Raw genomic sequence first — 112,318 nt, forward strand, 5'->3', positions numbered from 1 at the left:
GCGGCCCTCGGCCAGAAAGGCATCGGCATCCCGATCCCTCGCCCCGACGGCAACCCGCTCGTCATCCACATTCTGCCGCTGCGGCGCAGCCACATGCGATCCGGCTTGATCCAGCGCGCCGCCGCCGCCCTGTTCGTGGCGACCGCGTCGGGACCGCCGCAACTGCCTCACGATGCGCTGGTTCAGCTCTATGACCTGACGCCGGCTGAAATCCGCATCTTCGAGCTGATCTGCGATGGACAGACACGGGCGGAGATCGCGGAGTCGCTAGGTGTTTCCCTGAGCACCGTGAAAAGCCACCTCATTCATGTTTTCGAGAAAACCGGGTGCCGGCGCCAGGTCGATCTGGTCCGACTGGCAAAGTCGTTGACGTTTCCGGTGTAGGCGACGGGGTGTGGAATGCAGCAAGCTTCAGTCGAGAGATTCTCGGACCTCATCGGCAAGATCTACGACTGTGTGATCGCGCCTGACCACTGGACCGGCGTTCTGAACGAGATTCGCACGGAGTTCGGCTTCGCAACCGCCGTGCTCTCGGCCTACAGCCTCACGAACGTGAAGATCGGCGTCAATGCGGCGTCCGGAACCGATCCCGTTCCGACGATGACCGGGACCGCGATCGAGTATGTGGGCGATATCGTCCAGCTCTGGGGCGGCATCGAGCGCATCCGGCAATATCCGCTTGGAGAGCCGATCGTTCGATCCCAGGCGGTGCCTCGGGAGATGATCCTCGGCAATCGCTATCACCGGGAATGGGCCATGCCCAAGGGCCTGTTCGACGCCGTCGGCGTCGCCCTCGTTCGCGAGAAGACCATGATCGGAAATGCGACCTTCAGTCAGCATGAGTCCGACGGGGCCATCGTCGATTCACAGATCAGCGGATTGCGGGTTCTCGCACCCCACATCCGCCGCGCCGTGATCATCAGCAATCTGTTCGACATGAAGGCCGTGGAAGCCGCGACTTTCTCCGCCACCGTGGAGGCCCTGACGGCCGGCGTCGTCCTGACGGACGAGGATTCGAAGATCGTTCACAGCAACGCCGCAGCCTCCGCGATGCTGGAAGCGAGCGATCCCATCGTGGCACGGCATGGCCGGATCGCGGTTCAGTCCGCGACGACGACCACCACCTTGCAATCGGCCATCGCGCAGGCCGCGAAGGACGAGGCGGCCCTCGGGCAGAAGGGCATTGGCCTCGCGATCCCCCACCCGAGCGGTGAGCCTCGCGTCATCCACGTTCTTCCGCTGCAGCGCGGCCCGATGCGCGCCGGCCTGGCCCAGCGCGCCGCCGCCGCCCTGTTCGTGGCCTCAGCCTCCGGCCCGCCGCAGATGTCTCACGTCGCGCTCAACCAGCTCTACGACCTGACGCCGGCCGAGATCCGCATCTTCGAACTGATCTGCGATGGACAGACACGGGCGGAGATCGCGGAGTCGCTCGGCATTTCGCTGAGCACCGTCAAGAGCCATCTCATTCATGTCTTCGAGAAGACGGGATGCCGGCGACAGGTCGATCTGGTGAGGCTCGCGAAGTCGCTGACGTTTCCGGTGTGAACCGTAAGCGCCACGGCGCTCCGGTCCGCAGCAGCTCTCGTCAGATCGTTCTGGCAGTGATCAACCGCTCGATGCAACGCACCACGCGCGGCGCACAATCCGCCCGTCTCAGGCACGGTCCCGACGGCGGCCGGACGGAAGCGCGCCGGGCATGTGCGCCAATTTCCAAGTGTACCGTGGCCGAACTGCCATTCCGGCGTTTTTGTTGCAGGCTTCGGTGGCTACAACAAAACGAGCGGGGCACTTCGATCCGGCCGATCGCGCCCAAGCCACCGCTAGCTGAATCTCCCCTTCGGATCCGTGTACTTATACGTGTAGGTGCCGTTGTTCAGGTCCTCATAGGTCTGAACCTCCAGCACCACATAGACGATCTTCCAGGCCCCCGAGCCGGGATCGAGATTGTTCGGCAGCGACACGTTGGGGTTCACCGTCGCAGCGTTCGTATTGCCGTATTTGAGCAGCTCCTGCACCCAGTAGCCCGGGCTCAGGTCGGACGCATCGCCCGGCCGTGGATCGGGCAGCAGGAACAGCACGAAGCGGTAGGACGCGATCACGCTGCTTTCCCAGGCCGGATTGATCGCCGCCTTCGCGCTGTCCGGTAGCGTGCCCCAGTTCGGCGGGCCCCATGGCGGGCTCGTGCCGAACGGCTGCAGCGAGACGCCCCATTGCTGGGTCGTCGTATCGGTCGTCGTGTTCGAATAGCCGCCCGTTCCCCCGATCATGATGGAGCCCGAGGTCTGGATGCCGCCGAGCAGCGGCAACCCTGCCTTGTCGTCCCAGTAGCAACCGGCCGCGAGCGAGGCCTCGACATTCCAGGAGCCGCTGTTCATGGAGCTCTTCAGCGCCGTGAAGCCACCGCCGGTGACCCCGCTGAGCGACCAGGAGAAAGCCAGATATTTCTGCGACGGCCCACCTGAGGCCGCGCCGAAGTCGAACGCGGCCGGCCAGATCACGGTGTCGAAATAGTCGGGGATCGCGTCGCCCGTCAGCGCCGCCATCGTGGCGTTGATGCCGCACGGCGTGCCGTCCGCGCGCGTCCCATCGATCGTGTAGGTCATGAGATCCCCGGGCGTGACCAGGAACGGCACGTACATGACCTGGGCGGACTGACCGACATAGGCGCTGATCGCCGCGAAGATCGGCGCCTGCGGGGCCGCGATCGCGGCGTTCTGCGTGCCGTCGCTGATCATATTGCCGTTCGCGTCGAGGAACTTCAGATTGGTGATCGAGATCGAGGACGGCGCCGCGAACACCGAACCGTACTGGACGATGCCCAGCCCCACCATCGACGTATGATCCACGTTCGCAACGCTGGTCTGCTGCCACGGCAGCGTGAATGTGGCCGAGGTCGAGCTCGACCAATTCCTGGTATAGCCGCCGGACACCGACGCATTCCAGGCGATGCCCGCTTCACCGCCGTCGCCGAGCGATTCGTCTCCGGCCGAAATGCCGATCTTGCCGTTGGCGGTGAAGCTCGCGCCCACGTTCCAGCTCTGCTGGCCCTGAGCGGTGATGCCCTCCGACGTTCCGTAGATGACCGAGCCGAGATCGTTGACGGTGCTCTCGAACTGCCAGTTGATGATGTTCGCGTCCGGGAGCGGAATCGGTCCGTCGATGATCCCGGTCACGGCGACAGCGGGCCCCTGATTTGCCGTGTTCAGCGACATGTTGGCATAGTCCGAGATCACCTCGGCGGTGCCGAACGGCTGCACCTGCGCCACCGTGGTCTCGCCGTAGAACAGCAGTTGCAGCAGCGGATAGGAGGTGGTCGTCATGGTCCCGGTGCCGTCCGAGTTCGGCGCCGGCTGCGACGCCGTTGCGTTATTGGTGTCGACGATGAACATCATGCTCGGCGGCGTGCTCGTATCGGCCGAGGAGGCCGGCAGCATGGTCTGGCCAGCATAGGCAAGCGGTCCGTAGGTCGCGAAGGTTTCGACCAGCAGCGCGTTGCCCTCGTTCTTCACGTTGGTGATGGACGATCCGCAGGCGATGATGCGCCCCGCGGGATCGGGCAAAATCGTCAGCGGGGATTTGGTGGTGGCCGGGCTCGACCATGCGAGCGTGGGCTGCCCCGCGGCCGGTGAGCCGGTGGCGTCGAGCGGACAAGTCACCGCGACCTGAAACTGCTGTTGGTCGGATCCTTTCGAATCGGCCGTGGTGACGGTCATGAACATCACGAGGTCCAGCGCCAGATCGTTGCTGCTGACGCCGGCGCCGCTGACCTGCGGGGTGACCGCAATGCTGATCAGGCTGTCGAGGCTGACGCCCGAACGTCCCGCGACCGGAGGAAGCATCGCACCGACCTGGGCCGGGTTCAGCGCCAACTCGCTGGCCACGCGTGCGGGCCAGATCCCGAACACGCCCTCGCTGGTGGCAAAGGTTTTGCCCGGCTGCTGATCCGCCACGTAGTACAGCGCGACCGTCGCCCAGTCGGTCAGCTTGCCGGGTTGGGTCGGGAGCGATTGCATATACCCCACCAGGAATGCCTCCGATCCCAGCGAGACCGCGGTGACGCATGCCCCCTCCGGCAGGTTGACGTTAAGGCCGTTCTCGTCGCAGAGCAGGAAGGTGGTGAGCCAATTCGCTGTCGGCGCGCTGGAGCTTCCCGCCGGCGGCGGCGTGACGTCGTTGAGCGACGTCACCATGATGCCGCAGCTGGAATCCTTCCACAATTTCGATTGATTCCAGAACAGATACAGCGCCGGGATCGTGCCGGACTGAATTGCAAGCGCACAGCCGCCCGTGGTCTGCGGCGCAAAGCCGTTCTTCAGCGTGAGCGGGCTGTCCGACCATGATTCCTTGTTGCCGAGACCGGAGGCCGTGAAGCCCACTCCGGTGTTATACAGCGACTGCTGCATGTCGGAATTTCCGTCGGCGCCGATGACGAAGATGTTCGCGCCGAACAGCGCGACCGCATTGCCCTGCGGCCGGGCGCCGAGGCCAAGTTGAATTTCCGGATTTTGTGCAGGCGTAGCCATTCACGACCTCCCCGGCAGCAGCCTATCCTGCTACTGAGGAGACTACAGTCTAAGGTTGCGACAATGGGAAGTCGCATTCAGGTGACCGGCGCCGCCGCTGCCATGCTGATCGCGTTTCGCAAGACTTCTGACAGTGAGTCCACGATGCACCGAGTATCTCCGAAGGGCGTTGCGATCGGAAACATCACCGACATCGTCGCAACATATGTCGTGATGTTGCCCCCAATGGTGTACTTCGCGATCTGGTCCGGATTGCCGGTTGCCACAATCTTCAAGGAAAGCACCGCCCTTTATGTCTCGTACGTCATTCTGGGCGGAGCTTGTTCCGTGCTCGGCGGTTACGTTTCAGCGCGCATTGCTGGACATGACGAACTGCTGAACGGGGCGCTCTCGTCGATCCTCTGCATTGGCGGCGGCATCTATGCCGTGATCGGCGGCAGCGCTGCGGAGGATCTATGGATGCATCTCGTGTTCTTGCCGCTGAGCCCGGCGCTGGGGGCCCTCGGCGGCTACCTCCGGTCGCGGCAAACGGCGCGGGCCGGCTGATTGAACTAGGCGCTGAAGGGGGATGGTGCCCAGGGGCGGAATCGAACCACCGACACTGCGATTTTCAGTCGCATGCTCTACCAACTGAGCTACCTGGGCGTGCTCCAAAGAGGGGCCAAAGCCCATCGAGCGGGCGGTTTATAGTGGGCGGGGAGCTGCCTGTCCACCCACGCTTTGCCTTTGGCTTCGCGGGGCGCGGCCCGGCTGTGCACAATCTCCCGCGGGCTTGCCGCGGCTCGCGCGCGGCGCGTCGACCACCACATTAAATAACTGATATCACTTATCTATTCTTCACCGTCGGCCTCGTCGTCTCGGCCGGGGATGACATAGGAGCCCTTCAGCCAGCGGTTCAGATCGACGTCGCGGCAGCGGGAGGAGCAGAACGGACGGGTGGCCTGCGCCTCCGGCTTGCCGCAGATCGGGCAGGTTTTGAGCGGGCCGGCGGGCTTTTTGACGTGGTCGTCCATGATATCGGCAGCCTACGCGGGGTAAGAGGGTCCAAGAGCCTGTCGGCAAGGCGGTTCCTCACGCAGACGCGCAGGCGTCACGGGCCGGGTCCCGCGAGCCCATTCTACTGTGCATGGGGTTGTTTTCGAGATTTTTGTCTGGCTGCTCAGATGGCGGTGGCGTTGAGCCAGCCGAAGCGGATCGGAAAGCCCTCGCCGCCGAGCAGCGTCGTGGTCTCGTAGAGCGGCAGGCCGACGACGTTGCTGTAGGACCCCACCATCTTCACCACGAAGGAGCCGGCGATACCCTGCACGGCATAGCCGCCGGCTTTGCCGCGCCATTCGCCGGAGCCGATATAGGCTTGGATGTCGTCTTCCGAGAGGCGCTTGAAGCGGACGCGGGTCTCGACCAGGCGCTGCCGGAAGGCCTCCCGCGGCGTGACGAGAGTGATCGCGGTGTAGACGCGGTGGTTGCGGCCCGACAGCAGCCGCAGGCACTGCGCGGCCTCGTCGACGAGGTTGGCCTTGGGCAGGATGCGGCGGCCGACCGCCACCACCGTATCGGCGGCGAGAATGAAGGCACCGCGCAACTCGTCATCGAGCTGGACTGATTTCAGCGCCGCATCGGCCTTGGCCCGCGCAAGGCGATTGGCACAGGCGCGCGGCAGCTCGCCCCGCTTCGGCGTCTCGTCGACGTCGGCCGGCCGGAGCGCGTCCGGGTCGATGCCGGCCTGGTTGAGCAGCGACAGGCGCCGCGGCGAACCGGAGGCAAGTACGAATTTGGGGCGGCCGAGCATCAGGTGATTTGGGGGATGAGGCAGGGGGTGAATTGCGCGCGGAACCTATCGGAAGGGGGCTGATTTCACAACCCGGGAACCCAAGGTTTGGTGATTCGAGGTTTCCGACAAGCGTGTGCCCGCAGTCTGTGACGCGGGTGTTACGCCCGCCACATGCTACCCGCTCGCCGCGCCGACCTTCGCGAACCGCCGGCGGATACGCATCAGGAGCTGGTCGCAGACCTCGCGATAGGCGGCGAGCTTCTGGTCGCGGCTGCCCTCGATGGTGGTGGGATCCTGCGTCGGCCAATATTCGACGTCGGCCGCGAGCGTGCGGGTCAGCTCCAGCGCCTTGTGGTGCGCTTCCGGCGAGAGCGTGATGATGAGGTCGAAATTCAACCCCTCCCAATCCTCCAGCTCCTCGAAGGTCTGCGGCTTGTGGGGGGAGATGTCCTGGCCGAGCTCGGCCATCACGGATACGGCGAAGGGATCGAGCTCGCCGCGCCTGGCGCCAGCCGACTTCACGTAGAGGCCTTGCGGAAACATGTGCCGCAGCAGGCTCTCGGCCATCGGCGAGCGCACGCTGTTCATGGCGCAGGCGAACAGCACCGATTGCGGGTTACTTGCGCGTGGCGGACCCGCCATCGCGCCTAGGCCCTTTTGATAGAGGGCATGGCCTTGTCGGAAAACCGCGGTACACTTTTCCGGGCCATGCCCTAGCCCTTCCAGTGCAGGACAGTGATGAGCGTGAACAGCCGGCGCGAGGTCTCGAAGTCGACCCGCACCTTGCCCTTTAGCCGCTCCTGGAGCGTGCGCGATCCCTCGTCATGGATGCCGCGGCGGCCCATGTCGATGGCCTCGATCTTGTCCGGGGTCGCGGTCCGGATCGCCTGGTAATAGCTGTCGCAGATCATGAAATAGTCCTTCACGATCCGCCGGAACGGCGTCAGCGACAGCAGATGCGCGACCACGGGCGTGCCGTCCTCGCGGCGGATGTCGAACATCAGCCGGCTGCCGGTGATGCCGATATGCAGCGTGAACGGCCCCTTGCCGTCCGCGCCCTCAGGGGCGAACAGATTCTGTTCGATCAGATCGTAGATCGCGATCGCGCGCTCATGCTCGATGTCGGGCCCGGAACGGCCGATCGAGTCCTCGTCGAGCGTGACGCCGACGATACGGTTCTGCGAGTCGTCCTGTTCGGGCAGCTCTGTCATGACAGATTGAGGCGCAATCCAATCGAGCGCGAATGAGCGTCTAACCCTTCCGCTTGTCCGAGCGTCATCGCGGCAGGTCCCAGCGCACGTAGCTGGTCCGGGCCGCATTTCAGGATCGAGGTGCGCTTCATGAAATCGGCGACCCCGAGGCCTGAGGAGAATCTTGCCGAGCGCGCCGTCGGCAGCACGTGGTTGGAGCCGCCGACATAGTCGCCGATGGCTTCCGGCGTATGCGCGCCGAGGAAGACCGCGCCGGCGTTGCGGATTTTTGCGGCCAGCGCATCGGGATCCGTGGTCATGATTTCGAGATGCTCGGCGGCGATCGCGTCGGCCAGTGGAATGGCGTCGGCAAGAGACTTCACCATGATGATGGCACCGAAATCGGCCCAGGACGCACTCGCAATCGCGGTGCGCGGCAGCGTCTTCAGCTGCGCCGCGACCGCCTTCTCGACATCAGCGGCAAGGCGCGCCGAATCCGTAATCAGGATCGACTGCGCACTGGCATCGTGCTCGGCCTGCGCGAGGAGATCAGCGGCGATCCAGTCGGCATTGCCGGTGTCGTCCGCGATGACGAGGACCTCGGAGGGACCGGCGATCATGTCGATGCCGACCTTGCCGAACACCAGCCGCTTCGCGGCGGCGACATAGGCATTGCCGGGGCCGACGATCTTGGCCACCGGCGCGATCGTCGCGGTGCCGTGCGCGAGCGCGGCCACGGCTTGTGCGCCGCCGACGCGGTAGATCTCGCTGACGCCGCCGAGTTGGGCTGCCGCCAGCACCAGCGGATTGAGCTTGCCGTCGGGCGAGGGCACCACCATCACCAGGCGCGACACGCCGGCGACCTTGGCCGGGACTGCATTCATCAGCACCGAGGACGGATAGGCCGCAGTGCCGCCGGGCACGTAGAGGCCGGCGGATTCGATCGCGGTGTAACGCCAGCCGAGCTCGACGCCGAGCGGATCGGTGAAGCGTTCGTCCTTCGGCAGTTGGCGGCGGTGATAGGTCTCGATGCGGTCGCGCGCGAGCTTGAGCGCATCCAGCGTTACCGCGTCGCAAGCCTTCACGGCCGTTTCGATCTCGGCGGCGGTGATGCGCAGGCCGGAGGCATCCAGCGTCAGCCGATCGAACTTGGCGGTGGCCTCGAGCAGGGCGGCGTCGCCACGTTTGGCCACATCGTCGACGATCGCACGCGCGGCCGCCTCGACGTCGGCCGAGACCTCGCGCTTGGCGGCGAGGAAGGCCGCAAATCGTTGGTCAAAATCGGCGCTGCTGCGGTCGAGACGAACGGGCATTTTTGGCTTGGCTTCCGGCTGGTCGTGGGGGCGGATTGGCACACCCGACCCCCTGCTCAATGGCGCGGCGGGGAAGCTGCGTCAACCCTCGCAAAATGCCGTTCCAGCGGAGGCGTGAGCCGGTTCGGCTGGTATACAGGCCACCTCACCCCTCCCCATCGATCCCCAGTCCCGTTCCCAGCTCGTCCGTCCCAAGGTCGGTCAGCTCGCATTCGAGGCACTCGACGTCGAGGCGGATGGCGCCGCCCTGGGCGAACAGCAGGACAGCACTGCCGCCGGGCTCCTCGTCGCGACCGTCCTGGGGGTGAAACTCGATGCCGACGAGGTCCAGAACCTTGTCCGACCCATCGAGGTCGATATTGCGCGACTTGCAGGCGAGCACGCGGTCGAAACGGAGCGCGGCGACCAGCCGGCGCGGCTCGGCGTCACCGTCCAGCGTCTGCTCCCAGTCCAGCCGGCTCATGCCGACCACCAGCCGCTTCTCGCTCTGCCGCCAGATGATGTCGGCGGGCTGGACGCGGGCATCCTGCACATGGGTCGAGATCACGGCAAGGTCGTCGGCGTCGAGCGCGATCATTTTGAGCTGGGGAGACATCATCGATACTTCTCCTCTGGGGCGGATACAGCTCAACGCGCGCGGGCGCCGAAATTTCCTTCCTAACGGCCGAGCCGGTCAGACGCTATTGATATCCTCCATCTCCAGCACCTTTCGCGGATATCCCTCCCGGGCGACGTGGATCATGGCGCGGCCCATCTGCTCGGTCGATGTGACGAGGCTCGGCGATATCCGTCGCAGCACCGGCCAGAGCGGCCAGGTCACGGTGTAGATTGCCTGCACCCACGCGGTCTTCGACCTGACGCCGTGCAGCGGCTGGATCGCGCCCGGCCGGAACATATAGGCCGCCTTGAACGGCAGCTTGAGCAGATCGTTCTCGGTCTTGCCCTTGACCCGTGCCCACATCCGCGAGCCCTGCTCGGTGGAGTCGGTGCGGAGGCCGGTGACGTAGGTGAGGGTCATTTGCGGATTGAGCCTTGCCAGCGTCGTCGCAGCGGCAAGCGTGATGTCGTAGGTGAGATGGCGGTAGCGCTCCTCGCTCAGGCCGATCGAGGAGACACCGAGACAGAAGAAACAGGCATCGTAGCCGGTGAGCTGCGCCTCGATCGCCGAATAGTCCGTGAAATCGCCGTGCGTGATCTCGGTAAGCTTGGCGCTGCGCACGCCCGTCGGGCTGCGCCCTATCGCCAGCACGCTTTCGATACCGGGATCGATCAGGCACTCGCGCAGCACACCCTGCCCGACCATGCCGGTCGCGCCGAAGATGATCACTCGCATCGGAACATCCCCAACAGCGTCGCGGCTCATGCGGCGGCCGCGATCTCGTCGAAGGATACACCGGTCAGCGTGGCCGAGACATCCCACAACATCGCCGCCGCTGCAAAATCCTTCGCCTGCGACATGATCTTCGCCGCCATTGGTGGCCCCTTCAATTCGTAGAACCAGTTCGGGCCGTAATAGCCGCCGGGCTCCGCGGCCGGTGAGGTCGCAGCAAACAGGGTCGGCAGCGCGCCCTCGGCGGCGGAGTGGCTGATGAAGGGCTGGAGCCAGCGGCTCACCCGTGACTGGAACGTGTTGGCGCCCGGGCCGTTCGGAATGAGATCGGTCCGCGCATAGCCGGGATGGGCGCCGAGACTCGTCAGGCCCCAGCCGGCGGCGAGGCTGCGGCGTTGCAGCTCCAGCGAAAACATCAGCATCGCCAGCTTGGACTGGCAGTAGGCCCGCCACGGGCGATAGGAATACTTGCCCTGGAGGTCATCGAAATTGATCGCGCCGGAGCGATGCGCGAGACTGGAGAGGTTGACGACGCGCGCGGCCCTGGCGCGGCGAAGCTGCGGCAGCAGCCGCGCCGTCAGCGCGTAATGGCCGAGATAATTGGTGCCGAGCTGCATCTCGAAGCCGTCCTCGGTCTGCTGCCGCTTCGGCAGCGCCATCACGCCGGCATTGTTGACGAGGAGGTCGAGCTGCTCGTTGCTGGCGGCAAAGCGCCTGGCGAAATCGGCGACGGAGGCAAGGCTGGCGAGATCGAGATGCTCATAGGCGATCAATGCGTTGGGAAACCGCTCGCAAATGCCTTCGATCGCCCGCAGGCCCTTTGCGTCGTTGCGTCCGGTGAGTATGACAATGGCACCGGCGCCCGCCAGCGCCATCGCCGTCTCGTAGCCGAGGCCGCCCGTCGCCCCCGTGACGACGACGGTCTTGCCGCTGAGAGAGGGGATGTCTGCCGTGCTCCACTCGGTCATGCCATATCTCCGTTCGGGGCTGGAAAAGCCCCGCGACGGGTCTAAATGTGCACTGAGTGCAAGTTTGCAAGAGGTGAAATAATTTGAAGGCTTCGAAGCCCACCGCGAAATTGGTCAGGAAAGGCGCCAAGCCATTGCCGACAGGGGCAAAATCCGCCGATGGCCCCGGCCTGCGCGAGCGCAAGCTGCAGGCGACCCGCGAGCGGCTGACCCGCGCGGCGATGGCACTGTTCCTGGAGCGCGGCTTCGAAGCCACCACCATCGACGACATCGCCGCCGCGGCGGACGTGTCGCGCCGCAGTTTCTTTCATTATTTCGCCTCGAAAGAGGACGTGGTCTCGGCCTGGCAGGAAGGCGCCGCCGCCGCCTTGGTCGCCGAGATCGTCGCCCGGCCGGCGAACGAGTCCATGCTGACCGCAGCCGAGAATGCGATCGCGGGAGCGATCAAGCGGATCGATCCGGCGGAAGCCGCGGCCATGTCACGGCTCAAGCGCGACAATCCCGCGCTTCAGGCGCGCGACCAGCTCAAATACGAGAAACTCGAGCGGGCACTGGCTGAAGGGCTTGCGCAACGCGCCAGGACCAAGTCGGACAGGCTCAAGGCCCGGCTCGTCGCGATGATCGCCACCGGCGCGATGCGCGTCGGCGGCGAGAGCTGGATCGGCGAAGGTACGCGGGAGAAGCCGGAAGTCTTCGTGAAGCGCACCTTCGATGCGATCAGGGGGATATTGAAGTGAGCGCGCACCCTCCCCTGGAGGGGGAGGGTAAGAGGCCTCACGCCTTGAAGAACGCCAGCAGGTCCGCGTTGATGGTTTCGGCGTGCGTGGTCGGCATGCCGTGCGGGAAACCCTTGTAGGTCTTCAGCGTGCCGTTCTTGAGCAGCTTGGCCGACAGCGGCGCCGAGTCCGCGTAGGGCACGATCTGATCGTCGTCGCCGTGCATCACCAGCACGGGCACGTTGATCTTCTTGAGGTCCTCGGTGAAGTCGGTCTGCGAGAACGCGACGATGCCGTCGTAATGCGCTTTTGCGCCGCCCATCATGCCCTGGCGCCACCAGTTCTGGATCACCGCTTCCGACGGCTTTGCGCCGGGACGGTTGTAGCCGTAGAACGGGCCGGCCGGGAGGTCGCGATAAAACTGCGTGCGGCTGGCGGCGAGCTGCGCCTGGAGACCGTCGAACACGCTCTTCGGCAGGCCGCCGGGATTGGCCGCGGTCTGCACCATCACCGGCGGCACCGCGGAGAGGATCGCAGCTTTCGCCACGCGGCTCTCGCCGTGGCGCGCGATATAGTGCACGACCTCACCGCCGCCGGTGGAATGGCCGACATGGATCGCGTTCTTGAGATCGAGATGCGCCGTCACCGCCGCGAGATCGTCGGCGTAGTGGTCCATGTCGTGGCCATCGGAGACCTGCGACGAGCGGCCATGGCCGCGGCGGTCATGGGCGATGACGCGATAGCCTTTTCCGACGAAGAACAGCATCTGCGCGTCCCAGTCGTCCGCCGACAGCGGCCAGCCATGGCTGAACACGATCGGCTGGCCCGCGCCCCAATCCTTGAAGAAGATCTCGACGCCGTCCTTGGTGGTGATGGTGGGCATGGGTTGCATCCTTTCGACGAAAATCATGGCGTGGCGCGCGCACGAACGAGCACCGATGTTTCAGATATGGTGATGCGGGATTCCGAATGCGATGCCGCGCATCGATCCGGAATGACGGCGCTCGTGTGGTCAGGCAAACGTCATCGGCTTGTAACGGCGCCAGGCGCCGACGGTCAGCACCACGAAGAATACCAGCACGATGCCCTGCACCACCGCGAAGACGGGGCCTCCCGGCGGCGCCGGCGGCACGGCGGGCGCGAGCGCGGCGAGTGCCGGCACTTTCAGGAACGACTGGATCACCAGCACGAAGCAATTGAAGTAGAGCGAGATCATCGCGGTGACGATGTAGACCGGACGCCAGACGCCTGCGAGCTTCTGGCCATAGAGCGCGAAGCAGGCGATCGCAAGCAGCACCAGCGAGATGATGCCGATGATGTGCGAGGGCAGCAGTTTTTCGGTCAGAAGCGGCGGAATCGGAAAGCCGGTCGCGCTGGTGAGAATCGTGAACAGCAGGAAGATTGCGGTGAGGCCCGGCATCGGCTTCGAGCCGAGCAGGCCAAACATCACGACGAGGCCCGCGACAATGCCGATCAGGCTGATGACAACATGGACCAATACGAAGGTGTGCAGGCTCAATCCAAGGACCATGTCATTTCTCCTACTCTCGGCGCCGGGATCAGTCGATTGATATTACGGTCCTCATCGGATTGCCACATGCTCCCGCGTCACACGTTCGCGTGCAGCCATGCGCTGTCGTGCGAATCGACAAACGCATGGCTGAATTATTTGCACCGATGTCACAAACAACGGCAGTCCTCGACGAAAGTCGAATCGTGGTCACACTTCCTTGGTGTCGAAGATCAGCAGGTCGGCGCCGCCGCTGGCGAATTTCGGCACGTCGCCCGCGGCCGCCTTGCCGGCTTCGCTGCCGAATGCGTTCTGGATGTCGGCCACGCTGTCGAAGGTGAGAACGGCAACGAGATGGATGCCGGAGGGGCCTGCGGGAGAGCCGACCGCCCCGGTGCTGACGGCGTATTTTTTCAGGCCCGGAAGCTTCTTGGCGAGCGGAATGTGGGTCTCGGCATAATGCTTGTCGAAGGCGGCAGCGTCTTTGGGCGTCTTGTAGAGCACGACGAGTTCGGCCATTGAGTCCTCCCTTGTGAATTCTTTGTTCTTCCACGTGCGATTGGCTTCGCGGCGCAGGAATAGTCCGTGGGACACGTCAGGATAGCAAGCCATAATCGGCTTGCTATCTGCTTGTCTTGTCCTTGACTTGAGCCCAGTTCCAATGGATCGGAACGGGCTCTAGCTTTTTGTTTTGACGCGTTTTCTTTACGCGAACCGGTATCCACTTCGCTCTAAAGCGCCGGTTTTGCGGCGTCGCCGAGATAGCCATGCAGGGAGGCCACGACCTGCGCGCCCTCGCCGATGGCGCCGCCGACGCGCTTGACCGAGCCGGAGCGGACATCGCCGACGGCATAGACGCCGGGCACGGAGGTCTCGAGCGGCGCCACCAGCCGGCCCTGGTTCAGCTCGGACTGCGCGCCCGTGACGACGAAGCCGCCGCGATCGAGCGTGACGCCGCAGCCGTCGAGCCAGTTGGTGGCGGGATCGGCGCCGACGAACAGAAACAGATTGCGGATATCGGCGAAATCCCCGTCGTCGGACAGCCGGCTCTTCCAGCGGATCCGCCGCAGCAGCGAGGCTTCGTCGCCTTCGAGCGCGGTGATCTCGGTGTTGAACAGCAATTCGATGTTCGGCGTCGCTTCGATGCGCTCGATGAGATAGCGCGACATGCTGGCGCCCAGGCCGCCGCCGCGGATGATCATCAGCACCTTCTTCGCATGGCCCGACAGGAACACGGCCGCCTGCCCCGCTGAATTGCCGGCGCCGACAAGGGCCACTTCCTCGCCGGCACACAGCTTCGCCTCGACCGGTGAGGCCCAGTACCAGACGCCGCGCCCCTCGAATGTGTCGAGGTTCTCGATCTCAGGGCGGCGATAGCGCGCGCCGCTCGCGACCACGACCGAACGCGAGCGCAGGGGATCGCAGCCGTCGAGCGCGACCGAAAATGCGCCGTCCTTGCGCGCGCAGTCGAGCGATTTCACCGTGACGGGAATCATGATGTCGGCGCCGAATTTCTGCGCCTGGGTGAAGGCGCGCGCGGTCAGCGCCTGGCCGGAGATGCCGGTCGGAAAGCCCAGATAGTTTTCGATGCGCGCGCTGGCGCCGGCCTGGCCGCCGAAGGCGCGGATGTCGAGCACGGCGACCGACAAGCCTTCGGAGGCCGCATAGACCGCGGTGGCAAGTCCCGCCGGTCCGCAGCCGACCACCGCGACATCGTAGATCCGGCCGTCTTTCGGGCCGCCGATCATGCCGATCGCGCGCGCGACCTCGGTCTCGCCGGGATTGCGCAGCACCTCGCCGCTGGCAGCAACGACCAGCGGCCAGTCCTCTGGCTTCGGCGAATAGCGCGCGATCACTTCGGCGGCGTCGCGGTCGTGCTCGGGATCGAGCAGATGATGCGGCTGGCCGTTGCGTGTGAGGAAACCCTGCAAGCGGACGACGCCGACCGAATGCGAGGCACCGATCAGCACCACGCCGCCGACGCCGCCCTGGAGCAGATTGACCCGGCGCAGGATCAGCGCGCGCATGATGCGCTCGCCGAGCTCGGCCTCGGCGACCAGCAGCGCGCGCAGCCGGTGCGGCGGCAACAGCAGCGTCTCGACGTCGCCTTCGGCGCGGCCGTCGACCAATGCCGGCTGTCCCGAAAGCTGACTGAGCTCGGCCAGAAATTGCCCCGGCCCCTGGTCGATCAACGGGGTGACATGACCGAGCCCGTCACGCTGGGTGATGGCGACATGGCCCTTCAGCACCACGAACATGCCCGGCCCCGGCTTGCCGGTTTCGAACAGGAACTCGCCGTCGGCGTAGCTGCGCACCTCGCCGAAATGCCTGACACGCTCGATCTCGGCCGGTGTCAGCGCCGGAAAGGTCTGTTCGGGGCGGGTGAACCGCGACATCTGCGCGTCGCTGTCAGCCCGTTGCGATTCGTCCTGCCCGATTGCCACTGCATGCACTCCAAAAAATTCTAGCTGCCGGATTTGTCGGCGGCCCCCTCATTTAGGGAACCATCCTCGTTCTGCGAGGGCTCATCCATTGCGGCGCGTTCGCGCGCCTGCAGCTTTCGCCGCTTCAGGTTCTCGCGCAGCGCCGATTTCAGGCGGTCATCGCGGGATCCCCTCGCCTGTCTCGCACGCTTGTCGTTCTCGTCGGCCATTACGGGTCCATTACAGCGGTCGGGGATAACATGCCCAGGGAATACGGCAGCTCAAGAGGTCCCGCGCGAACGGATCGTGCGAAACTCGAAATGGACCGAATTCGAGCGCTCCGCCAACTGGCCAGTTGGTGGGGGATATCAGGACCCAAATCCGTAGAAAGTCGGGCGTTTCGCGCCAAATCGGGCATTTTGGGCCTGATATCGCCTCGATTTTCTCATGTTGACCGGCCTTGCAAGCTTGCACAGGAGGGGGGCTTGTGGCAGATATCGGCCCGCTTGGTAGGCCCCTCGTGGCGGCCGATTCTCATCCCAGCACATGCTGCCGTAGCTCAGTGGTAGAGCACTCCATTGGTAATGGAGAGGTCGACAGTTCAATCCTGTCTGGCAGCACCATTCCCTTCAGCAAATCGCCTTCTTCCGTTTTCAGTTCTCGCCGCAGAGCCTTTTGCGGGGCCCCGGTGGGGCAGGACGCGTCATCCGCCCCTCGCCGGTTCTCGCAAGGCTCAAGTCAACTAGAAACCAAAGCCGATGCCGCCGGCCGCCAGATGGTGGGACGTGCCGCCGAAGCTGGCCGTCCACGGGCTGGTCGCAGCATGACCGGGACTCACGGTGGATCCGAAAACCTGATTCACGTCGCCGATATACAGATAGCGGTACTCGCCGAACAAATAAGCGCCGCTGTTGCCGAGGGCGAAGCGCGCACCCGCCTTGGCCTGTGCCGCAAAGGTCCAGGCCGAGGAATCCGGCCGTGCGTTGAAGTGATTGACGCCAGGCTCGACCGGGTCGGTCTGGGTGGACGTCGCGCCGTTGATGGAGACGTTGGCGGCGCCGATGCCGCCGCCGACATAGGGCGTGATACCTTGATAGGGCGTGTTGAAGCCGACAACCATGTTCGCCAGAAGCACCGTGGTGCGCATCGGGAAAGTCGTGTCGAAGGAGTGTTCGGCAAGCCGGTCCGTGGGGTTCACCAGCGTCGCGCGCGGCTGGTTGCCGGCCAGATAGAAACCTTCGATCTCCAGCGCGGGCCGCACATACGCGCCATACGACCATTCATAACCGAGATGCGCGCCACCGAACCCGACACCACCGCTGCTGGTCCGCCCCGAGGCATCGACGGCCAGGGGGCCGCCGGCGGCCTCGATGAAAAAGACGGTGCCGAGCTGGCTGACGTCGGTACCGCCGCGACTGCCGCCGCCACCGAAAACGCCGACATAGGCGCCGCCGTTGCGCGCCGGCACGACCGCGGGGCCCTTGTTGTACATCGCATAGGCCTGCGCGGGCGGGGCTGCCGCCACCGTCTCCCTCGCGGCGTCGCGCCCGGCTGGCGATGCAGCCGCGCGAGCTTCGGTTGGAGTCGCAGTGCGCCGCTCCTGCTTCGCCTGCTTCAATTCGGCGCGCAGCTCCGAAATGGTCTGCTGCTGCGCTTTCAGCATGCGAAACAGTTCGGCGTTGGACGGCACGTCCTCGGCATGCGCAGCGCCCGTAATCATCAAGCCTGCTGCCACGATAAAACATTTGCGCGCTGTCATTTGATACCCGCCCCTCGGTTGCAAATCATCTGCTGACACTATGGAACCTCGCCGGACGCGCGCAAAGACATCGCACCCGCGGATGCGACTGTTTGAGGCACATGAGCTGGAGATTTTGAATGCCGTGTGGATTTTGAGCGACACGCGTCTGCGCGTCTCCATCACCCCTGTCGGCAGCACGATTCTCAAATCACGCACGAAGCGGCATTCTCGCGGCGCAAATCGCCCGAGTTTTGCGAATCACCTTTGCCCGCTTCTTTGAAGAGGGCGCAGGGAAGACCGGGTGCCGGCGGGCACCCGCGGTCCACTGCGCGAATGTGGTGCGCAAGGAAACCGCACAGCAGCATACAGGTGACGCCGAACACTCGGCCTTCCCTGCGCGATGGGTTGACGGCTTATACGCGCTCTCCCCGGAGCCGAGTTCCTTCTGGCCTCCGTCGCCTCGCGAATTGGCGATGTCTCGAAACCCGGTAGAGCCCCGATCCATCTCCGCAAGGCTTGACCGTAGCAACGACGGTCAGGACCACGCGCTTTCGCCGTACGCAGCTTCCGGCTTCGCCAAGAGGCTTCGCCGGACACGCCGGCTTGGACTCAAAGGATTTGCCAGACTTCGGCGCCGTCCGTTCCGCTGAGAGCCGGGGACCTCACGAGGTTCATCTCGCCCTGGTCCCGCATTCCCTGCCCGGCGCTGCCGCGTCCACCGCACCCCGACCCACGTTCGACACGACGTACGATCGCCCCTCTCCGAGAGGTCGGGATGGCGGGGAGAATGCCGCAATTCCGAATTTCGGTAAAGTGGAATATTTTTGCGAACCAGGATTGACGGGGGCTGGGTGTTTTGCCCGACGGGCAAATCAGCGTGCGCGGCGAACACAAGCCTGCCGCCTGACAACCAGATGCCGCGGTTCCTGACTGGTCGGCGGCGCGAGTAAGGTTAATTCTTCCTTTCGATTGTCGGTAAAGTTTTATCTATTATCGTCTTCGTCATTCGTGACGAACAAGAGGCTCCCATCGTGCTTGCGTGTTGCCTGATCGTGGCTGGAACTGCACTGCTTCTCTCCGGCCTGGTTGCCTTCGGCTTTCATAGAAACTCGCTGCACTCGATGGCGCTGCTGTAGCCGTGACGACGAGACGGCCTGTAGGATGGGTAGAGCGCAGCGAAACCCATCGAGAGCTTGTTATGCCGAGACATGATGGGTTTCGCTGCGCTCTACCCATCCTACGCTCGACGCATCGTCAATTGTCGTTACCCGCCTGACGTGCAGCAAACCGATCGTCGGCCCGGCGCAGCCGCCGGCAAAGCTCGCGATTGATGTTTTGCAGGACGATCACGTAGGCGTGGATGTCGGCTTTGTAGCAGGCATAGAGATCCTGTGCGGTCAGCTCGTACAGCACCGTCGGGCTCTCCGCGACCACCGTCGCGGAGCGATTCTGCATTTCGATCAGCGACATTTCACCGAAGAAATCGCCGGGTTCCAGAACGGAGATCGGGATGACGCTCCCCGCATGCGCCCGTTTGCTCACCGCCAGCCGGCCGGATTCGACGATGAACATCGAGCGTCCCGGCTCGCCTTCCGCCACGACGGTCGCGCCGGCATCGAAGCGGCGTTCGCTCAGCATCGACATCAGCAGGTCGAGACTGGTGTCCGGAAGGCCGCCGAAGAACGGCGTCGCGAGCAGGAACGCTTTCAGATCGGGGGCACTGACAACCATTGAGCGAAGATACGCTTCATGGCTATTTGCGGCAAGCAAGGCGGCGAGTTCCGTCATTGCGAGCGGAGCGAAGCAATCCAGAATAGTTCTGCAGCGACAGTCTGGATTGCTTCGTCGCTTTGCGCCTCGCAATGACGCGGTGAGAGGCTCTCACTCTCGTATCCATCGCTCATGGCCGGGCTACGAACTCTCGCCGCGCAGCGCCCTTCGTTTGCGCCACACTTGCAGATCAACCATCACCTTGACGGTTGCCGCGAGCACAAGCGCACACAGCGCCGCCTTCGAGATCGTCTCCATCGTGCCCTCGATCAGCAGACAATGGATCACGCTACCTGCGACGATGACGATCGCCAGCGGAAGATGGATGATGCGCCAGGTTCGCAGCCGCAGCCCCAATCGGCGGCGCAACGCCGCCAGAAGCGCAACGATGAAGATGGCCCACATCGCGGTCACGCCGAAGGGAGAGAACGGCGTCGGCGAGGTGTAGGTCAGCGCATCGATCATATCGGGCGGGCTGGTGATCCAGAGACCGGCGACGTGGATCACGATCGCCAGAGCAAGCGCGGCGCCGATCCAGTGATGGGCGCGCCGGCCGCGATAAGCCGAAAATCCCGGGAGATATCCGCCAATCAGCAGGGGCTGAACGAGCACGAGACCGAGGGCAACGATCCCGGCGAATCCGGCGAGGATGTAGACCGGACCGCGCCATGCGAGTTGTTCGCTCGTTGCGGCGACGGCGATCGGCACGCCAATGGCCAGAGCAAGGGCGGCCCAGATCAGAGTCACCCGGGCCGATTTCCACCCCGTCATTCGCTGGTTCGCTCAGGCCGGCTGAAGCACGAAGTGCGCCTCGAGGCTGGTTTCCTTGGCGCTGCGCATCACCGGCCGCAGGAAGACGGTTTTGAATTCACCGCTGTCATAGGCGAGGTGGCCATGCGGCTGGCCGAAGATCGGAATGATCTGCGGCATTTCGAGACGGAATTTTCCGTCCTTGTCGGTGAGCGTGGCGCCATGGCTCTGCGGCTCGTGCTCCTGGCCTTCGGTCGTATGCGCCCAGATCTGGATGCGCTGGCCAGCGAGCGGAGCCCCGTCACCGGCGCGGCGCACGGTGCCGCTCATCCAGAAGCCGCCCTTGCCGATCCGGTCCACGGTCGCCGCGCCCTTGCGGTAGTTGTTGGCGCCGCCCGACATCGACTCGGTCGGCGCGAGGCCGTTCGCGCGGGCCGGCAGCAGCAGGCCGGATGCTCCGGCTGCCAGAATGGAGCCACCCGCGGCGAGGAGGTTGCGGCGGTTGAAGACGACGGTGGTCATGTCGGTTCCTCCTGGCGACGGAGCAGTGGTTTGGGACAGGGTACAACAACAAGCGCCACACGCCCAGTTGAGACGAAGGGCGCCACCAGTCGCAATAACGGTGTTGTGAAGGGGGCAGGCGGCGCCGTGGAATGGGTCGAGCGAAACGAAACCCATCGAAGTCCCCTTTGGATGGCGAAACATGATGGGTTTCGCGAGTGCTCTACCCATCCTGCGGGTTGACATTACATGTCATTCTCTCAGACCCGCAGAACCCTCCACTCCGGTAGCCATTCATGATCCCCTTTTCCGTGCTCGATCTCGCGCCCATCCGCAGGGGTGGCGACGCATCGCAGGCGTTTCGCAATTCGCTCGATCTGGCGCAGCATGCCGAGGGCTGGGGCTTCAAGCGGTTCTGGCTCGCCGAGCATCACAACATGACGGGGATCGCGAGCGCCGCGACATCCGTGGTGATCGGGCACATCGCGGGCGGAACGAAGACGATCCGCGTCGGATCGGGCGGGATCATGTTGCCGAACCATTCGCCGCTGGTCATCGCCGAGCAGTTCGGCACGCTGGAATCGCTGTATCCGGGGCGGATCGATCTCGGGCTCGGGCGTGCGCCGGGCACCGACCAGTTCACGGCAAAGGCACTGCGACGCGACCTCGCCACCAGCTCCGAAAATTTTCCGCATGACGTGCTGGAGTTGCAGGCCCTCCTCGGCGACGTCCAGCCGAACCAGACCATCCGCGCCGTGCCCGGCATGGGGACGAAGGTGCCGCTCTGGATCCTCGGCTCCAGCACCTTCGGCGCCCAGCTTGCCGCGATGCTCGGACTGCCGTTTGCGTTCGCCTCGCATTTCGCGCCGCAGATGATGATGCCGGCGCTGCGCGAATACCGCGCGCGGTTCGAGCCGTCGGCGCAGCTCGACAAGCCCTATGCGATCGTCGGCGTCAACGTGTTCGCCGCCGACAGCGACGCGGAGGCGCGGCGCATGTTCTCCTCGCTGCAGCAGCAGTTCATCAATCTGCGCCGCGGCACGCCCGGCCCGCTGCCGCCGCCGGTCGACGACATGGATGCGCTGTGGTCGCCGGCCGAGAAGGCCATGGTCGGCCAGTCGCTGTCCTGCTCGGCCGTCGGCTCGCCTGCGGTGATCGAGGAAAGGCTCAAGGCGCTGATCGCCGAGACCGGGGCGGACGAGCTGATGACCACAGGGCAGATCTACGACCACACCGCGCGGCTGCGCTCGTTCGAGATCGCCGCCGGGGTGCGCGACAGGCTGGCGGCGCAGCCGGCCGTGTGATCACTGGCCGAACACATTGCCCTGGCGAACCTGGCAGGAGGTGTTGGTCACCTCGATGCGGATCAGCTCGATCGGCCGACGCGACGTCAGCCCGGGGTAGCGGATCGGCGCGCTGCCTTCCTTGCCGTGAATGACACGGAGCGAGCAGGAGGACGCGTCGTCGCCGAACGAGACGACGATGCGCCTTGCGCCCGAGCCTGCAAACCGCTGGTCGGCAGCGACGCTGCGTCCCTCGAAACGCCAGTTCAGCACCGACTTTCCCTCGCCCGACACGGCTGAATTGACCAGGCGGTTGTTGTTGCCTTTCGCGACCCTGTTGAAGCGGCTGAAGAAGCGGCCCTGATCGCTGATGTAAAGCTGGACCTGGGAGGTCTGGTAGCCGGGCCTCTCCTCGCCGGTGTCCAGGAATTTTTCCGTTCTATTGTCCGTCCATGACAGATCGACGGAGATGCCGCGCAGCGGCGCCGGCGCAGCCGACGTCCCGCTTGAGGCCATCACCGGCAGGACGAGGAGCGCAACAGCCAGCCGCGTGGTCCATCCCTGCATGATTGCCCCCTGCCCACCGCTTATCTGCCCCGGACAGTATCAGACAGCTGGAGCGTGACGCCAGCGCGTCACGCCGCCCGGATCGAGTTCATGAAGCCGGCGACGCCGCGCTTGAGGCGCGTGCTCTCGGTGGCAAGCGATTGCGCGGCCGACTGCACCTGCGCGGACGCACCGCCGGTCTCGGAGGCGCCACGCTGGACGTCGGCGATGCTGGCCTCGACCTGGGAGGTACCTGCGGCAGCGCGCTGCACGTTGCGGGAGATCTCCTGCGTCGCAGAGCCCTGCTGCTCGACCGAGGTCGTGATCGCAGCCGAGATTTCCGAGATGCGGCCGATGGTCGTGCCGATCTCCTTGATCGCAGCGACCGAATCCCGCGTCGCCGACTGGATGTCGTTGATCTGCTGGCTGATCTCGTCGGTCGCCTTCGCGGTCTGCTCGGCGAGCGATTTCACTTCGGACGCCACCACGGCAAAGCCGCGGCCTGCCTCGCCGGCACGCGCGGCCTCGATGGTCGCGTTCAGTGCCAGGAGGTTGGTCTGGCCCGCGATGGTCTGGATGAGATCGACGACGTCGCCGATGCGGCTGGCCGCCTGCGACAGCTCGCTCATGCGCGCGTCGGTCTTTTGCGCCTGGTTGACGGCCTCGCCGGCGATCCGCGCCGAGCTCTCGACCTGGCGGCTGATCTCGCCGATCGAGGAGGCAAGCTCCTCACTCGCGGCGGCCACGGAATGGACGTTCGCGGACGCCTCGCCCGACGCCGTGGAGGCGCGGCCCGAGACCTGCGCGACGGTGTCGGCGGTCTTGGAGAGCGTCGTCGACGATGTCTCGAGCTGGCTCGCGGCAACCGACACCAGCTCGATGATCTCGCCGACCTCGCGCTCGAACTGATCCGCAAGCCGGTTCATGTCGACCTTGCGCGCCTCACCCTGGCGCTGCTCGGTGACCGCCTGCGCCTCGCGCATGCGATTGGTCTCCAGCATGGCGTCGCGGAACACCTGGACGGTGCGCGCCATCTCGCCGATCTCGTCGCGGCGATCGGCATGCGCGACGGGCGCGTCAAGCTGGCCTTCGCTCAGCGAGGCCATGCGCTCCCTCAGCCCCGTCAGCGGCTTCACCACGCTGCGGCCGACGGCCCAAGCAATCATGATCGAGATCAGCATCAGCACGGCAATGACCACGGACGCGGTCTGCACCATCGACCAGAAGGAATTGTCGACCTCCGACATGTATTCGGCCGAGCCGATCATCAGATTCCACGGCGCAAAGCCGCGCGTGAAGGCGACCTTGTCGAGCGGCGTGGCATCGGCACCACTGCGGCGGAAGGAATAGCGCAGCGTGCCCTGGCCCTTCTTCGCGATATCCATCAGCGCGACGGCGAACAGCATGCCGTTGGCGTCCTTGTTCGGACGCATGTCCTTGCCGACGAATTGCGGAATGCCGGGATTGGACACACAGAGGCCGGTCTCGTAATCGTAGATATAGGCGTAGTTGCTGTGGTCTTCGTACCAGACGAAATTATTGGCTTCGAGGAAACGCTTCCTGGCTTCCTCCTCGGTCATCTGCCCGGCCTTGAAGGCCTTGTAATAGCCGTCGGCCAAATTCCAGACGATATCGACCGCGGCATGCGCCTTTTCGATGCGCTCGGTGACGAGCTGGCCCCGGGCGATCCACAGCACGGTCGAGGCGACCAGCGCCATGCAGATCGCGCCGACCAATGTCATGAGGGCGAGCTTGGCGCCGATCGAGCGCAGCAAGAACAGGTTCTTGAGAGCCGGCATTCTGCCTCTTCGGTGTTGCTGGGCGGCGCACACGCGAATCAGGGCGCAGGCCGCCGGGAGGTGGGCATGCGCAAATTAGAGGCAATTCGTTAAGAACGTAGTTACGCCGCGAAATCGCCGTGGAGTGTCGCGGGTGTTACTGAAGGGTTAATGCGGGTCCTATCCGTCATTGCGAGCGAAGCGAAGCAATCCAGGCTGTCTCTGTGGAAATCGTCTGGATTGCTTCGTCGCTTCGCTCCTCGCAACGACGAGGAGAGATTAATCCGGAAACCCGAACAGTTTTGCCGGATTGTGCACCAGGATCTTCTCCAGCTCCGCCTGGTCGGGCGCGAAGCGGAACATCAGCTCGAGCAGATCGGCATCGTTGGGCGGCTGCTTGACGGAAACCGGATGCGGCCAGTCGCTGGCCCAGACGCAGCGGTCGATGGCGGCCTCGATATAGGTGCGCGCGATCGGGATCACGTCGTCGTAGGGCGGGCCGGCTTGCGAAGTCTTCTCACCGAGCGAGAGCATCACCCAGAAATTGCCCTTGGCGAGCAGCTCCAGCATCTTGCGCAAATTCGGATCGTCCTTGCCGCGCGAAGGCTCGGGCCGCGCCATGTGATCGATCAGCACGGGCACGTCGAGATTCTCGTATTTGGCGACGCTGGAGACGATGCCGTCCTTCTCCGGCTGGATCTTCACATACCAGCCGAGCTCGCGGATGCGCGCGATGGCGCGGGCGAAATCGGCATCCGACAGCACCGCGCCGAGCTCCTGACGAAAACTGAAGCGCGCGCCGCGCACGCCGGCGTCATGCAGTTTTGAGAGATAGGAATCGTTCGCCTCCGCGAACACCAGCGCGTTGGCGCAGCCGCGATAGTTCGGGCCCATCGCGGCGAGGCCGTCGAGCACGACGGAATGATCAGCGCCGTAGGTCGTGGTCTGCACGATGATGCCGCGCTCGATGCCGAGCGCCTTGTGCACGCGCAGCGCCGCTTCCCACGTCGCGCTCGGCATCCGATAGGCCGCACCCGGACGCTCCGGATATTTGTCGATCGGCCCCAGCACGTGAAACTGGCTGTCGACGGTCTTCGGCGGTGGCGCCTTGACCGGGCGGCGCGGATTGGGATCGAACGGCAGATAGGTCGGCATGCCCAGGGCTCCTTCAGTCGATCACGGCGGTGAAGTCGCACTGCACCAGCGCGCCGCCGTCCATGGTGTCCATCGGCAGCGCGTGGCGCGCCGGGCACGAATGCTCGTCCGGAAACATCTTGAGCCATTCGACATTGACGGGGCCGCGCTGCGTGCGGTCCTTCAGCCAGACCGTCATCTTGATGATGTCGTCCGTGGTGCCACCGGCGGCCTCTACCGTCGCCTTCATATGCGCGAACATGTTGGCGCATTGCGCGTCGAGGCTCTCCGGCATCACGCCGGCCGCATCGCGGCCGAGGATGACGCCTGATATCACGAGATTGCCGATGCGGCAGGCGTTCGGGATCGGGTTGGCGTGCTTGAAGCCGCCGATATGGATGCTCTTGCGCCGCGTTTGACTTGCCATGGTGCGCTCCCTTTTATTGTTGATTCAGACGAACTGGCACGACACCGAGCCGAACGCGCCGTAATCGGCATGGAAGGTGTCGCCGCGGCGGATGTCGACCGGACGCGTGAACGATCCCGCCAGCACCACCTCGCCAGCCCCAAGATATTCGTCATGCGGCGCGAGGCGGTTGGCGAGCCAGGCGATACCGTTGGCGGGATGGTTGAGCACGCCGGCCGCAAGGCCGGTTTCCTCGACCTCGCCGTTGCGGAACAGCAGCGCGCCGATCCAGCGCAGATCGGCATCCATCGGGCGGAACGGGCGGCCGCCGAGCACCAGCGCGGCGTTCGCGGCGTTGTCCGAGATCGTGTCCATGACCTTTCGCGGCTTGCCCGTCTCGGGATCGACACGATGCATCCGCGTTTCCAGGATCTCGAGCGCGGGCGTGACATAGTCGGTGGCGTTGAGCACGTCGAAGATGGTGCAGTCGGGACCGCGCAGCGGCGCCTTCAGCACGAAGGCGAGCTCGACCTCGATGCGCGGCGCGTGGAAGCGGTCGAACGGGATCGGCGTCGCGTCGGCATAGAACATGTCCGCGAACAGCACGCCGTAATCGGGCTCGGAGATGCCGACCGCGTTCTGCATCGCCTTCGAGGTCAGGCCGATCTTGTGGCCCTTGATGACCCGGCCGCGCCCGAGCTGGAGCGTCGTCCAGGCGCGCTGGACGGCATAGGCATCCTCGATGCTGAAATCGGGATAGTCCTTGGTGAACATCGAAATCAGAGACTTGGTGCGCTCGGCCTCGTCCAGGCGCGCGGCAAGGCGTTCGATCGTGGCGGCATCCAGCATGATTACTGCTCCGCGGCGACGACGTTGCGCAGCACGCCGATGCGGCTGGACTCGACCTCGACGACATCGCCCACCTTGAGCCAGCGCGGAGGATCGAAGCGGACGCCCGCCCCCGTCGGCGTCCCCGTCACGATCATGTCGCCGGGCTTGAGCGTCGCGAAGGTGGAGAGATAGGAGATCAGGAAGTCGAACGGGAACATCAGGCGCTCGGTCGTGTCCTGCTGCCGCACCTCGCCGTTCACGCGCGTGACGATGTCGTGCGGACCTCGCGGATCGAGTTCGTCGGCCGTCACGAGCCAGGGACCGATGCTGCCGGAGCGGTCGAAATTCTTGCCTTGCGTGACGTTGAACTTGCCGTGGCGCAGCCAGTCGCGGATCGTGCCCTCGTTGCACAAGGTCATACCGAAGATGTGCGAAAAAGCCTTCTCGCGCGGGATGTGACGGCCGCCCTGCCCGATCACGATCACGAGCTCGCCTTCGTAGTCGAGCTGCTCGGAGACATCAGGTTTCTCGAGCGGCTGGCCGGAGCCGGTCATCGACGACATGCTGCGCACGAACAGGCTCGGATATTTGGGCAGGTCGGAATTGTCTTTATATTCGGCGTTGCGCTCGGCGTAGTTGACGCCGATGCACCAGAGCTTTTCCGGCGCCAGCACCGGCGGCAGCAGGACGAGCTTGTCCAGCGCGTAGTCGGGCGTCGCGCCGGCCACCGCCTCCTGCGCCTCGGCAAGCGCACCGGCCGCAATCAGCGCCTTGACGTCGGAATAGTCGCGGCCGATGCGCTTGGTCAGATCGACGACACCGCCATCAACGGCAGCGCCATAGCGCGGCTCTCCGTCCACGAGATAGCTCACGAGTCGCATTGTCGTTCTCCAATATCTTCAGGCGCGGCCGGGCCTGCGCGCTCAGTCTTTCGATTTGGGCGTCTGGAACACGGTGTTCAGCGTCACGATCTCGCCGAGCGTGGCGTAACGCGGGCCACCGATGCGCGCGATCGGGTCGAGCGCCTTGGTTTCGACCTTGCCGTCGTTGACGAGACCGTCGCGAATATGAAACATCACGACTTCACCGACGATGAGCCGGCTGCGGGCCTCGCCGAATTCGAGACACTGCCGGAAGCGGCATTCCATCGCGACCGGTGCAACGCCAAGCCTGGGTACCTTGATCCGCTCGCTCGCGATCGTCTCCAGGCCCAGCTCCGCGACCTCGCTGATTTCAGGCGGATGCTCGACGGAGCTGTCGTGCACCGCCTTCATCAGCGGGGTATCGGCGATGTGGATCACATATTCCTCGGTGTCGAGGATGTTGTGCGCGGTGTCCTTGTAGTCGGCGCCCTTGCGGCCGACACTGATGGCCAGCATCGGCGGCTTCTGCGAGACGAAGGTGAAGGCGCTGAAGGGCGCGAGGTTGAGCACGCCGCTTCGCGACAGGCTGGTCACCCAGGCGATCGGGCGCGGCACGACAATGCCGGTCATGAGCCGGTAGATGCGCTCCGCGCCGAGTTCGGTGGGGTCGATCCGCATCGATCAATCAGCCTTGATGTTGGCCTTGCGCACGACCGGAATCCACTTGGCGTCCTCGCGCGCGAGATAGGCCTTGAACTCGTCCGGCGTCATCGGCGTCGACTCGCCGCCAAGCTTCTCGAACTTGTCGACCACGGCGGGGTCTTTCAGGATCGCGACCAGCGTCTCGTGCAGCTTGTCCACCACAGGCGCCGGTGTGCCGGCCGGCGCAAACAGGCCGGTGAAGGTCTGGCCGTCAAAGTCCTTGTAGCCGAGTTCGGCGAAGGTCGGCACGTCGGGCAGCGACTTCAGGCGGTGCGGGCTGGTGACCGCGAGCGCGCGGAACAGACCGGCCTTGATGTGCTGGAGGCTGACCGTGAGCTGGTCGAACGCGAACTGCACCTGGCCGCCGAGCAGATCGTTGATCGCCGGCGCGTTGCCGCGGTAGTGCGCGGTGACCCATTGCAGGTCGAGGCTGGACTGCATCAGCTCGCTGAGCAGATGGTTGGTGGTGCCGGGGCCGGGCGAGGCCATCGTCAGCTTGCCCGGCTCGCGCTTGGCGAGGTCGATGAATTCCTTGAAATTCGTGGCCTGCACGGATGGATGGACTTCGAGCACCAGCGGCGTCATCGAGATCGTCGAAATCGGAAGAAAATCCTTCTTCCAGTTGTAGGCGTCGCGCTTGTTGATCTCGGTCGCGAACAGCACCGGGCCGTTGGCGCCGACGAACAGCGTGTAGCCGTCGGGCGCCGATTTCGCGAAGGCTTCGCCCGCGATCATGCCGCCGGCGCCGGCCTTGTTCTCGATGATGAAGGGCTGGCCGAGCTTTTCCTGGAGCTTGTCGGCGACGATGCGCGCGGCGCTGTCGACATTGCCGCCGGCCGGATAGGGGACGATCAGCTTGACGCTGCGCGCCGGCCATTGCTGGGCTGACGCGGGCACCGCCAGCATCGCAGCGGCGGCGGCTATGGCAATCGCGATTAATCTCATGTTAACCTCCCGGCAGCGCTTCCCATTCCACGTCGAATGCCAATGACGTTGCACTTGGCGCTCGATCGCGCCGCAATCTCCAGATGCGCGCTTTACCTGTCGAGTGAATTGTGGCGTTCTTGTCCATATTATGGACAAGGCGTCTCCAGGGTCCACCCGTGTGACAGAACCGCGACAAGGTGCGCAGGCGATCCGGCGCGCGCTCGCCGTACTGCGCATTCTTGCCGCAGGCCGCGAAGACGGTGTGCCACTGGCCGAGGTCGTGCGGGCAACCGGCCTCACCCGTCCGACCGTGCATCGCATCGTTCACGTGCTGATCGAGGAAGGCATCGTCGAACGGCACGAGCGAACCGGCCGCTATGCGATCGGCAACCAGGTGCCGGAGCTTGCGCTTGCGCGGCCGCGGCCGTCGCGGCTGCTGGTTGCTGCAGGTCCGTCGCTGCGGCGCGCCTCGACCGAGGTCGGCGACACCATGTTTCTGACCGTGCGGACCGGCAACGACACGCTTTGCGTCGACCGCAGGATCGGCGCCTACCCGATCCAGGTGTTGTCGATCGAAGTCGGCGCGCGCCGGCCGCTCGGCGTTTCCAGCGCCGGCGTCGCCATCCTCGCCGCGCTGCCGGCGCAGGACGCGCGAAAAATCGTCGCAGCCAACGAAAAGAGATTTGAGTCTTACCGAACCGACGTTGCGACGGTGCTCGGCGAGGTCACCGCCGCGCGGCGGCTGGGATATGGCAGGAGGGAGATCGGCCTCGTGCAGGGCACGAAATCGATCTCAACCTGGATCAAGACCCCGGATGGCCGCCCCGCCGCGGCGATGACGGTCTCCGCCGTTCGGACGAGGCTCGGCCCGCGCCGCGAGCAGGAAATCGTGGAGATCCTCTTGCGCGAGACAGGGATCATCGAGCAGGCGATCGGGGGCTAGCTTCGCCTCTCCCCGCATGCGGTAAGTCAATCGCATATGAGCTGAGCCTGGGGCGCACAGAAGTTACCACAGCGTCATGGCCGGCTTGTCCCGGCCATCCACGCCCTTGCCGTGCGACACGAAGAACGTGGATGCCCGGGACAAGCCCGGGCATGACGACCTCCCGTGAATAGTCAATGGGCTGACGCCGCGCACCATTTTGTGGCACAACGGCCGCCATCGCCGATCGACCAACGAGGCCACGCATGCCCGCGCCGAAACCGCCTGCCTTCGAGACCCTGAGCCTGCATGCGGGCCAGCATCCGGATCCCACGACCGGCGCCCGCGCGGTGCCGATCTACCAGACCACATCCTACGTGTTCCAGGATTCCGACCACGCCGCGGCGCTGTTCAATCTCGAACGCGCCGGCCACATCTATACGCGCATCTCCAATCCGACCACCGGCGTGATGGAGGAGCGGCTTGCGGCGCTGGAGGGCGGCGTCGGTGCGATCTGCACCGCGAGCGGCATGGCCGCGCTGCATCTGGCCATCGCGACGCTGCTCAATGCCGGCGACCACATCGTCGCGTCGAGCTCGCTCTATGGCGGCACCATCAATCTGCTGGCGCACACGCTGCCGCGCTTCGGCATCACCACAACGTTCGTCAAGCCGCGCGACCACGATGCCTTTCGTGCGGCGATCAAGCCCAACACAAAACTCGTGATCGGCGAGACCATCGGCAATCCCGGTCTCGAAGTCCTCGATATCCCGAAAGTCGCGCAGATCGCGCATGACGCAAAGATCCCGCTGCTGATCGACAACACCTTTGCGACGCCCTATCTCAGCCGCCCGATCGAGCTCGGCGCCGACATTGTCATGCATTCGGCGACCAAATGGATCGGCGGCCACGGCATCGCGATCGGCGGCGCGATTGTCGATGGCGGCCGGTTCGACTGGCGCGCATCGGGCAAATTCGGCGTGCTGACCGAGCCCTATGGTGGCTATCACGGCATCGTCTTCGACGAGCAGTTCGGCACAAGCGCCTTCATCATGCGCGCGCGCACCGAGGGCCTGCGCGATTTCGGCGCCTGCCTGTCGCCGACCAACGCATTCCAGCTGCTCCAGGGTGTGGAGACGCTGGGGGTACGCATGGACCGCCACATCCAGAACACGCATCTGGTGCTGGAGGCGCTGAAGTCGAACAAGGCCGTCGACTGGGTGCTGCATCCCTCGCTGGAGAACCATCCCGACCATCAGCTTGCAAAGCAGTTGCTGCCGCGCGGCGCCGGCTCGATCATTTCCTTCGGCATCAAGGGCGGACGGCCCGCGGGCCGCAAGTTCATCGAACAGCTGCGCATGATCAGCCACCTCGCCAATGTCGGCGACGCCAAGACGCTGGTGATCCACCCCGCCTCGACCACGCATCAGCAGATGGACGCCGAACAGCTCAAGGCCGCCGGCATCGGCGAGGAGCTGGTGCGGCTCTCGGTCGGCATCGAGACCGCCTCCGACATCATCGACGATCTCGCGCAGGCGCTGCGCATCTCGCAGAAGGTCTGACGCCATGAAGCTTTCCGTCAACGGCTCCGAGGTGTTTGTCGCGACCGGCGGCTGCGAATTCGACAAGTCCCTGCCTACGGTCGTCTTCCTCCATGGTGCCGGCTTCGATCGTTCGACCTGGGCATTGCACACGCGCTGGTTCGCCCATCACGGTTTTGGCGTGCTGGCGCCTGATCTCCCCGGCCACGGCCGCTCTCCCGGGCCTTCGCTGGGCAGCATCGCCGAGATGGCGGACTGGACGTCGGCATTGCTCACTGCGGCCGGCGTGGCCAAGGCGCATCTGATCGGCCACTCCATGGGATCGCTGATCTCGCTGGAGACGGCGGCACGGCATCCCGACAAGGTCTCGGCCCTGAGCCTGATCGGCACCGCCGCAACCATGACGGTCGGCCCGGATCTGCTCAAGGCCGCGGAAGCCAACGAGCAGGACGCCAATGACATGGTCTCGATCTGGGGTCTCGGATTCAAGGCCGAACTCGGCGGCAGTCTCGCACCGGGCCTGTGGATGCATGGCAGCGCACAGGCCGTGCTTCAAGCCTGCGAGCCGGGCGTGCTGTTCAGGGATTTGTCCGCCTGCAATGCCTATGCGAATGCGCTTGCCGCGGCCGCGGGCGTGAAGGTGCCTGTCACGCTGATCCTCGGCGAACGGGACATGATGACGCCGCTCAAGGCAGGCAAGGCGCTCGCGGCGGCAATCCCGCATGCGAAGACCGTCGTGGTGCCGGGCGCGGGCCACATGATCATGGCCGAGCGCCCGGATGAGTTGCTGGTCGCGCTGAAAGGCTGAGCTCCTTGGGGAGCGCAGAATCAGCTGGCCATGAGTTGGGAATGCGCGCGCCGGCTCCGCTCGGAATACACAGCGCGGGCGGCACGCTCGGCCTCGCGCGCCGAGCGGAACTGGCGGCCTTCGAGGCTGTCGAACAGACGCTCCGAGGAGAAGAAGCGGAAGCCGCGCGCGTCTCGCGTGACGATGCCGGCGGCGCGATCGTGGATTTCGATGATGTAGGCGTTCGATTGGTCTTGGGACATGACTGCTCGCTCGCCGAAGTCTCGGCGTTCCTGTCTTGAGATTTGCTGTGTGAGAGTTGCTAGGACGCGGTCAGCAACAACAACAGGCGCCGGTAGCCGCCGAGAAACAGCGCCGCGTCATGCACGCTTGCATGTCGTTCTGATTGCGCTGGCGATCGATTCTCATGGTGCGGCTTCAAGCTCGAGGAGCGGTTTCGATGCTGCGAATATCGAGCGATTGACGCGATGGGTCAATGAAATGGCTATCCATATTTGGCGGCGACGCGCCGAGGCGTTTCTCCCGCCGCAAGCACTGACAGTCGGATTCATCTCGCGCGAGCGCAGGTGATCGGCTGCGACCATATCCCGCGCTCTTGCAGGGTGGGCAAAGCGAAGCGTGCCCACGATTTCTATCGCGGTGCTGGACAGGTGGTAGGCACGGTGCAAGCGCGCCTTTGCCCACCCTACGATTCTGGACTCGTGGAAAGAACGGTAAGATCACCACATCGTCGCTGCAGCGCGCTCCGGCCAGATGCGGTCGTATTCCGCGCCGCCGACCTTGTTCTCGCTCATCTCGGCGAGGATCTGGCCGGGTGTCGGCAACGTCTTCGGATCGATCCGCTTGTCGGGATTCCAGAGGTCGGAGCGGACGATGGCGCGGGCGCACTGGAAGTAGATTTCATCCACGTGCATCACCATGACGCTCCGCGGCGCCTTGCCTTCGACCTTGAAGGAGGCCAGCAGCTCCGGATCGATGGAGAGATGTGCACGGCCGTTGGCACGCACGGCGTTGCCGGAACCGGGGATCAGGAACATCAGCGACACCCTGGGATCGCGCACGATGTTGCGCAGGGAATCGACCCGGTTGTTGCCGCGGCGATCCGGCAGCATCAGCGTCCTGGGATCGTGAATGCGGACGAAGCCGGGGAGATCGCCACGCGGCGAGCAGTCGATGCCCTCGGGTCCGATGGTGGCGAGCGCGGCAAACGGCGCTTTTTCGATGAAGATGCGATAGAGCGGCGTGACATGGTCGGCGACTTTCACGGTCGAGGCATCGTTGGTGGCGCCGTAGATGGCCTCTAACTGTTCGACCGTTTCAATCACCGACATTCCACGCTCTCCTGGTTGCGCCGGCTATTCATGCCAGCCTTCATTTTTGATCACGCGCACGAGATGGGCGCTGTGATAATCCGCGCTGCCCGCATTGAGGATGGTGACATCGGCACTCGCCGAAGAGTCGTCGACACTGCGCGACAGCCGCTCCGCAAGATTACCGTCACTGTGCCGAGCGCGCGCGGCGATGCGTTGCGCCAGCACGTCCGGCGGCGCCGTGATCGCGACCACGACGACGTTGGCGTAGGCCTGGCGTAGTGCGCCGATCACGGTGCGCGAGACATTGGCGACGACCGTGCGGCCGGCGCGAATGTCATTGTTGATTTCGATCGGCAACGCGTAGGAATGCCCGTGCGCGTCCCAATGCACGGCAAAATCGCCATACTCGCACGCGCGGCGAAAGTCATCCTGACTGACCGCAATGTTGTCCTCGTCGGCGGAGGATGCGCGCGTCACGATACGGCGCGGGAAGACGACATCCTGGTCGTCAACGCAAGTTGCCTGCGCGAGCCGCAGCAGTGTATCCTTGCCGGCGCCGCTGGGACCGACCACGAGCACGAGCCGCCCGGGTCCGATCCCGCCCGCTGCGCCCTCGGCCATGGTCGCCGTCCCGCTCATGCGACGCGGTGTCCTTCGCGCCAGACGCTGCGGACCACCGGGACGCTGCCGGCCACGTGCACGCGGATCAAATCGGCCCGCTTGCCGGTCGCGACCTCGCCGCGGTCGGACAGGCCGACGGCTTCGGCGGGCGCCTTCGTCACGGTGCGGACCGCCGCCGGAAGGCTGATCGCGGGCACATGCTCGGGCAATTGCAGCGCGGCCATCAGCAGGCTGGACGGAATGTAGTCCGACGACAGGATGTCGAGCAGGCCTTCGCGGGCGAGATCGACCGCGGCGATGTTGCCGGAGTGCGAGCCGCCGCGCACGACGTTCGGCGCGCCCATCAGGATGCCGATGCCGGCCTGATGCAGACCGCGCGCGGCCTCCAGCGTGGTCGGAAATTCCGCCACCGACACGCCGTCGCGCAGGGCGTCCGCGACGTTCTCCTCGGTGGTGTCGTCATGGCTCGCGAGCGGAATCTTGTACTCTTTCGCCAGTGCAACGATCTCGCGCATGTTGGCCGCGGCATAAAGCTTCTGATATTCGAAGCGCTTTGCGAACAGCTCGTCGAGCTCGGCATCGGTCTTGCCGCCGCCCTTGCCGCGATAATAATCGCGCAGCTTGACCTCGTCGCGGAACTGACGCTGCCCGGGCGTGTGGTCCATCAGCGACATCAGCTTGACGTCGGGGCGGTCGATCAGCTCCTTGGCCTCCTCGACCACGCTCGGCATCGGGATTTCGCAGCGCAGATGCAGGAAGTGGTCGGCGCGCAGCAGGCTGGCGTCGCGCGCGGTCGTGATCGCAGCGGCGAGCACGCCGGCGCGGCCGTCGACCTCCTCGGCGCCGTCCTCGCGCCAGACCCGGAGCGAGTCGAACACGGTGGTGATGCCTGACGTGGCGAGCTGGCCGTCATAGGAGATCACGGCAGCGACCGGATTCCAGAATACCTTTGGGCGGGGCACGTAATGCGCTTCGAGATGGTCGGTGTGGAGCTCGATCAGGCCGGGCATGATCAGGTCGCCGCCGGCATCCTCGGCACCCGCAGGCGCCCTGCCTTCGCCGATCTCGGCGATGCGTCCGTCCGCGAGAGCAAGCCAGCCCTGCTCGATCACCCGGTCCGCCAGCACGATCCTGGCGTTGGCGATCACTGTGTCCTTCGGCTTGGCGTTCATGTCCCTTGTCCTTCAGGCGGCGGCGGCAAAACTGGTGACGTCAACGATACGGTCGGCAATCAAATGGCGGATTTCGTCGTCATGGACAATGGCAACCATGGCGACGCCCTGCTTCTTCTTCTCGGCTACCAGCGCGACCACGACGGCGCGGTTGGCGGCATCGAGCGAGGCGGTCGGCTCATCCAGCAGCAGGATCGGCAGCTCCGAGATGAAGCCGCGCGCGATGTTGACGCGCTGCTGCTCGCCGCCGGAGAAGGTCGCGGGCGGAAGCTGCCAGAGCCGCTCGGGGATGTTGAGGCGATGCAGCAGCTCGCCGGCACGGGCTTGTGCGTCGGCGCGCGCCATGCCGTTGACGATCAATGGCTCCGCGACCACGTCGATGGTCGCAACGCGCGGCACTGCGCGGAGGAACTGGCTGACATAGCCGATCGTGGAACGGCGGATGTTGAGGACCTCTCGCGGCTCAGCGGTGGCGAGATCGATGACAGCGCCGCGATGGCGGATGCCGATGCGGCCGGAATCGCAGCGGTAATTGCCGAAGATCATTTTCAGGATCGACGATTTGCCGGCGCCTGACGGCCCCGACAGCACGACGCATTCGCCCGGATTGACGTGGAAGGTCACGCCGCTGACGACAGGCAGCTCGATGCCGCCTTGCAGGTGCATCGTGAAGGTCTTCCTGGCGTCGGCGATGTCGATCATGGCGGTCATCGGAGGGCTCATTTCGGAAAGCTCATGGCGGCAGAATCGAAGAGACGAGGAGTTGCGTATAGGGCTCGCGGGGATCGTCGAGCACCTGGTCGGTGAGACCGGTCTCGATGACGCGGCCGCCCTTCATCACCATCACACGGTGCGACAGGAGGCGCGCAACGGCGAGATCGTGGGTGACGATGATGACGGCGAGGTGCAGCTCGGCGACGAGGCTGCGCACGAGGTCGAGCAGGCGCGCCTGCACGGAGACATCGAGGCCGCCGGTCGGCTCGTCCATGAACACCAGGCGCGGTTCGGTGACGAGATTGCGCGCGATCTGGAGACGCTGGCGCATGCCGCCGGAATAAGTACGCGGTGCATCGTCGATGCGGGCGACATCGATCTCGACGCGGCCAAGCCAGTCCGACGCGGTGTCGCGAATGCGGCCATAGTGATTCCAGCCCACCGCCATCAGCCGCTCGCCGACATTGGCGCCGGCCGAGACCGCCATGCGCAGGCCCTGTGCGGGATCCTGGTGCACATAGCCCCAGTCGGTGCGGTACAGAAAGCGGCGCTCGGCTTCGCCCAGCGTGGTGAGATCGCGGGTGATTCCGTCGCGCATCCGGTAGGATACATGGCCGGCGCTCGGCGTGAGCTGGCCCGACAGCATTTGCAAGAGCGTCGACTTGCCCGAGCCGGATTCACCGACGATCGCCAGCACTTCGCCGGGATAGAGCGCGAAGGAGACGTCGCGGCACGCGGCGATGCGGCCATAGGACTTGCTGAGAGAGTTAGCGACCAGCAAAGGCTGGTCGTTTTCCAGAGCATCAGCCATGTGAGCCCGCCTTTTCCTTGTACGGCGCGGCGCTGAGGCTGCCGTGATGGCCGGCGGCCTGACGGCCTTCGCAATAGTCGGTGTCCGAGCAGACGAACATCCGCCCGCCCTTGTCGTCGGTGACGATCTCGTCGAGATAGGAATTCTCGGCCGCGCACAATGCGCAGGGCGCGTTGAAGCGGTACGGCTCGAACGGATGGTCCTCGAAATCGAGCGACACCACCTGCGTGTAGGGCGGGATCGCATAGATGCGCTTCTCTCGGCCGGCGCCGAACAATTGCAGCGCCGGGCAATTGTCCATCTTGGGATTGTCGAATTTCGGCGTCGGCGACGGGTCCATCACGTAACGCGCATTCACCTTCACCGGATAGGCGTAGGCGGTCGCGATGTGGCCGAAGCGGGCGATGTCCTCGTAGAGCTTCACATGCATCAGGCCGTATTCGGCCAGCGCATGCATGCGCCGCGTCTCGGTCTCGCGAGGCTCGAGGAAACGCAAGGGCTCCGGAATCGGCACCTGATAGACCAGCACCTGGTTCGCGTGCAGCGAGGTCTCCGGAATGCGGTGACGGGTCTGGATCACGGTCGCGTCAATCGTCGCCGTGGTCGTGGCGACGCCGGCGGTCTTGGCGAAGAATTTGCGGATCGAGATCGCGTTGGTGGTGTCGTCCGAGCCCTGGTCGATCACCTTCAGCACGTCCTGCGGGCCGAGGATCGCGGCCGTGACCTGCACGCCGCCGGTGCCCCAGCCATAGGGCATCGGCATTTCGCGGCTGGCGAACGGCACCTGGTAGCCGGGGATCGCGATCGCCTTGAGGATCGCGCGGCGGATCATCCGCTTGGTCTGTTCGTCGAGATAGGCGAAATTGTAGGCGGGCGCGTTCATTCCGCGGCCTCCTTCATGGCATCGGGCGCATTGGCCTCGGCAAATTCCTTGCGCAGCTTGCGGAGCAGACCGAGCTCGGACTGGAAGTCGACATAATGCGGCAGCTTCAGATGCTCGACGAAGCCGGTCGCCTGGACATTGTCCGAATGCGACATCACGAACTCTTCATCTTGCGCGGGGGCCACGGCGTCTTCTCCGAGCTCGCGAGCCCGCAGCGCGCGATCGACCAGCGCCATCGACATGGTCTTGCGCTCGCTCTGGCCGAAGGCGAGGCCATAGCCGCGGGTAAAGCACGGCGCTTCGGTCGCCGAGCCCTTGAACTGGTTGACCATCTGGCACTCGGTCAGCTCGATGGCGCCGAGCGGCACGGCGAAGCCGACGTCCTCCGCGGAGAATTCGACTTCGACCTCGCCGAAGCGGATCTCGCCGACGAAGGGATGATTGCGGCCATAGCCGCGCTGGGTGGAATAGCCCATCGCAAGCAGGAAGCCCTCGTCGCCGCGCGCGAGATTTTGCAGGCGCAGGTCACGGTCCGCCGGAAAATTCAGCGGCTCGCGGGTGAGATCGCCGACGCCGGCGCCGTCTTCGGCCTGCGGCGAGGACTCGATCAGCCCGTCACGACCGAGAATGTCGGTCACACGCGGCGTCGGCGCCGTCGAAGCCTCGGCCGTTGCCGGCACTTCCGGCACGAAGCCTTCGGCCAGCGAGGGATCGAGCAAGCGATGCGTATAGTCGAAGGTCGGCCCGAGGATCTGGCCGCCGGGAATGTCCTTGAAGGTCGCGGACACCCGCCGCTGCACCCGCATCGCACCGGTGTTGACCGGCTCGCTCGCGCCGAAACGCGGCAGGGTGGCGCGGAAGGCGCGGACCAGGAAGATCGCCTCGATCAGATCGCCGCGGGCCTGCTTGATCGCCAGCGCCGCGAGCTCGCGATCATAGAGCGAGCCTTCGCTCATGACGCGGTCGACGGCAAGCCCGAGCTGCTCCGTGATCTGGTCGAGCGAGACCTCCGGAACGCTCTGGTCGCCGCGCCTGGCATTGGCGAGCAGGCGATGGGCGTTCTCGATGGCGCGTTCGCCGCCTTTGACTGCGACATACATGCTTCAGCTTTCCTTGCTCACGACACGCGTGGTGCGGGGGATCGCGACCACGGCGTCATCGGCGACCAGCACCACATCGATGCCGCGCGGAAACAGCGGATCGTTCATGCGCAGGCGCTCGAACAGGTCGAACGGCTTGATCGAGGCCTGAAGCGTCGCGACACCGTCGATGCCGGGGCCGCGCAGCTCGAAGCTGCGGCCGCTGTCGAGGCTCTCGACCTGAAGGATCACCGTGGTCGATCGGTCCGGATATTCGTTGGTGCCGAGCGCGAAGCGTTCGAGCGCCGGAAGCAGGGCGCCGTCGCTGATCAGCGCGAAGCTCGCGATCGAGGAGTCCGGCACGACCGGCGCACCGGTGTGGAACTTCAGCCATTTCACGACCTCGGAGCTGTCCGACATGCGCGCATCGAGCCATAGCGGCGTGTCGTGGTCGAACAGCGTCAGCGCGATCGCGGCGGTGCCGCGCATCATGGGGCCGGCCGTTCCCGCCATCGGCACGATGCGCTGGACCGAGCCCGGTCGCGCCATCGCGTCCATGACGGAACGAAAGGTCGATTGCGCCGACAACACCTTATCGACGAAGCCCGGGGGCAGTTCGGCAATCGTGGTCATGACCTCACCCCTCACCGCGCACCATGGTGTAGAAATCAACCTTCGTCGCGGCGGTCTCGGCCGCCGCCTGCTTGCGCTGAACCGTCAGCTGTTCGCGCAACGGCGCGATAACATCGCGCTCCACCGCATCGCCGAAATCCCGCGACTGCACCAGCGCGTCGCACAGCGCGATCAGACGGGCCTTTTCACCGTCACGCCCGAGCGTGTAGCCGAAACCGACCTCGCCGCTCGCGAGCCGCACCGCCGCGCGCGACACCGTCGCTTCGCCGAGATTGAACGGCGCGCCGTCGCCGCCGACCCGACCGCGCAGCATGACGAGACCGTTTTCCGGCGCGCGCAGATCCTGGTGGACGGGAAGCGCGAAGTTGCGGAGGCGGGCGGCGATCTCGCCCGCCTCCGCATGCGCCAGCACCGCCATTGCGGCCTGGCGCTGGGCTTGCTGATTGTTGTGCTGGGTCACCAAATCCACCGAGCCTTCTGCAGAACTTGCCGAATCCAAGTTGTCTATGATACTAGACAACTTGATACGCAAACGCCATGACTGTTTCGTGACAAAGGTGTGATTTCTGGAGTAGGTTGCCGGCGACATGAGCATGCAGGACACCGCCTCCTCGGGCGTCGCGCTGTGGCGCCTCGTTGCCGACGGCATCGAGCGCGGCATTGCCGACGGCCGCTTTGCGGCCGGCGACAAATTGCCGGGCGAGATGGAGATCGCCGAAACCTATCGGGTGAACCGCCACACCGTGCGGCGCGCGCTGGCCGCGCTTGCCGAGCGCGGCATCGTGCGCGCCGAGCGCGGCAGCGGAACCTATGTCGAAGCGCAGAAGCTCGCCTATCCCTTGCGCTCGCGCACGCGCTTCTCCGAGATCGTCGGTGCCGACGGCCGCGAGCCGCATGGGCGGATGATCGAGGCCTCCGATGACGTCGCGACCCGTGAGCTGGCGCGGGAACTCGGCTTGAAAACCGGCGCGCCGCTGGTACGGATCGAGGCGATCCGCCTCGCCGACCGCACGCCGATCTGCGTTTCCACCACCTGGATGTCGGCCGAACTGTTTCCGGGCGCCGGCGAGGTATTCGCCGCGACGCGCTCAATGACGAAGCTGCTCGAACATTACGGCGTCCGCGACTACCGCCGCGGCGCGACAAGGATCACGGCCGGCATCGTGGATGCGACCGACGCGGCACGGCTGGATCTTCCGCTCGGACGGCCGATCCTGGTGGTCGACGCCACCGACCACGATCTCGCAGGCAAGCCGCTGATGACGAAGCATTCGCGATTCGCGGCGGAGCGGGTGGAGTTTTTGGTGGAGTCGTAGGGACTCTCTCCCCGATACCGGAGCCGTAGGGTGGGCAAAGGCGCGACAGCGCCGTGCCCACGATCTTTCTCGATCATTGAAAATGGTGGGCACGCTGCGCTTTGCCCACCCTACGGCACCGGTGCTCAGGCCACAGCCCTTCGCCCGATAATCGCAAACCGCAGCTTGCTCGAAATGAAATCGATCGCGGCGACCGCGACCAGAATCATCAGAATGAGGAACGATACCTTCTGCCATTCCAGCACGCGGATCTGCTCGGCGAGCTGGAGGCCGATGCCGCCGGCTCCGACGATGCCGATGATGGTGGCCGAGCGGGTATTGGATTCGATGAAATAGAGCACCTGGCCGGCAATGACGGGCAGGACCTGCGGCAAGAGGCCGAAGCGGATCTCGTGCAACGGGCTGCCACCGGAAGCGCGGATGCCCTCGACCTGCTTCTGGTCGGCGCCCTCGATCGCCTCCGAGAACAATTTTCCGAAGGCGCCGAAATCGGAGACGGCAATGGCGAGCACGCCGGCGAACGGGCCGAGGCCAACGACGTTGATCCAGACCAGCGCCCAGATCAGCGTATCGACGCCGCGAATCGAATCCAGGAAACGCCGTACGGGGAAGCGCAGAATCTGCGAAGGGATGACGTTGCGCGCGGCCAGCAGGCTGACCGGGAGCGCGAACACCGCGGCCAATGTCGTGCCGAGCAGCGCGATCGAGAGCGTCTCGCCCAGCGCCTTCAGATAGATCGGCAGCGACGAGCCGGGATCCGGCGGAATCATCATCATGCTGATCCAGCCGAGCTGGCTCAGCCCTGCAAAGAACCGCGACGGCGAGAAGTCGAGATCGACGAGGCCGTAGACCAGGATCGCGAACGCCGCGACGATCATCGCCGGCATCGCGAGCCGCGCCGAGGCCGGACGGTCGAACACATCCGGGTAGCGCGCGCGCATCTGCGCGGGATCGACCTCCTGCGGCGTCACGTCCGCGCCTCCTTCCCGAACAGGCGGCCGCGCAGCCAGCCGGTGCTGATGTCGATGATGAAGACCGTGATGATGATGGTAAGCAGGATCGCGCTGACGTCCGAATAATAGAACTTGCGGATGGCGACGACGAGCTCCTGCCCGATGCCGCCGGCACCGACGAAGCCCATCACGGACGCTTCGCGGACGTTGATCTCGAAGCGCAGCAGCGCGTAGCTGGCATAGCCCGCGGTCACCTGCGGCACGATGGCAAAGCGCATGCACGAAAGCCAGCTCGCGCCGGTCGAGCGGATGCCTTCGACCGGCTTCATGTCGGCGTTCTCGACGATTTCCGAGAACAGCTTTCCGAGCGCGCCGGTCGAGTGGATCGCGATCGCGAGCACGCCGGCCATCGGCCCGAGGCCGAAGGCGATCACGAAGATCAGCGCGAAGACGATGCCGGGCACGGTGCGGGCGAATTCGAGCAGGCGCCGCACCACGAAGCGCAGCCAGGGCGAGGGCGAGGTGTTTTCGGCCGCAAAGAAATTCAAGGCAAAGGCCAGGGTCGCGCCGATCAGCGTGCCGACATAGGAGATCAGCAGCGTCTCGCCGAGCATCTTCAGCCATTTGCGCCAGCCCCACAGCCATTCGCCGACATCGGTCCAGACCCGCTGACCGGTGTCGAGCGTGAGGATGCGGTCGAAATAGCTGATGAAATTGCCGAAATGCTTGAAGAGCGTGGGCAAATTCACTTCCGCGCCGACCGCGGCGAGAAGCAGCGCGGCGGCGAACACCGCGGCGCCGAACAGCAGGCGCCATCGCCTGCGCGCGACCGCCTGGCAATATGCGGCGTTGAGCACGGCGAGCTGATGCTCGGGGAGGATCGAAACCGCGACGGTCATCTGGTCAGGGAAAGTGACGGGTCAAAAGGGAAGTCCAAAGAGAAAGAGCCGGGTCCATCGACCCGGCTCAAGTAGCTCGTCCCGAAAGCTCAGGACGCCTTCTTCTTACGCAATGCATCGACGAACTTGATCAGCTCGATCGTGCCATCCCAATCCTTGGTGGCGGCGGAATGAAAGCCCTTCTTCTGGCCATCCTGAAGGCGATCGAAGGCTACCTTGTCCTTGGCCGGCGCATCGAAGAACGCCTTCGTGATCGCCGCCTTGGCGTCGTCCGGCAGGTCGGAGTTATAGGCATAGGGGCCGTTGATGATCGCCGCCGACTTGTGGATGATGCGGAAATCGTCCTTCTTCATCGCCGAGCCGTCGGCATTCTTCAGCATGTTCTTGGTCAGCATCTGCGCCAGCGTGGAATCATCGTCGCTGGTCCACTGATTGGCGGCGACGTCAACCGTGCCCTGCGACAGCGCGAGGATCGCGTTTTCGTGGCTGCCGGTGAAGACGACCTTGCCGAAATAGCTGTCGGCGTCGGCGATGCCCATCTTGTCGAGCTCGAAGCGCGGCACGTTGTTGCCGGAGGTCGAGTTCGGATCGACGAGGCCGAGGTTCTTGCCCTTGAGCTGGTCGATGCTCTTGTAGGCGCTGTTCGCCTTGACGAAGAACACCGAATAGTAGCCGGTCGAGCCGTCGGCATTGATGTCGTTGGCAAAGGCGTCGGTCTTGACGCCGGTCAGGCGGGCGCGGGCGAACGAGGCCGAGCCGTAGCTGGCGATATGGATGTTGCCGGCGCGCTGGCCCTCGATGACCGCCGCATAGTCGTTGGCGATGCGGAGCGTGACCTTCACACCCAATTCCTTGGAGAGATAGCTCATGAACGGCGCCCAGCGCTCGGTGACGCCGGAGGCGTTCTCGGCCGGGACGACCGCGAAGGTCAGCTCGGGATATTTGGCTTTCCAGTCTTCGGCGGACGCGGAAGCGGTGAACGCAAGCGCGGCGGCGCCGGCAAGAATGACTCTGCGAGTGATCATGATACCCTCTTCATCGGTTGGGGTCGGTTGACGCAAAACTGGCAACGAAACAGATGCGGCACGGCTCAGGCGGCCGCGGCTGTTCCAAGCGCCGGAACGCCCTCGGGCGCCGGTGCAGAATGGCCGCCCATGACGTCGGCGGCTTCGAGATCGTAGAGCTCGCGCGCGACATGGTCGGTCAACTCAACCGGCGCGCCGTCGAACACCACGCGCCCCTGCGCCATGCCGATCAGCCGGTCGCAATAGGTGCGCGCGAGATCGAGCGAATGCAGGTTGCACAGCACGGTGATCCCGAAATGCTTGTTGATGCGCAGCAGCGCATCCATGACGATCTTGGTGTTGCGCGGATCGAGCGAGGCGATCGGCTCGTCGGCCAGGATGATGTCGGGCTGCTGCACCAGCGCGCGGGCGATCGCCACGCGCTGCTGCTGGCCGCCGGAAAGCTGGTCGGCACGCTGGGCGGCGAGCGAGGCGATGTCGAACTGCTCGAGCGCCGACATCGCCAGCGCCTTGTCCTGCTCGGGCCAGGTCTGCGTCAGCGAGCGCCAGGCGGGCATCGTCGCGAGGCGTCCCATCAGGACGTTGGTGAGAACGTCGAGCCGGCCGACCAGGTTGAACTGCTGGAAGATCATGGCCGAACGTGCCCGCCACTGCCGCAGCTCCTTGCCGCGCAGCGCGGTGACGTCGAGACCGTCGAACAGGATGCGGCCCTGCGTCGGCGTCGCCAGGCGATTGATCATGCGCAACATGGTCGACTTGCCGGCGCCGGAGCGCCCGATCACACCGACGAAGCCGCCGGGGGAAACTTGAAACGAAGCGTCGTCCACCGCGGCTTTTGCGCCGAAGCGGCACGTCAGACCTTCAACCACCAGCATGCAGGGCTCCAGAGTAGCTGGGACCCACCGCTAGCGCTCGCAGTTGACACTTGTGTGACACGCGCGTTGCGGTGCGGCGATCCAACACACCTCATCCCCTGTCATCGCCGCGTCATGACATTGTCATCGGGCCACTCGAAGAGGTACGCCCGCCCTAATAATACGGACGTAACATGGCCGGAAAGGCGCTCTCGGTTCAACCGACCATCGACACGTCCGCCAAGCTGCATGAGACCAGGCTCGGTGCCTATACCGAAGTCGGCGCGCGCACGATCCTGAACGAAGTCACGATGGGCGATTACTCCTACGTGGTGAACGATGCGCAGATCACCTACACGACCATCGGAAAGTTTTGCTCGATTGCGGCGATGACCCGCATCAACCCGGGCAACCATCCGATGCAACGCGCGACCCAGGCGCACTTCACTTACCGTTCCAGCGCCTACTTCCCCGGCGAGAGCGACGGCGCGGAATTCTTCGACTGGCGGCGCCAGCATCATGTCCATATCGGCCATGATGTCTGGATCGGCCATGGTGCGGTCGTGCTGCCGGGCCGCAACATCGGCACCGGCGCAGTGATCGCAGCCGGCGCCATCGTCACTAAGGACGTGCCGGCCTACACCATCGTCGCCGGCAATCCGGCGCGGATCGTGCGGCGGCGGTTTTCCGAGGAGGTCGCCGACCGGCTGGCTCGGCTTGCCTGGTGGGACTGGGATCACGACAAATTGCGTGAAGCCTTGCCCCATTTCCGCAAGCTCGGGATTGAAGATTTCCTCGCGACATATGAAGCACGGACAAGCTCCACACCCAGCAAGAAAAGCGCGGTCGCGTGACAGACATATTCCTTGAAGGCGGCCGGGCTCTGATCGGCGCCGAGCTGGTCGAGACTTCCCTGTCCGTATCCGGAACAGACGTTGCAGAGATCGATGTCTCTCGCAGCCGTGCGCGGCTGGCGATCGATGCGCGCGGCCTGCTTGTCCTGCCCGGCATCGTCGATCTCCATGGCGACGCCTTCGAGCGACAGATGATGCCGCGCGCCGGCGTCGATTTCCCGATCGACGTCGCGCTCGCCGACAGCGACCGGCAGGCGATCAGCAACGGCATCACCACCGTGTTTCACGCCACGACCTGCTCGTGGGAGCCGGGCCTGCGCAGCGCCGAAAACGCGCGCGGCCTGATGGAAGCAATCGAGCGGCAGCGTCCGCAATTCGCCGCCGACACCCGCTTCCATCTGCGCCACGAGACCTACAATCTCGACGCCGAGGCCGAGATCGGCCAGTGGCTGGCCGAGGGTCGCGTCGATCTGTTCGCCTTCAACGACCACATGGACGGCACCGTCGCCGACATGGCCAAGCCGCGGAAGCGCAACCGCATGGTGGAGCGCACCGGCCTGTCGAGCGAGGCGTTCGACGAACTGGTCGGGCACATCGTGTCGCGGGCTGCCGATGTGCCGGCTTCGGTGTCGCGGCTCGGCGCCGTGGCCCGCGCCGCGGGGGTACGGATGCTCTCGCATGACGATGCCACGCCGGCAATGCGTCAGGCGTTTCGCACCCTAGGTGCTGACATCGCGGAATTTCCGATCAACGAGGAGACGGCGCGCGCTGCCGCAACCGCCGGCGATGCCATCGTCTACGGCGCGCCCAACGTGGTGCGCGGCGGCAGCCACACCGGCTGGACCAAAGCGTCCGACATGATCGCCAAAGGACTCTGCTCGGTTCTGGCATCGGACTATTACTATCCGGCACAGCTCCTCGCGGCCTTCCGCCTCGCCGCCGACGGCGTGCTGCCGCTGCCGAAAGCCTGGGACCTGGTCTCTGCCGGCCCGGCCCGCGCAACCGGCCTCACCGATCGCGGCCTCATCGCGGCAGGACGGCGCGCCGACATCCTGCTGGTCGACGACGCGGTGCCGATGCGGCCGCGGCTCGTCGCCGTGATATCAGGCGGCAAGCTCGTGCATCTCACCGATGCGACCCGGCTGCTGACCGCTATGGCGACGCCGCGCGAGACTGTCGTCGCGGCATAAATTGGCTATGCTGAGGCAATGACAGGTTTTCCACGCTACGCGATCTATTTCGCCGCAGGCGCCGATAGCGCCCTCTCCCGCTTCGGCGCCGCCCTGCTCGGCTACGATGCCTATACCGGTGACGAGCAGCCGTTTCCGCGGGAAGCTTTGGATGTCGCGCCCGACTGGCGCGACATCACCACCGACCCCCGCAAATACGGCTTTCACGGCACGCTGAAGGCGCCGATGACGCTCGCGCCCGACAGGACCGAGATCGAGCTTATGGCCGCCTGCGCGGCATTCGCCGGCAAGGCGCGGACGATCCCGGCGATCCGCCCGGTCGTGGACTCCATCAGCGGGTTCATTGCCGTCATTCCGGCCGAGCCGGTCGATGCGCTTCGAGACCTCGCCGCCGATTGCGTCCGCGATTTCGACACTTTTCGACCCGCCCTGACGGCCGAAGACCGCGCGCGGCGCAAGCCGGAGAAGCTGAGCGAACGACAGCGCGACTATCTCGACCGCTGGGGCTACCCGTACGTGATGGAAGAATTCCGCTTCCACATGACGCTCACGGGGCGGCTCGATGCGGAGCTGCGCGGGCCGATTCTGGAGATGTTGCGGGGAAGGTTTGCGACATTGAAGGTCGATACGCTCGAGATCGATCGCATCGCATTGTTCAGGCAGGATGATGCGAAGGCGAGATTTCGCATTGTCGGCGAGTGGAAGCTGACCGGATAGCCTCCACAAACTCCGTCATTGCGAGCGCAGCGAAGCAATCCAGACTGTCGCCGCGGAAACAGTCTGGATTGCTTCGTCGCTCCGCTCCTCGCAATGACGGCGGAGCTTTTAGGGTGGGCAAAGGCGCGAAGCGCCGTGCCCACCATCTCTATCGGTCGCAAAAAGTGCGTGGGCACGCTCCGCTTTGCCCACCCTACGATAGCCGAGTGTGTCGCCCTACTTCCCCCACCGCAACGCGAGCGCATCGCGCTCCTTGGCCAGCTCAAGCAATCCCGCCCGCGTCGCGGGATGCAGCGGTTGCAACGGATGGCGCACGGCGTCCGATTTGATCACTCCACCGGCCTGCATCATCGCCTTGCAGGCGATCAGGCCGCATTGGCGGTTCTCGTAATTGATCAGCGGCAGCCAGCGCTCATAGGCGGCCTTCGCCTCCTCGCGCTTGCCGGCGAAATAGGGATCGATGATCTGGCGGATACCGTCGGGATAGCCGCCGCCGGTCATGGCGCCGGTAGCGCCGGCATCGAGATCGGCGAGCAGCGTGATCGCTTCCTCGCCGTCCCACGGACCCTCGATATCCTTGCCGCCGGCCTCGATCAGGCTGCGGAGCTTTGAAGCCGCGCCCGGCACCTCGATCTTGAAGTAGCGGATGTTGGCGAACTCGCGCGCCAGCCGCGCGAGCAGCTCGACCGACAGTGGCGTGCCCGCAACCGGAGCGTCCTGGATCATGATGGGGATCGAGATCGCGCCCGAGAGCACCTTGAAAAACTCGACGACGCCTTTCTCCGGCACACGAAAGGTCGCGCCGTGATAGGGCGGCATCACCATGACCATGGCCGCACCGGCCGCTTCGGCCTGCTGGCTGCGCGCGGCGCAGACGGCGGAGCTGAAATGGGTGGTGGTGACGATCACGGGAACCCGGCCCGCGACATGCTCCAGCACCGCATGCATCACGGTTTCGCGCTCGGCATCGGTGAGCACGAACTGCTCGGAGAAATTGGCGAGGATGCAGAGGCCGTGCGAGCCGGCGTCGATCATGAAATCGATGCAGCGGCGCTGGCCCTCGAGATCGAGCTCACCGCGCTCGTCGAAGATGGTGGGCGCGACCGGGAACACGCCGCGATAGGGGCGCTGGGCCTTGTGTGGGGTGACCGGCATCGAACTCTCCATCCCTGATATGTCTTACGTCTGTTGCTGCGATCGCACAGCGGCACAGATGTACTCGCCGCGCGGACCGGCGGCAATGCCCGCGCGACGTCAGGATGGAAGGAGCAAGCGAGGTTACGCGGTCTTCACCGCGCCGAGGAAGCCCTCGACCGCAACGCGAAGACGATCGGCATCGGCGGACATCTTCTTCACGGATTCGGACAGCACCGTCCCGGCATTGCCGGTTTCCTGGTTGAGCTTCGCGACGCTGCCGATGGTGTCGGTGACTTCGCGGGTGCCCTGGGCTGCCTGCTGGAAGTTGCGCGAGATCTCGGTGGTGGCCGCGCGCTGCTGCTCGACGGCAGCCGCAATCGCCGTCATCTTCTCGTCGATGCCGCTGATGGCGCCGCCGATCGCGCGGATCGCGCTCACGGCCTGGCCGGTCGCGCCCTGGATTTCCTCGACCTGGCGCGAGATTTCTTCCGTTGCGGTCGCGGTCTGCGCCGCGAGGCTCTTGACCTCGCCGGCGACCACGGCAAAGCCGCGGCCCGCCTCGCCCGCACGCGCGGCCTCGATGGTGGCGTTCAGCGCCAGCAGGTTGGTTTGGCCGGCGATGGCGTGGATCATTTTCACGACGTCGCTGATTCGGCTTGCGGTCTGGTCGAGGATCTCGACCGTGGCGTTGGTCCGCTCGGCCTGCGAGACGGCCTCACGCGCTTCTTGCGCGCTGGACTGCACCTGCGCGGAGATCTCGCCGACGGATGCGGACAGCTCTTCGGTCGCGGCCGCGATGGTCTCGAGATTGTTGGTGGCCTGCTCCGCCGAGTTGGACACCGCTGCGGTCTGACTGCTCGATTCCGACACCAGCGTTCGCACGTCGGTCGCGGTCGCATCGAGCTCTCTCGCCGACGCAGCGACGCTCTGGATCACCGCCTGCACGGTGTCGTCAAAACTGCGGCAGGCATCGTCCACGGTGCCGGAGCGGGCGAGTTGCAGCGCTTGCTGCGACTCTCGTTCCTGGCCCAGGCGCTCGGCGGTTGCCGCACTCTCGCGCAGACTCTCGAGCGCGGCAGCCATGGTGCCGAACTCGTCGGGATAACGGGATTGCGGCACCGGCGTCGCGTAGTCGCGCGCGCCGATCCGCGCGATGGCGTCGAGAATGGCGCGGACCGGGCGCATCAGGCGATTGCGCACCACGTACACGCCGGCCATGGTCACAGAGAGGGCCAGCAGGAATGCCAGCGACTGCACCACGAGATTGGTAAGCGCCTTGTCCTGAACCGTCTCCGCGCGGGCGATCGACTGGTCCAGCGCCATGTTCGCGACCGCGACGATGGACGCGAACGGCGACTGGCACAGCGTGTTCCACTCCGAGGCGGGCATCGCGGGCTTGCCACTGCCGTCGAAATTCTTGGTGACTTCGCCGATCTGCTTGAGAACGCCATCGGTCTTGGCCTTCGCGTCCGTCGCTGCCGTCACCAGCGCCGCCGTCACTTCGGGCGCGGCCAGCAACTCGGCCATGCCGGCCCAGCCGGAGGTGATGGTGCCGTCCCATTGCGCCACGGAACGCTTCTGGGTGTCGTCGAGCGGCTTGCTGGTGTTGACGTTCGAGCGAAGCGACGAGCAATGGATTCCATAACGGTCGCGCACCTGCCAGGCGAAGCGGCGGACCTGGATCATGCGGGCAATGTAGGGATCGTTCGTCCAGGCGCGGTTCGACACCGCGGTGGAGGCGAGGTTCGCGGTGTCGATGACCTTGGTGACGGCATCGTACCAGGAATTGGTTCGCTCGATCTTGCGCTCGGCGCGCGGGCGCTTGGCTTCGTCGTAGAACAATTGGAATTGCGGCGCCGCGTCGTTCCAGCGCTGCTTCAACGTGCCGGCGAGTTCGTCGCGGCGGGCGAATTCGATGGTGGCAAGCGCAGCGCTGATCCCGTCATAACCGCCCTGCTCGGCCTTCTCCGCCGCTTCGAGCTTGGCGCGCGGATCGTCCTCGCCGAGGATCGCGCTCTGGGCATCGCCGCGATTGTTGCGCAGCGCCAGCACGCCATGGAAGATCGCCTTGTCGGCGGCGGCAAGCCGTGCGGTCTCGAGACTGTCGCTGTAGCGGCCGAATGCGCCGAACATCTGAAACGCGGTCGAGGCCAGCGCACCGACGGCCAGCAGGGCCATCAAGGTCAGGAGGAGCGAGCTTACCGATTTCTTAAACATGGACATGAGCGAGGGAGCCTGCATTGTACTGCCGGCTACCCTGCATCGCGACATGCCAAGGATCGGTTAAGGTTTTAGTCAAATTGCCGGGAGTTCCCGGCCCGACGAAGCTTTCCGCTAGCGAAATCAGGCAAGTTTGGTGAAATCCGCCGGGCGGCGCTCGGCGAACGCCGTGAACGCCTCGCGGGCCTCGGCGGTGCGCAGGCGCTGTCCGAACTGCTCGCCTTCCGCAGTCATCTGCGCGACCAGCGCTTCGCCATTGCGCATCAGTTTCTTGGTGGCAGTGAGTGCGCCGGCCGGCTGGCGGGCAAGACGTTGCGCCAGGGCGAGCGCCTCGGCATCGAGCTTGTCCAGCGCCACCACGCGGTTGGCGAGGCCCCAGTCCAGCGCGGACCTGGCCGGTATGATCTCACCCAGCGCGAACATCTCGTAGGCCCGGGCATGGCCGATGCGCGCCGGCATCAGAAGGCTGGAGGCGGCTTCCGGCACCAATGCGAGGCTGACAAAGGGCGTCGACAATTGCGCATTGTCGGCGAGCACGACGAGGTCGCAGTGAAGAAGCATCGTGGTGCCGACGCCGACGGCGCGACCCTGCACGGCGGCAACCAGCGGCCGGGTGCAGCGGGCCAGCGACTGGATGAAGCGCACGACGTTGCGGCTGCCTTCCGACTTGCCGGCGGCGACGGCCGCGAACTCGCCGACATCGTTGCCGGCGGTGAACATGTCGCCTTCGCCGCGGATCAGGATCACGCGGGCGGACGGATCGAATTCGGCGGATTCGATGGTGTCGGCGAGCTTGCCGTACATCGCATCGGTCAGCGCGTTCTTCTTGTCGGGACGCGCCAGGGTCAGCGTGAGAATTCCGCTATTGTTCTCGATGCGGACATGCTCGGTCATGGGTCTCTCCTTTTAGTCCTCTGAATCTCTCGTTGGGTCTCTTGGAAACTTGTTCTGAATGCTCGTCAGCCAACGCGCGACGACATCGATCTCCGCACTGGTAAATCCGTCCGTCAGCGCCGCATTGATCCCGGCCGCATCGGCCTTCGCCTGCGCCAGCGCAGTGCGCCCCTTCGATGTCAGCCACACGCGCCAGGCGCGCCCGTCCTCGCGATCGGCCCTCCGCTCGACCAGCTTTGCAACCGCCGTGCGATCGACGAGACCGGAAATGCCGGCCGGCCCCATGTCGAGCGCCGCGCCTGCCTCACCCATCAGGACGCCGTCCTGCTTGCCGAGAATGAACAACAGCCCTGCCTGCGCCGGCGTCACTTCGCTCGAGGGCTGCGCGGCCATCCAGCGCTGCAAGCGCCGCTGCGCCACGCTCAACAGGTAAATGAGCCGATGATGCGTCGCTGCGGCGGCTTTATTTCGCATGCGAAGCATTTAGTCGAGACAGGGAAGGTTGTCAAACGGGGCCGCTAGGACGATTTGGCGCGGCAGCCGTCGAGGAACAGCGCGGCGCAGGTCTGCACCCGCCGCTCGATCTGCTTGCGCGACGGCAGCGGCTTGCCGCCATAGATCGCCGCACGCTGCGGCGCCGATGCAACCATGCCGACCAGCATGCCGGCGACCTCATCGGCATCGTCGATGGCGATGCGCTTGCGCTTGACCTGAAGGCGCAGCCAGCCGGCAAGTGCCTTGGCGGTGCGCGCGATGCCGTTGTTGTAGAAATTGGCGGCAAGCTCGGGAAACGTGGCGGATTGCTGGAGCACCATGCGCTGCAACGCCACGACTTCCGGATCGAGCGCGAGATCGGCGCAGGCGATCAGCGCGGCGCGCAGGCCGGTTTCGATATCAACCTCGTCGCTGGCCTGCAGATCGACGGCCGAGAGCAGGCGCTCCAGCCTGTCCGCGCACATCGCCTCGAACAGCGCGGCCTTGCCGGGGAACAAACGATACAAGGTCTTGGTCGAAATACCGGCGCCGCGCGCGAGCTCCTCGGTGCTGGTCGCGGCATAGCCTTCGACCGCGAACGTATGCCGCGCGGCGTCGAGGACGATACGCGTCGTCTCCTCGTCGCTGCGCACCGGCGGCCGCCCGCGGCGGCGGACGTCGCCGTCCAATTTCATCTGAGCCATGCTTTTAAATGACGCCTGTCATTCCATTGACAATTCCAAAGCTAGTCTCATTTTGGAAATTATCAAGTTTCCTAATTCAGGGGAGCCGGCCATGACCGTCCACACCACCCCAGCTGCTGCCGCCCAAACCGCCATTCCCGCGACCGCGCTGGAGGGCGTTTTGCCAACCGCGCCGACCAGCGTCGTCCGGCAAAAATTCAATCTTCGCAAGCTGTTGCTGATGGGAGCCGCAGCAATCGCACTGGCTGGCGCGACCTGGTACGGCTACGATTACTGGACCGTCGGCCAGTACCTCGTCTCCACCGATGACGCCTATGTGAAGGCGGACAACACCACCATCGCGCCGAAGGTCAGCGGCTATCTCGACCGTGTCCTGATCGGCGATAACGAGCATGTGAAAGCCGGCCAGGTCCTCGCCAGGATCGACGACCGCGACTTCCGCGTCGCGCTCGATCAGGCCAGGGCCGATGTTGCCGCCGCGAACGCGACGGTGACGAGCAAGGAAGCGCAGCTCGAGGTGCAGGACGCCGTGATCGCGGCGGCGCGCGCGACCATCGACGTCGACAATGCCGCGAAGCTTTTCGCCAGGCAGGAGAACAAGCGCTACACCGATCTGGCGGCCACGGGCTTCGGCAGCGTGCAGAACGCGCAGCAGGCCCAGGCGCGCGACGCAGGCGCCGACGCGGCGATCCAGCGCGATATCGCCAATCTCACCTCTGCCTTGAAGCAGATCGATCTCCTGAAGGCGGAGATCCTGCAAGCCAGGGCCGCCGCCGCACGCGCGGCCGCACTCCAGCGTCAGGCCGAGCTCAATCTCGGCTACACGACCGTGGTCTCACCAATCGACGGCGTGGTCGGCAACCGCTCCTTGCGCGTCGGCCAGTTCGTGCAGGCGGGCACGCAGTTGATGGCGATCGTGCCGAGCGATGGCGCCTATGTCGTCGCCAATTTCAAGGAGACGCAGCTCACTCAGGTCCGGCCGGGCCAGACCGTCGACATCGAGGTCGACACCTTCCCGGGTCAGGTGGTGCACGGCCGCGTCGATTCCATCGCGCCGGCCAGCGGTCAGGAATTCGCACTGCTGCCGCCTGATAACGCCACCGGCAATTTCACCAAGGTGGTGCAGCGCATCCCCGTCAGGATCGCGCTCGATACCGCGCATGGTCCCGCGATCGCGCTGCGGCCGGGCATGTCGGTGATCCCGACCATTGCAACACGTTCGGCCACGCCGGCCGCGAATGCGGCCGTGACGCCCAAAGCAAAGCTCGTTTCCGGAGGGTCGTGCCATGTCAAACAGCCTCTCACTTTCGACGCAAGCAACATCGGCCGCGACGCCTGATCGCGCCGCCAACGATCCCAATCGCGCGAGTGCCGCGGTCTGGGTCGCCGTGCTCGCCGCCATGATCGGCTCGTTCATGGCGATCCTGAACATCCAGATCACCAACGCCTCGCTCGCCAACATCGAGGGCGGCATCGGCACCGGCGCCGACAACGGCTCCTGGATCTCGACGTCGTATCTGATCGGCGAGATCATCGTCATCCCGCTGACCGATTATCTCAGCCGCGTATTCTCGTTCCGCCGCTACATGATCGCAAGCGCGGCGCTGTTCGCGGCGTTCTCGGTGGCCTGCGCCTTCACCCATGATCTGCCCTCGATGATCGCGATGCGCGGCCTGCAGGGCTTTGCCGGCGGTGTGCTGATCCCGATGGCGTTCACGCTGGTGCTGACCAAGCTGCCGAAGCCGCAGCAGCCGGTCGGCCTCGCGATCTTCGCGCTGTCCGTCACCTTCGCCCCCGCGATTGGTCCGACCATCGGCGGCTATCTCACCGAGAACTACGGCTGGCGCACCATCTTCTTTGTCAACGTGATCCCGACCGCGGTGATGGTGGCCGCACTCTATCTGACGCTTGAGAAGCAGAAGATGCAGCTCGGCTTGCTCAGGGAGGGTGACTGGGCCGGCATCTTTACCATGGCGATCGGGCTGTCGGCACTTCAGGCCGTGCTCGAGGAAGGCAACAAGGACGACTGGTTCTCCTCGCCCTTCATCGTCAAGCTCGCGATCATCGCGGCCGTCAGCCTGGCGCTGTTCGTCACGATCGAACTCAGCATCGAGAAGCCGCTGATCCGGCTGCGCCTGCTGACGCAGCGCAATTTCGGCTTCGGCACCGTCGCGATGACCATGGTCGGCTTCGCGCTGTTCGGCTCGGTCTACATCCTGCCGGCCTATCTCGGCCAGGCGCAGGGCTACAATGCCGAGCAGATCGGCAACGTGCTGGCCTGGACCGGCCTGCCGCAGCTCGTACTGATCCCGCTGATCCCGGTCCTGATGAAGCGCTTCGACACGCGCTACATCGCCATCATTGGTCTGCTGATCTTTGCCTATAGCTGCTTCATGAACACGGCGATGTCACCCGACTATGCCGGCGACCAGCTCTGGATTCCGAACATCGTGCGCGCCGTGGGACAGGCCATGGTGCTGACGCCGCTGACCTCGGTGCTCACGGGCGGCATCGCGCCGCAGGATGCGGCCGCGGCGTCCGGCATCAGCAACATGTTCCGCAATCTCGGTGGCGCGATCGGCACGGCCACGCTCGCCACCATCATCACCAAGCGCGAGCAGTTCCACTCCAACATCATCGGCCAGTCGGTCACCCTCGGACGCGAGGAAGTCCGCACCCGCATCGCGCAGATGACCGATTACTTCATGGCTCACGGCGTGCCCGACCCCAACGCCGCGCGCGAGCAGGCCATCATCGCACTCGGCAAAACAGTGAAGCGCCAGGCGCTGGTGATGGGCTATTCCGACGCGTTTGCCGTGATCGGCGCGGTGCTGGTGATCGCCGCGATCGCGGTGCTGCTGACGCGACGGGTGAAGGCGGCGGGCGGACCGGCGCATTAGAGAGGTCGTCAGGGCCGGGACAAGCCCGGCCATGACGCAGTGGAGACGGTTGGTAGCCTACGGCGCGCAGCTGAAGCTCGCGGCCTCCGTCACCGGGCCACTCTTGTAATGCGGCCAGGACGGCCAGCGACACAGCGGCATCGCGCGCAGCACCGCAAACGACGGTGCCTCGACCTTCTGCTCGCTGACTTCGAGATCGCCGGGCGCCTTGCCCTTCTCGACCCAGTCGACCAGCGCGCTCAGCATGTCGACATTGGCCGGCGCGCCGGAGCCGACATGATCGACGCCGGGCGCGGTGTAGAGCCGCGCGAATTCCGCCGTCTCGGCCTTGCCCATCTTGCGCTCGACGCTCTCGAAATAGCGGATGCCGGCGTAAGGGCTCTGCGCGTAATCGGCCATGTGCTCGAGCATGATCAGCCGGCCGCCGCGGGCGCGGAAGCGGCTCAGATCGGGATCGGTCGAGTCCATCAGGCCGGAGACTTCCAGCAGCCGCGCCTTGTGGTCCTCGACCTTGTAGGTGGTAACGTCGAGCTTGGGATCGCGCGCGAACACATACTGGATGCCGCCGGCGCCGTAGATCCAGGCGATGCCGTTGTTGGGCGCAGGCGGCTGCACCGGCGGCGCGGCGCCGAGCCACCACGCGCCCCAGCCACCGGTCGGGCCGATCGCCGGCGTGTCCTCACCCGACACACCCCAGCCCGGATAATCATCCAGCCCGTTGGCAAGCGCGAACGGGAATTTGTAGGTCCCATGCAGGGTGTTGACGGCCTTGATCTGCGGCTCGGTGAGGCATTGATCGCCGCTCTTGCCGGCCTCGCAACGCAGCGTCTCGACCTTGAACGCCGCCTTGCAGGCGACGGGGTCCTGCACCAGCGCGTCGTCGGAGCCGTCGGCAGTGTCGCAAGCGGCTCGCACGGCCTCACCCACGAGCTTCACCTGCGCCGGATTGATCCAGCCCTCGCCCATGGTCACAAGGCCCGAGCGCGTGCCGGCATGCTGCAAGCCGACCCAGTTGATCACGGGCACACGCGCGAAGATGCCGTCGAAATCGTCGGGGTAGCGCTGCGCCATGGTGAGGCCCTCGCGGCCGCCTTCGGACGAGCCCATGAAATACAGCTTCTCGGGTTTCTTGCCGTAGGCACGCTCCATCAGCGTCACCGCAACATCGCGCACCCTCTTGTAGGCGCGATGGGCGAAATTCTCGAAGGCTTCATCATTGAGCGCGAACACCTGCGGCGGTTCGCCCGGCTTCGATTCATGGCCGGAGTCCGTGCCGTAGGTGACGAAACCGCGTGCGAGCGGCGACGGCTTGTCGAAGGGATAGGCCGGCGGCAGCCCAAGTCCCGTGATCAGCACGCCATTGAAGCCGCCGCCGCCATATTGCACGGAGCGTCCGTTCCATTCGACGGGAAGGTTGACCTGGAATTTGATCGGCGGCGCCTTGGGATCGACCGGGTCGATGTGGCCAAGCACCTTGCAGAAGCCGGGATTGGCCGGCGTGATGCGCCCCGACGGCGTCGGCCCGCGCTCGGCAACAGCAAGCAGCGACCGCGCCAGAAACGTTGCGGAATCGATCTTCACGGCATCGGCCCCGCCGACAAGCCCCTTGCAGACGGTGTCCGCATCTTCCGTCAGCGTCACCGCCGATGCACCGCTCGCGCCCAGCGCCGCGGCCGCGCCCGCAAGCCACACACACAGCTTCGCAATCCTGCGCGCCATCGTTTCCATCCCTGTTGCTTCGTAATCGTTCGGGACATCGATTCAATGCGCCGGATGGCCGGCCGTCAATCGCCGCGACACACGCCGCGATCGTCATCAACGGAAACATCGAACGACCCGCCGGACCGGTTGCCCGACGCTCCCGTAGATATCTGAATTTTATACGAAATCTTTCCCCTGCCAGCGAACTCGGATGACCTCGCAGGCGACCAAATCCACAAGTTGTCATCAATTTGTCATGCGAGCTGGGGTTATCTGCCCGCGTGCTCGGCATGCTATCATGACCGCAGAGAACAAGGAGCGACTGGTGAGCGAAACGATCAATCTCCCGGCCCTGCCGACGGATGCCTCCGCGGTCGCGCGCATCAAGTCCGAGATCGACATTTCGGATCGCTCGCGCCTTGTGACATTCGGCGAGCGCGCGCAGCGCTCCGTGGTCGAATTCGCCGATCGCATTCTCGCCCAGACCCAGAATCGCGAGCTCGGCGCTACCGGCAAGCTCCTCACCGATATCCTCGGCAAGGCACGCGGGCTCGATCCGGCCGATCTCAAGGACAAGGGCTTTCTGACGCGACTGTTCTCGTCGGCGGAGGCGCGGCTGCGCCGCTTCACCGAACAGTTCAACGACGTCGCCTCGCAGATCGACCGGGTCTGCGTCGAGCTCGACCGTAACAAGGAAGTGCTGCGCCGCGACATCGCCCTGCTCGACGATCTCTATGAACAGACGCGCGGCGCGCTCGGCCAGCTCGATACCCATATCGCCGCCGGCAAGGCCTTCACCGAGGAATTTCGCGGCGGCAAGCTCGTCGAGATGGAGCGGAACGCGAAGGCGCAGGCCGCCGGCAGCGACGCTATGCTCGCCGCGCAGACCTATCAGGACGCCGTGCAGGCGCTCGACCGGCTCGAGAAGCGCGTCTTTTATCTCCAGCAGGCCCGCCAGATCGGCATCCAGCAGCTGCCGCAGATTCGCATCGTGCAGTCCGGCGACGAGACGCTGATCGAGAATCTGCAGGCCACGACCGAGCTGACGATCCCGGTGTGGAAGCAGAAGATGATCCTGCTGCTCGGCCTGAACCGGCAGAAGTCGGCGCTTGAACTGCAAAAGACCATCACGGATGCGACCAACGAGATGATGCGCCAGGCCTCCGAAATGATGAAGACCCAGGCGATCGAGATCGAGAAGCAGTCGCAGCGCGGCATCGTCGACATCCAGACCCTGGAGAAAACCAACCGGGATTTGATCGACACCATCGCGGGTGTCCTCTCGGTGCAGGAAGAGGGCCGCAACAAGCGCACCGAGATCGAGCATCGGATGGCGGAGCTGACGGACGAGTTGAAGTCCGCGATCTCCAAGGCCGCGCCTTGATGCGCTTCACGCAACGGTTTCTCGATGAAGCGTCTGCATAAGACCTGCATGAAGGCTCGCGCATGAGAACTTTCGGTTTCCTGCGGCGCCCCCTGGCGTTGCTCGCGGCAGTACCGTTGATTGCAGCGTTGCTGTCGGGCTGCGGCGGGCCAGGGCCGCAATTCACCATCCTCTCGGGTTCGGAGAACGACATCCTCGAACCGCTGGTGCAGGAGTTCTGCAAGTCGCGCAATGCGACCTGCACCATGCGCTATCAGGGCTCGCTCGACATCGCGCTCGCACTGAAGGCCGGCGATCCCGGCGCCGACGCCGTCTGGCCCGCCGCCTCGATCTGGATCGACATGTTCGACACCACCAGGCGCGTGAAGATGGTGAAGTCGATCGTGCAGATGCCAGTCATCCTCGGCGTGCGCCGCTCCAAGGCGGAGGCACTCGGCTGGATCGGCGCCAAGGTGACGGCCAAGGACATCCTCGCGGCGGTCGAGGGCGGCAAGCTGAAATTCCTGATGACGTCGGCGACGCAGTCGAACTCGGGAGCAGCCGCCTATCTTGCAATGCTGGCAGCCGGCATCGGCAAGCCGGACCTGATCGAGGCCGGCGATCTCGACAAGCCCGAGGTGCTGGCGACGGCGCGCGGCCTGCTGAAGGGGGTCGAGCGCAGCGCGGGTTCGAGCGGGTGGCTCGCCGACCTCTATCGCGACGGCGAGCGCAGCGGCGCGCATTATCAGGCGATCTGGAATTACGAGGCGGTCATCAAGGAAACCAACGACAAGCTGATCGCCGACAACCACGAGCCGCTTTACGCGATCTATCCGGCTGACGGCGTGGCAATCGCGGATTCCCCGCTCGGTTTCGTCGATCGCAGCCGCGGCAAGGAGGTCGAAGGCTTCTTCACCGATCTGCAGGCCTTCCTGCTCAACGGCGATGCGCAAGCCAGGATCGCGAAGACCGGCCGGCGCGTCGAGATCGGCCGCGCCACGCCGCTCGCGGCCGACCCGAAAACGAACATCGATCCTTCGCGGCCGGTGACCGTGATCCGTCCACCCGAGCCCGCGGTGATCCAGAAGGCGCTGCTGATCTATCAGGAAGCGCTGCGACGACCATCACTGACCGCGCTCTGCCTCGACGTCTCCGGAAGCATGCAGGGCCCCGGCGAGGCCCAGTTGCTCGACGCCATGCGTTTCCTGCTCACACCGGCGCGCACGCGCGAGGTGCTGGTGCAATGGACCAGATCGGACCAGATTCTGGTCCTGCCCTTCAGCGATCACGTCCTGTGGACGGCGCTCGCCAACGGTGAAGACAACGAGCAGGCCGGACTGCTGGCACGCGCGCTCGAATTGCGCGCCAACGGCGGCACAGACTTCTACACCTGCGGGGCGCTGGCGCTCGCCCTGATGAAGCCGCTGCTCCAGGACGGCCAGCATCTGCCGGCCATCGTCATCATGACGGACGGCAAGAGCCAGGGGGCGATGTCCACATTCGAAAGCGCATGGCGGGCGGACGGACACCGCGTGCCCGTGTTCGGCGTGACATTCGGCTCCGAGGTCGATCGCGCCCAGCTCGACAATCTGGCAAAATTGACCGGAGGCCGCGTTTTCGACGGCAGCAAGAGTCTCACCGACGCATTCCGCGCCGTACGAGGGTACAACTGAATGGCCGCAATGCCGTCCGGGCTTGGCTGGATCGCGGGTGGAGCGGCAGCGGCAGTGCTGCTGCCGTCGCTCGCGATCGGGCTTGGCATGCCGTTCTGGATCGCGCTTGCGATCAGCGCGGCGGCCGGCGGCGGCATCGTGGTGGCCCTGGCGCCGAGGAGCCGTTTCGCCGCGCTGGAGGCCAGCGGTATGGCGCGCGGCCAGATCGAATTCGCCAATGAGCTTTTGACCGAAGCCGAACCGCTGGCCGAGCGGATGGAAGATGCGGCATCGGCGATCCGGACCCGCGCGGTCGGCGACCGCATCCGTCATCTGGTGCAGATCGCGCGTGATATTTTCGCCGCCATCGAGCGCGATCCGCTGCGGCTCGACCGGGTGCGGCGATTCCTGACCTATTACCTGCCGCGCGCAGCCGAGATCGCCGAGGCCTATCGCGCGCTGGAGAGGAGCAGCGTGCCCGACACCGCGCGACTCGCCGCTACCGGCGACATGATCAACCGGCTCGACATGGCTTTCACACGCTATGCCGCCAATCTCCAGGACGCCGATCTCGACAAACTGGACATCGAACTGAAACTGCTCAAAAGCTCGCTCGACGAGGATCTCGGGCCGGCGCAACCGGCTGCTCCGGTCGAGACCAAGAGATGAATGTCCTGATGGCCATCTCGCGCCGCGCCTTCGGCGTCGGTCTTGTCGCCGCAAGCGCGGCGGCGACCGGCGGCTACGTATACCTGCGCGAGCACCCTGAAATCGCGGGCCGCTTCGGCGAGGCCAAGCGCCTGTTCGGCTTCGCCGGCGGCGAGAAGGAAGGTTTTCTGGCCAACGCCCGCGTGAAGAATGTGCTGGAGCGCCGCTTCGGACTGATCCTCGACGGCCGCCGCGCTGGCTCGGTCGAAATGGTGCGCGAGCGCGCGCTGCTCGACCAGAAGCCGCAGTTCCTGTGGCCGTCGTCCTCCGTGCTGGTCGAGGTCGCGCGCTCGTCGGGGATCAAGATCTCGCGCGACCAGGTGATCTTCAACTCGCCGATCGTGCTCTATTCCTGGGATCGCATCGCGGACGGTCTGGTGAAGGGCGGCATCGCCCAATCGGCCGGCGGACCGCGCTACACGGTCGATCTGTCAAAACTGCTCAAGGCGATCATTGCCGGCGAGACATGGTCGTCGATGGGCGTCTCCGACCTGTTCGGCCGCGCCCGCGTGGTATCGACCGATCCGAACAAGTCCAATTCCGGCTTCATGTTCGCAGGGCTCGCCGCGAGCCTGTTGTCGGGCGACGTGGTGATGCCGGAGACGCTGAGCAAGATCGATGGCGATGTCGCAACCGTCTTTCGCCGCATGGGTTTCAAGCCGCCGTCATCAGGGAAACTGTTCGACGATTATGTCGCCGGCGGCGCGGGCGCACAGCCCCTGATCGTCGGCTACGAGAACCAGCTTGTCGAGTGGGTGCTTCAGGACGCCGAACGCTGGAAGCGGCTGGAAGCCAATGCGCCGGCCAAGCCGGTGATCCTTTATCCGCAGCCTACCGTGTTTTCGGGCCATCCACTCATCAGCGTCGAGCGCCAGGCCGACGATCTGATCGAAGCGCTGATGAGCGAGAGCCTGCTCGAAATGGCCTGGGAAGATCACGGTTTCCGCGGACCGCTCGGCACCATCGGCAAGGCGCGCAACGCGCTGCTGCAATCGCGCCTGCTCGAACGCATCGACGCGGTGCTGCCGATGCCCGACGCGCCGGTCATGCTGGCCTTGCTGGACCGGTTGGCGGCGTAGACAATTCGGCTCAGAACGATCCCAGCACCTCGCCCAGAGCGATCACGGCAACCAGCGCCAGCAACGACGACGCGATGCCGACCATGACGATGTCCAAATAGCTGTCGCGATGGGTCAGGCCGCAGATCGCGAGCAGGCTGACCACCGCGCCATTATGCGGCAGGATGTCCAGCGTCCCCGAGCCGATCACCGCGACGCGATGCATCAGCGCAAGGTCGATGCCGGTGCGCGCGGCGAGCTCGACATAGGTCGGGCCGAGGGCGTCGAGCGCGATGGTCAGGCCGCCTGACGCAGACCCGGTCAGAGCGGCCAGGATATTGGTCGCGACCGCGAGAGAGACCAGCGGGCCGCCTTCGATCCCGAGCACCCAGTCGCGCACCACCGCGAACGCCGGCAGCGCGGCGACGACCGCACCGAAGCCGACGAGACTGGCGACACTCAACGCCGGCAGCACCGCGGCATTGGCGCCGGCATCCATGGTCTGCCGTAGCGCCGACAGCCGGGACCAGTTCAGCACGATGGTCGTAAGGATCGCGGCAGCCAATGCGACCGCGACCGACCAGACCCCCGCGACCGCCGCCAGCGACGTGTTGCCGAAGCGTGGCTCCTCGAGATAGCCAACGTCGAGCCGCGGCAGAACCACGAGCGACATCGCGAGATTGACGGCCACGACGACGATCAGCGGCGCGAGCGCATTCACGATGGGTGCCGGCGCCTGACTGCGATGTCCGTGCTGCAGCTCGGCCGGGTCGAATTCCCGCGCCGTCGTCGCGCGCTCGCGCACCAGTTCGTCAGCGGCGGCACGCTCCGTCGCATCCTCTGCATGGTCGTCACCATAGCCTTCGCCTGCGCGGCGAGCTGCCGCTTCAGCACGGTGCAGCCACCACACCCCTGTCACGAGCATGATGAGGGAGGCGATGATGCCGAGCCCCGGCGCGGCAAACGGCGTCGTGCCGAAGAACGGCATCGGGATCGCATTCTGGATCGATGGCGTCCCCGGCAGTGCCGACATGGTGAAGGTGGACGTGCCGAGCACGATCGTAGCCGGAATCAGCCGGCGCGGGATTGAGGCCGCGCGAAACAGCGAGCGGGCCATCGGAACGATGACGAAGAACGCAACGAACAGGCTGACGCCGCCATAGGTCACCAGCGCACCGGCGAGCACCACCGCCAGGATCACACGTCGCTCGCCAAGGCGCTCCGCCATGAAGGCAGCCACCGAGGTGACCGCGCCGCTGTCGTCCATCAGTTTGCCGAAGACGGCGCCGAGCAGGAAGATCGGGAAGAACTGCGCCAGGAAACCGGCCGCATTCGCCATGAACACCTGCGTCAGATTGGCCAGCAACGGCTCGCCGCCGAACAGTGCGGCAACAAGTGCGGCGAACGGTGCAAGCAGCAGAACGCTCCAGCCGCGGAAGGCGAACAGGACGAGCAGGCCGAGTCCGACGAGAATGCCGAGCAGACCCACGCTTCAACACTCCGACAGGAGAACGTCGAGATCGGCGGTCGAGCGGAGGCCGATATCCGCGCCGTGCTCGTCGAGAAAAATCTCGGCGGCCTGACGTCCCTCGGCACGCAGCATCGAGACGAATTCCCATTCGGCATTGAGCTTGGATGATGCGCCGAACTTCGCCAGCATGTCGCTCTTGACGCGGTGGGTCCGCATCTTGGCCCAGCGCGCGCCCTCGCCACTGCCGGGGTCGGCGGCCTGACGCAGCAGCGCGATCATGCGCAGCTCCTTCATCAGCGGCGAATTGAACGAAATCTCGTTGAGCCGGTTGAGAATCTCCGCAGCAGTCCGCGGTGCTTCGAGCGTTTCAGTCGGATTGATCTGAACGAGAATCGTGTCGTGTGCGTCGCTTTCGCGGACCAGCGGCGTGATGGTCGGGTTGCCGGCAAAGCCGCCGTCCCAATACGGCTCGCCGTCGATCTCGATCGCGCGGAACATGGTCGGCAGGCAGGCTGACGCCAGCAGCACGTCCGCCGTGATCTCCGCGTTGCGGAAGATACGGCCGCGCCCGGTCCGCACCCGCGTCGCGGTGATGAACAACTGGATCGGCGAGCGCACGAGGCGTTCGAAATCGATGCTCTCGGCCAGCACGGCGCGCAGCGGATTGTAGCCCGTCGGGTTGAGATCATAGGGCGACAGCACGCGCGACATCATATCTGTGAGGATGTAGAACGGTGACGTGTCGAGGGTCCACCGACCCATCAACCGGTCGAGCGGCGAGCGCTGGAGCGGACTGAAAGCCGCGGCCTTCGAAACGCGGCGCCAGTATTTTTCGAGCGCCTCACGCGCGCCTTCGGCGCCGCCGGCCGTCCAGCCATCCGCCAGCACCGCCGCGTTCATCGCGCCTGCGGACGTGCCGGAAATCGCGGCGATCGTGAGCCACTTTTCCTCCAGCAGGCGATCGAGTACGCCCCAGGTGAAGGCGCCGTGCGAACCACCGCCTTGCAGCGCGAGATCAATCAGTACGGCGTCCCGTTCCATGGCGGACACTCACGCAACTGAAACTCAAATTCGACGCGATTTGTCACACGTCGAGGATGCCCCAGTTTAGAGAGCCGTAGGCGCGCAATGCAACCGGAACGTGACGTCCCGCCGTCTAATGCTCGAATACCAGCCGTGCGCCGACCGTGCCCTCGAGGCTGCGGATCTGCGCCAGCAGCGCGGCCGAATCCTCGCCGCCGAGATCGGCGTCGAGCACGACGTAGCCGAGGTCGCCCGCGGTCTCCAGATATTGCGCGACGATGTTGATATCGCGTTGGAGGAAGACCTCGTTCAGGCGGCGCAGCATGCCCGGCACGTTGCGATGGACATGGCTGAAGCGCGCGCCGGCGGGGCGCAGATGCAGCTGCACCTCCGGAAAATTCACCGCACCCATGGTCGCGCCGGTGATGAAATAATCGACCATCTTGCGCGCGACCTCGCCGCCGATGCGCTCCTGCGCCTCCTCGGTCGAGCCGCCGATATGCGGGGTGAGGATGACGTTCTCGAGGCCCTGCACCGGGCTCTTGAAGCGATCGGAATTCGAGGACGGCTCGACCGGAAACACGTCGATGGCGGCACCGGCGAGATGGCCGTCGCGCAAAGCACCCGCGAGCGCGTCGAGATCGACCACCGTGCCGCGGCTGTTGTTGATTAGGAACGAGCTCGGTTTCATCGCCCGCAACTCCTTCTCGCCGATCATACCAGCTGTTTCCGGCGTCTCCGGCACGTGCAGGCTGACGACGTCGCTCTGCGCCAGCAGCTCTTCCAGTTTCTCGACCGGCTCGGTGTTGCCATGACGGAGCTTGTCGGTGCGGTCGAAATAGATCACGCGCATGCCGATGGCTTCGGCGAGCGTCGAGAGCTGCGAGCCGATATTGCCGTAGCCGACGATGCCGAGGGTGCGGCCGCGCACCTCGCGGCTGCCGGTCGCCGACTTGTCCCAGCCGCCCTCATGCGCCGACACCGAGCGCGGGAAGATGCGCCGCAGCAGCATGACGATCTCGCCGATCACCAGTTCGGCGACGCTGCGCGTGTTGGAGAACGGCGCGTTGAACACGGGAATGCCGCGCTTGCGCGCCGCCAGCAGATCGACCTGGTTGGTTCCGACGCTGAAGCAGCCGACCGCGAGAAGCTGGTCGGCCGCCGCGAGCACGTCATCGGTGATCTGGGTGCGCGAGCGGATGCCGAGCAGCGACACGCCCTTGAGCGCCTGCCGCAGGTCCTCGCCATCAAGCGCCTTGGTCAGCCGCTCGACATTGGTGAAACCCGCCGTCCGGAACAGATCGACAGCGCTGTCATTGACGCCTTCGAGCAGCAGCGCCTTCGCGTTCCGCTCGGGGCTTTGGCCTGGGGCTGGCATGGAATCTCCGTAAATCGCAGCTTTGCCGCAGCACATAGACCGCGGACGATGCGCAGCACAATAGGGCTTGGATACGGGCGGAAGATGGCGGGGTGGGGAGGCTGGTGTGTTGGTGTACCAGACCCGTCATCCTGAGGTGCGAGGCGTGCGGTGCAGAGCGCCGCACGGGGAGCCTCGAAGGATGAACGGCCCCGATGCAGCCGGGCCGTCGCCCTTCGAGGGCCGCTAAGAAGCGGCCACCTCAGGGTGACGGTGATAGTGCGCTGCTTCGGTTGCGAAGCGAGCGCTTCCGTCCGCCGTCAGATCACATAAAACCCGTGGGTACCGTCGAGCTGGAGCTGCTCGACCAAGCCATATTCCCAATCGAGATAGGCCTGCATCGCGCGTTCGGCGACATCGGTGCCTTCGTAGGGCCGGCGGTAGCGGTGTGCCGCATCGGGCTTCGGCAGCACGCGCGGCGGGCCGATTTCGAGCGAGCCGTCATAGCCGCCTTCGCGCACATAGACCTCCCAGCCCATCTGCGCGAGCCAGGACGCCGTCATGTCGGCCCGGACGCCCTTGTCGTCGGACAGGACAATGCGCGCGCCGCGCACCGGCGCGGCCATGTCGGTCTCCTGCACGAGTTGGCCACCGGGATAGTGACGGAAGCCGGGAATATGACCGGCCGTATATTCATCGGCGTCGCGCACGTCGAAGCGATAGAGCGTGCGATCGGTCTGCGCAGCAAGCACAGCCATCTCGTTCGTGCCGATATGGCGAACGCCGGCGCGATAGGCGACGTCGCGCGCGTTGGCCGGACCGCCCGCGAACGACCCGACCGCGCCCCGCCTGTCGGCGCCGTGGTTCAGCGTATGCCGCGCCAGCGTCCAGCCGATGGTGCCGTTGCGCAGCGCCCGCACCTTGTTGGGCACGCCGGCATTGATCAGCGACTGGGTGCCGATGATCGAGCGGGTGCGGCCGGCGCAATTGACGATGATGGTGGTCTCAGGATCCGGCGCGGCCTGCCCTGCCCGCAGCACCAGCTCCGCGCCGGGCACGCTGACCGAGCCCGGAATGTTCATGGTGGCGTATTCGTCGAAGCGGCGAACATCGAGGATGGCGATGTTGGCCTTGTCCGCGATGAGCTTTGCGACCTCGTCGGCGCTGAAAGACGGCGTGTGGCGTCGCGCCTCGACCAGTTCACCGAACGCTTTCGAGTACGAGTTGACGTCCTCGAACAGCTGATAGCCCGCATCGCGCCAGCCTTTCAGCCCGCCATCGAGCGCACTGACGTTGGTGTAGCCGAGGGCCGCTAGCTGCTCGGCCCCCGCGGCGACGAGACCTTCGCCGTCATCGAAAAGCACGATCGCCACGTCCTTGCGCGGCAGCCGCACCTCGGCTTCGATCTCGATCCGGCCCGCAGCCATGTTCGCCGCAAACAGCGGATGACCCGTTGCAAAGCCCGCCTCGTGCCGGAGATCGAGCAGTGCAATCTCCTCGCGCAGCAGCAGCGCGCGGCGGATGTCGGCGGGTGTGACGGTCGGAAGCTTCATGGCGAGGACCTTTAGCAAGGACAGGCCGAGGGCTTTTGAACGATTGCGGCGGCCTTGGCTAGCCTTCGCGTCCGCTCACTCGCCGGGAACGAGCCGCCCGAGCGGCGGCTGCGCCGGGCGCCGCAGCCTGCGGCGCGACAGATAGAGCAAGATACCGGTGACAGAGAATAATGGCATCAACGCTGCGGCGATCATGAAGGCGAGCTTGCCGGGCCAGCCCAGGAACGCGCCGCGATGAATGTCGAGCACATTCGCGATGATCTTCTCGCCGAACGTCTTGTCGGCATAGCGTTCCGCCGAGATCACCTGCCCGGTGATCCCGCCGATGCGGAATTCGTCGCGCGTGGTATCGAGCGTCGTATCCTTTCCCCACGCCCGGATCCTGATCGCGGTCCCCGATCCGTTGGGCAGCGTCATTAACGCCCTGGCGAGGCGGTCACCCTCCTCACGCTGGATCGTCGTCCATACCCGATCAAATCCCACCGTTTGAGCCGGCTCGGCACCGCCGGTCGCGCGCGGCGTCTTGGAAGCCATCTTGGGCTGCATCTTCGCAGCAGTGACGTGCGGGCGCGACAGCAGCCAGACGACACTGTCCTTGTACCAGTCGAACGAGTACCACAGCCCGGTCAGCGTCATCACGAGATAGACGGGCAGCACCCAGGTGCCGATGACGGCATGCAGCGAGCGGTGCAAGCCGCGCCCGCGGAGACCGAGATTGGGTTTCAGCCACATCCTCACGCTGCCGGTGCGGCGCGGCCAGCGCAGCACCAGGCCCGAGACCAGCATGACGATCAGACCGAGCGCGGCGAATCCCGTGATCTGTCGTCCCCACCCTTTGGCATCGCCGGGAATCAGCAGCCAGCGGTGCAGCCTGCGCACGGTTGCGAAGAACTCCTCGCCGCGCGGCGCACCGAGCACGTGCGCATCGTAGGGATCGACATAGAGCGAGGTGCGCCGCGCACCCTGCTCGTCGCGGCCGAAGCGGACATGCACCGCAGCCGACGGATCGCTCGACAGCATGAGGGAGGCGACCTTGCCGACGCCGTTCGCCGCCTCCAGCCGTGCGACCAGTTCGTCCGGCATCAGCGGCGGCACGCTGCGCGGCGCAACCTGCATGATGCCAGCGTTGAGATAGTCGCCGATCTCGTCCTCGAAGCTCATGATCGCGCCGGTCAGCGCGATCAGGGCCAGCAGCAACGCGAGGATGAGGCCTGCGATGGAGTGGACCTGGAGCAGAGCAGCCTTGATGTTGTGGCCTGCCCTACTCATCGAAGCCGACCTTCTTGATGAGTGCGATCGCGGCTTGCTGATGCGCGGCGATCTGATCGATCGGGGTCGCATCGGCGATGAACGAGCCCATCTCGGCAACGATGGGGGCACGCTCTGCCGTGGCAGGCACGGGATATTCCAGCTCTGCGGCGGCGAAGATCCCTTGTGCGGCAGGCGTCACAAGGAATTCGAGGAACTGTCGCGCCAACGCCGGATGCGGCGCGTGTTTCGCGATCGCCGCGCCGGTGAGGTTCACATGCGTGCCGCCACCTTTGAATGACGTCGGCACTGCCTTGACGTCCGTCGCCCAGGCGCGCCAGTCGGCACCTTCCCGCCCGTCGCGCAATTGGGCCAGTGCCACGGTGTTGCCGATGCCGATCTCGCACGTCCCTTGCGCGATCTCGCGGATCACGTCGTTGTCCTTGCCATCAGGCTTGTGCGCGAGATTGGCCTTCAGGCCGGCAAGCCAGGTCTGCGTCGCGGCTTCTCCATGATGGGCGAGATAGGCCGCAATCAGCGCGACATTGTTCTGATGCAGCGGCGAGCGCATGCAGAGCTTGCCGCGCCACCTGGGACCGGCGAGGCCTTCGTAATCGATGGCCGCCAGCGCGCTGTCCGTCCGCGCGAACACGACGCGAGGGCGGACGGCAAGCGCGATCCATTGCGCATCGCCGCCGCGAAGATTTGCCGGAACAGCCTGTTCGAGACGCGACGACGTGAAGGCCTGCGTCAGACCGCGGGTGGAGAGCTGGGTCGTCTTGTCCAGCCCGATCGTCAGCAGTAAATCCGCAGGCGACGCCTCGCCCTCTGACACCAGGCGTTTGACGAGACTGTCCTCGATAAAGACGACATCCACCTTGACGCCACTAGCTTCCGTAAAAGCTGCAACGACAGGCCCGACCAGAGCAGCCTCCCTGGTCGAATAGAGCGTGATCTCCTCGGCGCGACTCGCACCTGTGGTGGCAAGGCAGGCGGCCGCCAGCGCGATCAAAACCGCGATGGCTTTGTGCCGCGCCGCCACCGCTAGAACTTCACCGTTGCCGACAGCGAGACGCGCCGCGCATCACCGATCGCGACGTTCAGGTTATTGACGGCGGAGGGATAGTAGACGGTGTCGAACAGGTTCTTGACGTTGAACTGATAGATCACGGGTGTGTTCTGGTATTTCGTCTCATAGGTCGCGAAGATATCGGCGACAACATAGGACGGCAAGAAGAAGCTGTTGATCGCATCGCCCGGACGATCGCCGACATAGCGCGCACCGCCGCCGAGGCGGAGCTGGCCAGGCAATGCGGTGCCGAAGTCGTAGACCAGATAGAGCGAGGCTGTGTTCAACGCGACGTTCTGCAGCTTCATGCCGTAGAGCGACCGATCTTCAGACGACGTCACCCGCGCGTCGGTATAGCCATAGCTGCCGATCAGGGCCCAACTGTCGGTGAGCCTGCCGGTGACGTCCAGCTCGACGCCGCGCGAATGGGCACGGCCGACGGTGTGGACTTCCACCACGTTTGCGGCGACTGTCTTGAACGTCTGAACGTTCTTCTTGTCGAGGTCGTAGACCGCGAGCGTACCGGAGATGCGCTTGTTCAGATCGAACTTGACGCCCGTCTCATACGACACGCCTTCTTCCGGCGCGACATTGGAGCCAATCACAGTGCCGACCGGCGCAATTGTGGAGTTCGGCTTCAGCGACTCGGTGTAGCTGGCATAGAGCGAGATCTCGTCGGTCAGCTTGAAGATGGCGCCGCCGAGCGGGAGCACCTTGTCCTGGGACACGTTGGTGTTGGTGTAGAACAGCGCCCTTCCACGTCCGGCGATCTGATCGTAGTCCATGTAGCGCACGCCGCCGACCAGCGCGAACCGTTCGGTCAGATGCAGCGTATCCTGGACAAACAGCGACCACTGGCCGAGCTTGTCGGTCTGGGCACTGTCGGGATTGGACACCGTCGTGCCCGGTCCGACCAATCCGTAGACGGGATTATAGACGTTGATGGCGGGGGTTGCCTGCCGGATCAAGGCGTCGCGGTAGATGGTGCGATACTGGCCGTCGCCGCCGAACACCACATCGTTGCGCAGACCGCCGAGCCAGAAGCCGCCGGAAATGTAGGACGTTCCGTAACTGGCATTGCTGAGCGAGCCCTGCGTACCGTCGTTGCTGCGCGTCTCGACGCCCGTCGTGAAGTTGAGGGTGGAGATGCGAAGCTGGTTCGCGCTGGAACTCTCGGTGTTGTAGCTGTAACCGGCGTACAGCTTCCAGTCAGGGTTGAAGCGGTGCTCGACCGAGGCCTGGATCAGGTCGGTCGTACCCCAGGTGTTGTTGAAGGGCTCGTCGAGCCGGCGCGTAGAAGGCACCGCCAGCGGCGCCTTGGTCACCGGATTGAACGCCGTGCCGCGGTCGAACGGATAGATGAACTCACGATGCTCGTAATTGAGCTGCACCGTGGTGTCCTGGCCGTACCAGGCCAGCGACGGCGCCACCAGCATTTCGCGGTGACGGCCGAAATTGCGCCAGTAATCTTCGCTGACGCCGTAGCCGATGAAGCGATAAGCCAGGCCCTGGTCGCCGATCGGACCAGTGACGTCGAGCAGGCCGTCGGCGCCGGTCTTGGACGCACTGAAGGCCGAGCCGAGCAACGTGACCGAGCCGTGCTGATAGAGCTCCGGCCGCTTGCTGATGGTGTTGACGATGCCGCCGGGATCCATGATGCCGTAGAGCAGCGAAGCTGGCCCCTTCAGCACTTCGACGCTCTCGACCGCGGTATTGAAGCTGCGGCCCTGCACCAGCGGCATGCCGTTGCGCATGATCGAGCCGTCGCGATTGTCGCCGAAACCGCGGCGGATCACCGCGTCCTGGCTGCCGGCCAGCGTGTTGGTCTGGGTGATACCGGAGACATTGATGAGCGCGTCGTCGATGTTGCGCGGGAGCTGGTCCTTCAACACCTGCTCGGGCACGACGTTGACCGCCTGCGAGGTGTTGAGCGGCGAAGCGCCGCTGCGCAGCGTGGTCGCGCTTGGGGTCGCACGATAGCCGAGCTTTGCAGCTTGCTGCGCGGCGGCTTCAGCGGCGGCGCGTTCCGATGGTGTCGGAGCTGCCGGCGTGGCGGCATTCCGGCTGCGCTGGCGCGCGGCGGCTTGTGTTCTGCGCTGCGGTGATTCAGATGCGCGCGCAGGCTTCGGCCGCGGCGCCGGTGCGTCCACGGTCACCGGTGGCAGCGCCGACTGCGCTTGCGCGGTCGTCGTGCTGGAGGGGCATTCGGCGAGCAGCACCGCTGCGCCAATGAGAAGACCTGCACGGCTCTTGCCGGCACGATGACGACGGCCGCTGACACGCTGGCCATCCACGGAGGAACGCACTTTCAATCCACTTCAAGTCATGAACGTTGGAGTGTGCGCCTGTAACAGTCGCCGGAAGTGAGGAGAACCGTAAAAGAAGTTGAATCGCTCTAGTGTTGAATCGTTCTAAGTGCAGCAGAGCATTGAACGGCAACCACCGATTGACGTCGTGGAGACCGCGACACGCTGCGCGCGAATTCGCGGCAACGTGTCACGAAATTTTCGCATCTCACGCGATGGCGGGAGTGATCAGCTCGTCGATCTTTCGCTTGAGTGCCGCACCATCAGACGAGGCGCGGAACGGCGGACGCACGCGCAGCCAGCCGGCATCGCCCGTCTGTGCCGCGAGGATCGCCTTCAATGTCGCCAGGAACGACGGCGTGTTCAGCACGATGTCGACTGCGGCCTGCATGCGCGCTTCGACGTCCTTGCCGTCGACCATGCCCTTGACCAGCTCCGGCACGACGTTGGCCATGCCGCAGATGGTGCCGGCGCCGCCGGCCGCAATCGCGCGGGTGATGTCGACTTCGTTACCGACGGTGATGGCGAGGTCGGGCGCAGCGGCCCGGAACGCCTGAAACTGCTTGAAGTCGCCGCTGGAGTCCTTCAGGCCCGCGACCACCTTGCCGTAGCGCTTGCGCAAGTTCGCGGCGACGCCGGTCGGGATCGCGACGCCGGAGACCTGCGGGATGTGATAGAGATAGGCCCGCAGGCGATCGTCGGCGACGCCGTCGAAAATCGCAGCAAATGCATCCTCGATGCCTTCGGGCGTGACGCCGCGGTCGAAGTAAGGCGGCAGGTACAATACATGGCGCAGGCCGAGACCGAGCACCGCGCGCGTCAGCGCAATGCTCTCGGTGATCGCGGGAAAGCCGCCGCCGATGCCGATGCGGTCCGCTGCAATGCCGGCCTTGAGCATGGCCTCGATGGTCGCGACGCGTTCGCTGACATTGAACGAGGTGCCCTCGCCGGTGGTGCCGAACAGCACGACGCCATCCACGCCCTTGCCGAACAGCTGGTTGGCGTGAGCGGCGAGCTTGGCGGAATCCACGCTGCCGTCCGTCGCCAGAGGTGTTACTGATGCCACCCAGAACCCGCGAATTGCCTCGGTCATCACACTGCCCTTCGTTGCGAGCCCGGACCAAGCCTCTGATCTTCAACGATCTTGGGGCGATTCCGAGTCATTGTTTTTGCTTTACTTTCTATCTTGTACCTTACATACAAGATAGACGCAATTCCTTTCCCCCGCCCCGGCGCGCATGACCCGCAGCCGAATTTAGAGGAGGTCTCGCATGAACATGGTGACCCCCGTGAAGCGTCCCGACCAGGTGTTCGGCGCCCTGCGCGACAAGCTTGGCGCGGCCGCCGTGCTTGTCGGCACCGACGTGCCCGCGCGCAATGGCAACGACTGGAGCGCGAGCCTGCCGCAGACGCCGCTCGCGGTGATCCGTCCGGCCGACGCGCAAGGCGTCGCGGACGCGATTCTCACCTGCCGGCAGGCGCATCTGCCGTTCGTGCCGCAGGGCGGATTGACCGGGCTGTGCCGCGGCGCCTCGCCCGAAGCGGGTTGGGTCGCGATCTCGCTCGAGCGCATGACCGGCATCGAGGAGATCGATCCTGCTTCGATGACGATGACGGTGAAAGCCGGCACGCCGCTGGAGACGATCCAGAAGGCCGCCGACGAAGCCGGCTTTTTCTTTCCGCTCGACCTCGGCTCGCGCGGCTCCTGCGCCATCGGCGGCAATCTCTCCACCAATGCCGGCGGCAACCGCGTGATCCGCTACGGCATGACCCGCGAGCTGGTGCTCGGTCTCGAAGTCGTGCTGCCCGACGGCACCATCATCACCAGCCTCAACAAGCTGATGAAGAACAACGCCGGCTATGATCTCAAGCATCTCTTCATCGGCTCCGAAGGCACGCTCGGCATCATCACCCGCGTGGTGCTGAAGCTGTTTCCGAAGCCGCGCTCGACCATGGCCGCGCTCTGCGCGCTCACGGATTATGCGGCGGTGATCGACCTGCTCGGTGCGGCGCGCAGCGGACTCGCCCCCCTGCTGTCGGCTTTCGAGGTGATGTGGCCGGACTATTGGGACGTGATCACCACGCGCGCCGGCGTAAAGCCGCCGGTCGCGGCGGGCCACGGTCTTTATGTGCTGGTGGAAGCACAAGGCACCGACGAGAGTGTCGACGCACCACGTTTCCAGGCCTGGCTCGAAGAGCTGATGGAGCGCGGGCTGCTGGCCGATGCCGCCGTGGCGCAATCGCTGGCGCAGACGCAAAGCTTCTGGCGCGTGCGCGACATCTGCGCCGAGTTCGGCCAAGTCCTGGGGCCGCACATCTCCTACGACATCGGCCTTGCCGTGGCGCGGATGGACGAATTCGTCACGCGCTGCAAGGCGGCCCTGGCTTCCGGCATCAAGGGATGCGAGAGCGTCTATTACGGCCATATCGGTGACGGCAATCTGCATCTCGTCTCCTGGGTCACCGGCCTCACCGTCGAGCAGCAACCGAAGGAGGAGATGGACGCGATCATCTATGGTCTGGTCCGCGAGCTGGGCGGCAGCGTCTCCGCCGAGCACGGCATCGGCACGCTGAAGAAAAAATGGCTGGGCCATGCCCGAAGCGAAGCCGAGATCGCGCTGATGCGGACGCTGAAGGCCGCGCTCGATCCCGATCAGTTGCTCAATCCCGGCAAGGTGATCTGAGAGCCCATATGCGATCGCTCAAGCTCGACACGCCGAAATCGCTGTCGCAGCGAGTGATGCAGCGGCTGCGCCATGGAATCATCGACGGCGAGTTCGCCCTTGGCGCCGCCATCTCCGAGGAGATGGTGGCAAACTCCTTCGGTGTCAGCCGCACCCCGGTGCGCGAAGCAATGGGCCAGTTGCAGGCGCAGGGCCTCGTGGTCATCCGGCCGCAGGTCGGCAGTTTCGTGTTCACGCCGAGCGCGGAGGACATCAACGCGCTCTGCACCTTCCGCATCGCGCTCGAGCCCAAGGCCGCCGAGCTTGCCTTCCGCCACGATCGCGACGGTGCCGTCGCGACGATGAGCGAGGCGATTGCGGCGATGGAGCCGGCGGTCGCGGCCAGGGACAACATCGCCTATGGACGAGCGGACGCCGCCTTTCACGAAGGCCTGTTCGCGCATTGCGGCAACCGCTATTTGATCGAAGCCTACCAGCTCGTTTCGGGGCGCGTCGCAGCGCTCCGCACCAATCTGACCTCGCCGATCGACGTCCGCACCCGCTCGTCGTTCGACGAACATCGCAAGCTGCTCGATTTTTTCGCGCGCGGCGATTTCGCGGCCTTCGAGGCGGCGATGACGACGCACATCACCAATTCGGGCTTGGTCTACGCCAAAGCCTTGAAGGTAGAGGCGTTGAAGGTCGACGGCTAGCGCGCGCCTTTCGATCCCGGCCTGTCCAGGAAATCCAGCGCGGTGTTGATCTGTTCGAGCTGGTGCTCGAGTTTGTCGCGGTCCTCGACCGATGGCGCCTTCTCGAGCTGTTCGACGAGCTTCTGCTTCCGCAACAGCAGGTTCTCTATGACTGTACTCACCGCTCCCCCATCGCCCGAGGCGAATATCGAGGCATTTCAGCTTCGGGGCATGAGCGCGCGGGAACCGGGCTCGCCGTAATCCCCTGATCAGAATGTTCGCAGGCGCGGATGGTTCCTGCGATGATCCACGACGGCCGGCGGAACTAGCGCCGCAGGCTGGCCCAGACGCCCCCAAGGATCAGCAAGCCGCCAAGAAGATGGATCAGCTTCGGCGGTTCGCCGAGAATCGCAAATGACAGCAGTGCGCTTGCGATCGGTCCGATGTAGAGCACGAGCGAGGTCCGCACCGAGCCGAACTTGCCGCCGAGCCAGGCAAAGCCTGCATAGGCGAGCAGGCCCGGAACGATCCCGGCAAAGACATAGGCCGAGAGCGCCTTGGTGCTGAAAACCTGCGCCGGCATGGTCCACATCTCCCAGGCCGCAAGCGGCAGCGAGAAGACTGCGCCGGCGGCCGAGAACAGGCTCATGCGCGCGAGCAGCGACGCCTCCGGCGCCGCGCGCGATTGCAGCAGCGTATAGCCGGACCAGCCGAGCATCGCGATCACGACGAGGCCGTCGCCTGACGCGGTCTGCAACTCGAACAGCGTCGCCGGATGACCGCCGGAGATGATGAGCAGCGCGCCCGATAGCGCGAGCGCCGTGCCGAGCCATTGCAGCGGGCCGACATGCTCGATACCGAGCGCCGCAGAGATCATCAGAACGGTGATCGGCGACAGCGCCATGATCAGCGCGATATGGATCGCCGTCGTCGACACGCCTGCGGCGTAGACCGGACCGCCGCACAGAAACATGCCCATGAAGCCGGCGGCGAGGATCGGCCAGATGTTCTTGCCCAGCGGCACGCGGCCGGCCCGGATCTCGGCAAACGCGATCGGCGCGAGGCCGATGGCGACGATGCTCCAGCGAAAGAAGGCGAGCGCGAAGGATGGGACCGAGCCCGCAAGCCCCCGCGCCAGAATCTGATTGGACGCCTGCGCGGTCGCCACCAGGATGAAGCCGATCAGCGCGATCGCGCCGAGCCAGGCGGTGACGGACGATGCTGCGCCGGCGTCATCACCACGGTCAGAAATTTCCTTGCCCATGGAGCAATCGGATATCCGATATCGGCCGCGGTGAGAACCCGGAAGACGGATCGCTGGTGTGCATATGCGGGACGCGCATCGTTCCGGGAGGCGAGGCGATGCTCGCCAAAAGCACCGGCACGACCGGCGTGCGGGTGATCGAGACCGAGAACACCGCCAGCAGCGTGCAGACCATGCAGAGCCTCATCTGCACCGTCCTGCGATCCGAGATCGGCAGAAACAGGAAGAACAACATGGCCAGGATCAGCAGCGCGTCGAGCAGGAAAAACATGGGTATCTCCCTTGAAACTGCGGGAGAGGATGACGCGGCGCTGCCTGCCCGTATGTGGACGGTGTCACACACCTGACGCGCTGACCTCGCACGGGAGGCGTGATACGGTCCGCCAAAACACATGAGGGAGGCCCGCATGCAGAATGTTTGGATCGAGGCGGCATTGAACGGCCCATGGAGCCGCGCGCTGCAGCCTGGCATCCCCGATACGATCGAAGCGATCGTCGCCGAGGGCATCGCCTGCGCGCAGGCCGGGGCTGCGATCATTCACACCCACGCCTATAATGGCGGCGGGCCGCAGACGTTCGACTGGCAGGTCTATGCGCGCATCATCGAAGGCATCCGCGCCAAGGTCGACGTGCCCGTCTATCCCTCCATTCCCGGCCTCGATGCGCGCGGCAATGTTGCCGACCCCCGGGCGCGCTTTGCCCATATCGAGGCCCTGGCCGAACGCGGCCTGCTCGAATTCGCCGTGGTCGATCCCGGCAGCGTCAACTTCACGCTGACCGCAACCAAGGCGGAAGCAAAACCCGCGGAGACCTATCTCAATCCGGAGACCCACATCCGGCACGGACTGAGCGTGGCCGCGCGTCACGGCATCCATCCCGCCTTCGCGATCTACGAGCCGGGCTTCATCCGCGCGGGCGCGGCGCTGGCGCGCGCAAGCGGCGTGAAGACGCCGGTCTACCGCTTCATGTTCTCGCAACAGTTTGCGTTCTGCTTTCCGCCGAAGCCTTACGGCCTGACGGCATTGGTCACGCTGATGGAGGAAGAAGCGGCTGGCGCGCCATGGATGGTCTCCGGCCTCGGCGTCGACATCACGCCGCTGATCCCCGATGCGGTTGCGCGCGGCGGCCATATCCGCGTCGGGCTCGAAGATGCGCTGCTGGGCTCCACAGTGACCAATCTCCACCTGGTCGAGGACGCCGTACGGATGGTGCGGCAGCATGGCGGCGAGCCGGCGACGACCGCCGAGGTCCGGCAGGCGCTGGCAAAGGGTTAACGCGCCCGAACGGCTACGGAACCGCAATTCTTCACGTGCCCGTCGGTTGTATTCGCAGCCCCGGAGTCCTATGCGTATGCGCATGGACACCCAGATCATCGCCGCCGAAAAGCCCCTGATGGCCCAGGCACGCCCGCGCAAGCCGGCGCCGTTCCTTCCCATGAGCCGCGCCGAGATGGACGCGCTCGGGTGGGATGCCTGCGACATCGTGCTGGTGACGGGCGATGCCTATGTCGACCATCCGAGCTTCGGCATGGCGATCATCGGCCGCCTACTCGAAGCGCAAGGTTTCCGGGTCGGCATCATCTCGCAGCCCGACTGGCATTCGGCCGATCCGTTCAAGGTGCTCGGCAAGCCAAAAGTGTTCTTCGGCGTCACCGGCGGCAACATGGATTCCATGGTGAACCGCTACACCGCCGACCGCCGCATCCGCAGCGACGATGCCTACACGGCCGGTGGCGAAGGCGGCAAGCGGCCGGACCGCTGCACCGTCGTCTATGCCCAGCGCTGCCGCGAGGCATTCAAGGATGTGCCGATCGTGCTCGGCGGCATCGAGGCCTCGCTGCGCCGGATCGCGCATTACGATTACTGGTCCGACAAGGTGCGCCGCTCGGTGCTGGCCGACGCCAAGGCCGACCTCCTGCTCTACGGCAATGCCGAGCGCGCCGTGGTCGAAGTGGCCAACCGCCTCGCCGGCGGCGAAGCGCCGCGTGAGCTGAACGACATCCGGGGCGTCGCGCTGTTCCGCCGCGTGCCTGAGGACTATGCCGAGCTGCACGCCGATGATCTCGACTCCGCCGACGAGGGCGCGACGCGCCAGAAGGGCGCGACCGTGATCCGGCTGCCGGCGCTGGAGCAGGTCGAGCAGGACAAGGAAGCCTATGCGCGCGCCTCGCGCGTGCTGCATCGTGAGAGCAATCCCGGCAATGCGCGGCCGCTGGTGCAGCGTCACGGCGACCGCGACCTCTGGCTCAACCCGCCGCCGATCCCGCTGACCAGCGACGAGATGGACGCGGTCTACGATCTGCCTTACGCGCGCGCGCCGCATCCGTCCTATGGCGAGGCCAAGATCCCCGCCTGGGACATGATCAAGTTCTCGGTGACGATCATGCGCGGCTGCTTCGGCGGCTGCACCTTCTGCTCGATCACCGAGCATGAGGGCCGCATCATCCAGAACCGTTCGGAGGGCTCGATCCTGCGCGAGATCGAGAAGATCCGCGACAAGACGCCGGGCTTCACCGGCGTGATCTCCGACATCGGCGGCCCCACCGCCAACATGTACCGGATGGCGTGCAAGGACACGAAGGTCGAAGCGGCGTGCCGGCGGCCGTCCTGCGTCTTCCCGGAGATCTGCCCGAACCTCAACACCTCGCATGATGATCTGATCCGGCTCTATCGCAAGGTGCGCGAGACCAAGGGCATCAAGAAGGTGATGGTCGCCTCGGGCGTGCGCTACGACCTCGCGGTCGAGAGCCCCGAATACATCAAGGAGCTCGTCACCCATCACGTCGGCGGCTACCTCAAGATCGCGCCCGAGCATACGGAGCGCGGGCCCCTCGACAAGATGATGAAGCCCGGCATCGGCGCCTACAACACGTTCAAGCGGATGTTCGATGCCGCGGCCGAACAGGCCGGCAAGAAATACTATCTGATCCCGTATTTCATCGCGGCGCATCCGGGCACGACCGACGAGGACATGATGAACCTCGCGCTCTGGCTCAAGAAGAACCGCTACCGCGCCGATCAGGTGCAGACCTTCCTGCCCTCGCCGATGGCGACGGCAACGGCGATGTACCACACCGGCGTCAATCCGCTGCGCGGCGTGCGGCGCGGCGGCAGCGACAAGGTCGAGGCGATCAAGGGGCTCCGCCAGCGCCGCTTGCACAAGGCGTTTTTGCGTTACCACGATCCCGACAATTGGCCGGTGCTGCGCGAGGCCCTGATCGAGATGGGCCGCCGCGACCTGATCGGCTCGCAGCCGCATCAGCTCGTCCCGTCGCACCAGCCCCCCGGCACTGGCAAGGCCGCCGGCACCAAGCGCCCGCTCCGCCCCGGCGGCAAGACGCAGAAGTTCACGACCAAAAACCTGCGGGTGATGAAGTAGCGGGCGACTACCCGCCTGCTAGAGGTCGAGCACCACCTCACCCGACACGGCATCCGTCAAGCCGCGCCCATTGCCCTGGTCTTCGAGCACGGACCTGAAACTGTCGAGCGTCTTGATCATCGCGGAGCGTGCCGCGACCAGCGCGTCCTGACTGGACCACGTGCCGATCAGGCAGAAGGTCTGCTCGCCGGTCTTGAGAATGATGCCATGTTCGAGGCCCGGCCATTTGGCCTTGCCGTTGCGGTGCGCATCGAGGAAGGCGGCTTCCTCACCCGGCTTCACCTTGAATTTCACGACGTTATAAACCTGCATGATGCGCCTCCTGAAAATGGATTGATGAAAGCGAGCGCAGTTCAGGGCCTCGACGAAATGTCCAATCGACCCTCCGGCCAATTGTTGTCCTCGCGCGCGACGCCGTCACCGTGACAAATCATCATCGCGACCGGGAAACGACGGCAGACACAGCGCGTCCAAAACAAAATGTCGAAAACAACCCCATGCACAGTAGACGGCATGAGCGGAATCAATGGGTTAGACGCTTAGCCCAGAGGTAAGGCGGAGACATTGTTCCGTCGGGCAAGAAGCCGTTGCTCCGTCGGGCAAAACAGGAGCATGATGTCACCGTCGGCCGCGTGCCATAACGCGGACCAAACAGCTATTCCCTATCGATATCCTCGAGCTTCACACCGCGCCCCGCGCGCAGGCTAGTCCGCGCCCGTTCTCGGCTTCGCGGAGATAGTTGGGAGAGATCATCCTTGATCTCGGAGAGCGGCGCTTCTTCCACTCCGGATTTCCGGAACTATCCGATTTGGCCATCATCACAACGCCAAAACTGGTTGACTTCAGCATCATTTGCAACATATGAAGTTACATGAAGCGAGACAGCCGCCTGTCCGGCGTGCTCCACGTGCTGTTGCACATGGCGCAGCAACCGGGCCCGTTCACGTCAGAGACAATGGCGAAGGCCATGGACACCAATCCGGTGGTGATCCGGCGCGTCATGGCGGGGCTGCGGGAGCTCGGCTATGTCCGCTCCGAGAAGGGACACGGCGGCGGCTGGACGCTGGCTTGTGACCTTTCGAAGGTGACGCTGCGCGACATCTACATCGCGCTCGGCAGTCCTTCGCTTCTCGCCATGGGCAACCGGACGGAGGCGCCGGGCTGTCTCGTCGAGCAGACCGTCAATGCCGCACTCGACCGGACTTTTGACGATGCAGAGGCCCTGCTGCTGGCGCGTTTTGGCGAGGTGACGCTGGCGATGCTCGTCGACGATCTGCGCAAGCGCCTCGGCTCCCGAAAGCATCAAGGCATGTGCGCGCATCACACGTGATGACTTCGGCAGGACGACAGATGATCGATTTTCGAAGCGCATTCGCCGATCCGCAAATGGTGGCGACATACACGGACGGACCGCCGCGGTTCGTTCCCGGCTACAATTCCATGCTGTCGATGGCGGCGATCCTGCTGGCCGAACGTGCGCGTGAAGATGCGCGCATCCTCGTCCTCGGCGCCGGCGGCGGCCTGGAATTGAAAGCGTTTGCGACGGCGCAGCCGCGCTGGACTTTTGACGGCGTGGACCCGTCCGCGGCGATGCTCGATCTTGCCAAACAAACCCTGGGACCGGCCGCATCCCACGCGCGTCTTCACCAAGGCTATATCGAGGACGCACCGGAAGGCCCGTTCGATGGCGCGACGTGCCTGCTCACCCTGCACTTCGTCGATGTCGAGGAACGGCGGCGCATGGCGTCCGAAATCCACCGCCGCCTCAAGCCCGGCGCGCCCTTTGTGGCGGCTCATTTCAGCATCCCCGATGGCGACGATGAGCGGCCGCTTTGGCTGTCGCGATATTCCGCCTTTCTCGCCGCATCCGGTGTCGAGCCCGACAAGGCGGCTGCGGCTCGAAAAGCGGTGGACGGGCAGTTGAGCATTCTCGCGCCAGAGCGCGACGAGATGATCTTGCGCGATGCCGGCTTCTCCAAGCCGACGCTGTTCTACACGGGCTTCACGTTCCGTGGCTGGGTGGCTTACGCCTGAGGCGCGCCCTTACCGATCGACCGGCGCCCCCGGCCCGAGGTGATACCGGCTCGAAAAAAACACCAGCGGCGTGGTGTCGCGATAGTCGCAGCTCGAGACTTCGGCGATGATCAGCGTGTGGTCACTGACATCGATTTGGCGCGTCACCTCGCAGGCGAACCAGGCTATGCAGCCCTGGAGGCGCGGCAGGCCGTCCACAATGTCGTAGTCCGGCGCGGCACCATTGTTCGGCTGGCTGGCAAAATGCCGCGACAGGTCGCGGCCGTGATCCGGCAGGACATTGACGCAATAGCGGCCGGTCGCCGAGATCGCGCGGTGCATGCGGCCCGGCATGACCGAGACCAGCACGGTCGGCGGCGACAGGCTGACGGTGACAAAGCTGTTCGCGGTCATGCCGCAGACGCGGCCGTGCTCGTCGAGCGCGGTGAGCACGGCGACGCCGGTCGCGAAGCGCGAGGCAGCTTCGCGGAACGACGCGGGATTTGCGCGCGGCATGTCAGTCTGCGCTCGCATCGATGCTCACGCGATCGCCCTGATGGGCTCTGATGGTGCCGACATGCGTTCAATCCAGGCCTGGATGCGCTGCGGCGTGGAGATGCGGTCCCACTGCCGGTCGGGATAATTGAAATTCTCGGTGAACTCGTTCGCCAGCGCCGGATTCTGGCTCATCGCGCCGATCAGCATGCCCAAGGCTTCCGTCGGCGGTTGCAGCATCACATTGGTCCAGCGTGACGCCGCCAGCACACGGTCCTGCCGCTTCAGATCGATTGTCTCGCACAAGCGCGCATCGAGCGCTTCCGCGTTGACGATCTCCTCGCCGATCACGAAGGCCGCATAGGAGGCGACATTGGCGCCCTGGCCCATCATGGGGTCGACGATCGCATGGACGTCGCCGAGCGCGATGGCGCATTTGCCGTCGTCGAATTCGACCACCGTGTTGCGCACGGTCGGAACCACGCCGCCTTGCAGCAGGTCCTGCGGCTGCGCCAGATCGAAGCGCGCGGTATCGATGCGGTCGTAGGTGGCTGGGTGGTGCTTCTCCAGCTTGCCGAGCAGCACCTTCAGAAAGTGCTTCGGGTTGTCGTCATAGCTGAGCGTCGCTAGTTCCTCCATGTCGCCGCCCGGCACGTTCTCCATCAGCAGTGCGTTGGCGATGCCGCCGAAGGTGATGGTCGGGATCACGATCATTTCGCCGTGGCCTGGAGACACCGAGAGCGTGACGTTCATGGGATCGGGCTGCCGCACGCCGGTGTAGAGGCCGACGCAAAGGCGCCGCTGCGGCTGCTGATAGGGCGAGTGCTCCGGACGGTAGGTGAAGAGCTGTCCGAGCGGGCCCTTGCCGGTCGAGACGACCAGAAGATCGAAGCGCGCGACCAGCGGACGGATGTCGCGCTCCTCGATGCGGCGATATTCGATTCTACCGCCGCGCGTCATGAAGTCCTGCATCAGTGCGGGGAGATAGATCCGGTAGTCGACGGCGCGGCTTGGTTTCGAGAAGTCGCCGCGAAAGCTCAGCGGCTGCGGAAAATTGAAGAAATGGTCGTGGTAGTAATAATGATCCTTCGGATCGGTCCAGTGATTGACGCCGAGATAGTCCTCGCGCGCGATCGTCACGTGATGATGCGCGACGGTGTTGAGCAGCCGGATGTCGCGATACTCCTCAGGCGGACGGTCAGTGATGACAGTGGCGTCCACGCCATGCTTCTGCAGGTAAAGCGCGAGATGCAGGCCGGCGATTCCGGCGCCGACAATTCCGATGTGGCGTGCCAATTTCGTCTCTCCCCTGTTTCCTTGCCCTGTGACTGCTTGTTTTGGGGGAGCTTATCGGCCTGCCGTGTTGCGCACCACGGAATAAATGGGATATAATTTATTCCGAATTGGAATGAATTATGGACCGGATCGATTGCCTGCGCGCTTTCGTTCGCACCCTTGAGGGCGGCAGTTTCTCGGCTGCGGCCAAGGAGCTCGGCATCGGCCAGCCCGCCATCAGCAAGCGCATCGCCATGTTGGAGAGCGAATTCGGCACGCAGCTGTTCTTGCGCACGACACGTACGCTGAAGCCGACCGCCGAGGCGCACCGCATCTACGATCTCGCGCGGCAGATCCTCGACAGCTTTGACATGGCACGGTCGAGCGTCGAACAGACCGCGCCCCGCCCCAGCGGCACGCTGCGGATCGGCGTTCCGTCGTCGTTCGGGCGGCGCTACATGATGCCGGTCATCGCCGAGTACGTTCGGAATTATCCGGAGGTGCGGGTCGACATCCGCTTCAGCGAGCGGTTCGTCAATCTGGTGGAAGAAGGCATCGAACTGGCGCTGCGGATTGGACATCTGGAGGCGAGCACGCTGGTCGCTCGCCGGCTCGGCACCGTGCAGCGCTATCTGGTCGCGACGCCCACCTATCTGCACGGTCGCCCGATGCCGCGAACGCCGGACGATCTCGGCTCACACCAGTGCATCGTCTATTCCAGGATGTCGCCGGCACAGCAATGGGCTTTTGAATCCGAGCACGGCCGTCACGTTGCATCCATCAACGGCCCCATTCACGTCGACGATGCCGATGCGATGCAGGAGGCAACGATGCAGCATCTCGGCATCGCCATCCTGCCCGAATGGAATGCCGCGGACGGTCTCCGCAGCGGCGAGCTCGAGCATGTGCTTCCGGACTACACCATTGCCGCATTGCCCCTGCATGCGGTCTATCCGGAGACGCACTGGATGTCGCTCCGCGCACGGAGCTTTCTGGATCTGCTGATCGAACGGGCCGGGTATTTTGCGCCGGCCCCCTCGCATAGCCCCGCCGCCCGCGCCGGCGGTTGACGCCGGCCCTGCCATCATTAAATGACGCCCATGAAAAAGATCGGATTCCTGTCCTTCGGACACTGGACACCCTCGCCGCAATCGCAGACCCGCTCGGCGGGCGATACGCTCCTGCAATCGATCGAGCTTGCGGTCGCGGCGGAGCAGCTAGGGGCGGACGGCGCCTATTTCCGCGTGCATCATTTTGCGCGCCAGCTCGCCTCGCCCTTCCCGCTGCTCGCCGCCGTCGGCGCCAGGACCAGCACGATCGAGATCGGCACGGCCGTGATCGACATGCGCTACGAGAACCCGCTCTATATGGTCGAGGACGCAGGCTCCGCCGACCTCATCGCCGGCGGCCGGCTTCAGCTCGGCATCAGCCGCGGCTCGCCCGAGCAGGTGATCGATGGCTGGCGCTATTTTGGTTATCACCCGGCCGAGGGCCAGAGCGACGCCGACATGGGTCGCCGCCACGCCGAAGTCTTCCTCGACCTCCTGCGCGGCGAAGGCTTTGCCGAACCCAACCCGCAGCCGATGTTTCCCAACCCGCCCGGGTTGTTGCGCATCGAGCCGCATGCCGCAGGCTTGCGTGACCGGATCTGGTGGGGCGCCGGCTCGAACGCGACGGCGGTATGGGCGGCAAAGATCGGCATGAATTTGCAGAGTTCGACGCTCAAGAACGACGAGACCGGCGAAGCTTTCCATGTGCAGCAGGCCGCGCAAATTCGCGCCTACCGCGCCGCCTGGAAGGAGGCCGGCCACAGCCGCGAGCCCCGCGTCTCCGTCAGCCGCAGCATCTTCGCGCTGATGAACGATCGCGACCGCGCCTATTTCGGCGGCGAGCGCGGCGGCGAAGACCAGATCGGCTTCATCGATCGCCGCACGCGCGCGATCTTCGGGCGGAGCTATGCGGCCGAGCCGGAGGCCCTGATCGCGCAGCTCAAGCAGGACGAGGCAATTGCGGAGGCGGATACGTTGCTGCTGACGATCCCGAACCAGCTGGGCGTGGATTACTGCGTGCATGCGATCGAGGCGATCCTGAAGCATGTGGCGCCGGCGATGGGGTGGCGGTGAGGGCGGGCGATGATACTCACATTTGGCGCCGTGCCGCGAAACTGCACTTGAGAAGAAAACGCCCAATCCAGAACCGTTCATTTGGCGGCGTCAACTTCAGGGCTGGTCCACCGCCTCGATCGCTTGATGGAAAAACGTCTTGTAAGTTGGAGTCTTGCCATAGAATGGTGCCGGTCCCAGCTGCATTTCCTCGCCGCCCGACAATGAAAGCCTGTGACCGTAGCGCGTATCGTTCAATCCGGCATAGAGTGCTCCGAGGAGTTTGCTCGAGTCGTTTCCGACAGATTTCAGAACGCGGTCCAGAAGCCGACGCTCCGCACTTACGCCGTTGCTCCCACGCTTCAGGCCGGCATCTTCCTCCGGAAACAGGAATCGGCGGATCCGGAACGTGATGAACGGGTTGGCATCGAGACGGGGCGGCAAAGCATACACGGCACTATAGGCGGGATCCGATGGATACACGCGCGTGACCTGCTTTCCGGGCGGGAGCACGAACTGTCCATGCTTCCAACGCCCGACATAGTGAATCTGAATCTTCCTGCCCTGTAGTTCTGTCCACGCTTCGTCCCGAGCTTTTCTTTGCGCGGCAGTGCCCTGGTTTCCCGGCATGGGCTCGATGCAGATGACGCCCTTCAGTCGATCGAGTATCTCGGTAACCGCACAGGCTGACCACATGGAGACTCCAGCGTCGCTGTAACAGGACAGCACGAGCTTTCCAACGTTAACCCTGGTTCGCCGATCCTCACCGAACGTGTCACTGCAGCTTTCGAGCAGAGAAATCGCCGAAGAATAGAGCCTTGGGAGTTCTCGGCCAGTCGCCAGGCCGCTACCGACCCCGTAAGTCCGCTGCGGCATCATGAGCAACTGCCTGCGCGATCCCTCTGCCAAAGCTTTACCAAACCCCGCCGAACCGTTGAAATTGTTGAGTTCGAATTCCCCTGTCGTGTCGTCGAGAACGATGGCATCCACGTTGCGCATTTGCTCGGCCTCGGTCATCTCCCGCCCGTTTTTCGCATCGATAGGCGCGGCACGAATGGCCGCATCAATCGAGTCCTCGGGCGCGGGTGACGCCAGATAGTCCGTCAGTATCTCGCCGTCCGTCATCCAGCGGCCCGGCCCCGGCATCAGCTGCAGCTTGAGCGATTTTTTCCCGGACGCCCAGTCAGCGTCGAAGAAATATCGCTCGTTGCCTTGGTAAGGCTGAATCTCCGAATAGTCCGCCGGCGAAAAGAACACGTGCGGCATGACCGTGTCCTCGCGCTGCAGGCTCTTGGGGCAAAGCAGATACCAGATCATCGGCGTCTCGACGATGGATGCCAGGATCCGGAGCGTGACTCTCTTGTCTTGGTAACGATGAAGGGTCTTATAGTAGGCGCTGTTGCTTCGCGCAGCCAGCCAATAGCGCGTGACGTCGAGCATGGTGCAATCGATCAGCACCGTATTCGAGAAACCGTTGTAGGTGATGAGAGGATGCAGACCCGGAATTGGCGCGTGGGCGCTCGGAGCGCCAGGCAAGGCCGAAAGATCTGTCCGCTCCCAAGTTGCGGGTCGGAATTCCGCGGGACCGAGTATCATCATGTTCTGGCGGACATGCAGGCACGGAAATGCCTGCGGTCCGGAACCTGAGCGAACCGGCGTCATCACGAGCACGTCGATCGCAATTGGCCCTGTCACACCCGGCGGAAGCTGCAGCGTGTTGGAGATAGTTCGGCTCGTCAGGAGGGTGGTGGCTTGTCCATTCACGAACCCCGTCACGGTGACTGTGACGTCCTGGAGCAGGAAGTTCCCTTTCAGTTTTGCAGACGAAACAAACGACCAGAGTTCCACATTCAATTTCATTCACGGTTCCAGTCATACGTTCACGACATGCCGACAATACTAAAGCAATGCGAACGCGCCGAACAATTGACACTTCAACGGGCGTACCTGCAGAATGCAACGCATTGTGGAAGGCAAGGAATAAGCGTTGTGGGAATTGGTCGTCTGAAACTGGATTCGTACAAAGGTGTTCTTCCCTATTCCAGCGAGTTGTTCGGCGTCTATCAACCGATGATCGGATGGCGTGCAAGACGACCGCTGCAGTGGCTCGCCGAGCGCAACGAAGACATCACAATCATCGATCGGCTGACCGATTGCTTCGACGACGCATCGCGCGTCACCGTGAGCGATGCGGATTGCAAGGTCCACGCAAACGACCTGCAGATCGCGCCTTTCGCCGGGCCGAAGCTCCAGCCGCAAAAATCGGTCCTCCTGACGTCGCTCGCGCAGATACTGGCAAAGCTCGGCTACGAGACCAAACTGCCGAACGCCGACGTCTGGAAGGACCTGGCCGGCAAGGTCGAAACTGTCCTGCGGACCTCGGTTCTCCAGATCTATGACAAACGATCGACCGACTTCTGCGCCGGCGTCAATTCGAGCGCGCAGGCCAGGCGCGAAGGCTCGGCCGAACATTTGAAGCGCGAGCACGCCCTCGACATCGAGAAGGCCATCGCCTGGGAAGCGCAGGTTGGCGCCGCTGTCGTCAATCTCGTCAAGGTCGGACAATATGAGCTGGTGGAGAAGATCTTTTACACGAGCCCCAAATACGATGGCGAGGTCCTGTTCAAGACCATGCTGGGCCTCCTTGTTTCCCAGGACCCGCTCGAGCGTTTCGATCCCAAGGGAGACTTGCGCAATGTATCCGTCTCTCCCATCGGCGTCACGCATCTCTACCGACAGTTCTTCTTCGAGCTGGATACGTTCCTCGGTTCTCCCGTCGCCCATCTCTACGTTCCGCCGGGATCCACGTCGGAGATCACCGAAGTCAGCACACGGCGGACTCAGGTCGAAAAAACCGTCGAGCAAAGTACGGAGACCGTCCGCAAGGAGGAAAAGAGCGCCACCGACGAAGACGAGATCAGCGAGGCGGTCAAGCAGGAGAACAAGCAGGATATGAAGCTTGGCGTCTCCAGCACGGTCGAGCAGTCCTGGGGGACCGGCAATATCAGCGCAACCGCCAGCATCGATATGGACCGCAGCCAGACTGCGGCGCGCGATACGACCCACAAGCGGATGCGCCAGCAGAGCGCCAAGCTGTCGTCCGAAATCCGCGAAAACTACAAGACCACGTTCAAGATCACGACGGAAGACACCGACACCGTTAGCAAACGATACGTCATCTCGAATCCGAGCACCGAGATGATGAATTACGAGCTGCGCAGAAAGATGCGGCAGGTCGCGGTGCAGGTTCAGGACGTCGGCACTTATCTGTGCTGGGACTCGTTCGTCGACGAACCCGGCATCGACCTCGGCCTTTCGAATCTGGTCCACGTCGCGCGTCCGGCAGACCTGATACCTCGCCCGACGGATCTGACGCTGGCGGACCTGCTCCCGGTCGACATTCCGTTCACTGCGAATGGCGTGTGGGATTACAATACGCGCATGGGCAATCTCGGCGACCAATTCGTCAAGATCGGATCGGTTCCGGTGCCGCCCGGGCCCGACGGCTACGAGTTGTTCATACCCCCGCTGAACAAACCAACGGATCCGCATCTCTGGCTCTCGCAGATATCGGCCTCGGGCGACGGCTTTCACCAGGTCTGGGCCTACGCAGGCAAGTTCAACGGCGCCAATATCGATCTCGGCGTATGGACCAAACCGACCGGGATTGGATGGGACGAACGCGTCGACTTCGTGCTGCAGGGCTCCGTCAGATATCTGCCGAGCGCGGCCAAGAAGGCCGAAATCGAAGCCGCACGAAACGCGCGCACGATGGAACAAAAAGCGGTCGATGACGCGAATGCCCGCCTGACGGAGGAGGCTTTCTTCACCTCGGCGCGCGAGCGCATCGAGCAGGCCCACGCTGTTGCAAGCCGCAAGTACGAGGATTTGCGCGAAGAGGAGCGCATCGTCGTCTACCGTCGCCTGATCAGTTCATTGATGACCAAGGCGCGATATCAGGACGTCGAGCTTGCGGAAGGCGAGGTGGACAGCAGCCGCCATATCCTCTCGACGCTCATCAACACCATCTTCGACATCGACAAGATGCTGTACTTCGTCGCGCCGGAGTGGTGGAAGCCGCGCAATCATGCCCGGTTGGGCATCGGCTACAACGACCTCGCCATGGAGCATCCGGAAGCACTCGTGACCTGGGACGACGGGCGGCAACGCGACAGCAATTATCTCATTACCGACAAGTCGCTGCCTGCCGCCAAGGGGAGTTCGCTCGGCTGGCTGCTGCAGCTCGACGGAGATGATCTGCGCAACGCGTTTCTCAACGCCCCCTGGGTCAAGGCGGTGATCCCGGTTCGTCCGGGCCGGGAGAAGGCGGCGATCAACTGGCTCAAGAGCGTTGGGATCGAAGGAGCGAACGGCTTGGGCGACAGCTATGGCGGGGCTTCTGACGAAAAAACGAAGATCAGGGAAGCGCTTGGCCTGGCTTCCGATCATGACGTGACGGTGCAGGATGCGATCGACTATCTATGCAAGCTCGTCGAGGAGAAGCATGCGGAAGGCAACGAGGTCAAAACCTATCCTGACAGCGAGATCGACGACAGCAACAAGGTGCTGGCGACGCCGATCGAGAGAGTCTACGAGCACGGATTCTATCCGCTGCAAGGAGGCTTCCGCATCGACCCGTCCGAAGCCGGCGCTGATCCGAACAATCAGGACAAGAACTTCCAGATCTTCGACCAGTGGATCGAGATCCTGCCTACAGATCAGATTGTTCCGGTCGCGGTTCGTTACAATCCCATAACCGGCAGAATGATCGCACCGGAGGATCAATCGTGACCCGCGGCCGATAGCGCTGCGGGGTTGCCGGCGCGAGCTCAGGTCGCGGGTTGATAGCGCGCCAGTTGCTCGCGTTCCTCATCCCGCACCACCACCGTCTGCATCCTGATCTGGCTTCCGATCACCAGCCCCGTGAGCGAGAGCATCAGCCCGAGTGCCGGCGGCGCGAACAGGGCTTCTTCCTGGAACAGGCCGTTGAGCAGCACGACCATGACGCCGAAGCCGGCGAGGCCTTGCGTCAAGAATCCCGACGCTGCGTAGAGGCGCCAGGCCCTGAGCGCCATCGCGAAATAGAAGCCGAGCGGCACCAGGGCTGCGATGCCCATCTGGTAGATCAGCACGCCGATCGCGCTTTCGACGGCGCCGTCGATCGTTCCGGCCGCCTGCGCGGCGCTCCAGTCGATCGAGAAATAGGTATCCGACAAATTGCCGCCGATGCCGAGACCGCGGCCGAACGGCTTTTCGAAGAATCCGTTGATGCCGCCCATGAGGCCGATGACGTGATAGTCGCCGATCTGCAATCCGATATGGATCGCGACGACGGCGAAGATCATCAACGCCACGAGGCCGAGCAACAACGTCACCACTGCGCCGAGCAGGCGGGTCGACATCCAGGCCCCGAGCACGAAGATCACCGTGATCAGCGCGCCCTTCACGCTGCAGACGATCAGGAGCGGCAGCGCCATGAGGGCCAGGAACGGGCGGCCCACCGAAAACAGGAAAAGGCTGAAGAACGCGATGCCGTAGCCGAAGCTGATCGCGCTCATGTTCGGCCCGTGGATGCGCAGGATCTTCGACAGGCCGAAGCCTTCGAGCAGCGGCGTGTTGAGGAAGTCGAAGCTGAAGCGATCCTTGAGATCGACCGGGACGTTGCCGGTGGCGCGCATCTCGGCTTCCCAGACGCCCGAATGGGTCGCCTTGAGCTCGTCAAAACCCCAGAACGTGTAGCCGTTTGTGATGGCCAGCCAGAAATCGCGGAAGGCGAACTCGACATAGCCGCAGATGACGAGGATGACCGCCATCGTCACCAGGAACGGTGTGGCGCGGACCTCATAGGTCGCGGCCGTCAGCAGCGAGAGCTGGAACAGGAATAGCGGCAGCACGATGTTGCGCAAATACACCGAGGCCGCCTGTCCGTTCTGGACGAAGCCGATCGCGAAATACAGCGCGACCACGGCGAGGGTCACGACGCCCCAGCGCATGATCTGGTTCACCTCGGCCGACCGGTTCCTCTGGCCGAACACGTAGAGGCCGAAATTCGTCAGCCACATCACGGAGCAGACGAGGAAATTGTAGCCCTTGATGAAATCCAGATCGGCCGGGACGGAGATCAACGGCGACAGGATCGAGACGAACAGGTTCTGGAAGAACAGGACGAAGATCGCAACGGCCGGCGCATAGGTCGGCACCGCGACAACGATGGCGATGGCAACGAGAACGACGACGGTCAGGGACAGGACCGGGCTCGCCACGTGCAGGACCGGAACGAAGCCGATCGTCGCTATGGCGATCAGAAGCGTCGGGATCAGCTCACGCAGAGGCGACGGCTCGGGATTGCCGGCCTGCACGGTCTGATATCGCGGTGAGGACCCGCCGCTCATAAGTCGTCCTTTGGCGCAGCGATCACGATAGCGGCGGGATGGGTAAGGATTCCTTAACGATGGCGAAGCCGATCAGCGCTTGCCCGGCTTGGCCAACAGCGCCCGCATCACATCGGGATCGGGTCTGCCCGTGCTGCTGTCGACGAGGCCGAATCCCTGTTGCAGCTCCCAATGCGCCCAGCCCCAGCAATGCGCCCGCGCGTACGCGGTCACAGCCGCCAGCCAGCGCACCCGGCTATCCCGGGGCGCACCGGCCTTCAACACGCCGAACTCGTTGACGATGATCGGCCGGGCAAACTGCTGCTGCCATGCGACCGCGGGTTCCAGCCAGCGATCGACATCAGGCTTGTCTTTGGCGAGCGCAATCGCGGTGTCGAGCATGGCGAGCGCCTTCGTCGCGCCCCGCATCTGCAAATCCTGGCGAAGCGCCTGAACCTTGGGATCGCTCGCGCTGATCGGGTAAGGCAAATCGGTGATGTCGTGCAGCGGATCCTGCGCATCCCAATGGCCTTGATGGGTGAACACCATGGGGTCATAGAAATGGATGGCGTAGACGACGTTTTGATCCGTCAGCGGGCGGAACCGCGGCAGCGAATCTGCGCGCTGCCAGTTGACCGGACCGACGATGATCGTCGTGGCTGGAAGCAATTGGCGGACGAAGGCAGCGAGCGTTCCGGCCTCCTTCTGCCACCGGTCGGCATCGATGTCGGGCTCGTTGAGCAGCTCGGCGAAAACGCGGTCGGCGGGAAATGATCGCATGATTTGCGCAAGTGCGCTCCAGGCATCCTCCATCTCGCGTAGCGACGCGTCGCCATCGTCCTTGTGCAGGCGATTGAAGCGGTCACCGGGATGAAGATCGACGGAGACGGAGTAGCCGAGCGCCATGAGTTGCTTCAGCGCCTTGTCGAGGGCGCGCAGGGTGTCGTCGCGGTCCGCCTTCGAGGTGAAACGAAGCATCACGCGTTCCGCGGGCACCGGCAACCGCACGTGACTCATGCCCGCCTTGCGGAGCTGTTGGAGCAGCTCACGTGCCGGCGGTGCAGATTTCTCGCCGTTGATCCAGCCGTCGGCATTGAAACCACGCGAGAGTGCGGCGAGCCTGTCCGGGGCGACCGTCTGCGGTACGGGCACACAAGGCTCGGCTGAAGCCGGCAGCGCGGAGATCGAGAACAGGATCGCGGCAAGGAGCAGACGACGGCATGGCGTCGTCATCGTCAAACCGCCTGGCTGAGTGCGCCGCCGTCGGGATGAGGCGCCGCTGAACCCGCGGGCGCGTGATTGACGACGAGACCGGTCGGAAGGGTGTTGTATCGCGACAGCGCCGCGGTCACCCTCCGCATCGCCGCCGAACCGAGCTCGCCGGCGCGCACCACCGGAATGATCAGGTCCGCATGCGCGGCCAGCGCAATGGCGTCGGGCTGAAGCGCGAGATTGCTCGCATGGACGATGATGAGGTCGAACTCCGAGCGAATATCGTCCTCGGGCCGCGCATCGGCGCGTCTGCCGGCGCTCAGCAGCTCGACGATCGACTGAAGTCCGGCCGTGGTCGAGCCGTCCTGCCATTCGGTCACCGGCGGCTGGGCGCCCGCGAATTCCGGCTGGAGCCGGATCAGCACGCTCATCATGCCGCGATGGACGGCCGCACGATTCAGCGAGCGCGCAACGGTGTTACCGCCGGCGCTCTTGCCGACCGACAACACGAGCGCGACCCTGCAGCCGCGCACCGGCGCGCGATCGATCCGTTCGAGCAGCGGACGCAGATAAGCGCCGAGATCGATCTCGGCCGTCGGAACGATCGGCCGTTGCCAGACGGTGTTGGAAGCGGCTACCGACGCCAGTTCGGGAATGCGGGCCCAGACCGGGAGGTTCGGCATCGTCTCGGGCGGGGGCGCGGCAGGCGCCGGAGGCTGGACTTGCCGGCTTGGCGTGACCTCCGCCTTTGCGCGCGCGGGCGCCTTGGCAGGAACCTCAACAGGATCGGACCTGTCGGACACGCTTCCGATCGCCGCAACCGCGGCGGTCGAGGTCAGCAGCGAGCCGATCGCGAGCGCTGCGAGCAGCAAAGCGAGCGGCGGACGGGTCGAGCGCAGCGGCGGAATCGCGGGCGAGACGATCTTGGTCTGCGAGCTCTGTAGCTGACGCTGCTCGCTGGTCGTCTTGAAACGCGACAGAAACTGCTCGTAGATGTTCTTGTTGGCGTCGGCGTCGCGCTGCAGCTCCTGGAGCTTCACCAGCGCCTGGCCGTCGACCAGCATCTGCGTCTCGACAGTTTTGAGCTGCTTTTCCAGCGCGCTCTGCTGCTCGAGCTGGGACTCGTATTCGGACTTCGCGGTGTCGATGTTCTTCTTGCGCTCGACCTCGATCTGCCTGTTGAGATCGGCGAGCTGGCTGTAGGAGATCGCGAGATCAGGATGGCGGTCGCCGTAGACCGCCTTCTTCTGCGCAATCTGGTCGTTCAGGGTCGAGCGCTGCGCGCGCAGCATGCTCAGCAGATCCTGCTTCACCGGGCCTTCGACATTGGCCTTGAGATCGCGCTGCACCTGCTCGTAGCGCGCCTTGGCTTCCTCGGTGCGAAGGCGCGCGGCCGAGACCTGCTGGTTGATGTCGGTCACCCGCAATTGCTGGGTGGTGGAATCCTTGCCGGCATTGAGGATCTTGTGCTCGAGGCGGAAGGCCGCAACGGCGTCCTCAGACGCGCGCAGCCGCTCGTTCAACGCCTTCAACCGGTCCTTGAGCCAGTCGGCCGCCTCGTCGGTGGCGTCGGTGCGGACGCGGCCCTGGCTCGCGACGAACGCCTCGGCGATGGCGTTGGCGTAGTACGCCGACCGCTCCGCACTGTTCGATGTGAAGGAGATGGCGATGACGTAAGTGAGCCCGCGGCGCGAGATGTCGAGACGGCTGCGAAATTTCTCCAGCAGCCGCGTCATGTCAGTGTGACCGCCCGCAATGTCGTCGTCCTCGGCGATCTTGAGCTTTTCAATCAGGGGCCGGAGAAAGCCGTCCGATTTGGCGATCTCGATCTGGCTCTGAAGGGCTGCGGCATCCTGGCCGATGCCCGGCAGCACGTCCTGGTCCGAGGTGACGCGCAATTCGCGCGGATCGACCACGACCAGCGCCGTCGCGGCATAGCGCACGGGGAGAACCATGAGCACGAGAAGGCCGAGGGCGAATAGCGCGAGCGCCAGCGTCAAAATGCGCCGACCGTTTTCGCGCAAGAAAGAAAGTGCACCGGAGACGGTCAGCGATCCCTTGATCAGCGCCGGCGCAGCGCTGTCCGGCTTCGCCGCCACAGCCCGCGGCGCTTCCCACGAAGCCGCAGGCTCCGTCGGGGCGATGCGTCGCGGAGATGCGCGTCTAACGAACGCCATAGGGTTGGACTCGAAATCAACTGACAGGCACCGCTTGGATGCTTGCTACACCGTAAATATCCATGGTTAACCGGCGGTTACGGCTGGAGTACGAGACGCGGTAAACAGTTTGTTAAGGAGACGACGGGTGACGCCGCACGCTCGTGCCGTCGCGCTCTTCAGTCGTGCATCTCTTTCCGGCCTCGGGGTCGAAATCGACTTACTGCACCTCGATATTCGCGTCCTTGACCAGCTTGCGCCAGCGGTCCTCCTCCTGCCCGACATAGCGATCGAGCGCCTCCGGTGAGCCCCCGACCATGATGAGACCTTCGTTGGCCTCGAGTTGCTTGAAACCACCGGACTGAACGGCCTTCGCGACCGCCTGATTGAGGCGGGCAATGACGGGAGCAGGTGTCTTGGCTGGCGCGTACAATCCGTACCAGGACTCGGCGGCGTAGCCGGGCACCCCTGCCTCCGCGACGGTCGGCAATTGCGGGAACGCGGCCGAACGCTCGGCGGATGTGACTGCCAGCGCGCGGAGCTGGCCCGCGGCCACCAGCGAGGCCGCGCTTGCCACGGTGGTGAACATCACGTCGATCTGCCCGCCCAGGAGATCGCTGATCGCAGGCGCCGCGCCCTTGTAGGGCACCGCCGTCATCTTGACCTTTGCCATCGCATTGAACAGCTCGCCCGCGAGATGGGCCGAGGTGCCGGTGCCGAACGTGCCGAAATTGAGCTTGCCCGGATTGGCCTTGGCTTCCGCGATCAGATCGGCGATCGAGTTGATCTTCGACGCCGGGTTGACGACGACGATATTGAACGACCGCGCGATCAGCGAGACCGCCGCAAAATCCTTGTGCGGATCGAACGGCAGCTTGTTGTACAGGCTCGGGTTGACCGCGTGGGCGAAGGTCGCCATCAGCAGCGAATAGCCGTCGGGATCGCTGGTGGCCACGGTCTGGGTTCCGATGATGGTCCCGGCGCCCGGCTTGTTCTCGATGATGACGGGTTTGCCGAGGTCCCCCTGGATGTCCTGCGCTGTCGTTCGCGCGATGATGTCGGTGCCGCCGCCGGCCGCGAAGGGCACCACGATCTTGACGATCTTTTCCGGATACTCGGCGCGCGCCGGCGCGATTCCCAGCCCTGCGGCGACTGGCGCGAGGGCACAGGCGAGGATGGCAAGGTTCAGCCTGCGCCTCACGGCGAAACCTTTTCCGCGCGCGTTGTTGTGATTGATGATTTCGCCAATGGCCATCTGGAGCTCCATCCGATTTTGTTCAGACATTGAGAACGACCAATCCGTCGACTGCCTTCACGCCCTGGCCCGCCGGCAGTACGAGCACCGGATTGATTTCGGCTTCGACGAGGCGGTCGCCGAGCTGCGCAACCATGCGCGAGAAAGCGACGATCGTTGCTGCGAGCGCCTCGACATCGCATTTCGGCCGGCCCCGAAAACCGTCCAGCAGCGGCCAGGTGACAAGATCGCGCGCCATCGCGCGCGCCTCGGACAGGCCGAGGCCGCCTTCCGGCGGCAGCAGGCGCATCGTGGTGTCCTTGAACAACTCGGCGGAGACGCCGCCCATTCCGAGCAGGATCGCGGTGCCCAGGGGATCGCGATGCATCCCGAGAATGATCTCGACACCGCCTGTGATCATCTCCTGAACCAGGAACTGGTCGGGCCGCCTCCCGGCCCTCTTCTCGACGTCCTCCGCCATCACCGTCAGGCGGCCGCCAATCGTTTCAGTGGTCAGGTTGACGGCGACGCCGCCGACGTCGCTCTTGTGGGCGATCTCGCGCGAGAGAATCTTCAGCACGACCCGGCCGCCGAAGTCGCGCGCGGCCTGCTCGGCTTCAGCTGATGTTGCGACCACCTTCTCCGCCGCGACCGGAACACCGAAACGCGTGAACAGCGCCTTGGCCTGCGCCTCGTCCAGCGATCCCGCCGGAAGATCGCCGATATCGACCGCCGGCTCGATCGCGCCGGATGTCTGCACCTGTTCCTGCTGTCCGGCCTGCAACAGCCCGTCGAGCGCGGCAGCGCAGCTTTCGGCCGACGTATAGGCCGGGACGCCTCGCCGGGTGAGGGCCGAGACCACGTCGGGCGCGTGGGGACTCACATAGGCAATGACGGGCTTGTCGCTCATCGGCAGGCAGTCGTGGATGGCATCGGCCATCAGGGTCGGCGACCCCACGGCCGACGAGCCGACAATGATGGTCAGCGCATCGTAGGAGGGACTTGCGAGCAGGATGCGGATTGCCGCGCGAAGCAGATCCGGCTGCAGGCCGGCCAGGGTCACGTCGATCGGATTGCGATCGAGCGTGGCGTGCGATCCCGACTGAAGGCTGCGCAATTGCGCTGATGTCTCGGCGTCGGGAGCGGGTGTCGCAAAGCCGGCGACGCCGAGACTGTCGGACACGACCGTGCCGGCGCCACCGGTCGAGGTCAGGATCGCCACGCGCTTGCCGGACAACTTCCGCTCCGCCGCGAGAGCTGCGGGAATGTCGAGCAGGTCGTCGAACGTCTTCGCGCGGATCACGCCGAGCTGCCTGAACAAGGCATCGTACATGCGGTCAGAGCCCGCAAGTGCGCCCGTGTGCGAGACGGCCGCCTTGGCGCCTGCCTCCGACCGCCCGATCTTGAAGGCGACGACGGGCTTGCCGGCGCGGCGCGCTTTAAGGACCGCTTCCCGAAAGCGCGCCGGATTGCGGATCGCCTCGATATAGAGCGCGATGACCCTGGTCGCGCTGTCGTCGGCAAGAAAGTCGATGAAGTCGGCGAGCTCGAGATCGGCTTCGTTGCTGGTCGACACCAGCTTGGACAGCCCTATCCCGCGCGCCGCAGCGCGCGACAACAGGGCCCCGAGAATGCCCCCGCTTTGCGAGACCAGCCCGATCGCGCCTGCCGGGAAATGATCCATCGCCAGCGCGCCGGAGGCCGACAGCACGATATTGTCGGTGAGATTGACGAGGCCGATCGTGTTCGGCCCGAGAAGACGCATGGATCCCGCGGCTTCCACGAGCTGCTCCTGGCGCTCGGCGCCTTCGGCCCCGGTTTCGGTGTAGCCGCTGGCAAGAACGATCGCCGCCGCGGCGCCGCGCGCCGACAATTCGCGCACCGCGATATGCGCGCGCTCCGCGCCGAGCAGGACGATGCCGACATCAGGCACATCAGGCAGCGAAGCGACGTCGGGGTAGCAGCGCAGACCGCCGATATCAGCGACCTTCGGATTGACGGGATAGATCGCACCCGCAAAGCCGTGCTTCCTGAGATAGGAGACCGGCCGCCCCGACGTCTTGGTCGGGTCTGCGGACGCGCCGATGATGGCGACGCTGCGCGGCCGGATCAGCCGTTCGATCGCATCCATCGCTCAATCCTTCGACGCGGATTGCGCAAGGAACGCCGTCACGGCGTCCCGATGCTCCGCACTGGTGTAGCAGATGGCCTGCGCCTGGCTGCCGAGACTGAAGATGTCATGCGCGGAATGCTCGAAGGTCTCGTTCAGGATCTTCTTGCCCAGCGCCAGCGCGGTGGGAGACCCCTGCGCCAGCTCGGCCGCCCAGGCTTGGGCTGCCGGCAGCAACTCGGCCGAGGCCACCTTGCGATCGACGATGCCGAGCGCGAGCGCTTCGTCGGCCTCGACCATACGGCCGGTGAAGATCAGCTCCTTGGCCCTGGGAAGCCCGACGCGGCGCGGCAGGAAATACAGGCCGCCGCCGTCGGGGATCAGGCCTCGCTTGATGTAGGACCAGGTGAATTTCGATCGTTCCGTTCCCATGACGAAGTCGCAGGCAAGCGCGGTGTCTGCGCCGAGGCCCGCCGCGGCGCCGTTGACGGCGGCAATGGTCGGTTTCGGCAGGCCCAGCAGGAACGACTGCACATGGTGCACGCCCTGCTGACGGCTCCATCCGTTGAAGGCGACTTCGCCCTGTGGCGATTCCAGCCGGCGCTTCATGCCGCTGATATCGCCGCCGGCACAGAAGGCGTTGCCGCGCCCGGTCAGCACCAGGGCCTTGATCGCCTTGTCGCGAGCCACGGTTTCGAGCGCACTGACGAACTCGGCGCGCATCTCGTCGCTCATGGCGTTGCGCCGTTCCGGCCGGTTGAATGCAATCGTCGCGACGCCGGCGTCGACGGAAAATTCGATGAGCTGATAGGACATGGCAAGCTCCGGACGCTCTCCCGAATGCCGATCTCAGGCCGTGCCGCTCCTCGTCGAGCCGCGCGCGGCCAAGGCATTCTTCTTTCTTGTGCCTATAGCGGCTTGCGCCCTGCGCAACATCCCCCTAATTCCACTAAGTGGAAATGCGTTGGGAGGCAGGCCGTGGCGCAGGCGCGCAGATATGCGGGCGGAGTTGACGGCAACCGGTCGCTCGAACGAGGCATCGAGATCCTCAGGGCCTTCCGGCCCGGCGTCGACACGCTGGGCAACGGCGAGATTGCGGAGCGAACCGGATTGCCGCGATCGACAGTCAGCCGGCTGACGCGAACGCTGGTCAATTCCGGGATGCTCGACGAAGTCCGCGCCGAGAGGGCGTACCGCCTCGCTGCGTCCGTCATCAGTGTTGGCCACGCGATGCGAACAGCATCGCCCGTGCTCAACGCGATCGGAGCGATGATGCGCGCCGAGTCGGCGAAGCGCCGGCTCAATGTAGGGCTTGCGACCGCTGATCGAACCATGATGGTGTACCTCGAATCGATCCGCTACAGCCCGCGCGCGGCGCTGCGCAACGTCGTCGCCGGTCAGCAGGTGCCGATGGAGCTGACGTCGCTCGGTCGCGCATATCTGGCCGGCATTGGCGCGACCGAGCGCGAGCGATTGCTGAGACTCTTTGGACGGCGTAGCGCGGCAGCCACGAAGGCGTTGCTCGCGGACGTCAGGAGATCGATCGGCGCCGTCGAACGCGACGGCTATTGCGCGGTGTCGTGGCAGCCTGGCGTTCTTGCCGTCGCAACGCCCATCGTGCTGGAGGGGGTTCCTGTCTACGCACTGAACATGAGCCTGCAAAATGTCGATCGGTCCGATGCGCTGAGAAGCGAGATGGGCGCGTACCTCAACGCCTTCGCGGCCAAGTGCAAGGAGCTGCTGGCCGGCCGCTAATTCGGATCACTCGTTGGTCGCATCGCGCGCAATCCGCGGCAGCGAACGTTGTGTCATGACCACGCAACCAGACGGCTCCGCCGTGTTCTCGCCGCCATTGTCATTCAGGGAGTTAAGCGGGGCGGCGTTATGGTGGCAAGTTCCCAAAGGTTCCGAGTGACCGTCCGACATCCTCTGCAACGCGATTCCCATCGTTCTCTTTCGCGCCGTGCGCTCCTGGGAGGGCTGGTGTCGGCAGGCAGCGCGCTCGCGCTCGGCGGATGCGCAGGTTTGAGCGCGACCGGCGCACGCTACGACGCGTCGTCCATCTCGGCCGACCCCACATTGCTCGTCGCCACCACACGCAAACCCGTGAAGAGTGGTCGTACGAAACCCTGGTTCGGGCCGGAGCGCGCAACCACGATGACGGTCGCGCGGGCAAGGCTGGTGGCGCCGGACGACAGCCGTCTGTCTCTCGCCTCGGTCGGCATCGGCGATTGGCGCCTCGATCAGGTCGAACCGGTGCAGGCTGACATCGGCGATCTCCTCGCACAGGGTGGCGGCGGAGGAGACGTGCTGATCTATGTGCACGGCTTCAAGCAGACGTTCGAGACGGCCGTGCTCGATGCCGCACATCTCTCCGACGGAATCAAGTTCCGCGGCCGGACCATCGCGTTCTCCTGGCCCTCCAGGGACGGACTGTTCGATTATGCCTATGACCGCGACAGCGCGATGTGGTCGCGCGACGAATTCGAACGCGTGCTCTCTTCTCTGGTGTCGGCTTCAGGCGGCGGCCGCGTCCACATCGTTGCCCACAGCATGGGAACCATGCTGACGCTTGAGAGCCTGCGTCAGCTCTATGCGCGATATGGCGACACCGTGACGGGCAAGATCGGCGCGGTGGTGTTTGCCGCGCCTGATATCGACATGGACGTGTTCTCGTCGGCGGTCCACCGCATCGGTCCGCTGGCCGGCAAGATCACCGTGATTGCCGCGACGAACGATCGCGCCCTGGCGCTGTCGGGGCAACTCGCAGGTGGCATGACCCGGGTCGGCGCGGCCGAGAAGGCGGTCATCCAGCAGCTCGGCGTGCGCGTTGTCGATGCGTCCCAGGAGGGGCTCGGCATCATCAATCACGATCTCTTTCTATCGAACGCGGACGTGCAGCGGACGATCCGCCGCTCGATCGAGGGGACGACCGCGTAAGGCGCGCCCGCGCGGCGCCGTTACAATTTTCCGTAGACGCGCCCGGCGACCGCCTTCAGGCGCTCGACCGAGCCGGACTCCGGATGCGGCTTGACCGGCGCGAACAGGATCGACGCCTGCCTGCCCTTCTTCCAGACATAGATGGTGACGGCGTTGCCGTTGCCCTTGGTGCAGGAATGCTCGCCGAACGCTTCGCTGCCGAACTCGGGGATCGCCACATGTTTGCAGGGACCTGCGCGTTTCATCATGCCGATGACCGTGTCGCGCGACATCGTGATGACAGCGACCATCACGGTGTTGGCCTCGCGATCGAACATCATGCAGCTGCCGGCGCCGGTGCGCTGGACCTCGAGCGTGCTCTTGTCGAGGAAGCCGTCGGCATCGGCGGCCGTGAGCCACTCGCAATTGCCGAACCGCTCGCTGCTCTTGCCCACATTGGCGACGGCAACGCGCGCGGCATCAGCGATCGGCCCGAGCAGCGCGTTGTCGGCACGCCGGCCGGTCGGATAGACGGTGATCTGGAGAATATAATCGCCGGACAGGGTGACGACCGAGGCCTCCTGGCGCTCCGCGCCGGCGGCGCTCGTTCCGCCCTGGCCTTCGTCGCCGACGCCTGCGACTGCGGTCAGCGGCATGCGTTCGCCAAGCGTCTTGACGAAGGTCGCGTACAATTCCCTGGCGCGGTCCTTGTCGGGATTGCGGAACACGGTCAGCATCATCGTGTCGCCGCGCCCGCCCTGGTAGATGCAGCCGCGGCCGTCCTGATTGGAGATCAGCGACCATTTGAGCGCCGGCATCGCACCGGCGAGCTCCCTGGCGCTGATGAACGGGCAGGTTTCAGCCGCGCGCACGGGAAGCACGGGGACGGCTGCAAATGCGAGGATAAGGGCGAGGCAGGAGAACAGGCGGGCGATAGGATGCATGGGATCACATACTACCGAAATGGCGCGCCCGGAACGATTCGAACGTCCGACCCTCAGATTCGTAGTCTGATGCTCTATCCAGCTGAGCTACGGGCGCGTTTTTCGCGAACAGTGCGGGCAGAGCCCGCACGCAGCCTCCGGACAGCGCCGGAGGGGTGCGAAAGAGCGCTCTGACTAACCGCTCTTGCCCCGATTGGCAAGGTCCGCGATGGGGAGATTTTGCAGGGAGATGACGGTTTTCCAAGACGCCGGTGGGTCGGCCTCTGGCCGACTACGCCCTCTGCCGCTCGTTGCGGACGGAGAGGAGTTCCACGGGGCGGTCGGGGATGACGATCCGGAAGGTGGCGCCGAGGGTGCCTTCGACTAGGTGGATCTCGCCGCCATGGGCGCGGACCAGCTCGGCAGCGATGGCAAGACCCAGCCCGCTGCCGCCGGGACGGCCGGAGGTCTGGAACGCCTCGAACAAATGGTCCCGGGTCTTCTGCGGCACGCCGGGGCCGGTGTCGGAGACCTCCAGGATGGCAACGGCGCCTTCGCGTTTTCCCGTGATCCGGATCTGCTGTGCGCCGCCGCCCTCGGCCGAGGCATGGCTTTCCAGCGCCTGGGCAGCGTTACGGACGAGGTTGAGAAGCACGCGGAACAGCTGGTCCGGGTCGGCATCGATCGCCAGCCCGCGCTCGATGGCCGCGACCCAGGCGATAGAGGCGTCGCTGGCGAGGCCCGCGGTTTCGCGCACCTCGAGCACGACCGGCTCGATCATGATCATGCGGCGGTCGGGCGCGGCCTCCTGGGCGCGGCCGTAGGACAACGTCGACTGGCAGAAGGCGATGGCGCGTTCGAGCGAACGCACGAGCTTCGGCGCAAAGCGCTGCACCCGCGGATCCGGCACGCTGGCGAGCTGGTCGGACAAAAGCTGCGCCGAGGCCAGCAGATTGCGCAGATCGTGGTTGATCTTGGACACCGCGAGGCCGAGGGCGGCGAGCCGGCTCTTCTGATGCAGCATCGACATCAGGTCGCGCTGCATGTCCGACAATTCGCGCTCGGCAACGCCGATCTCGTCGCTGCGCTGGCTCGGCACGATGATGCGCGCCGAACTCTCGGGGTTTTCGTGAAAGCCGACCAGGCTCGCCGTCAGCCGCCGCATCGGCCGCACGAAGAGATAATGGAGCGCGAAGTAGACGAGGCCCGCGGTCAGGATGCCGATGATCAGCGCCACCACCACGACGTTGCGGGAGAAGCGGTACATCTGCTGCCGCAGCGGCAGCTCGTCGGTCACGATCTCGACGAACTGGGCATTGCCGACACCGGGGCCGACGATGCGGATCGGCTGGTTGCCGGTCTCCAGCATCATCTGGAACGAGCCGGTGATCGCCTCCCACACCGTCATGTCACGCAGGTCGACGTCATGCTCGATGGCGGCCGGAAGATTGTCGCTGGCGAGCAAACGGCGCTGCTGACCCATCTTGATGGCGACGGCGCGGGCGTTAATGCTTTTCAGGATCTCGCGCGACAGCGAATCCGGAACCATGCCGAGCGGGGCGGCATCGAGCACCAGCGCCGCCGTATTCGCCGCAGCAACGCGGTCATTGAGACGGTTGACCCAGAAGTTGGCGATGGCGGGCACATAGAGCAGGATGGCCGCGATCATCACCAGGGGAACGGTCAGCAGCAGCAGCTTGCCTGACAGCCCAAGCCCGCCGGGGCCACGCGGCCGTATCGCCGGCTGGCCCGGCTGATCCGTATCCTGGATCGGCTGGCGGTCTGTCGCTGCCACGAAATTCGCCCCTGCTGGCTTGTAATAGAGCTTGGCTGATGGAGGATGCGACCCGCCCGGGGGCCGGTCAAATTACGGATCGCTCATCTCCCGACGTGGGATGTAAGCGCTGATACGGCGAGTCGCTACCTCATGGGTTAAAAACCCCGCACAAACAGCGATATTCACCGGAATCGTGCGTTCTTGCGGCGTTGACGAAAACAAGACGCTCCCTTATAAGCCGGCCAAATTGTCCGCGATGACCCGGTGTGACGCCGGGAGCGGCTCTCTTTGGGGCCGAAAAAGGGCCCATTTTGGGCCGCATCTTCCGGGCTTTACCCTTAATTCTACAGGCAAATTGCCCGGTCAGCGGAGAAAAACCCGTGAAGCGGACTTATCAACCCAGCAAACTGGTGCGCAAGCGCCGTCACGGCTTCCGTGCCCGTCTCGCCACTGCCGGCGGTCGCAAGGTTCTCGCCGCACGCCGCGCCCGCGGCCGCAAGCGTCTGAGCGCCTGAGCCGGACCCCCATTTTTGGGATTTCATCATGGATCGGCTGAGGCAGCGAGCGGATTTCCTCGCCGTTGCCAATGGCGCGCGGGCGAATAGTCCCGCGTTCGTCCTGCAAAGCATTGGCCGCGACGACAGCGGCCCGATCCGGATCGGCTTCACCGTTACGAAAAAGAACGGCAACGCCCCCGAGCGCAATCGCATCCGGCGCCGGCTTCGCGAACTGGTGAAGCGGCTCGATCCGGTGTTGATGCAGCCTCATCATGATTATGTGCTGGTCGGCCGAAGGGACGCGCTCTCGCGCGACTTCACGACCATGCTCGACGATCTGCGCATGGCGTTTACGAAGCCCGCGCGGCATACGCACAAGGGACGCGGCCCACGGACTGACCGCACAAGGCCCAGCCCTGCCCTGGCGTCCAGCCGCAAACCGGATTGATGACGAGACAATAGTGATGACCGACAATCGCAATACCATCCTCGCCGTCATTCTCTCCGGCCTGGTCCTGATCGCCTGGCAGTATTTCTACAATGTGCCGGCGATGGAGAAGCAGCGCGCCCAGCAACAGGCGGCCGAGCTCCAGAAAGCCACGCCGCAGCCGGCGGCCTCCGCGACGCCGGGCTCGACCCCGCAAGCCGGCGGCGCCGCGCAGCCGACGACGCCGGGCGCGAGCCAGCAGGCCCAGCCGGTCGTGGCCCGCGACACCGCGATTGCCGCCAGCCCGCGCGTGAAGATCGACACGCCGCGGCTGACGGGCAGCGTTTCGCTGAAGGGCGGCCGCATCGACGACCTCGCATTGGTGCAATACCGCGAGACGGTCGACCCGAAATCGCCGGCGATCGTGCTCTATTCGCCCTCGGGCACCGCGGAGCCCTATTACGCCGAGTTCGGCTGGGTGGCCGCGACGGGCGTGACGTCGAAGATGCCGGATGCCCAGACCGTCTGGCAGCAGGACGGCAGCGGCAACCTGACGCCGACCACGCCTGCGGTGCTGAAGTGGGACAATGGCGAGGGCCTCACCTTCCGCCGCACCATTGCGGTGGACGACCATTATCTCTTCACCATCAAGGACGAGGTGAGCAATGTCGGCAATTCGCCGGTCACGCTCTACCCGTTCGCACTGATCTCGCGCCACGGCACGCCGCAGGTCTCCGGCTATTACATCCTGCATGAAGGCCTGATCGGCTATCTCGATGGCTTGCAGGAATACGCCTACAAGAAGATCGATGAAGCCAAGACGGTGAACTTCAAGGCCACCAATGGCTGGCTCGGCATGACCGACAAGTACTGGGCCTCGGCGCTGCTGCCGGACACCAGTGCCACGCTTCAGGCGCGCTTCTCCTCGAACCCGGTCGGCAACGTCCACACCTACCAGACCGACTATCTGCTCGATCCCATCACCGTCGCGATCGGCGGCAGAGCCACCGCGAATGCGCGGCTGTTCGCCGGCGCCAAGGAAGCCGGCGTGGTCGGCGTGTTCCCGTTCGCCGGCCTCGGCGGCTACAACAAGGAACTCGGCCTCAACCATTTCGATCTGTTGATCGACTGGGGCTGGTTCTACTTCATCACCAAGCCGATGTTCCTCGGCCTCGACTTCTTCTACCGTTTCTTCGGCAATTTCGGCATCTCGATCCTGCTCGTGACCGTGATCGTGAAGCTGCTGTTCTTCCCGCTGGCGAACAAGTCCTACGCCTCGATGGCGAAGATGAAGTCGGTCCAGCCGCAGTTGGCCGCGCTCAAAGAGCGCTACCCCGACGACAAGGTGAAGCAGCAGCAGGAGATGATGGAGATCTACCGCAAGGAGAAGATCAACCCGGTCGCCGGCTGTCTTCCCGTGGTGATCCAGATCCCGGTGTTCTTCTCGCTCTACAAGGTGCTGTTCGTCACCATCGAGATGCGGCACGCGCCGTTCTACGGCTGGATCAAGGATCTCTCCGCGCCGGACCCGACCAACCTGTTCAACCTGTTCGGGCTGATCCCGTTCGATCCGACCACGATCCCGGTGTTCGGCCATTACCTCGCGCTCGGCATCTGGCCGATCATCATGGGCATCACGATGTGGTTCCAGATGAAGCTGAACCCGACGCCGCCGGATCCGACCCAGCAGCTGATCTTCAACTGGATGCCGCTGATCTTCACTTTCATGCTGGCGGGTTTCCCGGCGGGCCTCGTGATCTACTGGGCCTGGAACAACACGCTCTCGGTGCTCCAGCAGAGCTACATCATGCGCCGCAACGGCGTGAAGGTGGAGCTGTTCGACAATCTCAAGGCGACGTTCGCGAAGAAGGCGACGTAGCGGCCGTCATCGCCAGGCAAATTGCCTCCACATCGTCATGCCCGGGCTTGTCCCGGGCATCCACGTTTTGAAGGATGCCCGGCGGACAGACGTGGATGGCCGGGACAAGCCCGGCCACGACGAGAGGATGGACCGCTCGCATGAACGACAAGACCGACGACAAAGATGCGAAGCTGATCGAAGCCGGGCGAAAGCTGTTCGCGCGCGACTGGCAATTCATCTGGGCTTCGCCTTCGATTGCGGCGCTGCCGCCGATGGCGGGGCTGGAGATCGCCTTTGCCGGGCGTTCCAATGTCGGCAAATCCAGCCTGATCAACGCGCTCACCGGCCGTAACGCGCTCGCGCGCACCTCGCATACGCCGGGCCGCACCCAGGAGCTGATCTTCTTCGAGGTCCCCGGCAAGACCGATTTGCGTCTCGTCGACATGCCCGGCTATGGCTACGCCAGGGCGCCGAAGAGCCAGGTCGCGTCCTGGACCGAGCTGATCCACACATTCCTGCTCGGCCGCACCTCGCTCGCGCGCGTCTACGTGCTGATCGACGCGCGGCATGGCCTGAAGGACGTCGATCTCGAAGTGCTGAAGACGCTCGACCGCTCCGCGGTCAGCTACCAGATCGTTCTGACCAAGGCCGACCAGGTGAAGGCCGCCGAGCTTCAATCGCGCGTCGCCGAGACCGAGGCCGCGCTGGCCAAACATCCGGCTGCATTCCCGAACGTGCTCGCAACCTCGTCACGCAGCGCGACCGGCATGGAGAACTTGCGCGCCGCGATGGCGAAGCTGCTGGAAGAGCGGACCAAGTGATGGTGGCGTTCCGCCTGCTGATCGGGCTTGCCGGTTTGATGGGCGCCGCCGGCGTCGCGCTGGCCGCGGCGTCCGCCCACGGCGCGGATGCCGGCAGGCTTGCCTCCGCCAGCGCCATGCTGCTGTTTCATGCAACTGCCATATTGGCGACCACAGCCTTGCTCACGCGCGACCTTCTGCATGGCGGAATTGGACTGGTTGCCGCGTTCGGCTTCGTGATGGGCACCGCACTGTTCGCGGGCGATCTCACGTTGCGGCAATATGCCGGGCATTCGCTGTTTCCGTTTGCCGCACCGACCGGTGGCACCGTGATGATTGCGAGCTGGCTGGTGGTGACGCTCGCGGCGGTGGTGGCACGGAAGTAGCTCTCTCGTGTCCCGGACGCGGTGCGGCACGCAGTGACGCTCCGCGGAGCCGGGACCCAGCAGCGACATGGGCCCCGGCTCTGCAGCGCACCGCTGAAGAAGCGCTGCGCTGCGTCCGGGGCACGAAGACCACTTTGCGCCGCGCCCGCCAATCAGATAGAACGCAGGCCGCGTTTAGTCCCGCCAGCGAGACCGTGACATGACCGACATCTCTCCGCTCGACCAGGCCCGCATCCTGTCCGAGGCGCTGCCGCACATGCAGCAGTATGACGAAGAAACCATCGTCATCAAATATGGCGGCCATGCCATGGGCGACGAGGAAGCCGCGAAGAATTTTGCCCGCGACATCGTGCTGCTGGAGCAGACCGCGATCAATCCGGTCGTCGTGCACGGCGGCGGGCCGCAGATCGCGACCATGCTCAAGCGCCTCGGCATCGTCTCGGAATTCGCCGCCGGCCTGCGCATCACCGACGCCGCGACCATCGAGATCGTCGAGATGGTGCTGGCCGGCTCCGTCAACAAGCAGATCGTCGGCTACATCAACGAAGCCGGCGGCAAGGCCGTGGGGCTGTCGGGCAAGGACGCCAACATGGTGAAGGCGTCCAAGACGACGCGCACCATCGTCGATCCGGATTCGAACATCGAGAAGGCAATCGATCTCGGCTTCGTCGGCGACCCCGAGAAGGTCGACCTCACGCTGCTCAACCAGCTGATCGGCTACGAGCTGATCCCGGTGCTGGCGCCGCTCGCGACGTCGAAGGAAGGCCAGACGCTGAACGTCAACGCCGACACCTTTGCCGGTGCCGTGGCGGGTGCGCTGAAGGCAAAACGCCTGCTGCTGCTCACCGACGTGCCCGGCGTGCTCGACAAGTCGAAGAAGCTGATCCCGCAGCTCTCGGTGAAAGACGCGCGACAATTGATCGCCGACGGCACCATTTCCGGCGGCATGATCCCGAAGGTCGAGACCTGCATCTACGCGCTCGAGCAGGGCGTGGAGGGCGTCGTCATCATCGACGGCAAGATGCAGCACGCGGTGCTGCTCGAGCTCTTCACCAATACGGGCACGGGAACGCTGATCCACAAGTGATGCAGGAGCGGACAAAGAAAGCCGTCATGGCCGGGCCTGTCCCGGCCATCCACGATCTTTCGTTCCGCGCCAAGAACGTGGATGCCAGGGACAAGCCCGGGCATGACGAGGAGAGAGCAAAGCGACCTCGCCGCTCTTCCCTCGCGCGTTTCCTGATGACGCTGCCGGCCGCGGCCGTCTCGTTTGTCTTCTCTTCCGCGCCTGCTTTCGCCGATTTGAAAATCTGCAACCGCATGTCCTATGTCGTCGAGGCCGCGATCGGCATCGACGACAAGGCGGCGACCGCGACGCGCGGCTGGTTCAGGATCGATCCCGCCACCTGCCGCGTCGTGGTGCAGGGCACGCTGAGCGCGGACCGCATTTTGCTCAATGCCCGCGCGCTCGGCGTCTATGGCGCCTCGCCAATCCCGCAGAACGGCAGCGACACGCTGTGCGTGGCGCAGGACAATTTCGTCATCGCGGCGGCACGGCAATGCCGCAGTGGCCAGACCCAGGCTGCGTTCACCCAGATCACGCCGACACAAGGTGCGGACGGCAATCTCGTCGCCTATCTCGCCGAGGATTCCGAATATGACGACGAGCAGGCGCGCCTCGCCGGAATCCAGCGGCTGCTGGTGATCGCCGGCTATGACGCAGCCCCGATCGACGGCGTCGACGGCCCCAAGACGCAAGCCGCACTGGCCGCGTTCCTGAAGAGCCGTGGATTGGCGGCGGACATCATGGCGTCGCCGAATTTCTTCAAGACCATGGTCGATGCGGTGCAGACGCCGTCTGCGACCGGCCTGACCTGGTGCAACGACACGCCCCACAAGGTGATGGCGGCAGTGGCGACCGACGACGGCAAATCCGTAACCAGCCGCGGCTGGTATCGCATCGACCCCAGGACCTGCCTGCATCCCGATGTGACCGGCCAGCCCAAACAGATCTTCAGCTTCGCGGAAGCCATCGACGCCGACAACCGCGTGATCAAGCTGAAGGACAGGCCGCTGAACTGGGGCGGCGACAAGCAGCTCTGCACGCGCGAGACCAAGTTCGAAACCAACGAACAGACCGATTGCGGCGCGCGCGGTTTCGCGGCGACGGGTTTTGGTGCGGTGGATATGAGCAGCGGCGGCAAGACGCTGCGCTTTGCGATGCCGTGATGGGTGAGATGGCACCGTTGATTGGCGCGGCGGCCGCGCCACAAATTCCGCTGTCGTCCCTGCGAAAGCAGGGACCCATAACCACAGGATTTGGTTATGGCGCGAGCTGCCAACCACGCGTCTTCGCCAAATCTCTCCCTGTGGTTATGGGTCCCGGATCTGCGCTTCGCTTGTCCGGGACGACAGCAGAGAGTGCGGTTGCACTTACGTGTAACGAATAGAGAGTTGTGATGAAATCTCCTCGCGCCTTCGGCCACATCGACACCTGGGTGTTCGACCTCGACAACACGCTCTATCCGCATCACGTCAATCTGTGGCAGCAGGTCGATGCGCGGATCGGCGAGTTCGTGTGCAACTGGCTCAACGTCGGTCCGGCGGAAGCGCGCAATATCCAGAAGGACTATTACCGGCGCTTCGGCACCACCATGCGCGGCATGATGACCCTGCACGGCGTGCGCGCCGACGATTATCTGGCCTATGTCCACAAGATCGACCATTCGCCGCTGGAGCCGAACCCGGCGCTCGGCGAAGCCATCACGAAACTGTCGGGGCGGAAGCTGATCCTGACCAACGGCTCGGTCGATCATGTCGACGCGGTGCTGGCGCGGCTCGGCCTCGCCGGCCATTTTGACGGTGTGTTCGACATCATCGCGGCCGGCTTCGAGCCCAAACCGGCAGAGCAGACCTACCGGAAATTCCTGAGCGACCATGCGGTCGACCCGACCCGCGCGGCGATGTTCGAGGACCTCTCCCGCAACCTCACCGTCCCGCACGCGCTCGGCATGACCACCGTGCTGGTGGTGCCTGACGGCACCAAGGAGGTGGTGCGCGAGGATTGGGAACTGGAGGGCCGGGACGCGGCCTATGTCGACCACGTCACGGATGATTTGACGGGGTTTTTGGGCAAGTTGCCCCCCAAATAGCCGCCGTCGTCCCGGGGCGCGAAGCGAGCCCGGGACCCATAACCACAGGGAGTGGTTGTGGCACGAGATCGATGACTCCGAGTTCTCGCCAAACAACGGCCTGTGGCTATGGGTCCCGGGCTCGCGCTTCGCGCGCCCCGGGACGACGACCGAGTATGCCTTGACTCTCCCGGCCCAAATCCCGAAAAAGCGCCCCAATCCATCAAAATTCACGTTCCCAAGAGGAAATCCCGATGTCCCTGTCCGCCCTCGAATCCACCATCAACAGCGCCTTCGACGCGCGTGACGGTATCTCGACCTCGACCAAGGGCGACGTGCGCGAGGCCGTGGACCAGGTGCTGGAGACCCTGGACAAGGGCGAGGCGCGCGTCGCCGAGCGCGGTGCCGACGGCAAGTGGAAGGTCAATCAGTGGCTGAAGAAGGCCGTGCTGCTCTCTTTCCGTCTCAACGACATGGGCGTCATCAACGGTGGCCCCGGCAAGGGGACCTGGT

107 protein-coding genes and 3 tRNA genes (2 of these 110 running past the window's edge) are annotated in these 112,318 nt (G+C 64.8%); 39 read left to right on the plus strand and 71 right to left on the minus strand.

What is annotated here, in order from left to right; all coding sequences use genetic code 11:
* Positions 1-384, plus strand: the end of a protein-coding gene (locus AB7532_RS32355; protein WP_441238713.1) for a helix-turn-helix transcriptional regulator. Its footprint begins 606 nt before the window's first position; 384 of the gene's 990 nt are visible here — the last part of the coding sequence; the start codon falls outside the window, past its left edge; the stop codon is at positions 382-384.
* 15 nt (positions 385-399) lie between these two features.
* Positions 400-1,545 carry a helix-turn-helix transcriptional regulator gene (locus tag AB7532_RS32360; RefSeq protein ID WP_441238714.1) on the plus strand — a complete coding sequence of 382 codons (1,146 nt, stop codon included), beginning with the start codon at positions 400-402 and terminating at the stop codon, positions 1,543-1,545.
* 275 nt (positions 1,546-1,820) lie between these two features.
* On the opposite strand, the gene AB7532_RS32365 is transcribed toward AB7532_RS32360, so the two are convergent.
* Positions 1,821-4,523 carry a hypothetical protein gene (locus tag AB7532_RS32365; RefSeq protein WP_441238715.1) on the minus strand — a complete coding sequence of 901 codons (2,703 nt, stop codon included), beginning with the start codon at positions 4,521-4,523 and terminating at the stop codon, positions 1,821-1,823.
* 63 nt (positions 4,524-4,586) lie between these two features.
* Between AB7532_RS32365 and AB7532_RS32370 the strand changes: the two genes are divergently transcribed.
* Positions 4,587-5,069 carry a hypothetical protein gene (locus AB7532_RS32370; protein WP_441238716.1) on the plus strand — a complete coding sequence of 161 codons (483 nt, stop codon included), beginning with the start codon at positions 4,587-4,589 and terminating at the stop codon, positions 5,067-5,069.
* 23 nt (positions 5,070-5,092) lie between these two features.
* Here the strand turns inward: AB7532_RS32370 and AB7532_RS32375 are convergent.
* The 9 genes from AB7532_RS32375 to AB7532_RS32415 form a co-directional block, all read right to left on the minus strand.
* Positions 5,093-5,168: transfer RNA gene (locus AB7532_RS32375), tRNA-Phe, on the minus strand.
* A 185-nt stretch (positions 5,169-5,353) separates the two neighbouring features.
* Positions 5,354-5,536 carry a DNA gyrase inhibitor YacG gene (gene yacG, locus AB7532_RS32380; protein ID WP_441238717.1) on the minus strand — a complete coding sequence of 61 codons (183 nt, stop codon included), beginning with the start codon at positions 5,534-5,536 and terminating at the stop codon, positions 5,354-5,356.
* Between the two features lie 146 nt (positions 5,537-5,682).
* Positions 5,683-6,312, minus strand: a complete 630-nt coding sequence (locus AB7532_RS32385) for a Maf-like protein (protein ID WP_441238718.1) — start codon at positions 6,310-6,312, stop codon at positions 5,683-5,685.
* Positions 6,313-6,468: 156 nt separating this feature from the next.
* Positions 6,469-6,936, minus strand: a complete 468-nt coding sequence (locus AB7532_RS32390; protein ID WP_441238719.1) for an arsenate-mycothiol transferase ArsC — start codon at positions 6,934-6,936, stop codon at positions 6,469-6,471.
* 71 nt (positions 6,937-7,007) lie between these two features.
* Positions 7,008-7,505, minus strand: a complete 498-nt coding sequence (locus tag AB7532_RS32395; RefSeq protein WP_247504021.1) for a UPF0262 family protein — start codon at positions 7,503-7,505, stop codon at positions 7,008-7,010.
* Complete coding sequence (hisD, locus tag AB7532_RS32400; RefSeq protein WP_441238720.1) at positions 7,502-8,797, minus strand: histidinol dehydrogenase; 1,296 nt, start codon at positions 8,795-8,797, stop codon at positions 7,502-7,504. Before hisD ends, AB7532_RS32395 begins: the two co-directional genes overlap by 4 nt.
* A 145-nt stretch (positions 8,798-8,942) precedes the next feature.
* Positions 8,943-9,392 carry a DUF2948 family protein gene (locus tag AB7532_RS32405; RefSeq protein ID WP_441239399.1) on the minus strand — a complete coding sequence of 150 codons (450 nt, stop codon included), beginning with the start codon at positions 9,390-9,392 and terminating at the stop codon, positions 8,943-8,945.
* 78 nt (positions 9,393-9,470) lie between these two features.
* Positions 9,471-10,130: an NAD-dependent epimerase/dehydratase family protein gene (locus tag AB7532_RS32410; RefSeq protein ID WP_441238721.1), complete on the minus strand. Its 660-nt coding sequence runs from the start codon at positions 10,128-10,130 to the stop codon at positions 9,471-9,473.
* A 26-nt stretch (positions 10,131-10,156) separates the two neighbouring features.
* Complete coding sequence (locus AB7532_RS32415) at positions 10,157-11,095, minus strand: SDR family oxidoreductase (protein WP_441238722.1); 939 nt, start codon at positions 11,093-11,095, stop codon at positions 10,157-10,159.
* Between the two features lie 83 nt (positions 11,096-11,178).
* On the opposite strand from AB7532_RS32415, the gene AB7532_RS32420 reads away from it, so the two are divergent.
* A complete protein-coding gene (locus AB7532_RS32420; RefSeq protein ID WP_441238723.1) occupies positions 11,179-11,832 on the plus strand; it encodes a TetR/AcrR family transcriptional regulator in 654 nt (217 codons plus the stop codon).
* Positions 11,833-11,869: 37 nt separating this feature from the next.
* Here the strand turns inward: AB7532_RS32420 and AB7532_RS32425 are convergent, their stop codons facing one another.
* The 5 genes from AB7532_RS32425 to AB7532_RS32445 form a co-directional block, all read right to left on the minus strand.
* Positions 11,870-12,694 (minus strand): alpha/beta fold hydrolase, encoded by an 825-nt coding sequence (locus AB7532_RS32425; RefSeq protein ID WP_441238724.1) that lies wholly within the window; start codon positions 12,692-12,694, stop codon positions 11,870-11,872.
* A gap of 129 nt (positions 12,695-12,823) precedes the next feature.
* On the minus strand, positions 12,824-13,342 hold the full coding sequence (locus AB7532_RS32430) for a hypothetical protein (protein ID WP_441238725.1): 519 nt from the start codon (positions 13,340-13,342) through the stop codon (positions 12,824-12,826).
* A gap of 189 nt (positions 13,343-13,531) precedes the next feature.
* Positions 13,532-13,840 carry an EthD family reductase gene (locus AB7532_RS32435; RefSeq protein WP_441238726.1) on the minus strand — a complete coding sequence of 103 codons (309 nt, stop codon included), beginning with the start codon at positions 13,838-13,840 and terminating at the stop codon, positions 13,532-13,534.
* Between the two features lie 212 nt (positions 13,841-14,052).
* Positions 14,053-15,717, minus strand: coding sequence for an FAD-dependent oxidoreductase (locus AB7532_RS32440; protein ID WP_441238727.1), 1,665 nt, complete (start codon positions 15,715-15,717; stop codon positions 14,053-14,055).
* Between the two features lie 68 nt (positions 15,718-15,785).
* Complete coding sequence (locus AB7532_RS32445) at positions 15,786-15,974, minus strand: hypothetical protein (RefSeq protein ID WP_441238728.1); 189 nt, start codon at positions 15,972-15,974, stop codon at positions 15,786-15,788.
* A gap of 318 nt (positions 15,975-16,292) precedes the next feature.
* Here AB7532_RS32445 and AB7532_RS32450 point away from each other — a divergent pair.
* Positions 16,293-16,367 (plus strand) — tRNA-Thr (locus AB7532_RS32450).
* 119 nt (positions 16,368-16,486) lie between these two features.
* Here the strand turns inward: AB7532_RS32450 and AB7532_RS32455 are convergent.
* The 4 genes from AB7532_RS32455 to AB7532_RS32470 form a co-directional block, all read right to left on the minus strand.
* Entirely contained in the window at positions 16,487-17,464 is a 978-nt protein-coding gene (locus AB7532_RS32455) for an outer membrane protein (RefSeq protein ID WP_441238729.1), read from the minus strand.
* Positions 17,465-18,739: 1,275 nt separating this feature from the next.
* Entirely contained in the window at positions 18,740-19,216 is a 477-nt protein-coding gene (locus AB7532_RS32460; RefSeq protein ID WP_441239400.1) for a Crp/Fnr family transcriptional regulator, read from the minus strand.
* A 180-nt stretch (positions 19,217-19,396) separates the two neighbouring features.
* The gene (locus AB7532_RS32465; protein WP_441238730.1) at positions 19,397-20,026 is read right to left on the minus strand and encodes a ferric reductase-like transmembrane domain-containing protein; all 630 of its coding nucleotides are present in this window, start codon (positions 20,024-20,026) and stop codon (positions 19,397-19,399) included.
* A gap of 12 nt (positions 20,027-20,038) precedes the next feature.
* On the minus strand, positions 20,039-20,527 hold the full coding sequence (locus AB7532_RS32470) for a Twin-arginine translocation pathway signal (protein WP_441238731.1): 489 nt from the start codon (positions 20,525-20,527) through the stop codon (positions 20,039-20,041).
* Positions 20,528-20,802: 275 nt separating this feature from the next.
* On the opposite strand from AB7532_RS32470, the gene AB7532_RS32475 reads away from it, so the two are divergent.
* Positions 20,803-21,810, plus strand: a complete 1,008-nt coding sequence (locus tag AB7532_RS32475; protein WP_441238732.1) for an LLM class flavin-dependent oxidoreductase — start codon at positions 20,803-20,805, stop codon at positions 21,808-21,810.
* On the opposite strand, the gene AB7532_RS32480 is transcribed toward AB7532_RS32475, so the two are convergent.
* From AB7532_RS32480 to AB7532_RS32515, 8 genes are all read right to left on the minus strand, one after another.
* Positions 21,811-22,356, minus strand: coding sequence for a hypothetical protein (locus AB7532_RS32480; protein WP_441238733.1), 546 nt, complete (start codon positions 22,354-22,356; stop codon positions 21,811-21,813).
* 68 nt (positions 22,357-22,424) lie between these two features.
* Positions 22,425-24,134 carry a methyl-accepting chemotaxis protein gene (locus AB7532_RS32485; RefSeq protein ID WP_441238734.1) on the minus strand — a complete coding sequence of 570 codons (1,710 nt, stop codon included), beginning with the start codon at positions 24,132-24,134 and terminating at the stop codon, positions 22,425-22,427.
* A gap of 258 nt (positions 24,135-24,392) precedes the next feature.
* Positions 24,393-25,268, minus strand: coding sequence for an amidohydrolase family protein (locus AB7532_RS32490; protein WP_441238735.1), 876 nt, complete (start codon positions 25,266-25,268; stop codon positions 24,393-24,395).
* Positions 25,269-25,281: 13 nt separating this feature from the next.
* Positions 25,282-25,674, minus strand: coding sequence for a RidA family protein (locus AB7532_RS32495; protein WP_441238736.1), 393 nt, complete (start codon positions 25,672-25,674; stop codon positions 25,282-25,284).
* Positions 25,675-25,698: 24 nt separating this feature from the next.
* Positions 25,699-26,502: a 2-oxo-hept-4-ene-1,7-dioate hydratase gene (gene hpaH, locus AB7532_RS32500; RefSeq protein WP_441238737.1), complete on the minus strand. Its 804-nt coding sequence runs from the start codon at positions 26,500-26,502 to the stop codon at positions 25,699-25,701.
* Positions 26,503-26,504: 2 nt separating this feature from the next.
* Complete coding sequence (locus AB7532_RS32505) at positions 26,505-27,365, minus strand: fumarylacetoacetate hydrolase family protein (protein ID WP_441238738.1); 861 nt, start codon at positions 27,363-27,365, stop codon at positions 26,505-26,507.
* Between the two features lie 42 nt (positions 27,366-27,407).
* Positions 27,408-28,025, minus strand: coding sequence for a flavin reductase family protein (locus AB7532_RS32510; RefSeq protein WP_441238739.1), 618 nt, complete (start codon positions 28,023-28,025; stop codon positions 27,408-27,410).
* Positions 28,026-28,028: 3 nt separating this feature from the next.
* On the minus strand, positions 28,029-28,994 hold the full coding sequence (locus AB7532_RS32515; RefSeq protein WP_441238740.1) for a Bug family tripartite tricarboxylate transporter substrate binding protein: 966 nt from the start codon (positions 28,992-28,994) through the stop codon (positions 28,029-28,031).
* 130 nt (positions 28,995-29,124) lie between these two features.
* Between AB7532_RS32515 and AB7532_RS32520 the strand changes: the two genes are divergently transcribed.
* From AB7532_RS32520 to AB7532_RS32530, 3 genes are all read left to right on the plus strand, one after another.
* Complete coding sequence (locus AB7532_RS32520) at positions 29,125-29,919, plus strand: IclR family transcriptional regulator (RefSeq protein ID WP_441238741.1); 795 nt, start codon at positions 29,125-29,127, stop codon at positions 29,917-29,919.
* A 245-nt stretch (positions 29,920-30,164) separates the two neighbouring features.
* A complete protein-coding gene (locus tag AB7532_RS32525) occupies positions 30,165-31,460 on the plus strand; it encodes an O-acetylhomoserine aminocarboxypropyltransferase (protein ID WP_441238742.1) in 1,296 nt (431 codons plus the stop codon).
* 4 nt (positions 31,461-31,464) lie between these two features.
* Positions 31,465-32,247 (plus strand): alpha/beta fold hydrolase, encoded by a 783-nt coding sequence (locus AB7532_RS32530; RefSeq protein ID WP_441238743.1) that lies wholly within the window; start codon positions 31,465-31,467, stop codon positions 32,245-32,247.
* 20 nt (positions 32,248-32,267) lie between these two features.
* On the opposite strand, the gene AB7532_RS32535 is transcribed toward AB7532_RS32530, so the two are convergent.
* The 10 genes from AB7532_RS32535 to phnG form a co-directional block, all read right to left on the minus strand.
* A complete protein-coding gene (locus tag AB7532_RS32535) occupies positions 32,268-32,489 on the minus strand; it encodes a hypothetical protein (RefSeq protein WP_441238744.1) in 222 nt (73 codons plus the stop codon).
* 477 nt (positions 32,490-32,966) lie between these two features.
* Complete coding sequence (locus AB7532_RS32540; protein ID WP_441238745.1) at positions 32,967-33,578, minus strand: pyridoxamine 5'-phosphate oxidase family protein; 612 nt, start codon at positions 33,576-33,578, stop codon at positions 32,967-32,969.
* A gap of 24 nt (positions 33,579-33,602) precedes the next feature.
* Positions 33,603-34,199 (minus strand): phosphonate metabolism protein/1,5-bisphosphokinase (PRPP-forming) PhnN, encoded by a 597-nt coding sequence (gene phnN / locus AB7532_RS32545; protein WP_441238746.1) that lies wholly within the window; start codon positions 34,197-34,199, stop codon positions 33,603-33,605.
* Positions 34,196-35,353: an alpha-D-ribose 1-methylphosphonate 5-triphosphate diphosphatase gene (locus AB7532_RS32550; protein ID WP_441238747.1), complete on the minus strand. Its 1,158-nt coding sequence runs from the start codon at positions 35,351-35,353 to the stop codon at positions 34,196-34,198. The genes phnN and AB7532_RS32550 overlap by 4 nt, the downstream gene beginning before the upstream one ends.
* A gap of 12 nt (positions 35,354-35,365) precedes the next feature.
* Positions 35,366-36,064 (minus strand): phosphonate C-P lyase system protein PhnL, encoded by a 699-nt coding sequence (gene phnL / locus AB7532_RS32555; RefSeq protein ID WP_441238748.1) that lies wholly within the window; start codon positions 36,062-36,064, stop codon positions 35,366-35,368.
* A gap of 22 nt (positions 36,065-36,086) precedes the next feature.
* Positions 36,087-36,878, minus strand: coding sequence for a phosphonate C-P lyase system protein PhnK (phnK, locus tag AB7532_RS32560; RefSeq protein WP_441238749.1), 792 nt, complete (start codon positions 36,876-36,878; stop codon positions 36,087-36,089).
* Positions 36,871-37,761: an alpha-D-ribose 1-methylphosphonate 5-phosphate C-P-lyase PhnJ gene (locus tag AB7532_RS32565; protein WP_441238750.1), complete on the minus strand. Its 891-nt coding sequence runs from the start codon at positions 37,759-37,761 to the stop codon at positions 36,871-36,873. Before AB7532_RS32565 ends, phnK begins: the two co-directional genes overlap by 8 nt.
* Positions 37,758-38,861, minus strand: coding sequence for a carbon-phosphorus lyase complex subunit PhnI (locus AB7532_RS32570; RefSeq protein WP_441238751.1), 1,104 nt, complete (start codon positions 38,859-38,861; stop codon positions 37,758-37,760). The genes AB7532_RS32565 and AB7532_RS32570 overlap by 4 nt, the downstream gene beginning before the upstream one ends.
* A gap of 3 nt (positions 38,862-38,864) precedes the next feature.
* The gene (gene phnH / locus AB7532_RS32575) at positions 38,865-39,473 is read right to left on the minus strand and encodes a phosphonate C-P lyase system protein PhnH (RefSeq protein ID WP_441238752.1); all 609 of its coding nucleotides are present in this window, start codon (positions 39,471-39,473) and stop codon (positions 38,865-38,867) included.
* Positions 39,474-39,477: 4 nt separating this feature from the next.
* Positions 39,478-39,942 (minus strand): phosphonate C-P lyase system protein PhnG, encoded by a 465-nt coding sequence (gene phnG, locus AB7532_RS32580; protein ID WP_441239401.1) that lies wholly within the window; start codon positions 39,940-39,942, stop codon positions 39,478-39,480.
* Positions 39,943-40,060: 118 nt separating this feature from the next.
* Between phnG and phnF the strand changes: the two genes are divergently transcribed.
* Positions 40,061-40,789, plus strand: a complete 729-nt coding sequence (phnF, locus tag AB7532_RS32585; RefSeq protein ID WP_441238753.1) for a phosphonate metabolism transcriptional regulator PhnF — start codon at positions 40,061-40,063, stop codon at positions 40,787-40,789.
* A 125-nt stretch (positions 40,790-40,914) separates the two neighbouring features.
* Here phnF and phnE (AB7532_RS32590) read toward each other — a convergent pair whose 3' ends face one another.
* The 4 genes from phnE (AB7532_RS32590) to phnC form a co-directional block, all read right to left on the minus strand.
* Positions 40,915-41,730 carry a phosphonate ABC transporter, permease protein PhnE gene (gene phnE / locus AB7532_RS32590; RefSeq protein WP_441239402.1) on the minus strand — a complete coding sequence of 272 codons (816 nt, stop codon included), beginning with the start codon at positions 41,728-41,730 and terminating at the stop codon, positions 40,915-40,917.
* A 26-nt stretch (positions 41,731-41,756) separates the two neighbouring features.
* On the minus strand, positions 41,757-42,641 hold the full coding sequence (gene phnE / locus AB7532_RS32595; protein WP_441238754.1) for a phosphonate ABC transporter, permease protein PhnE: 885 nt from the start codon (positions 42,639-42,641) through the stop codon (positions 41,757-41,759).
* An 89-nt stretch (positions 42,642-42,730) separates the two neighbouring features.
* Positions 42,731-43,666, minus strand: coding sequence for a phosphonate ABC transporter substrate-binding protein (gene phnD / locus AB7532_RS32600; protein ID WP_441238755.1), 936 nt, complete (start codon positions 43,664-43,666; stop codon positions 42,731-42,733).
* Positions 43,667-43,731: 65 nt separating this feature from the next.
* Positions 43,732-44,541: a phosphonate ABC transporter ATP-binding protein gene (phnC, locus tag AB7532_RS32605; protein WP_441238756.1), complete on the minus strand. Its 810-nt coding sequence runs from the start codon at positions 44,539-44,541 to the stop codon at positions 43,732-43,734.
* 173 nt (positions 44,542-44,714) lie between these two features.
* On the opposite strand from phnC, the gene AB7532_RS32610 reads away from it, so the two are divergent.
* The 3 genes from AB7532_RS32610 to AB7532_RS32620 are packed head-to-tail and all read left to right on the plus strand — an operon-like array spanning position 44,715 to position 47,281.
* Positions 44,715-45,374: a chloramphenicol acetyltransferase gene (locus AB7532_RS32610; RefSeq protein ID WP_441238757.1), complete on the plus strand. Its 660-nt coding sequence runs from the start codon at positions 44,715-44,717 to the stop codon at positions 45,372-45,374.
* Complete coding sequence (locus AB7532_RS32615) at positions 45,371-46,564, plus strand: alpha-D-ribose 1-methylphosphonate 5-triphosphate diphosphatase (protein WP_441238758.1); 1,194 nt, start codon at positions 45,371-45,373, stop codon at positions 46,562-46,564. Before AB7532_RS32610 ends, AB7532_RS32615 begins: the two co-directional genes overlap by 4 nt.
* An 18-nt stretch (positions 46,565-46,582) precedes the next feature.
* Entirely contained in the window at positions 46,583-47,281 is a 699-nt protein-coding gene (locus AB7532_RS32620) for a DUF1045 domain-containing protein (protein ID WP_441238759.1), read from the plus strand.
* Between the two features lie 216 nt (positions 47,282-47,497).
* Here AB7532_RS32620 and AB7532_RS32625 read toward each other — a convergent pair whose 3' ends face one another.
* From AB7532_RS32625 to AB7532_RS32645, 5 genes are all read right to left on the minus strand, one after another.
* Positions 47,498-48,436: a dihydrodipicolinate synthase family protein gene (locus tag AB7532_RS32625; protein WP_441238760.1), complete on the minus strand. Its 939-nt coding sequence runs from the start codon at positions 48,434-48,436 to the stop codon at positions 47,498-47,500.
* 123 nt (positions 48,437-48,559) lie between these two features.
* Entirely contained in the window at positions 48,560-50,641 is a 2,082-nt protein-coding gene (locus AB7532_RS32630) for a methyl-accepting chemotaxis protein (RefSeq protein WP_441238761.1), read from the minus strand.
* Between the two features lie 120 nt (positions 50,642-50,761).
* Positions 50,762-51,532: an enoyl-CoA hydratase gene (locus AB7532_RS32635; protein WP_441238762.1), complete on the minus strand. Its 771-nt coding sequence runs from the start codon at positions 51,530-51,532 to the stop codon at positions 50,762-50,764.
* A gap of 12 nt (positions 51,533-51,544) precedes the next feature.
* Positions 51,545-52,006: a MarR family winged helix-turn-helix transcriptional regulator gene (locus AB7532_RS32640; protein WP_441238763.1), complete on the minus strand. Its 462-nt coding sequence runs from the start codon at positions 52,004-52,006 to the stop codon at positions 51,545-51,547.
* A gap of 44 nt (positions 52,007-52,050) precedes the next feature.
* A complete protein-coding gene (locus AB7532_RS32645; RefSeq protein ID WP_441238764.1) occupies positions 52,051-52,701 on the minus strand; it encodes a TetR/AcrR family transcriptional regulator in 651 nt (216 codons plus the stop codon).
* 100 nt (positions 52,702-52,801) lie between these two features.
* On the opposite strand from AB7532_RS32645, the gene AB7532_RS32650 reads away from it, so the two are divergent.
* Positions 52,802-54,049 carry an HlyD family secretion protein gene (locus AB7532_RS32650; protein ID WP_441238765.1) on the plus strand — a complete coding sequence of 416 codons (1,248 nt, stop codon included), beginning with the start codon at positions 52,802-52,804 and terminating at the stop codon, positions 54,047-54,049.
* Positions 53,997-55,610, plus strand: a complete 1,614-nt coding sequence (locus AB7532_RS32655) for a DHA2 family efflux MFS transporter permease subunit (RefSeq protein WP_441238766.1) — start codon at positions 53,997-53,999, stop codon at positions 55,608-55,610. The genes AB7532_RS32650 and AB7532_RS32655 overlap by 53 nt, the downstream gene beginning before the upstream one ends.
* Before the next feature lie 57 nt (positions 55,611-55,667).
* Here the strand turns inward: AB7532_RS32655 and AB7532_RS32660 are convergent, their stop codons facing one another.
* A complete protein-coding gene (locus tag AB7532_RS32660; RefSeq protein WP_441238767.1) occupies positions 55,668-57,329 on the minus strand; it encodes a tannase/feruloyl esterase family alpha/beta hydrolase in 1,662 nt (553 codons plus the stop codon).
* A 280-nt stretch (positions 57,330-57,609) separates the two neighbouring features.
* On the opposite strand from AB7532_RS32660, the gene AB7532_RS32665 reads away from it, so the two are divergent.
* The 4 genes from AB7532_RS32665 (at position 57,610) to AB7532_RS32680 (ending at position 62,113) form a co-directional block, all read left to right on the plus strand.
* Positions 57,610-58,695 (plus strand): toxic anion resistance protein, encoded by a 1,086-nt coding sequence (locus AB7532_RS32665; protein WP_441238768.1) that lies wholly within the window; start codon positions 57,610-57,612, stop codon positions 58,693-58,695.
* Positions 58,696-58,757: 62 nt separating this feature from the next.
* The gene (locus tag AB7532_RS32670) at positions 58,758-60,347 is read left to right on the plus strand and encodes a substrate-binding domain-containing protein (protein ID WP_441238769.1); all 1,590 of its coding nucleotides are present in this window, start codon (positions 58,758-58,760) and stop codon (positions 60,345-60,347) included.
* Positions 60,348-60,995: a 5-bromo-4-chloroindolyl phosphate hydrolysis family protein gene (locus AB7532_RS32675; RefSeq protein WP_441238770.1), complete on the plus strand. Its 648-nt coding sequence runs from the start codon at positions 60,348-60,350 to the stop codon at positions 60,993-60,995. It begins immediately after the preceding gene.
* Between the two features lie 8 nt (positions 60,996-61,003).
* On the plus strand, positions 61,004-62,113 hold the full coding sequence (locus AB7532_RS32680) for a hypothetical protein (RefSeq protein WP_441239403.1): 1,110 nt from the start codon (positions 61,004-61,006) through the stop codon (positions 62,111-62,113).
* A 10-nt stretch (positions 62,114-62,123) separates the two neighbouring features.
* On the opposite strand, the gene AB7532_RS32685 is transcribed toward AB7532_RS32680, so the two are convergent.
* The 8 genes from AB7532_RS32685 to AB7532_RS32720 all read right to left on the minus strand — a co-directional run bounded on the left by AB7532_RS32685 (position 62,124) and on the right by AB7532_RS32720 (position 73,212).
* Entirely contained in the window at positions 62,124-63,581 is a 1,458-nt protein-coding gene (locus AB7532_RS32685; protein WP_441238771.1) for a GntP family permease, read from the minus strand.
* 3 nt (positions 63,582-63,584) lie between these two features.
* Positions 63,585-64,604, minus strand: coding sequence for a patatin-like phospholipase family protein (locus AB7532_RS32690; protein ID WP_441238772.1), 1,020 nt, complete (start codon positions 64,602-64,604; stop codon positions 63,585-63,587).
* A gap of 115 nt (positions 64,605-64,719) precedes the next feature.
* Positions 64,720-65,964 carry a phosphoglycerate dehydrogenase gene (gene serA / locus AB7532_RS32695; protein WP_441238773.1) on the minus strand — a complete coding sequence of 415 codons (1,245 nt, stop codon included), beginning with the start codon at positions 65,962-65,964 and terminating at the stop codon, positions 64,720-64,722.
* Between the two features lie 299 nt (positions 65,965-66,263).
* On the minus strand, positions 66,264-67,496 hold the full coding sequence (locus AB7532_RS32700) for a rhodanese-like domain-containing protein (RefSeq protein ID WP_441238774.1): 1,233 nt from the start codon (positions 67,494-67,496) through the stop codon (positions 66,264-66,266).
* Between the two features lie 75 nt (positions 67,497-67,571).
* The gene (locus AB7532_RS32705; protein ID WP_441238775.1) at positions 67,572-68,765 is read right to left on the minus strand and encodes a PepSY-associated TM helix domain-containing protein; all 1,194 of its coding nucleotides are present in this window, start codon (positions 68,763-68,765) and stop codon (positions 67,572-67,574) included.
* Entirely contained in the window at positions 68,758-69,786 is a 1,029-nt protein-coding gene (locus tag AB7532_RS32710) for an extracellular solute-binding protein (protein ID WP_441238776.1), read from the minus strand. Before AB7532_RS32710 ends, AB7532_RS32705 begins: the two co-directional genes overlap by 8 nt.
* A 2-nt stretch (positions 69,787-69,788) precedes the next feature.
* Complete coding sequence (locus tag AB7532_RS32715; protein ID WP_441238777.1) at positions 69,789-72,125, minus strand: TonB-dependent siderophore receptor; 2,337 nt, start codon at positions 72,123-72,125, stop codon at positions 69,789-69,791.
* Between the two features lie 202 nt (positions 72,126-72,327).
* Complete coding sequence (locus tag AB7532_RS32720; RefSeq protein ID WP_441238778.1) at positions 72,328-73,212, minus strand: dihydrodipicolinate synthase family protein; 885 nt, start codon at positions 73,210-73,212, stop codon at positions 72,328-72,330.
* A gap of 178 nt (positions 73,213-73,390) precedes the next feature.
* On the opposite strand from AB7532_RS32720, the gene AB7532_RS32725 reads away from it, so the two are divergent.
* Together AB7532_RS32725 and AB7532_RS32730 are read left to right on the plus strand one after the other, a co-directional pair.
* The gene (locus AB7532_RS32725; protein WP_441238779.1) at positions 73,391-74,803 is read left to right on the plus strand and encodes an FAD-binding oxidoreductase; all 1,413 of its coding nucleotides are present in this window, start codon (positions 73,391-73,393) and stop codon (positions 74,801-74,803) included.
* Positions 74,804-74,811: 8 nt separating this feature from the next.
* A complete protein-coding gene (locus AB7532_RS32730; RefSeq protein ID WP_441238780.1) occupies positions 74,812-75,495 on the plus strand; it encodes a GntR family transcriptional regulator in 684 nt (227 codons plus the stop codon).
* Here the strand turns inward: AB7532_RS32730 and AB7532_RS32735 are convergent.
* The 3 genes from AB7532_RS32735 to AB7532_RS32745 form a co-directional block, all read right to left on the minus strand.
* Positions 75,492-75,656 carry a hypothetical protein gene (locus AB7532_RS32735; protein WP_441238781.1) on the minus strand — a complete coding sequence of 55 codons (165 nt, stop codon included), beginning with the start codon at positions 75,654-75,656 and terminating at the stop codon, positions 75,492-75,494. The genes AB7532_RS32730 and AB7532_RS32735 overlap by 4 nt on opposite strands.
* A 143-nt stretch (positions 75,657-75,799) precedes the next feature.
* Positions 75,800-76,738: a DMT family transporter gene (locus AB7532_RS32740; RefSeq protein ID WP_441238782.1), complete on the minus strand. Its 939-nt coding sequence runs from the start codon at positions 76,736-76,738 to the stop codon at positions 75,800-75,802.
* On the minus strand, positions 76,719-77,009 hold the full coding sequence (locus AB7532_RS32745) for a hypothetical protein (protein ID WP_441238783.1): 291 nt from the start codon (positions 77,007-77,009) through the stop codon (positions 76,719-76,721). The genes AB7532_RS32740 and AB7532_RS32745 overlap by 20 nt, the downstream gene beginning before the upstream one ends.
* 136 nt (positions 77,010-77,145) lie before the next feature.
* Here AB7532_RS32745 and AB7532_RS32750 point away from each other — a divergent pair, with 136 nt between their 5' ends.
* Positions 77,146-78,012, plus strand: a complete 867-nt coding sequence (locus AB7532_RS32750) for a 3-keto-5-aminohexanoate cleavage protein (protein ID WP_441238784.1) — start codon at positions 77,146-77,148, stop codon at positions 78,010-78,012.
* Between the two features lie 82 nt (positions 78,013-78,094).
* A complete protein-coding gene (locus tag AB7532_RS32755; RefSeq protein WP_441239404.1) occupies positions 78,095-80,116 on the plus strand; it encodes a YgiQ family radical SAM protein in 2,022 nt (673 codons plus the stop codon).
* Between the two features lie 18 nt (positions 80,117-80,134).
* Here the strand turns inward: AB7532_RS32755 and AB7532_RS32760 are convergent, their stop codons facing one another.
* Positions 80,135-80,428, minus strand: a complete 294-nt coding sequence (locus tag AB7532_RS32760) for a DUF718 domain-containing protein (RefSeq protein WP_441238785.1) — start codon at positions 80,426-80,428, stop codon at positions 80,135-80,137.
* A 559-nt stretch (positions 80,429-80,987) separates the two neighbouring features.
* On the opposite strand from AB7532_RS32760, the gene AB7532_RS32765 reads away from it, so the two are divergent.
* Together AB7532_RS32765 and AB7532_RS32770 are read left to right on the plus strand one after the other, a co-directional pair.
* A complete protein-coding gene (locus tag AB7532_RS32765) occupies positions 80,988-81,446 on the plus strand; it encodes an Rrf2 family transcriptional regulator (RefSeq protein WP_441238786.1) in 459 nt (152 codons plus the stop codon).
* Entirely contained in the window at positions 81,446-82,150 is a 705-nt protein-coding gene (locus tag AB7532_RS32770; protein WP_441238787.1) for a class I SAM-dependent methyltransferase, read from the plus strand. The genes AB7532_RS32765 and AB7532_RS32770 overlap by 1 nt, the downstream gene beginning before the upstream one ends.
* Positions 82,151-82,159: 9 nt before the next feature.
* Here the strand turns inward: AB7532_RS32770 and styB are convergent, their stop codons facing one another.
* A complete protein-coding gene (gene styB / locus AB7532_RS32775) occupies positions 82,160-82,663 on the minus strand; it encodes a styrene monooxygenase NADH-dependent flavin reductase subunit StyB (protein ID WP_441238788.1) in 504 nt (167 codons plus the stop codon).
* Positions 82,664-82,669: 6 nt separating this feature from the next.
* Positions 82,670-83,920 (minus strand): styrene monooxygenase subunit StyA, encoded by a 1,251-nt coding sequence (gene styA / locus AB7532_RS32780; protein WP_441238789.1) that lies wholly within the window; start codon positions 83,918-83,920, stop codon positions 82,670-82,672.
* 119 nt (positions 83,921-84,039) lie between these two features.
* Here styA and AB7532_RS32785 point away from each other — a divergent pair, with 119 nt between their 5' ends.
* Together AB7532_RS32785 and AB7532_RS32790 are read left to right on the plus strand one after the other, a co-directional pair.
* A complete protein-coding gene (locus tag AB7532_RS32785; RefSeq protein ID WP_441238790.1) occupies positions 84,040-84,969 on the plus strand; it encodes a LysR substrate-binding domain-containing protein in 930 nt (309 codons plus the stop codon).
* Between the two features lie 30 nt (positions 84,970-84,999).
* Entirely contained in the window at positions 85,000-86,022 is a 1,023-nt protein-coding gene (locus AB7532_RS32790; RefSeq protein WP_441238791.1) for an LLM class flavin-dependent oxidoreductase, read from the plus strand.
* Positions 86,023-86,118: 96 nt separating this feature from the next.
* Here AB7532_RS32790 and AB7532_RS32795 read toward each other — a convergent pair whose 3' ends face one another.
* Positions 86,119-87,861 (minus strand): hypothetical protein, encoded by a 1,743-nt coding sequence (locus AB7532_RS32795; RefSeq protein WP_441238792.1) that lies wholly within the window; start codon positions 87,859-87,861, stop codon positions 86,119-86,121.
* Between AB7532_RS32795 and AB7532_RS32800 the strand changes: the two genes are divergently transcribed.
* Positions 87,754-90,792, plus strand: coding sequence for a hypothetical protein (locus AB7532_RS32800; RefSeq protein ID WP_441238793.1), 3,039 nt, complete (start codon positions 87,754-87,756; stop codon positions 90,790-90,792). The two genes, AB7532_RS32795 and AB7532_RS32800, sit on opposite strands and share 108 nt — an antisense overlap.
* A gap of 38 nt (positions 90,793-90,830) precedes the next feature.
* On the opposite strand, the gene AB7532_RS32805 is transcribed toward AB7532_RS32800, so the two are convergent.
* The 6 genes from AB7532_RS32805 to AB7532_RS32830 all read right to left on the minus strand — a co-directional run bounded on the left by AB7532_RS32805 (position 90,831) and on the right by AB7532_RS32830 (position 99,900).
* On the minus strand, positions 90,831-92,393 hold the full coding sequence (locus tag AB7532_RS32805; protein WP_441238794.1) for a hypothetical protein: 1,563 nt from the start codon (positions 92,391-92,393) through the stop codon (positions 90,831-90,833).
* Positions 92,394-92,465: 72 nt separating this feature from the next.
* On the minus strand, positions 92,466-93,605 hold the full coding sequence (locus AB7532_RS32810; RefSeq protein WP_441238795.1) for a glycoside hydrolase family 5 protein: 1,140 nt from the start codon (positions 93,603-93,605) through the stop codon (positions 92,466-92,468).
* A gap of 2 nt (positions 93,606-93,607) precedes the next feature.
* Positions 93,608-95,761: a GumC family protein gene (locus AB7532_RS32815; protein WP_441238796.1), complete on the minus strand. Its 2,154-nt coding sequence runs from the start codon at positions 95,759-95,761 to the stop codon at positions 93,608-93,610.
* A gap of 199 nt (positions 95,762-95,960) precedes the next feature.
* Positions 95,961-96,995, minus strand: coding sequence for a tripartite tricarboxylate transporter substrate binding protein (locus tag AB7532_RS32820; protein ID WP_441238797.1), 1,035 nt, complete (start codon positions 96,993-96,995; stop codon positions 95,961-95,963).
* Positions 96,996-97,017: 22 nt separating this feature from the next.
* Complete coding sequence (locus AB7532_RS32825; RefSeq protein WP_441238798.1) at positions 97,018-99,105, minus strand: acetate--CoA ligase family protein; 2,088 nt, start codon at positions 99,103-99,105, stop codon at positions 97,018-97,020.
* Positions 99,106-99,108: 3 nt separating this feature from the next.
* Entirely contained in the window at positions 99,109-99,900 is a 792-nt protein-coding gene (locus AB7532_RS32830; RefSeq protein ID WP_441238799.1) for an enoyl-CoA hydratase/isomerase family protein, read from the minus strand.
* A gap of 162 nt (positions 99,901-100,062) precedes the next feature.
* On the opposite strand from AB7532_RS32830, the gene AB7532_RS32835 reads away from it, so the two are divergent.
* Together AB7532_RS32835 and AB7532_RS32840 are read left to right on the plus strand one after the other, a co-directional pair.
* Entirely contained in the window at positions 100,063-100,839 is a 777-nt protein-coding gene (locus AB7532_RS32835; protein WP_441238800.1) for an IclR family transcriptional regulator, read from the plus strand.
* Positions 100,840-101,067: 228 nt separating this feature from the next.
* Positions 101,068-102,024: an alpha/beta hydrolase gene (locus tag AB7532_RS32840; protein ID WP_441238801.1), complete on the plus strand. Its 957-nt coding sequence runs from the start codon at positions 101,068-101,070 to the stop codon at positions 102,022-102,024.
* Positions 102,025-102,044: 20 nt separating this feature from the next.
* On the opposite strand, the gene AB7532_RS32845 is transcribed toward AB7532_RS32840, so the two are convergent.
* From AB7532_RS32845 to AB7532_RS32855, 3 genes are all read right to left on the minus strand, one after another.
* Positions 102,045-102,947: a hypothetical protein gene (locus AB7532_RS32845; RefSeq protein WP_441238802.1), complete on the minus strand. Its 903-nt coding sequence runs from the start codon at positions 102,945-102,947 to the stop codon at positions 102,045-102,047.
* A 20-nt stretch (positions 102,948-102,967) separates the two neighbouring features.
* Positions 102,968-103,044, minus strand: a tRNA-Arg gene (locus tag AB7532_RS32850).
* Positions 103,045-103,218: 174 nt separating this feature from the next.
* The gene (locus AB7532_RS32855; RefSeq protein ID WP_441238803.1) at positions 103,219-104,721 is read right to left on the minus strand and encodes an ATP-binding protein; all 1,503 of its coding nucleotides are present in this window, start codon (positions 104,719-104,721) and stop codon (positions 103,219-103,221) included.
* 362 nt (positions 104,722-105,083) lie between these two features.
* Here AB7532_RS32855 and rpmH point away from each other — a divergent pair, with 362 nt between their 5' ends.
* The 9 genes from rpmH to dapD all read left to right on the plus strand — a co-directional run.
* A complete protein-coding gene (gene rpmH / locus AB7532_RS32860) occupies positions 105,084-105,218 on the plus strand; it encodes a 50S ribosomal protein L34 (RefSeq protein ID WP_008542748.1) in 135 nt (44 codons plus the stop codon).
* A 28-nt stretch (positions 105,219-105,246) separates the two neighbouring features.
* On the plus strand, positions 105,247-105,648 hold the full coding sequence (gene rnpA, locus AB7532_RS32865) for a ribonuclease P protein component (RefSeq protein WP_441238804.1): 402 nt from the start codon (positions 105,247-105,249) through the stop codon (positions 105,646-105,648).
* 16 nt (positions 105,649-105,664) lie between these two features.
* Positions 105,665-107,506 carry a membrane protein insertase YidC gene (gene yidC, locus AB7532_RS32870; RefSeq protein WP_441238805.1) on the plus strand — a complete coding sequence of 614 codons (1,842 nt, stop codon included), beginning with the start codon at positions 105,665-105,667 and terminating at the stop codon, positions 107,504-107,506.
* A gap of 140 nt (positions 107,507-107,646) precedes the next feature.
* Positions 107,647-108,309 carry a ribosome biogenesis GTP-binding protein YihA/YsxC gene (gene yihA / locus AB7532_RS32875; protein WP_441238806.1) on the plus strand — a complete coding sequence of 221 codons (663 nt, stop codon included), beginning with the start codon at positions 107,647-107,649 and terminating at the stop codon, positions 108,307-108,309.
* Positions 108,309-108,674, plus strand: coding sequence for a DUF423 domain-containing protein (locus AB7532_RS32880; protein ID WP_441238807.1), 366 nt, complete (start codon positions 108,309-108,311; stop codon positions 108,672-108,674). The genes yihA and AB7532_RS32880 overlap by 1 nt, the downstream gene beginning before the upstream one ends.
* Before the next feature lie 199 nt (positions 108,675-108,873).
* On the plus strand, positions 108,874-109,761 hold the full coding sequence (argB, locus tag AB7532_RS32885; protein WP_441238808.1) for an acetylglutamate kinase: 888 nt from the start codon (positions 108,874-108,876) through the stop codon (positions 109,759-109,761).
* Between the two features lie 155 nt (positions 109,762-109,916).
* Positions 109,917-110,903 (plus strand): DUF1036 domain-containing protein, encoded by a 987-nt coding sequence (locus AB7532_RS32890; protein ID WP_441239405.1) that lies wholly within the window; start codon positions 109,917-109,919, stop codon positions 110,901-110,903.
* A gap of 230 nt (positions 110,904-111,133) precedes the next feature.
* Complete coding sequence (locus tag AB7532_RS32895) at positions 111,134-111,826, plus strand: pyrimidine 5'-nucleotidase (RefSeq protein ID WP_441238809.1); 693 nt, start codon at positions 111,134-111,136, stop codon at positions 111,824-111,826.
* A gap of 233 nt (positions 111,827-112,059) precedes the next feature.
* Positions 112,060-112,318, plus strand: partial view of a 2,3,4,5-tetrahydropyridine-2,6-dicarboxylate N-succinyltransferase gene (gene dapD, locus AB7532_RS32900; protein WP_441238810.1) — the 5' end (the start) only. The gene runs 587 nt beyond the window's last position; the window shows 259 of its 846 coding nt (coding positions 1-259); its start codon is at positions 112,060-112,062; the stop codon falls past the right edge of the window.

This window comes from Bradyrhizobium sp. 930_D9_N1_4 (genome assembly GCF_052076015.1).
Taxonomy (GTDB): domain Bacteria; phylum Pseudomonadota; class Alphaproteobacteria; order Rhizobiales; family Xanthobacteraceae; genus Bradyrhizobium.

Excerpts from the sequence above, each read along its gene's own strand:
- AB7532_RS32360 (WP_441238714.1), top strand. The coding sequence starts at position 400 with ATGCAGCAAGCTTCAGTCGAGAGATTCTCGGACCTCATCGGCAAGATC.
- AB7532_RS32365 (WP_441238715.1), bottom strand. The coding sequence starts at position 4,523 with ATGGCTACGCCTGCACAAAATCCGGAAATTCAACTTGGCCTCGGCGCC.
- AB7532_RS32370 (WP_441238716.1), top strand. The coding sequence starts at position 4,587 with ATGGGAAGTCGCATTCAGGTGACCGGCGCCGCCGCTGCCATGCTGATC.
- yacG (WP_441238717.1), bottom strand. The coding sequence starts at position 5,536 with ATGGACGACCACGTCAAAAAGCCCGCCGGCCCGCTCAAAACCTGCCCG.
- AB7532_RS32385 (WP_441238718.1), bottom strand. The coding sequence starts at position 6,312 with ATGCTCGGCCGCCCCAAATTCGTACTTGCCTCCGGTTCGCCGCGGCGC.
- AB7532_RS32390 (WP_441238719.1), bottom strand. The coding sequence starts at position 6,936 with ATGGCGGGTCCGCCACGCGCAAGTAACCCGCAATCGGTGCTGTTCGCC.
- AB7532_RS32395 (WP_247504021.1), bottom strand. The coding sequence starts at position 7,505 with ATGACAGAGCTGCCCGAACAGGACGACTCGCAGAACCGTATCGTCGGC.
- hisD (WP_441238720.1), bottom strand. The coding sequence starts at position 8,797 with ATGCCCGTTCGTCTCGACCGCAGCAGCGCCGATTTTGACCAACGATTT.
- AB7532_RS32405 (WP_441239399.1), bottom strand. The coding sequence starts at position 9,392 with ATGTCTCCCCAGCTCAAAATGATCGCGCTCGACGCCGACGACCTTGCC.
- AB7532_RS32410 (WP_441238721.1), bottom strand. The coding sequence starts at position 10,130 with ATGCGAGTGATCATCTTCGGCGCGACCGGCATGGTCGGGCAGGGTGTG.
- AB7532_RS32415 (WP_441238722.1), bottom strand. The coding sequence starts at position 11,095 with ATGACCGAGTGGAGCACGGCAGACATCCCCTCTCTCAGCGGCAAGACC.
- AB7532_RS32425 (WP_441238724.1), bottom strand. The coding sequence starts at position 12,694 with ATGCCCACCATCACCACCAAGGACGGCGTCGAGATCTTCTTCAAGGAT.
- AB7532_RS32430 (WP_441238725.1), bottom strand. The coding sequence starts at position 13,342 with ATGGTCCTTGGATTGAGCCTGCACACCTTCGTATTGGTCCATGTTGTC.
- AB7532_RS32435 (WP_441238726.1), bottom strand. The coding sequence starts at position 13,840 with ATGGCCGAACTCGTCGTGCTCTACAAGACGCCCAAAGACGCTGCCGCC.
- AB7532_RS32440 (WP_441238727.1), bottom strand. The coding sequence starts at position 15,717 with ATGTCGCGGTTCACCCGCCCCGAACAGACCTTTCCGGCGCTGACACCG.
- AB7532_RS32445 (WP_441238728.1), bottom strand. The coding sequence starts at position 15,974 with ATGGCCGACGAGAACGACAAGCGTGCGAGACAGGCGAGGGGATCCCGC.
- AB7532_RS32455 (WP_441238729.1), bottom strand. The coding sequence starts at position 17,464 with ATGATTACGGGCGCTGCGCATGCCGAGGACGTGCCGTCCAACGCCGAA.
- AB7532_RS32460 (WP_441239400.1), bottom strand. The coding sequence starts at position 19,216 with ATGGTTGTCAGTGCCCCCGATCTGAAAGCGTTCCTGCTCGCGACGCCG.
- AB7532_RS32465 (WP_441238730.1), bottom strand. The coding sequence starts at position 20,026 with ATGACGGGGTGGAAATCGGCCCGGGTGACTCTGATCTGGGCCGCCCTT.
- AB7532_RS32470 (WP_441238731.1), bottom strand. The coding sequence starts at position 20,527 with ATGACCACCGTCGTCTTCAACCGCCGCAACCTCCTCGCCGCGGGTGGC.
- AB7532_RS32475 (WP_441238732.1), top strand. The coding sequence starts at position 20,803 with ATGATCCCCTTTTCCGTGCTCGATCTCGCGCCCATCCGCAGGGGTGGC.
- AB7532_RS32480 (WP_441238733.1), bottom strand. The coding sequence starts at position 22,356 with ATGCAGGGATGGACCACGCGGCTGGCTGTTGCGCTCCTCGTCCTGCCG.
- AB7532_RS32485 (WP_441238734.1), bottom strand. The coding sequence starts at position 24,134 with ATGCCGGCTCTCAAGAACCTGTTCTTGCTGCGCTCGATCGGCGCCAAG.
- AB7532_RS32490 (WP_441238735.1), bottom strand. The coding sequence starts at position 25,268 with ATGCCGACCTATCTGCCGTTCGATCCCAATCCGCGCCGCCCGGTCAAG.
- AB7532_RS32495 (WP_441238736.1), bottom strand. The coding sequence starts at position 25,674 with ATGGCAAGTCAAACGCGGCGCAAGAGCATCCATATCGGCGGCTTCAAG.
- hpaH (WP_441238737.1), bottom strand. The coding sequence starts at position 26,502 with ATGCTGGATGCCGCCACGATCGAACGCCTTGCCGCGCGCCTGGACGAG.
- AB7532_RS32505 (WP_441238738.1), bottom strand. The coding sequence starts at position 27,365 with ATGCGACTCGTGAGCTATCTCGTGGACGGAGAGCCGCGCTATGGCGCT.
- AB7532_RS32510 (WP_441238739.1), bottom strand. The coding sequence starts at position 28,025 with ATGCGGATCGACCCCACCGAACTCGGCGCGGAGCGCATCTACCGGCTC.
- AB7532_RS32515 (WP_441238740.1), bottom strand. The coding sequence starts at position 28,994 with ATGAGATTAATCGCGATTGCCATAGCCGCCGCCGCTGCGATGCTGGCG.
- AB7532_RS32520 (WP_441238741.1), top strand. The coding sequence starts at position 29,125 with ATGGACAAGGCGTCTCCAGGGTCCACCCGTGTGACAGAACCGCGACAA.
- AB7532_RS32525 (WP_441238742.1), top strand. The coding sequence starts at position 30,165 with ATGCCCGCGCCGAAACCGCCTGCCTTCGAGACCCTGAGCCTGCATGCG.
- AB7532_RS32530 (WP_441238743.1), top strand. The coding sequence starts at position 31,465 with ATGAAGCTTTCCGTCAACGGCTCCGAGGTGTTTGTCGCGACCGGCGGC.
- AB7532_RS32535 (WP_441238744.1), bottom strand. The coding sequence starts at position 32,489 with ATGTCCCAAGACCAATCGAACGCCTACATCATCGAAATCCACGATCGC.
- AB7532_RS32540 (WP_441238745.1), bottom strand. The coding sequence starts at position 33,578 with ATGTCGGTGATTGAAACGGTCGAACAGTTAGAGGCCATCTACGGCGCC.
- phnN (WP_441238746.1), bottom strand. The coding sequence starts at position 34,199 with ATGAGCGGGACGGCGACCATGGCCGAGGGCGCAGCGGGCGGGATCGGA.
- AB7532_RS32550 (WP_441238747.1), bottom strand. The coding sequence starts at position 35,353 with ATGAACGCCAAGCCGAAGGACACAGTGATCGCCAACGCCAGGATCGTG.
- phnL (WP_441238748.1), bottom strand. The coding sequence starts at position 36,064 with ATGACCGCCATGATCGACATCGCCGACGCCAGGAAGACCTTCACGATG.
- phnK (WP_441238749.1), bottom strand. The coding sequence starts at position 36,878 with ATGGCTGATGCTCTGGAAAACGACCAGCCTTTGCTGGTCGCTAACTCT.
- AB7532_RS32565 (WP_441238750.1), bottom strand. The coding sequence starts at position 37,761 with ATGAACGCGCCCGCCTACAATTTCGCCTATCTCGACGAACAGACCAAG.
- AB7532_RS32570 (WP_441238751.1), bottom strand. The coding sequence starts at position 38,861 with ATGTATGTCGCAGTCAAAGGCGGCGAACGCGCCATCGAGAACGCCCAT.
- phnH (WP_441238752.1), bottom strand. The coding sequence starts at position 39,473 with ATGACCACGATTGCCGAACTGCCCCCGGGCTTCGTCGATAAGGTGTTG.
- phnF (WP_441238753.1), top strand. The coding sequence starts at position 40,061 with ATGAGCATGCAGGACACCGCCTCCTCGGGCGTCGCGCTGTGGCGCCTC.
- phnE (WP_441239402.1), bottom strand. The coding sequence starts at position 41,730 with ATGCGCGCGCGCTACCCGGATGTGTTCGACCGTCCGGCCTCGGCGCGG.
- phnE (WP_441238754.1), bottom strand. The coding sequence starts at position 42,641 with ATGACCGTCGCGGTTTCGATCCTCCCCGAGCATCAGCTCGCCGTGCTC.
- phnD (WP_441238755.1), bottom strand. The coding sequence starts at position 43,666 with ATGATCACTCGCAGAGTCATTCTTGCCGGCGCCGCCGCGCTTGCGTTC.
- phnC (WP_441238756.1), bottom strand. The coding sequence starts at position 44,541 with ATGCTGGTGGTTGAAGGTCTGACGTGCCGCTTCGGCGCAAAAGCCGCG.
- AB7532_RS32610 (WP_441238757.1), top strand. The coding sequence starts at position 44,715 with ATGGCCGGAAAGGCGCTCTCGGTTCAACCGACCATCGACACGTCCGCC.
- AB7532_RS32620 (WP_441238759.1), top strand. The coding sequence starts at position 46,583 with ATGACAGGTTTTCCACGCTACGCGATCTATTTCGCCGCAGGCGCCGAT.
- AB7532_RS32625 (WP_441238760.1), bottom strand. The coding sequence starts at position 48,436 with ATGCCGGTCACCCCACACAAGGCCCAGCGCCCCTATCGCGGCGTGTTC.
- AB7532_RS32630 (WP_441238761.1), bottom strand. The coding sequence starts at position 50,641 with ATGTCCATGTTTAAGAAATCGGTAAGCTCGCTCCTCCTGACCTTGATG.
- AB7532_RS32635 (WP_441238762.1), bottom strand. The coding sequence starts at position 51,532 with ATGACCGAGCATGTCCGCATCGAGAACAATAGCGGAATTCTCACGCTG.
- AB7532_RS32640 (WP_441238763.1), bottom strand. The coding sequence starts at position 52,006 with ATGCGAAATAAAGCCGCCGCAGCGACGCATCATCGGCTCATTTACCTG.
- AB7532_RS32645 (WP_441238764.1), bottom strand. The coding sequence starts at position 52,701 with ATGAAATTGGACGGCGACGTCCGCCGCCGCGGGCGGCCGCCGGTGCGC.
- AB7532_RS32650 (WP_441238765.1), top strand. The coding sequence starts at position 52,802 with ATGACCGTCCACACCACCCCAGCTGCTGCCGCCCAAACCGCCATTCCC.
- AB7532_RS32655 (WP_441238766.1), top strand. The coding sequence starts at position 53,997 with ATGTCAAACAGCCTCTCACTTTCGACGCAAGCAACATCGGCCGCGACG.
- AB7532_RS32660 (WP_441238767.1), bottom strand. The coding sequence starts at position 57,329 with ATGGCGCGCAGGATTGCGAAGCTGTGTGTGTGGCTTGCGGGCGCGGCC.
- AB7532_RS32665 (WP_441238768.1), top strand. The coding sequence starts at position 57,610 with ATGACCGCAGAGAACAAGGAGCGACTGGTGAGCGAAACGATCAATCTC.
- AB7532_RS32670 (WP_441238769.1), top strand. The coding sequence starts at position 58,758 with ATGAGAACTTTCGGTTTCCTGCGGCGCCCCCTGGCGTTGCTCGCGGCA.
- AB7532_RS32675 (WP_441238770.1), top strand. The coding sequence starts at position 60,348 with ATGGCCGCAATGCCGTCCGGGCTTGGCTGGATCGCGGGTGGAGCGGCA.
- AB7532_RS32680 (WP_441239403.1), top strand. The coding sequence starts at position 61,004 with ATGGCCATCTCGCGCCGCGCCTTCGGCGTCGGTCTTGTCGCCGCAAGC.
- AB7532_RS32690 (WP_441238772.1), bottom strand. The coding sequence starts at position 64,604 with ATGGAACGGGACGCCGTACTGATTGATCTCGCGCTGCAAGGCGGTGGT.
- serA (WP_441238773.1), bottom strand. The coding sequence starts at position 65,964 with ATGCCAGCCCCAGGCCAAAGCCCCGAGCGGAACGCGAAGGCGCTGCTG.
- AB7532_RS32700 (WP_441238774.1), bottom strand. The coding sequence starts at position 67,496 with ATGAAGCTTCCGACCGTCACACCCGCCGACATCCGCCGCGCGCTGCTG.
- AB7532_RS32705 (WP_441238775.1), bottom strand. The coding sequence starts at position 68,765 with ATGAGTAGGGCAGGCCACAACATCAAGGCTGCTCTGCTCCAGGTCCAC.
- AB7532_RS32720 (WP_441238778.1), bottom strand. The coding sequence starts at position 73,212 with ATGACCGAGGCAATTCGCGGGTTCTGGGTGGCATCAGTAACACCTCTG.
- AB7532_RS32725 (WP_441238779.1), top strand. The coding sequence starts at position 73,391 with ATGAACATGGTGACCCCCGTGAAGCGTCCCGACCAGGTGTTCGGCGCC.
- AB7532_RS32730 (WP_441238780.1), top strand. The coding sequence starts at position 74,812 with ATGCGATCGCTCAAGCTCGACACGCCGAAATCGCTGTCGCAGCGAGTG.
- AB7532_RS32740 (WP_441238782.1), bottom strand. The coding sequence starts at position 76,738 with ATGGGCAAGGAAATTTCTGACCGTGGTGATGACGCCGGCGCAGCATCG.
- AB7532_RS32745 (WP_441238783.1), bottom strand. The coding sequence starts at position 77,009 with ATGTTTTTCCTGCTCGACGCGCTGCTGATCCTGGCCATGTTGTTCTTC.
- AB7532_RS32750 (WP_441238784.1), top strand. The coding sequence starts at position 77,146 with ATGCAGAATGTTTGGATCGAGGCGGCATTGAACGGCCCATGGAGCCGC.
- AB7532_RS32755 (WP_441239404.1), top strand. The coding sequence starts at position 78,095 with ATGGACACCCAGATCATCGCCGCCGAAAAGCCCCTGATGGCCCAGGCA.
- AB7532_RS32760 (WP_441238785.1), bottom strand. The coding sequence starts at position 80,428 with ATGCAGGTTTATAACGTCGTGAAATTCAAGGTGAAGCCGGGTGAGGAA.
- AB7532_RS32765 (WP_441238786.1), top strand. The coding sequence starts at position 80,988 with ATGAAGCGAGACAGCCGCCTGTCCGGCGTGCTCCACGTGCTGTTGCAC.
- AB7532_RS32770 (WP_441238787.1), top strand. The coding sequence starts at position 81,446 with ATGACTTCGGCAGGACGACAGATGATCGATTTTCGAAGCGCATTCGCC.
- styB (WP_441238788.1), bottom strand. The coding sequence starts at position 82,663 with ATGCGAGCGCAGACTGACATGCCGCGCGCAAATCCCGCGTCGTTCCGC.
- AB7532_RS32785 (WP_441238790.1), top strand. The coding sequence starts at position 84,040 with ATGGACCGGATCGATTGCCTGCGCGCTTTCGTTCGCACCCTTGAGGGC.
- AB7532_RS32790 (WP_441238791.1), top strand. The coding sequence starts at position 85,000 with ATGAAAAAGATCGGATTCCTGTCCTTCGGACACTGGACACCCTCGCCG.
- AB7532_RS32795 (WP_441238792.1), bottom strand. The coding sequence starts at position 87,861 with ATGAAATTGAATGTGGAACTCTGGTCGTTTGTTTCGTCTGCAAAACTG.
- AB7532_RS32805 (WP_441238794.1), bottom strand. The coding sequence starts at position 92,393 with ATGAGCGGCGGGTCCTCACCGCGATATCAGACCGTGCAGGCCGGCAAT.
- AB7532_RS32810 (WP_441238795.1), bottom strand. The coding sequence starts at position 93,605 with ATGACGACGCCATGCCGTCGTCTGCTCCTTGCCGCGATCCTGTTCTCG.
- AB7532_RS32815 (WP_441238796.1), bottom strand. The coding sequence starts at position 95,761 with ATGGCGTTCGTTAGACGCGCATCTCCGCGACGCATCGCCCCGACGGAG.
- AB7532_RS32820 (WP_441238797.1), bottom strand. The coding sequence starts at position 96,995 with ATGGCCATTGGCGAAATCATCAATCACAACAACGCGCGCGGAAAAGGT.
- AB7532_RS32825 (WP_441238798.1), bottom strand. The coding sequence starts at position 99,105 with ATGGATGCGATCGAACGGCTGATCCGGCCGCGCAGCGTCGCCATCATC.
- AB7532_RS32830 (WP_441238799.1), bottom strand. The coding sequence starts at position 99,900 with ATGTCCTATCAGCTCATCGAATTTTCCGTCGACGCCGGCGTCGCGACG.
- AB7532_RS32845 (WP_441238802.1), bottom strand. The coding sequence starts at position 102,947 with ATGCATCCTATCGCCCGCCTGTTCTCCTGCCTCGCCCTTATCCTCGCA.
- rnpA (WP_441238804.1), top strand. The coding sequence starts at position 105,247 with ATGGATCGGCTGAGGCAGCGAGCGGATTTCCTCGCCGTTGCCAATGGC.
- yidC (WP_441238805.1), top strand. The coding sequence starts at position 105,665 with ATGACCGACAATCGCAATACCATCCTCGCCGTCATTCTCTCCGGCCTG.
- yihA (WP_441238806.1), top strand. The coding sequence starts at position 107,647 with ATGAACGACAAGACCGACGACAAAGATGCGAAGCTGATCGAAGCCGGG.
- AB7532_RS32880 (WP_441238807.1), top strand. The coding sequence starts at position 108,309 with ATGGTGGCGTTCCGCCTGCTGATCGGGCTTGCCGGTTTGATGGGCGCC.
- argB (WP_441238808.1), top strand. The coding sequence starts at position 108,874 with ATGACCGACATCTCTCCGCTCGACCAGGCCCGCATCCTGTCCGAGGCG.
- AB7532_RS32890 (WP_441239405.1), top strand. The coding sequence starts at position 109,917 with ATGACGCTGCCGGCCGCGGCCGTCTCGTTTGTCTTCTCTTCCGCGCCT.
- AB7532_RS32895 (WP_441238809.1), top strand. The coding sequence starts at position 111,134 with ATGAAATCTCCTCGCGCCTTCGGCCACATCGACACCTGGGTGTTCGAC.